The organism is Arthrobacter sp. NPDC097144 (assembly GCF_044762205.1).
Lineage (GTDB): Bacteria > Actinomycetota > Actinomycetes > Actinomycetales > Micrococcaceae > Arthrobacter_B.
On sequence record NZ_JBIWDW010000005.1, the window covers coordinates 83207 to 193772 of the forward strand.

The window sequence follows — 110566 nt, forward strand, 5'->3', positions numbered from 1 at the left end:
GCATGGAACCGAAGTAGGAGATGCCCACCATGCCCACGTTGCCGTCACACCAGGGCTGCTCGGCCACCCATTCGATGAAGTCGTAGGCATCCTGGCCCAGGGACACCCCGCCGGCGTTGTAGTTGCCAATGTGCTCCCCGCCGGAATCCCCGGACCCGCGCAGATCGCCGATGACGTGGACGTAGTCTTCCTTCACGATCCGTGCGATGTCCCCGGCCTCGATGCAACCGTCCCACATGGGGCTCGGGCGGCGCTGCGGGGGCATGGTCAGCGCCATCGCCTGCAGCTCCTTGCCGTAGGGGCTCAGTGCGACGAGTGCCGGGCGCGGTTTGTCGCCGGCACCCTGGTAGGCGTCGGCAGCTAGTTCGACGCCGTCGCGCATCGGGACGCGCAGGTCCTTTCGGACCGAGACGGGCATTCCGCCGGCCTGGATCGTCTGGAGAGTGGCCATGTATGGTGCGGCTCCTTCTAGGAAAGCTTGTGAATGGACTGTTTGCGGTAGCCATCGAGCGTCGTGAAGAACGGCGAGGGCTCAAGGGTGGGATCAGCGGTGTAGTCCAGATCCGCTGCCACCTTTTCGAAGGGAGAATAGACCGAGTCGGTTTCCGTCAGCCCGGAGTCGAGAACGCCGGCGACGCTGCCCCGGATTCGGGCTTCCAGCGCCAGGGACTCATCCAGGGCGAGGCGGGCCTGCCCGGTATCGAGTTCGACGCCGTAGGGCTCGCCGTCCGCTCCGCGGTACGGGTGGCCCAGGTACAAGCGTTCGGGCCGGACGGTATCGCGCAGATAATAGAGGCTTGCACGGTACGCGTCCGGGTCGGTGTACCCGGGGAACCGGTTGGCCGCCCCGTGAATTTGCACCGCGTCCCCCACGAACACGGAACTCCGGCCGTCCAGCACATAGGCCACCGAGCCGGGCGTGTGGCCGGGAACGCTGTGAACCGAGACCGTGACGCCGCCGCCCAGGCAGAGCGTTTCCCCGCCCCGCACCAGGACGGTCGGCTCCATTTCCCCGGAGATGACGGCTTTGGCGGACGCGGTCTGCCGGAGGACGCCGTCAGCATCGTTGAGATACCGGCTGCGGCCCTGAACATATTCGTCCACATGGGCCCGGCGGGACCGCAGCAGCGGAGCGTCAGCTTCGTGGATGACTACCTTGGCTTTTCCTCCGGTGAGCTCCCACAGGGCCTTTGCCCCGCCGAGGTGGTCAATGTGCCCATGCGTGAGGAGGATCCAGCGGATTTCCTCGATGCTCCGGCCGAGCTGTTCAAGGGCCGGGAGCAGGCCTTCTGCGGGGGAAGAAGCGATTCCCGTGTCCACGATGGCCGGCTCGGGTGCGTCGATGAAATAGCTGTAGAGGCCAAACCGGCCCCACGGCGACACCAGGGGATAGACCTCCGCTGCGGCACTCATCGGACGTCGTGCAGGAAATCGCGGGTCTGCTCGAAGGCCGAATAGAACTCCGGGATCCAGGAGAAATTGGCCACGAACCCGTGGTTGGCTCCTGCGTAGCGGGAAACTGTGGCCTTCACCCCGGCCTCCTGAAGACGTTGGCCGTACAGCTCACCCTCATCGCGCAGCGGATCGTGTTCCGCCGTGATGATGAGGGCCTGCGGAAGACCGGAAAGGTCGGCGCGCTTGATGGGAGAAACCAGTGGGTTGGAGGGATCGGCTCCGCTGTCCAGATAGAACGCGTTGAAGGGCTTAAGCCCGGCCGTTTCAAGGCCGTATCCCTCCGCGTTCTCCCGCATCGAAGGGTAACGGTCGACGTCGAAATCCAGATCCAGCGAGGGGTAGAACAGTATCTGGTGGGTGATGCCGGTGAAACCGTCGTCCGTGGCCATGGCGGCGGCGGCGGCAGCGTAGGTGCCGCCGGAACTGTCCCCGGCGAGGGCGAGCGTGCGGCCGTTCCAGCGGAGGTCCTCCCCGTGCTCGGCCGCCCAGCGGAGTACGCCGTAGCAGTCCTGAAGACCGGCAGGGAAGGATGCCTCCGGTGCCAGCCGGTAATCCACCGAAATGACCTTGCAGCCGGTTTCCCTGGCGAGGGAACGTGCCACGTGGTCATGGGTTTCCAGGCTGCCCAGGAAGAAGGCGCCGCCGTGGATGTACACCAGCAGGCCGTAGGCGTCGGCGTCGGCCGGGGTGTAAATTCGAACCGGAACGTTTCCCGCAGCCGTGGCTGCGGTGACGTCTTCGACGCGGTGAAGCGGCGTCCGTTCCTCGAGCGGCGGCACCTGGGCGGCTTCTCCGGCCCGCATGGCGTCCGGGTTCAGCGGACCTTCCGGCGGGGCCGGCAGTGTTGCGAGGATCTTGGCAATTTCGGGATGAATGGTCATGGTTCGGGTCCTTTACTTGGCCGGAGCCTGCTCGGGGAACGCAACTTCTGCGGACTCCTGGGTCCAGCCCAGGCGGGAGAGGCGCTGCAGTTCGTCGGTGACCGGCTTGCGGTTGGCCTGGAAGAGGGCGAGGGCCGCCGGAATGGAATCGGCTTCCAGCAGGGCGTCGGCCAGTGCGCCGGCGTCCTGGATAGCGGAGTTGGCGCCCTGTCCCTGGTGGTGGAGCATGGCATGGGCCGAGTCGCCCAGAAGGGTGACGGAATCCGTGTGCCAGGCATCCACGGGATCAATGTCGTAGACGGACCGGCTGGTGACCCGGCTGATGTCCAGGTGGCGGGCAATGTCCACAATCCGCTCGTCGAAGCCCTCCAGGAGGGACACGAGGTAGTCGTTGGTGATCACCGGCGCCCAGGTGTCGTCGTCGGACCGGGCAGTGACGTCGTAGGAGACCTCGTTGCGGTGGCGCAGCGGCAGGTTGTAGGCCACAGTGCCGTTTTGTGCGATGTAGAAACGGGGGTTGTCATCGGTGACCAGACCAAAGGCGTCGTCCAGTGAGATGACGGTGCGGTAGGCGTGCTCGCCGGCGAAGACCGGAGCCCTGTCCGTGAACAGCTGTTGGCGGACCAGCGAACGGATGCCGTCGGCCCCAATAACCAGGTCGGCGGTCACGGAGTCGCCGTTTTCGAACGTCAGAGTGGAGCGGTCGCCGTGATCGGTAATGCCGCTGAGCTGGTAGCCCAGGTGCACCATTTCCGGGGGAAGCACGCCAAACAGGGCTTCAATGAAGTCGCCGCGGTGAATGATGCGGGTGTGGTTGGTCTGTGCAAAACCGTGCAGCTCCGGCCATTCCTCCTGGGCCAGGACCATGCCGCCGTCCGCGGTCACAATCTCCAGATGGTCGCTGGGTGCGCTCACTGCGGCAACGGCGTCGAAGATGCCCCACTGGCGGAAGAGTTCCACGGTGGCCGGACGCAGGCCAATGCCGGCACCCACCTGGCCAAACGCGGGAGCCTGCTCATAGACGTGGACGTTTTCCGCCCCGATGCTCTGCAGTGCAATAGCTGCGGCCGCGCCGCCGTAGCCCCCGCCCACAATGGCAATGTGCAGGTCTTTGAACTCTGAAATCTTCATGGTTGTTCGCTTTCATTTCTGCGGCGCCGGGCGCCGGCAAGTTTGGAAGGGGGCGTGCTAGGCGTGCAGGGACAGGAAGGTTGCGGGGTTTTCGACGAAGATGCGGTTGATCTGCGCCTCATCAAGGCCGTTGCTGCGCAGGTCCGGGATCAGGGTGTCGAAAATGTAGTTCACGGTGTGGCCCTTCACCCCGGGCCAGCCCAGCGGGCTGCAGTTGGCATCCGCGGAGACCAGGAGCTGATCCAGGTGGCCCTTTTCCACCAGGTTCAAAAAGTGGTCCAGGCGTTCCTTGCGGGGCCGGGCCCAGAAGGGCGGATCCTCCAGCTCGGTTTCATAGCCGAAGGTGTCGAAGCCGATCCGTCCGCCCTGGCCCATGATCCATTCGCTGGGCGTGTCCGCGGCGTTCAGGCCGTCGTCGGCATGCCCGAAGAGCACACGATTCAGCTGGAGGCCTTCCTCCGCGAAGATGTCGATGGCCGGCTGTGGATCGATGGCCAGATGCGTGAGGATCGGCACGCCGGTGGCGACGGCGGCGCGTGCCGCTGCACGGTAGATCCGCTTGTCCAGGTCGGTCATTCGGCCGCCGCGGCTCACGCCTACCTTGATAACCCCGGCCTTGCTGCCGGTGTTGCCTATTCCGACGGTGATTTCGGAGATGAAGACGCGGGCCAGGTATTCCACGGAAGCCCGGGCGAAGTGCGGCAGTGCCGTGTCCCCGCCAACAAATCCGGTGCACGCGATGATATTCACGCCGGTCTTGGCTGACAGGGATTTGTAGTAGTCAATGTCGCGGCCGTTGCAGATGCCCGTGGCGTCCACAAAGGTTCCGCCGCCGTTTTCATGGAAGCGGCGCAGCTTCGGCACCGTTTCCTGGTACCGCTGCTCCGGCGTTTTCCACCACTGCGAATCGAGCTCGGATCCGGGCATTCCGTAGCCAATATGTTCGTGGATGGCTACCAGGCCCAGCTCTTCAGCGGAAATGGCTCCCAATACAGTGTTTACTCTCGACAACGTCTTCACCTTCAAATAGAAAAATCCAGGGGCGTGCGCGGCGGAGGCCTAGCGCACCGACAGCAGGGCGCGGGGATTGTCCACCAAGATCTGCTGCGCATCTTCTGCACTCAGGCCCTGCGCCCTGAGGAAGGGCATGAACGTGGACAGGACGTAGCTAAACGGCAGGTCGTAGTCGGGCTGGCCCTTCGCGACGCCGATGGCGTTGCTGGCGAGCAGGATCCGGTCTCCGTGGCCGGCTCCGATTAGTTCCAGCACCAGGGCGGCGCGGGCGCGGTCATCCAGGTACCCGTCGTCGTCGTTGAGCCCCACGTGGTCCAGGCAGACGTAGGCTCCGCGGCGGGCCACTTTCAGTGCAGCACCGACGTCCGCAGCGTCCCGGCGGTCCAGGCCACCGACGAGTACACGCTCGGCCGGCAGCGATTCATCCAGGACAACATCAAGGTCATGGAGCGCGTCGGCTCCGTAGCGCAGCGATACCGGGACGCCCGTGGCCAGCGCCGTGCGTGCGGCGCCGCGGAACAGGCTTTCCTCGGTTGCCGTCATGCCGGCGCGGCCGGCAGCGGTGGCAACCAGCCCGGCCGGTGCACGCCGTTCGACCCGCGGCACCACCATGCCTTCCATGACCTCCTTCGAGAAAAGCCCGGCAAACTTCTCTGCCGGCCACGGGGTGGGCGGGTTGGTCTGCGGGGTGAGGAAGTAGCCGCCGAGCATTTCCTCGGGTCCCATGCCTGTGGACGCAATGATGGAAACGCCCGTGGCCCTGGACAGCGCCTCGTAGAGCTTGAGGTCGCGGCCGTGGAACATGCCGGTGCTGTCCACAATGGTGCCGCCGCCGGCATCCCGGAAGGTGCGCAGTTTTGCTGCAAGGACCTCGAAGATTTCAGCACGGTCCATGTTGATATCAAAGGCGTGCTCGGCGCCGGGAACCACGGAGAGCAGCGCTTCGTGGATTGCCACCGCTCCCAGTGCATCGACGGGAACAGGCCCCAGGACGGTATTTACGACGGCGGGTGTGGGGGCGGCGTGCCGGGACGTGCCGGCGACGTCGATGCCTGCGAGGTGGCTCACTGGCCTCTCCTTTGAAGCTGGGAATTGCGGACGAATGAGCCGGTGTGACCGGACCCACGCTGTCCGCTTGGTGTGCCCAGCATCACAGATATCTTTACATGATGTCAAACAAACATTCAGGGCGTAGGGCTACGGTCGATCAGTTGGGATTCTTGACACACTGTAAACATTCCGGCAGGGTGGAGCACCAACCTCCTCGATGCGGCAGGGGCCATGCGTGGCTTCCGCACCGAGGGCCACCAATTGCTAGGAGAGCTGCCGTGGCTGTACCTGCCTCATCAGACATCGATATCTGGGCGGATGACGTCCTTCTCGACCCCTATCCCACCTATGAGGCGCTGCGGGAGCAGGGCGCTGTGGTGTACCTGCCGAAGAACGACCTCTACGTCCTGACGCGGTATGACACCATCCGGGAAACCCTCGGGGACCCGTCGTCGTTCTCCTCGGCTTCCCTGGGGTTCAACCCAATGGTGAATGAGGCGCTGCAAGGCACCTCCCTGGCGTCGGATCCGCCGGTCCACACCCAGCTGCGCGCCACGCTGTCGGCGAACCTCACGCCGCGGGCCCTGCGCGGTCTCAGGGCCACCATCAATGAGAAGGCCGACCACCTGGTGGCAGAGCTGGTAAGGGGCGGGAACTTTGAAGCAATTGATGCCCTGGCCCGCGCATTCCCACTGGAGATTGTGGCTGACCTGATTGGCTTCACGGGTCACGTCAAGGAGAACATGCTGCGCTGGGGCCAGGCAGCCATGCAGGTCCTTGGCCCGCTGAATCAACGTACCCAGGAGAGCTTTCCCGTCGCGGGTGAACTGTATGAGTGGTGCTCCTCAGTCACTGCCGAAGATCTGGCGCCCGGCTCCGTGGGCCGCGGAATCTTTGATGCCGAAGTCCGCGGCGACATTCCTGCGGGTACGGCCGGCCACATCATCCATCAGTATCTGGGTGCCGGCGTGGACACCACGATTGCGTCCATCGGCAACATCGTCGCACTGCTCGGCCGTCATCCGGATCAGTTGGAATTGGTCCGGAACAACCCCGAACTGGTCCCGGCAGCCTTTGCAGAGGTCCTGCGGTATTGGGCTCCCATTCATATCTGGGGCCGGACGGCGACCCGCGACGTCGAGGTGGAGTCCGTGACGGTGCCCGCCGGAGCGCAGCTTGGCATCCTCTTTGGCGCCGGCAACCGCGACCCGCGCCATTACGTTGACCCGGATGTCTTTGACGTGACCCGCAACCCGGTGGACCATCTTTCATTCGGGTACGGTCCGCACGGGTGCGCCGGGCAGGGGCTTGCCAAACTCGAAGGGCATGCGGTCCTGGAGGCTCTGGCGCGGCGGGTTAAGGTCATGACGATTGCCGGGGAAAGCAGGCTGCCGAGCAATATCACCCGGAGCCATGAAGGTCTTCGTGTTGTGGATGTGGTGGCGGCATGAGGATCGAACTGGACCGGCCCCGCTGCGAGGGGCACGGACTCTGTGAGGAAGCGGCACCGAATCTGATGCACCTGGACGACGACGGCGAGCTGGTCATCAATGCCGCCGACGTAGAGGGGGCAGACCTGGAGGCAGCGAAGGCTGCGGCGCGGGTCTGCCCCGTCGCAGCCCTGCGTCTGTCCGCGCCGTGATAATGCGCCGCATAGTCGTAGTGGGCAACGGCATCGCCGGACTCACGGCCTGCGACTCGCTGCGCGCGGAAGGATTCGACGGGGAGCTGACCGTAATTGGTGCTGAAACCCACCAGCCCTACAGCCGCCCCGCCCTGTCCAAAGCGCTGCTGCAGGTGAATGCTGACCTTACCGCCCATGAGCTGCCGGCACCAACACACGGTGCCGCGGAGCTGCTCGGACACAGTGCTGCAGGCCTCGACGTCGAACGGCGAATTCTCCGCCTGGACGGCGGAGCGGAGCTGCCCTGGGACGGTTTGGTCATCGCCTCCGGTTCCCGGGCCCGCCGCCTGGCTCAGGATCAGCCGGGTCGGCGGAACGAGCCTGATCCGCAGGGACGGGACAGCCGGGAAGGCCCCTGCAGCGAGCTCACCCTGAGAACCATTGAGGATGCGGTAGAGCTGAGGCAACGGGTTGCCGGACGCCCTTCGGTCATCGTGATCGGCGGCGGCCCGCTGGGAATGGAAGTGGCCTCGGGCTGCCTGCAGGCCGGCTGTGAGGTGACGCTGGTGGCCGATGCGCCGCCGCTGTCCCGCCAGCTGGGGGAGCACCTCTCCGGTATTTTCACAGCCGCCGCAGCCGCCAAGGGGCTTCGGATTGTTTTGGGCGGCCGGGTCCGAATCGCCCGGTCTGCATCCTGCACCCGGGTCCTGCTTGCGGACGGCTCTGCGCTCGAGGCCGAACTGGTGATCAGTGCTGTCGGAGATGCTCCCAACGTGGACTGGCTCACCGGCTCCGGCCTGTTGGCGGACGGGCAACTGCGCACCGATTCCCGGACGCGCCTGCGGCCGAACATTGTTGCCGCCGGGGATGTGGCCTCATTTCCCACCCGCCGCGGTCCGTTGCGGGTGCCGCTGTGGACCAGCGCCATCGACTCGGCCAAGGCAGCCGCCGCAGGCCTGCTGAAAGGGGATGAGGCGCCGGAGCTGGACCTCTCTCCGTACTTTTGGACCGAAGGCTTCGGCCTGTCACTGAAAGCGGCCGGCTTCACCCCGGTGTCCGGCGCACCGGATTACACCGAGCCGGGCAAGGCGGACGGCTCCATGCTGCTGCGGTGGAACAGCGGCTCCGGAGGCGGCACCGCCGTCGCACTCAACTACCGCATCCCCGTTCCCAAGCTCCGCCGGCTTGCGGCCGGAACCGAAGTGCAGCGGCCGGTTGTTTTGAGCGGCAGCTAGTGGGGAAGCGGTGCCGGTTGGCAGGGACGGAAGGCAATCCCCGTGACTGCTAGGGTTATTTGCATGCCGTCACTGCGAGAAGCCCAGAAGCAGCTGACACGCGACACCATTGTTGAACGCGCCCTGGAGCTGTTCACCGAAAAGGGCTACGCCGCCACCACCATCGATGAGATCGCTGCGGCTGCAGGCACCACCCGCGTGACGTTCTATGCCTACTACCCTTCGCGCACCGACCTCATGAAGGATTTCATGGCGCGCGTGAACGCCGTGCTGGACCGCAGCGACGGCCCGGGGCCTTCGACCGCACCGGATCTGGTTGACGTCGTCCGTGTGGGCGAGCTGCCCGGCATCCTTGGCTGGCTTGAATCGCGGGCTGCGCTGTGGCCTGTCTTCCGTCCGTATCTGGACGTACTGAGCGACGCGGCAGCCGTCGATCCAGATGTGCGGTCCATGCTTGAGTCCTGGCACGAAGAGGTTATCTCCGACATGGTCAGAGGGATGGAGGCAGCCGGGCGCTTTCCGCCCGAGACACGGCACATCCGTGGAACCCTCGCGTATACGCAGCTCGATTACGTGGCCACGCTGTGGACCCGCCGCAGGCTGGAACCGAACCGGGATCACGCCCTCGACGTGCTGGCCGACAGCTGGCATCACCTGCTGTGCAAAGCTGGTCCCGCCTAAGTTCCGTACCTGCGGCCCGCCGGGCCACCAGCATGCCGAACCGGAATTCTCAGGATGCTTCCGGTTCAGAGACGGCGTTCCACACGGAGTCGATCATGCCGGACGCCTCGAGCTCTGAAATGCCCAGCGCCAGCGAGACTTCGGTTAGCAGCGGCCGGCGGGCATGCCGGAGCATTTCCCTTTCGGCCTGCGAGAGTCCGTGCGAGTTGCTGCGCAGCATCAGATTACGGACGACGGCGGCCAGAACCATGGGATCTCCGGTACCAAGCCGTTCGGTATTGTCCTTGAACCGCCGCGACCACTGCGCGTCCTCTTCGTCCGCCGGCGCCCGGAGGACGGCGAACAGGGCATCGAGCCCGGCCTGGTCCAGAACCGGCCGGAGGCCAACATGCTGTACTTGGTCCAGAGGAACCCAGACGAGCAGATGAGAGGACTGCACCTCAAGGACAATGCAGTCCTTGTGCAGGCGGGGGTGGGTTTGGAAGGAACTCACCACGGCCGGGCCGTGATGGGGATGGACGAGGATCTGACCCTTGGAAAATGGCAATTGAAACCTCCGGCAGACGCAGAAGGCCGGCTCAACGCCCCGGACGTTCAATGCTTTCCGGGACGGTTGTTTCATCGGTTCACCGGTAGCGGCGGTGAATGGTCCTGAAAGCACGGGCACCGACAGAACCGAGGGGGGAACCGCCTGCATCCGCGAGCCTGGCACGGTTTTTATTTTACCGTCAGCAGCCGCTTGTGCCGAGCCCTCGGGCGCTGCCGGAACCGGGGATCAGTGGATTCCGCCAACTGCGGCCGCGTCGGCAATCGTCCGTGCCTTAACCGCACGGATATGTTCCGCCATTGCCTCTGCGGCCGCATCCGGATTGCCGGCGCGCAGCGCGTCAAGGATCGCCTGGTGTTCGGCAATGGCGAAGTCAGCGTCAGTGATCCCAACGCCGGAGAAAAGCTGAAACCGCTGCAGCTGCCCGCCCAATGCGTTGTAGGCGGCCAGCAGGAACTGGTTGCCGGCCTGGCCGGCAATGAGTTGATGTAACCGCTGATCCGCATCCAGATAGTCCCGGAATTCAGTAAACGACGGCCCGCGGGGGGCGCTCTTCAGATCTTCAATGGACCGTTCGATCTCGGCGAGGGTCTCCGGCGTCAGGCGGTCACATGCGAGGCGTGCATTGGCCGGCTCAATCACCAGGCGGGCCTCCATGAGCTGTGCAAAGTCGTCCTGTGTGAATGCAGGAGCCACCCGGTAGCCCTTCAGCGCGACCCGGCGGACCATGCCGGTGTGTTCCAGGCGGGCGAGGGCTTCACGCACCGGAGTCGGCGAAACGTCCATATCCCGCGCAGTTTTGTCAATGCTCACAGCTGCACCGGGCTGGAGCCTGCCGTCCATAAGGCGTTCCACGAGGGCTTCGTAGACGTGGTCGGCCAGGACCTGGCGGCTGACGGGTCGCTCAGCCGATGCTTCAGGAACGCTGGAGGTGAGGCGTGTCATGGAAAAATCCTATAGGACCCGGCCGGCTCAGGATTACCCGCCGCAAAACCCCGCAGGGCCTTCAAAAAACACTTCAACTGTGACCTTGACAACATTCCCTCACCTACCAATCATATAGGAAACATGATTCCGTACAGGGGGACAGCGTGGTCTACACTGCCGAGAACTGGCCGATTACGGCAGCACTGCTCCAATTTCCGGGCATTGATGCTGAGGGAAGAGACATCAATGACGCCGACGCCGCCACGTGGGCGGACGTCTTGAGTGAGGTGAAAGAAGCCGGTTTCGCGAATGCGGACCTGACGGACAGCTGGGTCCGGCCGGGAGACCTCAGCTCAAGCCGGCTTGCTGAATTCAAACAGGCGGCCGACGACGTCGGGATAGGCATACCGGTCATTTCGGCTATCCGCCGCAGCGTGCTGGACGAGGCCAACTGGCAGTCCAACCTCAGTTACAGCCACCGGACCCTTGATGCCGCCGCGGAACTGGGGTGCGAGGTGGTTTCCTTTGGCCTCCACCAGGCCCTGACTCCCAAACAGCAAGAACAGCTGTGGTTCTGGACGGTGGAAGGCCATAAAGACCCTTCCAATGATCAGGACGCCTGGGACAGCGCCGTCTCGCGGCTCCGCGAGTTGGGCAGGCACGCTGCTGAGGCGGGCATCCTTATGTCACTTGAAATGTACGAGGACACCTATCTCGGAACGGCGGATTCCTCCGTCCGCCTGGTTGAGGAAATCGGCCTGGCCAATGTGGGGCTCAACCCGGACGTGGGTAACCTCATCCGCCTCCACCGGCCCATCGAGGACTGGAAGTACGTGCTGGCCCAAACGCTGCCGTACGCCAACTATTGGCACGTCAAGAACTACATCCGGGATGAGGATGTTGCCCGGAACAGCTTTGTTGCCATGCCCGCACCAATGGAAAGCGGACTCATCAACTACCGCGAGGCATTCAAGATGGCCCTCGCTGCGGGGTACCAGGGCATCATCTGCACCGAACACTACGGCGGAGACGGCCTGTCAGTGACAGCGTCCAACCAGGAGTACCTGAGGCGCCAGGTCCTGCCGAAGAAGGAGGGCTACGCCCTTGGCCGCAGCCGCGTTGCCCAGGGGCGGCAGCAGCCCGCCCTGCCCGCCTGACTCGCCCGTTCCTCCCCCTAATCCCGCTCAGACTCGATGAGGAGCCATGACCAGACTTTTTGACAATCCAGCGGACTTCGCTGAAGAAGCCCTGGACGGTTTTGTTGCCGCCCACCGGAACTACGTTGCCCGGGTGGACGGCGGTGTTGTCCGTGCCACCGAAGTGCCGGATGGGCAGGTTGCCGTGGTCATAGGCGGCGGCTCAGGCCATTACCCCGCCTTTGCGGGGCTGGTGGGCCCCGGGCTGGCCACCGGTTCGGCCTGCGGCAACATGTTTGCTTCCCCCTCTGCGGGGCAGGTATACCGCGTGGCCAAAGCTGCAAGTGCCGGCGGCGGGGTCCTGTTCAGCTACGGCAACTATGCCGGCGACGTGCTGCACTTTGACCAGGCTCAGCAGCGCCTGAATGCCGAAGGGATCGAAACACGGACCGTTACCGTGACGGATGACATCGCCAGCGCCTCGGAGGACCAGCTTGCCCAGCGCCGGGGCATCGCCGGAGATCTGGCGGTGTTCAAGATTGCCGGAGCCGCGGCCGAAGCAGGCATGAGCCTGGCCGAGGTGGAACGCCTGGCCATCAAGGCCAACCACCGGACCCGGTCCCTGGGCGTGGCCTTTGACGGCTGCACCCTGCCCGGCTCCGCTGACCCGCTGTTCCACGTTCCCGCCGGGCAGATGTCGCTGGGCCTGGGCATTCACGGGGAGCCCGGGATTTCCGAGCACGCCATGCCCACGGCGTCGGAACTGGCAGAGCTTTTGGTCAGCCGCCTTCTGGCGGACCGGCCCGCCGAGGGCGCCGGCCGGGTGGTGGCCATCCTCAATGGGCTGGGCACAATCAAGTACGAGGAGCTCTTCCTTCTGTTCGGAAAGGTGGAACGCCTGCTGACCGCTGCCGGGCTCACCGTGGTGGAGCCTGAATGCGGAGAGCTCGTTACCAGCCTGGACATGTCCGGGCTGTCCCTGACCCTGCTGTGGCTTGACGATGAACTGGAACAGCTCTGGGCGTCCCCCGCGAACACTCCTGCATTCCGAAAAGGAAACATCGACGCCCACGCGCGGCGCACCGACGTCGCCGGGGATACGGTGCAGGCGGAGGAGATACATGAGGCGGGAACCCCCGCGGCCGCGGAACTTAGCCGTGCTGCCGCCGCGGTGCTGGCGCAGATCCGGGACACCGTAGCGGCACATGAGGAGGAACTGGGCAGCCTCGACGCGGTGGCGGGCGACGGCGACCACGGCATCGGCATGCGGCGCGGCATCGAGGCTGCTGTTGCCGCCGCCGAACAGAAGGCCGCCGAAGGCAGCTCGGTGGAGCAAGCCCTCCTGGCTGCGGGCGAGGCGTGGAGCGAACGCGGCGGAGGAACCTCAGGGGCACTGTGGGGTGCCGGCCTGAACGCCGCGGGCATGGCCCTGGGCAACCGGAAGTCCTACGGCAGTGAGGATGCGGTTGCAGCCGCGGATGCCTTCGCCGACGCCGTCACTGCCCTGGGGAAGGCTGATCCCGGTGACAAGACAATGGTGGACGCCATGCTGCCGTTTCGGGATGCCCTGCGGAGCGGGCTCGCGGACGGAAACACCCTTGAGACTGCCCTGGTCTCAGCCGCAGCCGCCGCTTCCCGGGCTGCAGCGAAGACAGCGGAGCTCCGCCCCCTGAAAGGACGGGCCCGCCCGCTGGCCGAAAAAAGCATCGGCCATCCGGATCCCGGCGCTGTGTCCTTCGCCCTCATTGGCGAGGCGCTCGCCAACTGTATTGCGTCGATCCGGGATTCCGGAACGGCTGACCGCGAACCGGCTGCAACAGCCGGAAAAGGAGCTGACTCATGAGCGACACGGCCAAGTGGCGCATCGTCATCGGCAACGACTCTGCCGGCTTTGAGTACAAGGAAGCCCTGAAGACGCTGCTCGAAGCAAACGCCAATGTGGCGTCGGTACTGGATATCGGAGTGGCGGACAGCGGGTCCACCGCCTATCCGCATGTGGCTGTGGAAGCTGCACGCATGGTTGCCGCCGGAGACGCGGACCGGGCGCTGCTGATCTGCGGCACGGGTCTGGGGATGGCCATATCGGCCAACAAGGTCCCCGGCATCCGGGCCGTCACCGCCCACGACAGCTACTCCGTGGAGCGTTCCGTGCTGAGCAACAATGCCCAGGTGCTGACCCTGGGGCAGCGGGTGATTGGCCAGGAACTGGCCAAAAAGCTCGTGGGGGAGTGGCTGCAGTACCGCTTTGACGAAAGTTCCGCCTCGGCCGCCAAGGTCGAGGCGATCACCTCTTACGAATCCGATCAAACGAAAGCAGCGCAGCCGTGAGCACCTTCGAAAACAGTGACGCCGAAGCGTCGGCAACCCGTCCGCCGTCGGCCGCCCTGGAAATCGCAGTGGTCGGCTCCGGCTACATGGGAGGCGGCATTGCCCAGGTCCTGGCCCTTGGCGGAGCCCGGGTGGCCCTCGCTGACGTCTCCGCCGCGGTGGCGCAGGCCAGCTACGAGCGGCTGCTGGCGGAATCGGACCAGTTCGTGGCGGACGGCCTATTTCCGGACGGTGCCACGGAAATCCTGAAACAGAATCTCTGGGCGGCCGGCACCATCGAGGACGCCGTGGCAGCGGCCGACTTCATCGAGGAGGCCGTGCCCGAAGTTGTCTCGATAAAGCATGAGACCCTTGCCCGCATCAGTGCAGCTGCACGCCCGGACGCCATCATCGGCTCGAACACTTCAACCATTTCCATTGCCGAGCTCTCTGAGCCGGTGATCAACCCCGAACGCTTCCTCGGAGTGCACTTCTCCAACCCGTCACCGTTCATTCCCGGCGTCGAGATCATTCCGCACGCCGGCACCTCCGCCGCCACGGTGGCAACGGTGCGGAACCTGGTCCACTCCGCCAACAAGCAGACGGCCGTGGTCAAGGATGTCACCGGTTTTGTGCTGAACAGGCTCCAGTACGCATTGTTCCATGAAGCCGCGCAGCTGGTGGAACAGGGCATTGCCTCACCCGACGACGTGGACACCCTGGTGCGCACCACGTTCGGGTTCCGCCTGCCCTTCTTTGGACCCTTTGCCATAGCTGACATGGCCGGGCTGGACGTGTACAACTTCTGTTACAAATCGCTCCAAAAGGAATTCCCCGAGCGCTTTGCCACCCCCAAAATCCTCAGCGATCTTGTGGAGGCGGGAAAGCTGGGAACAAAGACCGGTGCAGGGTTCCTGAACGTGCCGGCGGAACGGACACCCGAGCTGATTGCCTACCGCAATAAGGCGTACGTGGCCATGCAGAAACTGCTCGACGACCTGGGTCCCGCACCCATCAGCTAGAGGAGGATCCCGTGACCGCGTTTCCCCTGGAACGAACTGCCATTGTTACCGGTGCCGTCTCGGAGCGGGGCATCGGACGCGCAACCATCAACTATCTGGCCGCGCAGGGCTGGAATATCGGCGTCATTGACCTGGATGATGCACGGTGCCGGGCGACGGCAAAGGACATTGCGGCCTCCTACGGGGTCCAGGCCGCGGGAGCGGGTGCGGATGTTTCTGACGAAGCCTCCGTCCGCGCCGCCATTGATGAGCTGGAAGCTGCCCTTCCGCAGATTGTGGCGCTGGCCAATGTGGCCGGTGTCAGCTCACCCGTTCCCTACCTTGAGGTGGACGCAGCTGAATGGGACCGCGTGCTGGGGATCAACCTGAACGGAGTCCATTACGCCACCCGGCGCGCAGCCGAGTCCATGGCCCGGGACGGTGTGGGCCGGATCGTGAACATTTCCTCGGTCTCCGCCCAGCGCGGGGGAGGAACCTTCTCCAAAACGCCCTACTCGGCGGCGAAGGCCGGAGTGATCGGCCTGACCCGCGCCACCGCCCGTGAGCTGGGCGAATTCAACATCACCGTCAACGCCATCTCCCCGGGACCCATCGATACGGACATCATGGGCGGAACGCTCAGTGAGGAACGCAAGGAGGAACTCACCCGGGACCTCGTGGTCAACCGCATCGGTTCGCCCCGGGACATCGCCGCAGCCATCGCCTTCCTCATCAGCGAGGATGCCGGTTACATTTCCGGCCAAACGCTGAATGTGGACGGCGGTCTCTACATGCACTAGGAAGGACACCCATGCCCCAGCGTCCGATACCCGGCGGTACCGGGATCCGCGCGTGGACCCGGTCCCGGAAGATCTACCTGGCTGCTGGTGTGGCCGCCTGCCTGCTGGGGATCCTCCTCATGGCCTACCCGCGCTAAGAAGCCTGCACTTCGCACCACGCACCCGCTCGTCACTTACTCGCTCACTCACACATCGCGTCACCCGCATGCAGCAGTTTGCCCGGCTGTCCTACTCAATGAGGAGTTCACTTGTCTGCCGCCAGCACCTCAACCCAAAAGCTCCTGGACTCTCCCGTCCTCAAATCCGCGATCCGGAAGTCATCCTTCCGGCTCATGCCGATGCTCGTCATCCTGTACGTAGTGGCTTTCCTGGACCGGACCAACGTGGGCTTCGCCGAGGCGGCCCTTGAAGTGGACCGCGGCATCACGGCCGGCGCCTACGCCCTGGGAGCGGGGATCTTCTTCATCGGGTACGCCCTGTTCGAGATTCCCAGCAACCTGCTGCTGACCAAGTTCGGCGCCAAGGTATGGCTGGCACGCATAGCCATCACCTGGGGGATCGTCTCGGCGTCCTTTGCCTTTGTGCAGGGGGAAACCTCGTTCATTATTCTGCGGTTCCTGCTCGGTGTGACGGAGGCCGGACTGTTCCCCGGCGTCATCATGTTCCTGGCGGCGTGGTTCCCGAATAAGGTCCGCGTCAAGATGTTCGCCATCTTCTACCTCGCCCAGCCCTTCTCGCAGATGCTGGGTGCACCGCTCTCCGGGTGGCTGCTCAACATCGGCGAAGGGATGCCCGGTGTCGAAGGCTGGCAGGTCATGTTCTTCGTGGAAGGCTCCCTCGCCGTCCTGGCCGGCATTGCCGCGTTTGTCTTCCTGATTAACAGCCCGCAGGATGCCAAGTTCCTTGAGAGCGACGAAAAGAAGGCTCTCCTGGACGTCATGGCACTGGAGGACACCGTCAAAGAAGAAGCCGGACCCCGCGGCGTCTTCGCTGCCATGAAGAACGGCCGTGTCTGGTACTTCACGATCATTTATTTCTGCCTGCAGATCGCCGTCTACGGCGTCACTTTCTATCTCCCCCAACAGGTGGCGCAGCTGACGGGACAAAAGGTGGGCCTTGCCGTGGGTCTGCTGACCGCTATTCCGTGGTTCTTCGGCATCTTCGCGTGTTTCCTCATCGGCCGCGCGGCCAACACGATAGTCCGCCGCCGTGTCTGGGGTACCGGGTTGTTCCTCTCCACCGGGCTGTGCATCTTCGGCTCGGCCTGGGCAGGTGCAAACCAGCAGCCGGTGCTGGGCATCCTGTTCATTACGCTTGCGGTCTGCAGCTTCCTGGCCATCGGCCCCATCGCCTGGTCCTACCCCACGGCCTTCCTGACGGGGACCGCCGCAGCTGCCGGAATCGGCCTCATCAACTCGCTGGGAAACCTCGGCGGCTTCGTGGCTCCGATCCTGCGCACCTCGGTCAACGAATGGGCGGCCTCGGACACGGGCACCATGGGTGTCTACGCGCTGGGCGTCCTGCCGTTCCTTGGCGCCGTCATGATGTTTGCCACCAAGAAATTCCATACCAAGGCCGATGACCTGCTGCCCCGGAAGTAAGGCCATGCCTTCCGCTCCAGGTCCGGATGCCACTCGTGCCGCGGGCAGCGTCCAATATGTCGGCGTCAGCACCAAGATGTACCTGGGCTACAGGGAGAGCCTGCGGTGGCTGAAGGAACTGCGCGAAGAAATAGACGCCCGCCCGGCCCTGCACGCCGGGCGGGTGGTCCCGTTTGTCATTCCTTCCTTCCCCGTGCTCCCCGCTGCCGCCGAGATCCTGGCCGGTTCGCCGGCAGTGCTCGGCGCGCAGAACTGCGGCTGGTCGGACGGAGCCTGGACCGGGGAAGTCTCACCGGGAATGCTGGCGGAGCTGAACGTCCGTTTTGTGGAGATCGGACATGCTGAACGGCGGAAGCACTTCGGTGAAGACGCCGCCATGATTGCCCGCAAGGTTCGGGCGGCCGACGGCGAAGGCGTCGTTCCGCTGTTGTGCGTGGGGGAGGAGCGCCACAGTGATGCAGACGAAGCAGCACAGGATCTCTTCGGACAGATTTCTTCCGCCGTGGAGAACAACTGGGCCCTGGCCGCCAGGATCGTCATTGCCTACGAACCGGCGTGGGCCATAGGTGCAGCTGAACCCGCGGCGGCGCAGTATGTTTGCGCTGTCGAGGCGCTGCTGCGGCAGCATTTGGCCGGAGCCGGCCTTAAACACGCGTCAATCATCTACGGCGGGTCGGCGAAGCCCGGACTGCTGCCGCAGCTGGTGGGCGTGGACGGCTTGTTCCTGGGCCGCTTTGCCCACCGCGCGGCGAACTTTGGAACAGTACTGGATGAAGCGCTGGGCAGGGCAGATTCCATGGTGCCAAGTGTCCCGCACCACAAAATTAGTTGACTAAGGGCAATTACTTATATAGTTGATCTAAATCAACTACTAGCAGGAGCCCGATGTCCCCCGAAGAACGTCCCCCCATCGCAACGTCCGAAAAGGATTCCAAAGCCAAGGCGCCCAAGCGGACCGCCTCGCCGGACGGCAGCATGACGCATAAGCAGGTGCTGGAATCCCTGTCCGGCCTGCTGCTTGGCATGTTCGTCTCGATCCTCGCCGGTACGGTGGTTTCCACCTCGCTGCCGCTGATCATCTCCGACTTGGACGGCAACCAGTCCGCCTACACCTGGGTGGTTACGGGAACGCTTCTGGCAACCACCGTTTCCACTCCGCTGTGGGGCAAGTTTGCAGACCTCTTCAACCGCAAGCTGCTGATCCAGCTCGCGCTCGGGGTCTTTGTGCTGGGTTCGGCACTGGCCGGTTTCTCACAGGACACCAACACGTTGATCGTCTTCCGCGTGCTCCAGGGCCTGGGCGCCGGCGGTCTTGCCGCCCTGAGCCAGATCATCATGGCGGACATCATCAGTCCGCGTGACCGCGGAAAGTACGCCGGTCTCTTCGGTGCCGTCATGGCTGTGGGAACCGTCGGCGGACCGCTGCTGGGCGGCGTCGTCACCGATGCCTTCGGCTGGCGTTGGAACTTCTTCATCGCCCTGCCCGTGGCTGTTGCCGCGATTATCCTGCTCCAGCTCACCCTGCACCTGCCCAAGCACGCCAAGCGCAAGGTCCACATCGACTACTTGGGTGCTGTCCTGATCGCCGGCGGCGTTTCGCTGCTGATGATCTGGGTAACGCTGGCAGGCAACCAGTTCGGCTGGGCTTCCCTGGCTTCCTTCCTGATGGTCGCCGGCTCGGCCGTACTCCTGGCCGCCGCTGTCCTGGTGGAGTTCAAGTCCCCGGAGCCGATCATTCCGCTCTCCATGTTCAAGAACCGCACCTTCACGCTCGCCGTAGTAGCCAGCATCTCCGTGGGTGTGTCCATGTTCGGAACCTCCGTGTTCCTGGCCCAGTACATGCAGCTGGCCCGCGGTGCAACGCCCACCCAGTCCGGTCTGCTGACCATCCCCATGATGGCCGGCCTGCTGATTGCTTCCACTCTCTTCGGTACGATCATCAGCCGCACCGGCAAGTGGAAGGCCATCATGATTTCCGGCGGCGTCCTGACCGTTGCGGGAACCCTGCTGCTGAGCACCCTGGCGTACGACACCAACCTGGTCCTGGTGGGCATCTACATGGCCGTCCTTGGCGCCGGCCTCGGTATGCTCATGCAGAACCTGGTCCTCGTGGTCCAGAACTCGATTGAAGTCAAGAACCTTGGCGTTGCCACCAGCGCCGTCACCTTCTTCCGCAGCCTCGGCGGTACCGTCGGCGTCTCCGTGCTCGGCTCCGTGCTGGGTACGATCGTTTCCTCGCACATCAAGGACGGCATCACCGCGCTGGCTCCGGCCGATCAGGCTGCAGCTGCCGCCGCCCTGGGCAGCGGGACCATCCCCAAGGTCTCGCAGCTGCCGGACGCCATCGCCGTTCTGGTGGAGAGCGCCTACGGCGTGGGCGTTGGATCGGTCTTCCTCTATAGCGTGCCGCTGGCCGTCATCACGCTCATTGCCGTGATCTTCCTTCCCAACGCCAAGCTTGGGCAGCAGAACGCCGTGCAGCTGAAGAACGCTGCGTCAACACAGGCCTCTGCCGCGGAAACACCCGCTGCAGTGCAGGTCCCCGCCGCTGCCGCTGCGCCTGAGGCAGACGCTGCACCCCGCAAGGGGCCCCGGCACCGTGCCGATGTTTCCCCCGCTGAGCTTGCCCTGGCCGAGGCAGCCACCGGGGCTGTTGCCCTGGTGGATCCGATCTCTCCGGTCGGGATGGCACAAGAGGAAACCAGTTCCAAGTGACATTGCAGGATACGAGCCGTGCCGAAGCCCTGCGGGAGGTGGAGGAAAACATTCGACTGCTGGCTGACAGCGTCCGCGCCAGCATGCGCGACGCCGCCAAGGGCATTGATCCGGCTCTGTCCCTGTTCGGGCTCAAGGTGCTGCAGCTGCTCAAGCGGATGGGTTCGCTGCACTCCGGAGCTGTGGCGGAACACCTGATGGTGGACAAGAGCGTCATCAGCCGGCAATCGCGCCAGCTGGAAGAACTCGGCCTCATTGAGGTGCTGCCCGATCCCCGGGACGGGCGTGCGCGACTGCTGGTTCTGACAGCTGCCGCTGAAGAACGTGTGGCGGCAGTGCAAACCGGAGTCATGCTGGACCGTGACGTGCTGGAGACCTGGTCGGCGGAAGAACTCCGCGACTTTGCGGGGTATCTGGCCCGTCTGGGTCCGCGACGCAAGCTGGCGGACGCGGTCTGACCGCACTTCGCACAAAAGAAGCCGGACCCCTCGGGGTCCGGCTTCTTTTTAATCTGCGCTTGTCTTCTACGGCCTGTTCTAGGCGGCGCCTGCCGGGCCGCTGTCCGCCGTGCCGGAGGCCTTCTGCGTCCTCTTCCGGCTCCGGGCCGAGAGCATCGAAAACGCGGTGCTCAGCACAAAGAACTCGCTGACGAACCCCAGGGGCCCGGCAGGCAGGGGAGCGAACTGGTGGTAGAGCACCAGTGCGGACACCATCAGGATCAATGGATGCAGGCGGAGGATCCACTCAGCCGGTATCTCACGGGGCCAGGGAAAAAACCCTTCTTCGGCAGCGGTATCGGCGCGGGAATTCTTCATGGCACCATCTTGCCAGACTTCACCCGTAGCCCTATGGTTCCTGCCATGGCTATCGCCCGCTACCCCAACACCGTCATCGACTGCCCCGACGCCGTCGCCCTTGCCACCTTCTACGGTGCCCTCCTTGACTGGAAGGTGAGCCTGCATCAGGACGACGCCAACTGGGCCGAGATTGCCGACGTCACCGGCCAGCGCTTCAGCTTTCAGCAGGTGGAAAACTACTCGCCTCCGGTCTGGCCGGACCAGGAAATTCCGCAGCAAATGCACATCGACGTGGATGTTGATGACCTTGATGCGGCCGAGTCAGCAGTGCTGCAGCTCGGTGCCACCAAGCATCCGCACCAGCCCGGCACAAGTTTCCGGGTCTTCCTGGATCCGGCCGGACACCCGTTCTGCCTGTGCCAGGGCTGACGCGGAGCCAACCGGAAGCCCGCGACCCAGATCCCGCGGCCCAGGGACCAGGGGCCACACACCCCGTCCTTGAGGTAACGGGCGGGAACTCCGCGGGCAATGAGTGAGCGGGGCCGGACTGCAGGAAAAGCAGCGGCCCGCACAGGTGATGCCGGCTGGGTTCACCCGGTAGCGTCCTCCGCCTGAGAGGGAAACAGTGGGCAGGACCTCTTGACGCGCGCCAAATATGAACATAGTCTCAATCGAAATGAACACAGATTCATTTTTGACGAACATCTGTTCATTCTCTTCCGTGCAGCTTGTCCACAGGGCTCCTTCATACCGAGCCTGTTCAGGCCGGGCTGGGCGGCTCACTTAGTTTCGAAGGACTGATTCATGGCTCCCCAGCTTTCCGTGACACCCGGAGATCCCGGCGCAGCAGCCCGTGCCGCGCGCACCAATGTGCGTGAGCAGCAGCTGCTGGCGGCCGCCGCCCGGCTCATGGAACGCGACGGCTCGCACGCGGTCTCCATGCAGGCGCTGGCAGAGGAAGCGTCTGTCAGTGTGGGGCTCATCTACCGGTACTTCAGCAACAAGCAGGACCTGCTCCTGGCCGTCATCGTGCAGGTCCTGGACGCCTTCGCCACGGAAGTCCCGCAGGCATTGCAGGCTTCCGGCGATGACCCGGTTGAACGTGTTGCGGCGGCCTTTGCCGCCTATTGCACGGTGATTGACGAGCACCGGCATGCTGCCGTGCTGTCCTACCGGGAGTCTAAAACCTTGGGCGAGGAAGGCCGGCGCCGGATCAAGGACCTGGAAATTGAAACCTCCGGACCGCTTCGCCGGGCCGTGCAGGATGCCGTGGATGCGGGCCGGTTCGTCCCCACCGACGTCGATCTCTTTGCCTACAACCTGCTGCTGCTGGCCCACTCCTGGGCCCTGAAGCACTGGTACTTCGAACGCTCCCTCACCTTCCCCGCCTATGTCCGCAAGCAGACCGCGCTGGCGCTCAGCGCCGTCGTCGCCCCGGATTACCGGAGCGAGTACTCCCACCTGCTTGACCCCTCCTAACGCCAACACCCGTCAGCACCGCCGAAAGGTTCCAACATGCAGCACTTTGAAGACATCACCTACGAAGTGGACGCCGCCACCGCCGTCATCACGATCAACCGCCCGCACCGCTACAACGCCTTCCGCGGCCAGACCGTCGAGGAACTGATCAAGGCCTTCAAGACCGCCTGGGCGGACCGCGAGGTGCAGGCCGTCATCCTCACCGGCGCCGGCCAGAAGGCCTTCTGCACCGGCGGCGACGTCAAGCAGCGGGCCGAAACCGGGGACTACGGTCCCACCGAATCCGGCATGTTTGAGATCGGCTACCTCCACAAGGTCATCCGTGACATCCCCAAGCCCGTCATCGCAGCCGTCAACGGCGTCGCCATCGGCGGCGGGCACGTCCTCCACGTGCTCTGCGACCTGTCGATCGCTGCCGACAACGCCACCTTCGGCCAGGCCGGACCCCGCGTCGGCTCGTTCGACGCCGGCTTCGGCTCCGCCTACCTGGCCCGCGTGGTCGGCGAGAAGCGGGCCCGCGAAATGTGGTTCCTCTGCAAGCAGTACGACGCCGCCACCGCCGAACGCTGGGGCCTGGTCAACGCCGTCGTTCCGGCCGACCGGCTCCTGGAGGAGGCCAAGACCTGGGCTGCCGACATTGCCGAGAAGAGCCCGACGGCGCTGCGCTTCCTCAAGCAGTCCTTCAACGCGGATACCGACCACCAGGCCGGGCTGAGCAACATGGCCATGACCGCACTGGACCTGTTCACCGCCTCTCCGGAGGGCCAGGAGGGCGCCGCCGCGTTCGCCGAGAAGCGCAAGCCCGACTTCAACAGGCACGTCCTCTCGCACTAAGGCCGCCTGCCGCCGTGCCTCCCGCGGCACTATCCGGCCCCGCAGAGCAACTGGGCCGGACCCCACAGACACCACCGGATCGACAAGGACGTCACCATGGATTTTTCACTGACCGACCAGCAGCTGGAGTACCAGGCTGCCGCCGCCAACTACGCGGAGAAGATCGCGCCTGACTACAAGCAGCGTGAAAAGGACGGCTTCGTCTCCGCTGAGCTGCGGCGCGAAATGGGTTCGCTGGGCCTGATCGCCCCGGAGCTTCCCGTGGAGCTGGGCGGCCGCGGACTGGACCGGCTGACCTCCGGGCTGATCGTGGAACAGATCGCCCGCGGAGACTTTAACGTCTCCTACGTCCAGGTGGTGGGGTCCTTGGTGGGCCAGATCCTGGCCCAAAATGCCCGGCCCGAAATCGCCGCCGAGTGGGTGCCGCGCATCTGCAGCGGCGAGTCGATCGTGGCAATCGGACTTTCCGAGCCGGAAGCGGGTTCCGACGCCGGCATGCCGCGGCTGACCGCGCAGCGCCGGGACGGCGGCTGGGTGCTCAACGGCACCAAGTCCATGTCCTTCAACCAGTCCGCCGACGCCGTGGTGGTCTTCGCCAAGACCGACCCGGAGAGCGGCCGCGGCCGCGGGATCAGCGCCTTCATTGTTCCGCTCGACGCGGACGGTGTCACTCGCGAGCGCTTCGAGGACATGGGGACCACCGCCGTCGGCCGCGGTGCCGGACACTTCAAGGACACCTGGATTCCGGAAAACCACCTGCTCGGCGAAGAAGGGCAGGGCTTTACCCAGGTTATGAAGGGATTCGACTTCAGCCGCGCCCTGATCGGCCTGCAGTGCCTGGCCGTCGCCAAGGTGACGGTGGATGAAACCTGGGAGTACGTCTCCCGCCGCCGGGCTTTCGACCAGCCGCTGAGCAAGTTCCAGGGTGTGTCCTTCCCGCTGGCCGAGTCCGAGACCTTGATTGCTGCGGCCCAGTTGCTCTGTTATCAGACGCTGTGGCTCAAGGACCAGGGCCTGCCGCACACCTCGCAGGCGGCCATGTGCAAGTGGTGGGCACCCAAGGTGGCGTTCGACGTCGTCAAGGACTGCCTGCTGCTGCACGGCCAGTTCGGCTACAAAACCGACCGTCCGATCGAACAGCGGCTGCGCGATGTCCTGGGCCTGCAGATCGGCGACGGAACCGCCCAAATCATGAAGATGATCATTGCCCGCCAGGCCGTCGGCCGGGAGTTCGCACCGTGAACCGTGCCGGCGCATCAGCCGGACCGACGGACCATTCCACCATTGCAAGGGAGCACACCATGGGAAAACTGAACTCGAAGATTGCCGTTGTCACCGGAGCCGGAAGCGGAATCGGCCGGGCCATCGCGGAACAGCTGGCGGCCGAGGGCGCCACCGTAGTCGTCAGCGACATTAACGCCGAAAGTGCCAAGGAGACGGCCGCGGCTCTGGGCAACAATTCCGTGGGCCTGCGGGTGGACGTCACGTCCCGCGAATCGGTCGATGAAATGGTCGAAGCCGTCACCGGGGAGTTCGGGCGGATCGACATCCTGGTCAACAACGCCGGCTGGGACAAGGTGGAGCCGTTCCTGGGCAGCAAAATCAGCGACTGGGACCGCGTCATCGCGATCAACCTCTACGGCACACTGCACTGCAGCCAGGCCGTTTTGAAAGTCATGGCCGATCAGGGCTCGGGATCGGTCATCAACATCGGCTCCGATGCCGGCCGCGTGGGCTCCTCCGGCGAAGCGGTGTACTCCGCGGCCAAGGGCGGCGTCGTCGCACTCTCCAAGACTCTGGCCCGCGAAATGGCCCGCAGCAATGTCAACGTCAACTGCGTCTGCCCCGGTCCGGCAGACACCCCGCTGTTCGCCGGCATCAGCGATGAAAACCCCAAACTGCGCCAGGCACTGGAACGGGCCATCCCCATGCGCCGGCTGGCGCAGCCCTCCGACCTGGCCGCCGCCGTCGTCTTCTTCGCCTCCGATGAGGCCTCCTACATCACCGGCCAGACGCTGTCAGTCAGCGGCGGCCTCACCATGAGCTAAAGCGCACCACCCTGCCCCAACCCGAGCTCCACCCCCGCTAACCCAGGCTCCACCTCCCTCAACGATGAGCTAAGGAACCACCCAGATGACCTTCGACATGCTCCTGACCCAGGACACTATCGATGCCTACACCGCCCAGGGCCTGTGGCGGAACAAAACCCTCACCGACTATTTGGACGATGCAGTCGCCGCGACCCCTGCCAAGGTCTCCACCGTGGACCCCCGGGGAAGCATCACCTACGCCGAGCTCGGGCAGAAGGTCCAGCGCTGTGCGCTGGGACTGCTGGAACTGGGTATCGCCCCCGGCGACGTGATCTCCATTCAGCTGCCCAACTGGCACGAATGGCTGGTCATCCACTTGGCGGCGGTGCGCATCGGTGCCCTCACCAATCCCCTGATCGCCATTTACCGCGACCGGGAGGTCGGGTACATGATGAAGCGGGCCGGCTCCAAGCTGCTCGTGGTGCCGCAGCAGTTCCGCAAATTCGACTACCCCGCGATGGTGCGGCGGCTGGCGCCGGAACTGCCCGCCCTGGAGCGGGTGCTGGTGGTCGGTGCGGATTCCGACGGCGCGGATCCCGCCTCCGGCGGCGACGACGGATTCCTCTCCTGGGAGACGTTCATGGCCACCCCGTGGGAGGAGCGGCGCGACCCTGCCGAGCTGGACGCACTGCGCCCGGATCCCAACGCCCTGGCCGTCATGATCTTCACCTCGGGCACCACCGGCGAGCCCAAGGGTGTCATGCATACCCACAACACCCTGGTGGCGGGCAGCCTGCCCTGGCCGGACAAGCTGGGGATGGACCGCGACGCCGTCATCCACATGGCGTCCACCTTTGCCCACCTCACCGGTTACCTCTACGGGGTGTCCCTGCCGCTGCAGCTGGGAGCCACGGTGATCCTCCAAGACGTCTGGAACGCCGCGGAGTTCGTGGAGCTGGTGGAACAACACGGCATCCAGCACACCTCAGGCGCCACACCGTTCCTTCACGACCTGCTGGAGGCGAAGAACCTCGCCGACCACGACACCTCCTCCTTGGCACGGTTCTGCTGCATGGGTGCGCCGATTCCGCGGTCCATGATTGCCGGGGCAAAGCAGCGGCTGCCGCAGCTGAGCGTGTTCGGCGGCTGGGGGCAGACCGAATGCTGCTTGGTGACCATGGGTCATCCCTCCGACCCGCAGGACAAGATTATTAACAGTGATGGACGTGCGCTGGCCGGAATGCAGGTCCGGGTCCTGGACCTCGACGGCTCCGACGCCGCCCCCGGCGTTGAGGGGCGCCTGCAGGTCAAGGGGCCGTTCCTGTTCCAGGGCTACGCGGGGAAGCTCGAGCAAACCCGCTCGGAGTTCGACGGCGACTGGTTCGACACCGGCGACCTGGCCACCCTCGACGAAGAGGGGTACCTGCGCATTGCCGGCCGCACCAAGGACGTCATCATCCGCGGCGGCGAGAACATTCCGGTGGCCTACGTGGAAAACGCCCTCTACGAACACCCCAAGGTCGACGCCGTCGCTCTGGTCTCTATTCCCCATGCCAGGCTGCAGGAAACCGCCTGCGCCGCATTTGTGCTGAAGGAGGGGGAAACAACGCTGACGCTGGCCGAAATCCAGGCGTTCCTCGCGGCCAAGGGCGTGGCCAAGCCCTACTGGCCCGAGCGGGTGGAAGTGGTGCCGGACTTCCCCCGGACCCCCAGCGGCAAGATTCAAAAGTTCCAGCTGCGGGAGCGCTTTGCTGCTGCGGTTGCCGAAGCAGCTGCAGCTGCCGTCCAGCCAAACCCCGCCCCTGTAGGAGAAGCCCTGTGAGCGCCGTAAATTCCGCACCCGCCGCAACCGAAACCCCCGATCCGCTGGCCGCTTCCGATGTGCTCAACCTGGACGGACTGCTGACCGAGCAGGAACTCCAGCTGCGCGACGTGGTCCGCGGTTTCGTCCGCGACCGGATCAAGCCCAACATCAAGGCCTGGTACGAGGACGCGCACTTCCCGGTGGAGATTGCCCGCGAAATGGGGGAGCTGGGCCTGCTGGGCATGCACCTGCAGGGCTACGGCTGTCCCGGCCGCAGTGCAGTGGAATACGGCATTGCCGCGATGGAACTGGAAGCCGGCGATTCCGGGCTGCGCACGTTCGTCTCCGTCCAGGGATCACTGGCAATGAGTGCCATCCACAAGTGGGGGTCCGAGGAGCAGAAAAACACATACCTGCCGGGGATGGCGAAGGGCGAAATCATCGGCTGTTTCGGACTGACCGAGCCCACCGCCGGCTCGGATCCGTCCAGCATGCAGACCACGGCAGTGCGCGACGGCGACGGCTGGGTCCTGAACGGTGCCAAACGCTGGATCGGGCTGGCCTCCATCGCCCGGATCGCCGTGATCTGGGCCGCCACCGACGAGGGTGTCCGCGGCTTCCTGGTTCCCACCGACACTCCGGGTTTCAGTGCGGTGCCGATCGAACCGAAGCTGTCCATGCGTGCCTCCATCCAGTGCGACCTCACCTTCGAGGATGTCCGGCTGCCGGACAATGCCCGGCTCCCGGGCGCCAAGGGCCTGCGCGGGCCGTTCTCCTGCCTGAACGAGGCCCGCTACGGGATCATCTGGGGGTCGATGGGCGCGGCCCGCGACAGCTATGAGGAAGCGCTGAAGTATTCCCTGCAGCGGATGCAGTTCGACAAGCCCCTGGCGGCGTATCAGCTGACCCAGGAAAAACTGGTCAACATGCTCCTGGAAATCCAGAAGGGCACCCTGCTGGCCATCCACACCGGACGTATGAAGGACGCAGGGACCCTGCAGCCGGTGCAGATCTCCGTGGGCAAGCTGAACAACTGCCGCGAAGCGATCGCCGTCTGCCGGGAGGCCCGCACCATCCTGGGCGGCAATGGCATCACGCTGGACTACTCGCCGCTGCGGCACGCGAACAACCTGGAATCTGTACGCACCTACGAAGGCACGGATGAGGTGCACACCCTGATCCTGGGCCAGCACATCACCGGCTCGCCGGCGTTCCGGTAGGGGGCGGCATGGAATTCACCACCATCCTCGCCGAGGTGGACAACCGGCTCGGCACTATCACCGTCAACCGTCCCGAGGCCCGAAACGCGCTGAGCAAGACGGTGCTGCGGGAAATCCGGGCCGCGCTGGAAGACTTCGCGGCCCGGGATGACGTGGGCGCGGTGGTCTTCACCGGTGCGGGGGAGAAGGCTTTCATCGCCGGCGCCGACATCACTCAGCTGGTCAACTACACCCTCACCGACGGTCTGGCCTCCGAAATGGCCCGGCTCTACGACTACATCGAGGACTACGACAAGCCCACCATCGCGGCGGTTAACGGGTTTGCGCTGGGCGGCGGCAATGAACTGGCGATGTCCTGCGACATCCGCATCGCCGCCGAAAGCGCCCGCTTCGGCCTGCCCGAAACGAACCTCGGGGTACTGCCAGGCGCCGGGGGAACCCAGCGCCTGACCCGCCTGGTGGGCAAGGGCCGCGCAGTGGAGCTGATCCTCACCGGCCGGATCTTCGGCGCCGGGGAAGCGAAGGACATGGGCCTGGTAACCGACGTCGTCCCCGACGCCGGACTGCTGGACGCCGCCCGCGCGCTCGCCGAGCAGATCATGGGCAAGGGCCCGCTGGCTGTCCGGCTGGCCAAACTGGTCATCAAGACCGGCGCCGAAACGGACCAGCGCACCGGACTGGTCATTGAACGCCTGGCGCAGTCGCTGCTCTACACCACCGCTGACAAGCGCGAAGGTGCCCGGGCATTCATCGAAAAGCGTCCGGCCGAATTCCAGGGACAGTGACCCCGGTGCACGCCGGATCCGCGCCCACCCCGATAGGAGAACAGATGGGCACCATCCACAAGATCCTGGTCATCGGCGCCGGAGCCATGGGATCCCAGATCGCCATGGTTGCCGCAGCCGCCGGCTACCGGACCGCCGTCCAGGATGTCAGTACGGACATGCTGGTCCAGGCACAAGGCCAGCTCACCGCACGGATGCAGGCCAAGGTGGCCAAGGGATCCCTTTCCCGGGCAGAAGCCGATACCGCACTGGGCCGCCTGGAGTTTACTTCCTCGCTGCCCGACGCCGCGGCCGACGCTGACTTCGTCATTGAAGCTGCCACTGAGAGGCTGGACATTAAACGCAGCATCTTCGCAGCCCTGGACGCGGCCGCTCCGGCGCACGCCATTCTGGCCACCAACTCCTCCACGCTCGGATCCTCCGCCGTCGCTTCCTCCACCGGCCGTCCGGAGAAGGTCTGCAACATGCACTTCTTCAATCCGGCGCTGGTCATGAAGTGCGTGGAAGTGGTGCGCCATCCCCAAACGTCCCAGGAAACCGTGGACACCGCCCTGGAACTGGCCCGGTCGCTGGGGAAGTCACCGGTGCTGATCAACCGCGAGATCCCCGGCTTTGTTGCCAACCGGCTCATGGGGGCCCTGCGCGACGAAGCCCTGCGCCTGTACGCGGACGGCGTTGCCGATTTCCGCGACATCGACACCGCGGCGAAAACCGCCCTGAACCACCCCATGGGACCGTTCGAACTGATGGACCTGGTGGGCCTCGATGTCAGCTATCTGATCCGCCAGGCCACGTATGACCAGACGGGCGACCCGGCGGACCTGCCTCACCCGCTCCTCAAAGACCTCTACGACCAGGGCAGCTTCGGCCGCAAAACCGGACAGGGATGGTATTCCTATGATGCCCGCTGAGAACACGGACACCAGCACTGACGGCTGGACCGATGACTACACCGCAGCCCTCGCCGCGGGCCTGACCCAGGCGCGGGACACGGATCCCTTCCTGCTGCTGGAAGGCCTTGATGATCAGGACCGTGCCGTCCAGGCCAAGGTGCGCGGCTTCGTCAACGACAAGGTCTTGCCGGTGATCAACGGCTACTGGGAGCGGGCCGAATTCCCGCACGCCCTGCTGCCGGATCTCGCGGCCCTGGGCATCATCGGTTCCACGATCGAAGGCTACGGCTGCCCGGGCATGAGCCGGCTGGCCGCCGGCCTGGCCACCATGGAAATGTCCCGCGGGGACGGTTCCATGAACACCTTCATCGGCGTGCAGTCCAACCTGTCCATGGGCACCGTGAACATGCTCGGCAGCGAGGAGCAGAAGCAGCGCTGGCTACCCCGGATGGCCGCCCTGGAGCTGATCGGCGCCTTCGCCCTAACCGAACCGGAACATGGTTCCGATTCCGCGCAGCTGGAAACCACCGCGCGGCGCGAGGGCGGGCACTGGGTCCTGAACGGCCGCAAACGCTGGATCGGCAACGCCAGCTTCGCCGACGTCGTTATCATCTGGGCGCGCGATGAAGCCGACGCCAAGGTCAAGGCCTTCGTGATGGAGAAGAACGACGACGGCTCCTACCCGGCCGGCTACCGCGCCGAGGTGATCACCGGCAAGATCGGCAAGCGGGCCATCCTGCAGCCGGACATCGAACTGGCCAACCTGCGGATCCCCGAGGAGAACCGGCTGCCCGGCGCCGAATCCTTCCGCGACGCCTCCCGCGTGCTGGCCTCCACCCGCGGCGGCGCCTCGTGGGAGAGCCTGGGACACGCCATCGCCGGCTATGAAGCGGCGCTGACCTACGCGGGCGTCCGCACCCAGTTCGGCCGGCCGATCGCCGGTTTCCAGCTGGTGCAGAACAAACTGGCAAATATGCTCGCCGAGCTCACCGCCATCCAGCTCATGTGCGTGCGCATGGCGCAGTTGCAGGAGACCGGACGGTGGACCGGAACGCAGGCATCGATCGCCAAAATGCACAGCGCCCAAAAGGCCCGGTGGATCTGCTCAGAGGCGAGGGAAATCCTGGGCGGCAACGGATTGCTGCTGGATTTCCACGTGGCTCGGCACCTGACGGACATGGAGGTGGTTCACACCTATGAGGGCACTGACTCGGTGCAGTCGCTGCTGATTGGGCGTGCCGTTACCGGCATTTCCGCGTTCAGCTAGGTGCCGCGCGCAACCGCCGGGGCCGCGGTGCTGCGGAACCGGTGGGGCGGCGGGGCTGCGGAACCGGCAGCTACTGCCCGGTGCCGACGCGGATCTCTTGCCGGGCGGCGGCCAGCCGGGCAAACGCACCGTCCGCTGCCCGCAGTTGATCCGGCGTGCCGCGCTCGACGATCCGGCCGGCGTCGAGCACCACCACCTGATCCGCGTTCTCCACCGTGGAGAGCCGGTGGGCGATGGTGAGCGTGGTCCGTCCCGCGGAGAGTTTTTCCAGGGCCAGCTGCACCTGCGCCTCGGTGCTGTTGTCCAGGGCCGATGTGGCCTCGTCCAGCACCAGTACCGGCGGGTTGCGCAGGATGGTGCGGGCAATGGCCAGCCGCTGCTGCTCGCCGCCGGAAAAGCGGTGGCCGCGGGCACCCACCAAGGTGTCCAGCCCGTCCGGCAGGGCGCCGATCGAGTCGGCAATCTGGGCTGCGGCCAGCGCCTGCCAGAGCTGCTCATCCGTGGCGCCAGGGGCTGCCAGCAGCAAGTTTTCCCGTACCGATGCGTGGATCAGATAAGTTTCCTGGGAGACCACGCCGACAATCCGGGCCAGGTCCCCGGACGCAATCTCGCGCACGTCCACGCCGTCAATGGTGACCCGGCCGGCGCTGACCTCGTTGAGCCGGGGCAACAGTGAAGCCAGGGTGCTTTTGCCGGAGCCGGTGGGGCCGACGACGGCGGTGCTGGTGCCGGCTGGCAGCGTGAGATCAATGCCGTGCAGGATGTCAGTGTTTTCACTGGCGCCGGCACCCGTGTCGTCTCCCGTGCCGCCGTCGTACGCAAACCGCACACCTTCGAACCGCACCTCGCCGCGCACTGCGGCCGGGTCCAGCCGCACCGGGTGATCGGGAGCCTGAATGTCCGGCACCAGGTCCAGGTATTCGAAGATCCGGCTGAAGAACGCCAGCGCGGTCACCCACTGGACGCCGATGTTCAGCAGGCCCATGACGGGCCGGAAGATGGTGCCCTGTAGTGCGGTAAACGCCACGAGGGTGCCGATGGTCATGCCGCCGCTGGTGGCGGGGAATCCGGCAGCGAGGTAAATGACCGCGGGAATGGCCGCGAAGACAATCTGCATGGTCGCCATCCGCCAGCGGCCGGCAAGCTGGCTGCGCAGTTCCAGCCCCACCAGCTTGTTCGAGCGTGCCGCGAAGCGTTCGGCATCGCGGGGGATGGTGCCCAGGGTTTTGGCCAGTCGAACCCCGGAGACGGAGAGGCCTTCCTCCACCTGGGTGTGCAGGGCCGCGAGTTCGCGCTGGCGTTCATCCGTGACGTTGCGTCGGATTTTCGCCACTCTGCGGGAAAGCCAGATGGCCGGCGGCAGCACGATCAGGGAAATCAGGCTGAGTCCGGGGGAGAGGGCCACCATGGCCACGGCGGTGGCCACCGCCGTGGTCAGGTTCGAGGCGACTCCGGTGGCGGTGGTGGTCACTACCGACTGCATGCCCGAGATGTCATGCGTGAGGCGGGACTGGACCTCGCCGCCGCGGGTGCGGGTGAAGAAACCCAGCGACTGCGCCTGCAGGTGGGTGAAGAGGTTCACGCGCAGAGTATGCATGACGCGCTGGCCCATGGAGGTGGCCATCCAGGTCTGCACGACGCCGATCACGGCTGTCACCGCTGCCACGGCCACCATGGCGGCGGTCAGCAGGGCCAGCAGGCGGGTGTTGCCGTGGGGCAGCGCATCATCGATCACGGCGCGCACCAGGAACGGCTGGGCCAGGCCCACCACCGAGGCGGCGGAAATCAGCAGGACGACGACGGCGATGGTCACCTTGTGTGGTGCGAAGAGCGCCGCGATGCGGCTAAGGGAGACGGGGTGCTGCTTGAGCTGCTTCTTATCCGCCGGGTTGAGTTTTGCGGGGCCGCGGCCGCCCCGGCCGCCTGCGGCGTCGTTAGTTCTGGGGCCGCCGCCTTGCGGGGCACTTCCGGCAGTGGTGGAACGGGTGTTGATTCCGGGGTTAGCCAAAGGTCCTCCTCACGCTGCCGGCGTTGTACACGGCAACTGATACAGAGGTTACCTCACTATGTGACTGCAGCGAAATGGATAGACTGGCGGTATGACGAATACTTCAGCTGATCCGGCTGCCCTGGGCGATCTGATGCACGCGGCATTCCGGGGACTGCGGAAGCGCTGGATGTATCAGCTTGCTCCCTTCGGCCTGACGCCGCACCAGTTCCGTGCGCTGAATGCCGTGGGCAGGGCAGCTGCGGCTGGCGAAGACACCGGCGGCGAGCCGGGACTGCGGCTGAAGGAACTCGCTGAGCGGCTGCGGATTGCGCCGCGTTCGGCCACCGAGGTGGTTGATCAGCTCGCGGACAAGGGGTTGGTGGAGCGCCGCGCGCATCCTTCGGACCGGCGGGCAACGCTGCTGTCGCTGACTGAGGAGGGGGAACACCTGCGGGCCAGGGTCAATGCGGACCGCAAACGTGAGGCCGATGAGTTCTTTTCCGTGCTGGATCCGCAGGACCGCACCGAGCTGGCGCGGATCCTGGGGGAACTGCTTCCGGGGTAGGGAGGTTTACGCCTCCGCCGCTCCCGCCTTGGCAACCCGGGCGAGCAGCTCATCCAGAAGGAGGCTTTCCCCGGGGGTGAGTCCGGACGAAGCTGCGGGCACGAGGGAACGGAGCGCAATCGCGTGCCGGGCGGCGTCGTCGTCCGGGCGCTGAGCGCCGGAGGACTCACGGGCATCCTCGGTGGTGATGGCCTCAATGGCCAGTTCCCGCACCCGCTCCGAGAGCCCGGTATCAGCCTCGGCTTTGTTGCCGATCGCGGAGATGACCACGCCGATGCCGAGGGCATGGATCAGGGACGCCGCGGCATCGACATCCATTCGGAGCCGGCCGGCCCGGGCAGCCGCGTCCAGAAGGTTCCGCAGGATGTCCTGGGTTTGTCTGGCGGCCTCGGGCTGCCGCCGGGAATCGGGCTCGCCGTACATCAGCAGGTACAGTGCCGGGTTGTTTACCCCGAAGTCGATGTGCAGATCCCATCCGGCGCGCAGATCCGCGACCGGATCCGCTCCGAAAGCCGCGGAGGATTTTGACCCCAGATACCGGCGGAACCCCTCCTGGGCTGCCGCGTCGAGCAGGCCTGCCATGTCACCGAACTGCCGGTAGATGGTTTGCGGCTGCACGCCCGCTGCGGCGCTGACGGCGCGGGTGGAAACGGCGCTCCGGCCACCCTGTTCCAGCAGGTCGCATGTCGCTTTCAGGATACGTTCCTGGGCGGAATCAACGGGGGTGGAGGTCATGGAACGATGGTACCCAATTGCTCTCCGCCTATTGTTCGGAACACTGATGTTATGTTTTAGTTAGCACTGTTCCGTTCGGAGGGTCCGAGGGGAGTGAGGAGCAGGCTCTGATGAAGATTCTTGTGACAGGTGCCACCGGAACCGTGGGCGGCGCCATCGTCCGGGGCCTTGCCGGCACTGAGCATGACGTGGTGGCTTTGGTCCGTAATCCGGGCGCCTACGATCCTCCCGAGGGCGTCACCGTCGTGCAGGGGGACCTGACCGACGCAGCTGACGTGCGCCGCGCCCTTGCCGGCATTGACCGTGCCTTTTTGAACATGGCCGACGACGACGGTGCGGTCTTTGCCGCGGCTGCCGGTGAGCTGGGGCTGGACCATGTGGTGCTGCTGTCCTCCTTCACCGTGGATACGGTACTGCCGTACGGGGAAGACAATCTGATTACGGTCCACCACCGCAACGGGGAGCAGGCTCTTGACGCTGCCGGCGTTCCCGCGACGTTCCTGCGGGCCGCCGGCTTTGACTACAACTTCCTAATGTGGGCGTCAGGCGCAGCCGCAGAGGGCGTGGTCCGTGCGCCCTGGCTGGATGTGAAGCTGCCGGTTGTCGATCCGGACGACATAGCGGCGGCAGCTGTCGCCGTGCTGTCAGAGGCTGAGCCTGCAGGCGGCGCGTACTCGATCACCGGACCGGCTGCTTTGTCCGTCGCGGACCAGACCCACGTTGCTTCCGGGGTCCTTGGCCGGGAGCTGCGGGCGGAAAGGCTGGATCTGGAAACGGCAAAGGCGACGGCGTTCCAAGGAGCTCCTCCGGTGTTCATTGAATCCGTGTTCCGCACGTTCGGTCCGGAGGCAGCCGTCCTCCCGGTGTCCGGTGATGTCGAAGCTCTGACGGGCACTCCGGCGCGCACGTTTGCGCAGTGGGTGGACCGCAACCGGGCTGCGTTTGGCTGAACGAGCCGTTGGGGCACCTGCTGGGGGACGTGCGGGGAGGGCGTGGGGTCGGATGTCGGGGCTTACCCGGACCAGGGCATACGGGAGCCCTTCCGGATCTTGAGCCGATCTTGAGCTGATCTTGGGCGGATGGTGAGGCTGCCATGGGACGATCGGGAGCCTGTAGGAAGTAGAGACCCCTGCAGATTGTGGTGCCGTTAATCACATGCGGCATCCGCGCGGGGAGGCTCCGTTTGAGACCCGGAATCCCTCCCCGCGGAACCGCGAGGTGAAAAAGCCCTAGTCAGTCACTAATTTCCGGTGCGGCGTCTGTTAATTCAATCTGGCAACCGCAATCCGCATGTATTTATATGCTTGTGCATGAATTTCGGCATAGAGGAACGTTCTGTTAGATTGCGATCGGGGAATCAAAAACGCTTTCTCTGGCGTTCCTCCACCACCGGAAATCTCACCGGTGATTGGTTTTGTCTCAAACAAAAAGGTCTCTACTTCCATGCGTAAAGCGACCCGTATTTCTCTTGCCCTGGGCACTTCTGCCGCTCTTCTGAGTCTGTCCGCCCTTCCCGCGTCTGCGGCTGACGCGGGACTCATTGCCGCGAACGATTCTCATGCGACCATCGAGGTTTCCGCGACGGGATCGCTGACGATGGACGTTGCGACAACGCCGATAGACGATATCGCTTTGAAACCCGGGGCTCAGAGTGGCTTCACGGCTCCCATCGTTACGGTTACAGACAATCGTTCTTGGATCACCGGATGGAACACGACAGTTAAAATGACGAAATTCGTCATTTTCGATGATCTTGGTGCTCCGGCAGAGGAAGAGGACCCACGAGAATCGATTATCCCGACTGATCTCGCATACCACGTGGAGGATTTCATCCCAACAGGCGACGTCCGTGGTGAGATTAAATCCGATGGTGCCAAAATTGCAGAGCTCAACCAGGAGCAAGATGTCGTCAAAGTCGAGAGTCCTTATGGCGACAACGCGGCAAAATGGACGCCCAGCGTATCGTTTAAAGTTCCGACTAATGCCCTTGTTGGTAAATACACTGCAACCCTGACCCACTCGCTCTACTAAGGCCAGCCGCCGTCCTGAGAGCATTCTCAGGACGGCACCTGCCGCCTATCAAGCAGTGTCGGATCGCGAGTCCGGCATGTATATCGCTATCTTTTCCTTCCGCCTGCCAGGGGTCTCTTGCGTTCCTTATATGTCGGTCTCATGACTGCACTTTTTCTATTTGTTCCCGTCGCAGCCTCGCACGCTGATGATTCCGATTCCGGGGGTGGAATCGGCATCCGCCTCATGGACATTCCCGAAGCCACGCAAGATGATCCGCGGGCACGGTCCTACATTGTCGACAACCTTCCGCCGGGAACCACCATCGAACGCCGCGTGGAGGTGCAGAACAGCACCCCGGAACCGCAGTCTGTTGCCGTTTACGCCTCTGCAGCCGAGGTGAAGGACGGTTCCTTCGTGGGGCTTGCACGGGAAGCCCAGAATGAGCTCACCGGGTGGATCTCCATGGATACCCCCACAGTGGAGCTGGCCGCGGGTGAAAGTGCCGAGGTAACCGTCCGGATCGCTGTTCCGAAGGACGCCGCAGAAGCCGAGCAGTATGCGGTCCTCTGGGCGGAAGTACGGTCAGCTCCTTCGCCCGACACCCAGATTATCAACGCCAGCCGCGTCGGAATCCGCGTCTACCTTTCGGTGGGCCCCGGCAATGGTCCGCCCGCAGCCTTCAACATCGGTGACCTGGCTGCCGGCCGAAGCGCTGACGGTGCCCCGCAGGTCACCGCCGACGTCACCAATACCGGCGGCCGGGCCCTGGATGTGCAGGGCGAGCTCGCCCTGATTGACGGTCCGGGTGGCTTGTCCGCCGGACCCGCCTCCCTGGACGGAACCGTCACCATCGCCCCCGGGGAAACCACCCCGGTTTCGGTCACTCTGGCGCCTGAACTGCCCGCCGGTCCCTGGCATGCCCAGCTGGACCTGAAAAGCGGACTGGTGACGGCCCAGGCCGAGGCGGATCTGACCTTCAGTGATGCAGCTGCGGTACCGGCAGATGAACCGGATCACCGCATCATCATCTCTGCCCTCGCCGCGGTCATCCTTCTGGGCGCTGCAGCCTTCTGGCTGCTTCGCCGCAGGCGCGCTGCAGCCTAGGCCTGCGTGCTTCAGCTGCAGCAGCAGCCGCGATAATGGATAACTGAAACTAACGCGGAAGCAGGTAGAGGATGAATGCGGACGAAGTGAGGCACCGCAACAACGTCCGGGTGCTGGGGCGTATGGATGGACCGGTGCTGCTGCTGGTGCAGGGATTTGGCTGCGATCAGGTGATCTGGAACCGCCTCCTGCCCTTCTTCACAGATACCTACAAAGTGGTGCTGTTTGATCATGTGGGCACCGGGGGTGCCGATCCGGACGCTTACAGTGCCGCAAAATACGCTTCGCTTGAGGGTCATCTGGGGGATTTTATCGAGATTCTTGACGTCCTTGAGGTCCAGGATGCCACTGTCGTGGGGCACAGCATCGCCGGCACCATGGCCCTGGCTGCCTCGACACGGAGCCCGCGGATTGCGCGTCTCGTCCTGCTCTGCACCTCACCCCGCTACATCAATGACGAAGGGTATCTCGGCGGATTTCGTCCGGAGGATATCGAGGACATCCTGGACGCTGTGGAGGCCAATTATCCCCTGTGGGCCAAGATGATGGCTCCTGCGGTAGCGGGCGCGGACCCTGGTTCAGAGGTCAGTACTGAATTGGCCGAGAACATGTGCCGGCTGCACCCGGAGTATGTCCGGGACTTCCTGCAGATGTCATTTGCCGCCGACGTCCGGCACCTGCTGGCCCAGGTCCCTGTTCCCGCACTAATCCTCAAAACACGCGCTGATCCATTGACACCTGTAGCCGCGTCCCAATACCTCCACGAGCATCTGCCCGGCAGTACGCTGATGCCCCTGGATACCAATGGAAACATGCCGCATCTCAGCGCCCCCGAATCACGGCGGCCGCCATCCTGAACTACCTGGAAAGCGTCCCCGGTGAATAGCACATATGAGGAACATTTCCACGCGTCGGCCTCCGGATATCTCGTCCTCAAAACGGACGGCACGATCCTGGATGTAAACCGGACACTGGTTTCCTGGACCGGTCATTCCCGCGAAGAACTGTTCGGCAAGAACATTGCTGACCTGCTGCCGGTGGGGGACCGGATCCTGTTCGCGTCCCACGCTGTGCCCCAGTTGGCGGTATCCGGGTGTTTCAACGAGATGGCAGTGGAGCTGCTCTCGGCAGACGGGAAAAGGATTCCGGCCCTCCTGTCCGGGGTCCGCTCCGAAGGCGCCGACGACGGCGGCGGACTTGACCGCATTTCCGTCCTTAATGCCTCTGCACGCCGACGCTATGAGCGGGAACTGATGGCAGCCCTTCGCAAGGCGGAGGCGTCGGAAGAGTTACGCGCCGCGGCCGTGGCAGAGCTGCGGGCCAATCAGGAGGCACTTGAGGAGAAGGACCGCATTCTGCAGGACGGTCTGGCGGAAAGCAGGAAACGCGAGGCCCTGCTGGCCACTGTCCTGGACACAGCCGACGTCGGCCTGCTTGTTTTGGATGAACACGGGGAAGTGCTGCTGACCAACGCCCACATGGCATCCACCTGGCGCACGATGATGGGTGATGCCTCCATCGCGGAGATGGAGCAACTGATGTACGGGCCGGACCGGGTGACGCCGATCCCCGCCGTGGACCAGCCATTCCGCCGGGCCGGCACAGGGGAGTCCTTCTCCAACGAACTGGTGTGGTTCGCGCCGGGCAGCGACAGGCAAATGGCCGTCACGGTCTCTTCCCGGCCGATCAGAACCGACGGAGTCTTTTCCGGATCGGTGCTCGCTTTCAACGACGTCACCCGGCTGGTCCAGGCAGTGGCGGCGCAGGAGGAGTTTGTGGCGAGCGTGTCCCATGAACTGCGGACTCCGCTGACCTCGATCCTGGGCTACCTGGACCTTGCCCTGGAGGATGAAAGCCTGTCCCCGCACGTCAGCAATGCTTTGGAGGTGGCACTGCGCAACTCGGAACGGCTGCTTAGCTTGGTCTCGGATCTGCTGTCCGTGGCCTCCGGGAGCAAGAAGCTGGAACGGCGGCCGGTGAACCTGGCCGACATTGTGCGCTCAGGCCTGGAATCCGCAGCACCCAAGGCCCGCGCCAATTCGGTGGTTCTGGTGGAGGATCTTCCCGGGTCCCTGATGGCGGAGGTGGACCCTCAGCGGCTGGCGCAGGTAGTGGACAACCTGCTTTCCAATGCGGTGAAGTACTCGCCCGACGGCGGTACGGTCAGCGTTCGGCTCTGGCAGGAGGGCAGCTCGGTTCGCTTGTGCGTGGCCGATACCGGCATGGGAATGAGTGCCGCTGAGCAGGCGAGCGTCTTCACCAAGTTCTTCCGCAGCCGCAAGGCAGTGGCCTCGGCGGTTCCCGGCGTGGGCCTGGGTTTGGTGATCACCCGGAACATCGTCGAAAACCATGGCGGTGAGCTGACCTTTATCAGTGAACAGGGGCAGGGATCTGCTTTCACGGTGACACTGCCCCAACGGTAAGCAGAGAGGTCACTGGGGATTCCGGCGCCGCGTAGCCCTGATGGTGTTCAGCCCTGCTTTTGCATACCCTAGGGGGTATCTGCCATGCTGGGTGGGGCGATCGCCCCACCTCACCTGGATGGAGTTCTTAGAAATGTGCAGAGCAGTCACCTGCCGGAAGTGCGGCAAAACCACTTGGGCCGGATGTGGAAATCACGTGGACCAGGTTCTGCGGGGAGTGCCGAAAACCGACCGTTGCACCTGCGATGCAGGCAAGTCCGGGGGAGCGGCTAAATCGGCGGGAGCAGCCAATCCGGCCGGGGCAGCTCAGTCACACGGCGGTTCGGGCGCCGGATGGTTTGGGAAGTTATTCGGACGCAAGTAGCCCGCGCCGTGTTGCGGCCGCCGGTTGAGGGCTGATGGAGCAGACTGTCCGCATGGAGACGCGTTCCGATATTCCGCCGTGGCTCTCGTCCGACCCGCGCCACGGAGCTGTGCGCCTTCGGAAATTCCGTGACGAGGACGCTGCCATGGCCATGGAACTCGCCAAAGACCCGTATGTTCCCACCATCGGCACTCTTCCCGCCGGGGCAACCCGGGAGGGCGACGGCAGGCTATGCGGTGCGTCCGGATGCGCGCGGCCGCGGTGTTGCCGCCGATGCCTTGCTGGCACTGATGGACTTCGCCTGGACTCTTCCTGCCCTGTACCGGGTGGAGCTTTATATCGAGCCGTGGAATACCGCGTCAGTGCGCACCGCGGAGAAGGCAGGATTTGTTCGCGAAGGAATCCTTCGCAGCCATCAGGAGATCGACGGCGTGCGGAGGGACATGCTGCTCTGCTCCGCTGTCCGGCAAGCAGCGCAGTAGAGCAGCAGCTCCCTCACCAGGGGGCCAGCTTGGTCTCCGGGTCCAAGGGCCCCCGGCCGGACAGCCAGGCCATGAACGTTCGCCGGTCATCGGAGGAAGCGAGCCGTTCGGGAACGCCGGCCAGCAAGGTCGGCAGGTCCCAGGCCACGTATTCCTCCGGCCAGTCGGAGGAAGTGTAGCCAAGGCCCAGATCTACATGGTGCATCTCGATCTCGCGCAGCCGGTGAGCCGGGCACGCCCACACTCCGTAGTCTGATCCGCCGAGGAAGTGGCCGTTGGGCGCCCCCGCCGTGATGTACCGCTCGAAGACCTGCTCGAGTCGTAATTCGCTGGCTTCCAGGTCGGCGACGAGCTCCTGCGCCGACCGCCCGGCACCGGACTTTATCTCGGCCTCCCGCTGTTTGCTGCCGCCCACATACTTGGGAAGATCCAGGCCGTCCAGTGCACCCGACATTCGCCGCGCATGGGAATCCGCATTGCGCGCCAGATGCGTGAGGACGTGACCCACGGTCCATCCGGGCAAGAGGCTGGCGGCCCGGGCATCCGCATCTGTCAGCTGCGCCACGCGGGCAACGACGCGCACGTGAGCTTCCCGGCACAGCTCCGACGCGCGCTGCGGGTCGCCGTCAAGGTTCACGGGGACCAACCTTTTCAGTTGCGGGTTCACCTGCCGAGCCGGCTGCCGGCTCGTATCCGATCAGCCAGTGCAGCCCGTACCGGTCGACCACCTGACCGTCCGAAGCGCCCCACGGCTTGGGCATCAGCGGGTCGACAATCCGGCCGCCGTCGGCCAGCTGGTCAAACCAGTTGTGCAGGACGTCAGGTTCAGCGGTTCCCAGCAGTGAAAGCATCAAACCCTCAAGCTGAACACTGTTGTCCTGCCCGCCGGCGTCCGCCGCGGCCAGCGTGACAACGCCGTCGAGCACCCCGTGGGCAATGGCGTCAGGCGGGCCGCCGCTGCCGAAGTCCCCCTTGGTGTGCAACGACAGCTCGCCGCCGAACACTCCGGCATAAAAGGTCAGGGCCTCGCGGGCAGTCCCCGGGAAAAGGACATAAACCATGGGTGCAGTCATGCCGCTCAGGGTACATGGCCAACACCGGGTTGGGAGCGGTAAAACTGGTGCCACCGTTCCCAACCCGGCCGGGGTTTACCAGCCCCGCTGATCGAAGCGGTGCATGAAAGCGGCCATGGCATCACGGGCCACAGCCTGGCCCGGAGCAAAGGTCCTGGTGCCGTTGGGCTGGGACCAGCCGGTGGAGATGCCCTGGTCTGCAAGCCACGAGATCTCCTTGTAAAACTGGTTTCCCGTGCTGACATCGGTGAAGACGGACGTCTTCGGCGGGGTGTAGGCCGGTGAACCGGCGCTGCGGTACAGGAAGGCGGCCATGGCGTCACGGCGGACGGTGTCCAGCGGGCGGAAGGTTCCGTCCGGCCAGCCGGTGGTGATCTTGGTTCCGGCAAGCCAGGTCATTTCCTTGTAGAACTGCTGGCTGGGAGACACATCATTGAAGGGGGAGATGTTCTGCGGCTTGTGCTGGGGGGAATCCGCCAGCCGGTACAGGAAGGCCGCCATGGCGTCGCGGCGCACAGTGTCCAGCGGACGGAAGGTTCCGTCGGGCCACCCGGTGGTGATGCCCTTCTCGGTCATCCAGCGGATATCCTCGGCGAAGGCTGAACCGTTCGGGACATCCTTGAAAACAGCCGGCGGCACGGCGGCAAGGCTGGCGAGATACTCTTCCGCCGTCGCAAACGTCTTTTGCGGCACCTGCCCGTACTGGTAGTACGTGGTGGTTCCCCACATGAAAACGCCCTGCCTGTCGAACGCGATTCCCACGCCCATGACGTTGTCCGCGGGCCGGCTCATGTTGGCGTTGTGCCCGGGGGAATTAATCCACTGATCCACCATGGACTGGCCCGTGCCGTAGCTGTTGTAGGCGACGTTCTCGGCAGCGGATACAAATCCGGGCTCAATCCGCTTGTCCTTGGCGTACCCCGAGGAGTGCTCCAATTTTGCTGTGTCCGCCATGCGGGTGGACCATTCCTGGGCCACGAGTGAAGCATTCGCACCGATCCGCAGCGGCTTGAGGCCTTTGCCCTTACGGAAGGCATTGATTCCGTTGAACACGTCGATGATTTGCTGCTTGCTTTGAGCCGGAGTGCCCTGGGGTGCGGCAAGCTCTGCCGGCGCAGGAGCCGGCACCGGTTCAACGGCTGACGCCGGAGCTGCCGTCAGCAGTCCTGCCAGGATCAGGGAGACCGAGACGGCCATGGGTTTGGATAAGCGGCGGGAGCCGGGGGTCATAAGGAAGTGCCTCTCACTAGGGGTGCGGGTGGGCTTCAGCCTAGCGGGTGCCCGGAAGCATGGTGGTGAGGTGCAGCGCGGGGCGGAACCTGATTGGAACCGCAACGTCTTCCGGGCAGACTGGGTGCACGCTCACTTTCCTTGATTAATAGTCCTTGTTCAGAGGGGTTCCGATGGCTCATGGTTCAACCACTGTCGCCTATGATCCGCACGGACCGCAGCCGAGGTTCCGCATCACGCGGGAGCGCCTGCGTGCATCCCTGTGGTTCTGGCCCAGCTCTGCTTCCCTGGCGGCAGTGGTCCTGACCCTGCTGCTGATGCCGGTGCGCCCGGGAGATGAGGTGGCCTGGGCACAGTGGATCTGGCCCACCGGCGTCGACGCCGCGTCCAGTCTGCTGCAGACCGTCGCCACCAGCGTGATGACCGCTGCGACCGTCACGTTTTCCCTGACCGTGGTGGCGCTGCAGCTGGCCTCGCAGCAGTTCTCGCCCCGGCTGCTGCGAGAATTTGCCCGCGACTCACGGACCCAGGCTGTGCTGGGTGTGCTGCTGGGGACCTTCCTGGTCAGCATCACCGGGCTGCACGGAATGGATGCAAACCGGCCGGTTCCGGTGCTGGTGGTCGGGCTGGTGTATGTGCTGGGGATTGCCTCCGGCATTGTGCTGCTGCTGTTCATCGGTCACATTGCCCGTTCCCTGCGGGTGGACACCATGATGCTCAACGCACATCAGGACTGCTTGGCGGTCCTGCGGGACACCTATCTGGTGTCCGAGACAGGGGAAGTGCAGGAGTTTGACCAGCCCGCGGGAGGCACGCTTGTTGCCGGCGGGCGCAGCGGAATCATCCAGACGATCGACTGGAAGCCGCTGATGGCTATGCTCCAGAAGCGGCGGCTGGCCATGCGGGTCCTGGTGCAGCCCGGAGACCACATCACGGTCGGGTCGCCGGTGGCCCGGGTCTGGGCCGACGACGGCGGGCAGGTGCCGCTGGGGGCGGTGCAAAAGTCCCTGGCCGAGGCCCTGGACATCGGCTACGAGCGCACCCCGGAACAGGACGCCGCCCTGGGGCTGCGGCAGCTGACCGACATCGCGGTGAAGGCCATTTCCCCCAGCATCAATGACCCCATCACCGCTGCCCACGCCACCGGATACTGCGCGGATCTGCTGGTGGACCTGCAGCGCCGCCGGCTGGGTCCGGAGGCACATCGGGATAACGACGGCGTGCTCCGGCTGGTCACCATGGGCCGGGACTACCGCTACTTCCTGGATATGGTCTGCGGGCCGGTTCGCCGGTTTGCCGATTCGGAGCCCATTGTCCTGACCGCGGTGCTGCGGCTCCTGCGGGACTGCGCGGCCACCGCCGTCAACGATACGCAGCGCGAAGAGATCCGCCGGCAGAGCGCCCTGGTGCTTGAAACCGCTGGACACGAGATGGTTCCGGCCGACGACGAGGAAATCCGGGACATGGGACGCCGGGTGGAAGAAGCGCTGGTGGGGAATCTGGAGGCGGCCTTTGCCGACCGGGCGGGCGAGACCCGCTCGGTGTAGCCGGCGGGGCCGGGCTGGAAGAAACCCGGCGAAATCTTCTAGTCCCGGCGTGCGTTCACCGGCACCAGGCCGACGTCGGCGCATCCCCGTGCCAGCCCCTCAAGACCGAAGGCACTGAGGGGACTGGCCACTCCGGGGTCCAGATCCTGCCGGTCGCGCAGCTGCTCGGCTCCCCACGCGATCAGCTCACCGGTCAGGGTGTACACGTTGGGGCCGGTGAGCTGCACGGAAGACAGCAGTTCCCCGTTGGGTCCCGTCACGGTGGCAACCGCCCGGGTGCGGGTTTTAGCCCGCCGGGCACTGTCCGGTCCACCCGGTTTCCCGATGATCGGCGCCGTCAGTTTTTCCATGATCCGGCGGCCCCGGGCGGACCGCCCCGCCGCGGAGGGCACCGCGGACATCACGCTTATTGCCCGGCTGAACGGGGAAAACCAGCCGTTATACACCGATACGCTGTCCAGCTGGGGAAATGCGCCGGGCAGGAAGAGCACCTCAGTGCCCGGAACCAGTATTCCTGTTTTGCGTCCCCGGCGCGTTCCACTCACCGGAAAAACATGAACGTCTGCCGCCGTCCGTTCTTCCACCAGGCGTCCGTTGGCGAAGCGCACGGCCGGCAGGAACAGCCCGTCGCGCAGTGTGCTTCGGGTGCCGTGGCTCAGTCCGGGAAGCAGCGAGCCGGAGGTGAAATAGCCGACGTCGAGCGCCCGTCCGGCATCTCCGGCCTGCTCGGCTGCCATGGCGCCGGCAAGAATTCCCGGGACGTAGTCATATCCGAAGGCGGGCAGCAGCACGGTGCCGGTTTCCTTCGCGCGGGTCCCGAACTTCTCCTGCAGAGTGCGCACAAACCCCACCTCCCCGGTGGTGTCGATGTAGCGGGCTCCGGCCTGCACCGCCGCCTCGGCCACCCCAAGCCCGAACCGCTCGAAGGGACCCACGGTACTGATCAGCACGTCACCGGGGTCCAGCAGCCGGCGGATGCTGTCCGGATCGCCTGCGTCTGCGGGGGCATAGTCCAATCCGGAGTGTTGCCGAGCCAGCCCGGCCAACGCATCGGTATTGCGTCCGGCCAGAACCGGCCGCAGACCCCGTCGCAGCAGTGAGTCCAGCACCAGGGCGCCGGTATATCCGGTGGCGCCGAACAGGACGATGCGGCCGCTCATGGTGCGTCCAGCGGAATAAGAAGGGCGGAGAGCACGCGTGTCATCATGTCGGACAGCATACGCAGTAGAAGCTTCAGCGGGACCGGTACCCGCCCATGTGGAAAATATCAGCGGTACCATGCGAACAACGGACGGCTTCTGCCGGGCTCATCTATGGTGAGCGCAGGCTCCACCTCATGGAAAAGGAATATGCCATGTCAGAGATCGAGATCGTCACCAAGTCCCTGCCCGCCGTCCGGCTGGCCGCCCGCGCCGCCGTGGTTGCCGGGCAGCCGGAGGTGGCCGGCGTCGTCGGGCCGCTGTTCGACGCCGTGGGGGACATCCTGGCCTTCGCGGATGTTCCGCTGGACCGGCCAATCGCCCGGTATGAAAGGGCCGAGGACGGTCTGCACATTCTCGCCGGCTATGCCGTCACCTCGGGCGCGCCCGACGGCGTGGAAGTGGTGGACCTGCCCTCGGTGCCAATCGCCATCTGCGGCGTTCATTTGGGGTCCATGGACGGAATCAGAGACAGCTGGCAGGCCGTCCACACCGAAATGACCGCCCGCGGATTCGCTCCCTCCGGGCCGTGCCGGGAGGTGTACGTCCGTGCGGTGTCCGAGGACCAGTCGGACTGGGTGACTGAACTTCAGCAGCCGGTGAAACAGGCTTGAAAACCGGCAGGGCGGGCAGCGCCGGCAACCCGCCCGAGCCGGGACCCTGGTGAGTGCTTAGTCCGGCCGTACAGCGGTGAGGCAGAACGGGTGGCCTGCGGGGTCAAGCAGTACCCGCCACTGATCGGGTGCCGGCTGGTGTTCAGCGGCCTGCGCGCCCAACCGTACTGCTGCGTCTGCGGCTGAGTCCACGTTGTCCACGGCTATATCCAGATGCATCTGCTGGTGCTGGGGGCCATCCGGCCAGGAGGGGGCAGCATAGTCATCGGCACGCATCAGCGTGAGCATGGGTCCGGCTCCGGACAGTGCCACCACGCCGCGGTCGGGCGTGGCAAACGCTTCCTCCAGACCCAAGAGAGCGCAATAGAACGCCGCCAACGCATCTGTATCAGGGCAATCAAGGGAAATGGACGCAAGCTGTCCCACACGTTCAGTCATGGTTCTTAATTTACAGGTTTCCCAAAACCTCATGGTCAACCCGGATTTGAGCAGCGCTTTTAAATATTCAGGGTGCTTTCTGCGAAGCTCGACCCATGCAAAGCAGAAAATTCGATTGGAAGCGTTTCACCGTCGTCACAGCGCTCGTCCTTATTGTGCTGCTGGGCGTGGCGGTTGGCGTACTCCAGGCGAACGGCAAAATGGAGAACGTTGAAATATTCATCTGTGATATGGCGACGCGCCGCAGTTGCAGCTGATAATTCCGGCACTCCGGTGTGGGAAATGCCGCCAACGGCGGGGGCGGAAATCAGCTGGCGTTTGCGCGTTCCTCGTGTTTGCGTCCGGCCCGGGCTGCGAGGAACAGCAGGGATCCCACGACTATATAAGCGCCGGCGCCGAGCCAGATGGTCGCGGACTGTTGGGTGAGAAGTGCGACGCTCGCAATGATCGCGAGGATCGGCATGAATCGGGGGGCGCTGAAGTGGTCGTGGTCAACTTTGTCCTTTTTAAGGACGAGGACGCTGACATTGGCAGAAAGGAACACCAGGAGCAGAAGCAGCACGGTGGTTTCGGCCAAGGTGGCGAGGTTTCCGGTAAGGGTGAGGACGATCGTCAGTGCGGCCACGACAATGATGGAGACCCAGGGGGTGCCGCGGCCCGGCAGCACACGGCTGAAAGCACGGGGGAGCAGTTCTGCTTCTGATAATCCGTAGCCCACACGGCTGGCCATCACCATGAACAGCAGCGCTCCATTGGCAATGGCTATCAGGGCGATGATGCTGAATACTCCGGGCGGGATTCCCACCCCGCTGGCGGCGACGACGTCGAGGAGAGGTCCGGTGGATTCGGCCAGCTCGGCCGGGGGCAGGACAATGACAGCGCCGATGGCGATGAGGAGATAGACGAACCCGGCGGTGCCGATGGCGCCGAACAGTGCGCGGGGGTAGGCCTTGGACGGGTTGCGTACTTCTTCGGCCATGTTTGCTGCCGATTCAAAACCGAGGAACGAGAAAAAGGCAACGATCGATGCGGCGAAGGCGCCTTGGAGGGGTGGCACATCCGGTGCGAACTCAAGGAGCCGGGACGGTTCTCCGTTGCCGGAGGTGAAGACGATGCCGGCGACGACGATCACGATGACGAGGCCGGTTACCTCGATGATGGAGGCGACGAGGTTCGCGCCGAGGGACTCCCGTACGCCGCGAAGGTTGATCAGGGTCAGCAGGATGATGAACACGACCGCTGCGGGGGCTGCCGGAACGTCGATGAGCGCAGTGAGATAGTCACCGGCAAAGGCGTTCGCAAGCGCAGCGGCTGTGGTGATTCCTGAGGCCATCATGAGGAAGCCGACGAGGAAGGACACGTAGGGGATGCCAAAGGCCCGGTCGGCGTAGCGGGCGGCTCCTCCGGCGTGCGGGTACTTGGTGATCAGTTCCGCGTACGTCGTGGCAGTGAGCATCGCGACGACCAGCGCGATCAGCAGCGGTATCCAGAGTGCACCACCAACATCGGCGGCCATGGTGCCCACAAGGGTGTAGATGCCGGCTCCGAGGGTGTCACCCACAATGAACGCGAACAGCAGCGGCACGCCGATTGCCCGCTTCAGGCCGGGCTGTGTTTTCGATGTGGCTGTGCCGGGATCGTTGGTCATTGGACTATTGGATTCGGTTTGCTGTCCCGGCGCAACCATTTGCACGAAATCCAGGAGATATTATTTACCGCTCGTTCGGGCCATTAGTCTGCAGACCTACTCCCGTGTTTTCGGCGTCAACACCTATGACGGTGCAACAGGCTCGGATGGCGGCGCTGTACGTTAGGCCCATGATTGAATTGCGGCCGCTCACGGATGAGGACGTTGAAGCACATGTCGCGGGTGAGGACTTTGAGGTGATTCGATGGCTCTCCGAGGTGCCAAGCACGGACGAATCAACGCGCCGGCATTTCGCGGTATTGGCTGCGAATGCGAGGGCAGGGGAAGGCAAACGGGGCTTCGGGATCTGGGCGGATGGCCGGCTCGCCGGCTATATCGATTTCGACCCGGACGCGAAGGACATGCCCGCCGCCGGCGACGTTAATCTCGCCTATGCCGTTCATCCCTGGGCTCGGCGTCAGGGCGTTGCGACAGCCGCCGTTCTCCTGATGTGCAGTCAGCTTGCCGATCAGGTTGCTTGCAAGCGCGCGATCATTCGCGTCGATGCCCGCAACACCGCATCACGGGCAGTGGCCGTACGCAGCGGGTTCCGCTGTATTGCCGACGACGCCCCGGCTCCCGGATACGTTATGTAGGCCCTCAATCTTCCTGCCCGTCCTCAATCCTCCAGTGCTTAGGGCAGTTCGGCAGCGCTGAGAAGCGCCCGAACAGGTGGAAGCCTGAGCCGGGCTTCCCGGCTTGCTTCATCCACAATGACAATGACGCCGACAACCTCGGCGCCGCAGCTGCTGATCAGTTTGGCTGCGGCGCCGGCCTGGCTGCCGGTTTGAATCCAGTCATCAACCAGGACCACGCGCTGGCCGCGTGTGAACTGATCTTTACGGGCGAGGAGCATTGTCCGGTTGCCCCGGTAATCCGGTTCGGTCAGCTGTCCCGCAACGTCCCCCGGGAACAAACTGCCGCTCTTGCGGATAGGACAAAAGCCCACCCCGAGAGCAAGAGCGACCGCGGGAGCCAGGGCAAACCCCCGGGACTCTATGCCGACGACGAGGTTCGGTTGCTGTTGAGCGGCCAAGTGCGCCAGCCCCCTGACAACGGCCCTCAATGATTCGGGCTCGCCGAGCATGGACCATGTATCCGCCTGCCCGTCTATCCATTGGAAGTGCTTCAGTGCGCTCTGCCGTGCGGTTTCTACCTCTGCGGGGCTGCTCATGGCCCCAGTGTATTGACCTGTCCCTGCCACATCATTTGCGAGTCTCATGGCCCGGGTCCGCGGCAACGATTGTGGCGGGAAAGTTCCGGGTCCGGAGCCGGGATTGGCAGCTCCGCCCCTCCCGCGGGACAGCTTCCGCTTGTACTGTCGAAGGGTCGTAAACGCTCGACGACGGCGTACTCGCCTCCTCCGGTCAGATCCCCCGTCCGAGCCCGCTGCCTCCGACGGCCAAGGGGCTACGGAGAGGCTGGAACCCCGAACGTAACCGGCAGGAACGCTGCCACTGAAAGGAAACCCGATGGAGTACGTCACCCTCAATAACGACGTGGTCATGCCGATTCTCGGTTTCGGCGTGTATCAAATACCGCCCGAGAAAACCGAAGAAGCGGTCACGAACGCCCTGAACGCCGGTTACCGGTCATTGGACACGGCTGCCGCGTATCAAAACGAAGACGCTGTGGGCCGCGCGGTGCAGAAGAGCGGCATCCCGCGCGATGAACTGTTCATCACCACCAAACTCTGGATCCAGGACAACGGCGAAGCAACCACGCTCTCCGCTTTTCAAACCTCGCTCCGGAACCTGGGCATGGACTACGTGGATCTGTATCTGATCCACCAGCCCTTCGGTGACGTCTACGGAGAATGGCGCACGATGGAACAGATCTTCAACGACGGCGGTGCCCGGGCGATCGGGGTTTCCAACTTCGGATCCGACCGGCTGCTGGACTTGATCCTCCACAACAACGTCACCCCGGCGGTGAACCAGATCGAAACGAATCCGTTCTACCAGCGGGCGGTCGAGAATGAGCTGATGCATACCCACGGCGTCCGGCATGAGTCCTGGGCACCCTTCGCGGAAGGGAAGAACAACCTCTTCGGAAACCCCACGCTCAGCACCATCAGCTCCGAGCACGGGAAGTCTGTTGCCCAGGTGGTGCTGCGCTGGCTGATCCAGCGTGAAATTGTGGTGATCCCCAAAACGGTGCAGCCGGACCGGATGGCGGCCAACATGGACGTGTTCGACTTTGAGCTGAGCCCGCAGGAAATGGCAGCCATCGCAGATCTGGACACGGGCAAAACCCAGTTCTTTGACCACAGCGATCCGGAAGCTGTCAGCCAGCTCAGCGGCGTGAAGATGGAGTAAAAGGGAACTGTCCCTTGTCCTGCTTAGCCCCCGGATGCGTCCTGTTCGGGGGCTTTGTGCAGGTCGCGAACGAGGTACAGCCACGGAAAGGCACGGCAGCCGACTTCCCAGCCGTCCGTCTCATAGAAGTGTGAAGGTTTGGTCCACAGCACCCGGCGGTGCTCCCACTGCGTGTCAGTGCGCAGCATCCGGTGCCGCAGGACGTCGGCTCCAACCGTTCGCCAACCCAGCCGGCCCGCCAGCTCCAGTTCCGCCATTTCATTGAAGGCGGTGACCGGCCCAAGCCAGCGCTCCCGGGCGCCGGTCTGCACGGCACTGGTCTCCATGGCGCCGGACTTCGCGGGATCGGTCCTGCCTCCAAAACGCTGCTGCACCGCCTGCCGCGTCATGCCAAGTTCCCGGCCCAGGGCAGCCCAGCTGATCCCGGCACTGCGGGCTGCCGTGACAGCCCGCCGCTGCAGCTCCTGGCTGGCCTGTTCTGCCGCGGCGGCCCGGCTGACAAGAGCGAGGTGGTCCGCCTCGGTGAGTTTGCCGGCGTCGTCATACGTTCCGAGAATCAGGGTGCCGATCTGCTCCTGCAGGTCCTCGGGTGCGGTGCGCGTCATCGGCGCTCGCCGTTGCGGCCCGGCAGCCAGCCGCTGGTACCGTTGCCGTCCCTGCTGGGCAGCCAGTCGGCGGTCTCGCCACCTTTGCTCCCCTTGCGGGCGTACCGGACAGCGATGAAGACACTTCCGGCCAGGAGCATGAATCCGGCCCCCTGACACATTCCCTTGAAGAATCCGTGCAGGTCCAGCACAAGCCAGAGGGCCAGCACGGCAGCGCCGATTACGAACATCAGGACCGCGAGGACGGCGAAGGCGGCGCGTTGAGTTTTCATGTGTCAATTAGAGCTTGACACCACATTCTTGTCAACGGCTTCTTGACAACTTCCCTGACGGGCCGGGAAAGGTGCCGCTACAAGGCGAGCTGCGGAGCCAGCTGGCCCCGCAGCTCCGTGCACAGTTCCGCCAGTGCCTGCGGAGCGCTGCGGCACAGCTTCGGAAAGGCCAGGTAGCCGTGCGGCATTCCCACATAGGTGGTGACACGGACCGGGACGCCGGCTGCGCGCAGGGCTTCCGCGTAGCGCAGGCCGTCATCACGGATGGGGTCATGTTCAGCCACCTGGATGAGGGCCGGAGGCAGTCCGCTGTGGTCCGGGGCCAGAAGCGGCGAGGCGTAAGGATTGCTGCGGTCGCCGTCGTCGGGCACGTAATGGCTGCGGAAGGCGAGGACATCACTCTTGGTGAGCACCGGTGCATCCGCGTTCTCCTCCAGAGAGGCACTGCCCAGGGTGAGATCGGTGGCGGGATAGATCAGGCCCTGCCAGGTGATGGCAGGGCCGGACCGGTCGCGCGCCATGAGCGTCAGGACGGCGGCAAGGTTGCCTCCCGCGCTGTCTCCGACGACGGCGAGCCTGCCGCTGTCCGCCCGCCACTGCGGTGCGCGGGCCGTGACATCCACCAGAGCCGCATAGCAGTCTTCTGCTGCAGCCGGCCACCGGTGCGCAGGGGCCAGCCGGTAGTCCAGGGAGACGACGACGGCGCCTGCCCCCTTGGCAATGCTGCTGCCCAGCCAGTCATAAGTGTCCAGGTTTCCGCTGGTCCAGCCGCCGCCGTGAATCAGGATCACGAGCGGCAGCGTGCCGGCGGCCCCGTGCGGGCGGTAGATGCGCACGGGAATTCTGCCCTCAGCGCCGGCCGCAGTGTCATCGCTGACGTCCACGCCGGGGGCGAGTCCGCCCAGCAGCCAGTCCAGGACCGGGTTGTGCCCGATTGAACGCTGTTGATCGGCGAGGATCTGCTCCTCGCTCTTTCCTGTGACCGATACCCTGCGCAGCGCTTGTCCGATTAACCGCACCCGTAAATCCAGCTTCGCCATGCCCGCGCCTTTCCTGGAGTCGGCAACCGATCGGGTTGCTCCGGGGCTGAATATACCGATCAGGCCCGGGTTTCGGGTACCCCCGGATTACCGGTCCGATCCAGGCTGCCCCGGGCTCCGGCCGTGACAATCCGGTCCAGGGCTGCGTAGAGCCGTCCCGTCAGCCCGCCGGCGCGGTGGGTGTGATGGTGCTTTCCGAGAAAGTGCTCAGCCCCAGCCATCCGATAATGAACGGTGCAATCACGATCAGGGTCGCCATTGCCGCAACAACCCAGAGGACGCTCAGCCGCCACTTCGAGAAACGGAGCAGCGTTTTCAGGGAAGCCAGAGCCACGACAAGGGGCAGGCCAGGGAACAGCGCCCACGCTGCGAACTCCAGAATAAGAAACAGCAGAAAGAGCCGGTCGATTCGACCGTACAAGCGGTCCGATGTATTCGCAGCGGCTGGTACCCCGGGTCCATTCATAGCTTCACTATGACACTTTCTGCCGAGAATCCCCGGCAATGTGAAATGCAATCCGAGAGGGGTTAGTCCGTCAGCGCTGCCCTGCTGCAGAGCCCGTCCCAGGCGAAGCTGGCCAGCCAGTGCGAGGACATGAATTCCGCGGTGACCACGGCGTCCAAACCGGCGTCGAGCAGTGAATCGAGCCCGGCCCGCAGTACTGCTGCATCTGCCGCTCCTGCCTCTCCGGCTCTCTCCAGCACCGGCAGGATCCGGGCGGCCTGGCCGGCGCGCGAAAGATTCAAGCCGTGCAGATGGACCATGTAACCGTCGGTTTCATCGGTCACGGAGACCGGCTGCAGAATACGGGACGACGCCGACAAGCCCGGCAGAAAGGCGGCGAACCATTCGGCGAAGGCGGCCGGATCCATAATCCGTGCCATGAGATCAGCCTCGCTGAGACCGGCTGAGAGGAAGTCCTGGCCGCTGAGCTCCCACTCTGCGGCCCAGCCGGTGTCACCGGCGAACCACTTGAGCGCGGCGCCGGCGCAGGTCTTGGCTGCTTCTGCTCGTCCCAGTGCACGAAAGGAGCTGTACAGCATTCCCAGGCCGAAAGCCGTGTTGGTGTGGATGCCGTGCCGGACGGGGTGCTCCACTTTCGCGGCCCAGCGTTCCACCAGGTGAGCCACATCATCCGCCAGCGGATCCAGTGCTTTTCCCCATCCGGAAATCTGCGGGTCTGCCGACGCGGCCGCAGCGCCGGCGAGGCGCATCAGCCAAGCCCAGCCATAGGGACGTTCCCATCCCGGGTTGGCGCGCAGATAGGAGCCTTCAGCGGACAGGTTTTCAGGGGTCAGAGTGGCGTCCAGCTCCGCTCGCAGGGCGGCTTCCCGCCCGTCGTCGAGCCCGTATTCCAGCAGGCTCACACCCAACCAGTGCATGTGCACGCATGAGTGCCAGTCAAAAGAGGTGTGGAAGCTGGGGTGCACCTCGCGCGGGCTCGGCCGGTCCTCAGGAGAGGCCTGAACATGGTGCGAGGCGAACGGGTAGGGCCGGCGCAGGTTGTCCAGCACGACGTCGGCGTACAGGGCAGCGAGAACGTCGCGGCGCGAGTCCGTCATCAGGCGGCCGCCGTCCGCGGTGCAAACATGATGACGGCGACACCCACCAGGCAGATGATCGAACCGGCGATGTCCCAGCGGTCCGGGCGGAAGCCGTCGAAGACCATTCCCCAGGCGAGTGATCCCGCCACAAACACACCGCCGTATGCGGCCAGGATCCGGCCGAAGTGTGCGTCCGGCTGCAGCGTTGCCACAAAACCGTACAGCCCCAGCGCAATCACTCCGAGCCCGGCCCACCACCAGGCCCGGTCCTCCCGGACGGCCTGCCACACCATCCAGGCGCCGCCAATTTCGGCGGCGGCAGCCAGGAGGAACAGCAGCACGGTTTTTGCAGTGGTCATTGGTCCATCCTGCCGCACTCACCCGCGAACCGGGGAGCTCGCTGCCGCTGGCGGGATTCTCCTCCGGTTTGGGAAATCCCTGCCTCTGCGTACCGGTCGCTTCTTCCCAAAGCGGAGGGACCTCGCCCGGACGACACCCGGCGTTCCGGACTTCGGGCGGCTCACCACCGATCCTGTGTGTTGCGTTGTTTGTCACCTTTACGCCGTGCGTCAGCGACATTCAGGAATTTGTTCAGCTTGACCCTATAGTCTGGTCTGTTGTCCCCGCCGCTCACTGCGGTTGCCGGGGCCGGGGGTTCCTGGGCCTGGATGGCGGAACGCCCACCTCGAACAGAACAGAAGGATGAAGATGGATCAAGAGCGCATGAATGTGGAATCGTTCAACCTCGACCACCGTCTTGTTGCGGCACCCTACATCCGGGTTGCCGACACAAAGCAGCTTCCGGGCGGTGACGTGATTACCAAGTTTGACGTGCGGTTCACTCAGCCCAACGCGGCCCACCTCGAAATGGATGCCGTGCACTCCCTGGAGCACCTTTTTGCCGAGCATTCGCGCAATCACTCAGACAAGGTGATTGATTTCTCTCCGATGGGCTGCCAGACGGGTTTCTATTTGATGATGCAGGGCGCTCCGGCCTTTGATGAGGTGGCTGCTCTGGTCGAGGTGACCTTGAATGACGTTCTGCGCGCAGAGTCAGTTCCTGCTGCCAATGAGGTTCAGTGCGGCTGGGGTGCCAACCACTCCCTTGAAGCAGCACAGGCAGCGGCCACCCGCTTCCTTGCGGACCGTGCCGGCTGGGATGTGGTGTACGCGTGAGTTCAGCTGCATTTGTCATCCTCGTCGCCATGGATGACGAGCTTGCCCCCTTTGTCGAACGCGCAGAGGAGGTAGGCGAGGGCCGGCAGATCGGGAACGCAATTCACCGCGACGCCGTTCTGGGCGGCCACCCCGTTGTACTTGTCAGAACCGGCATTGGCCTCGTGAACGCCGCCGGAGCCGCAACCACCGCCATCCTCGAAGCGCAGCGCGCCGATGGCAGCAATGAGCAGCCGGTAGTGATCAGTGCCGGCAGCGCGGGCGGACTGGGAGCCGATGTCCGGGTGGGCGACGTCGTGGTGGGATCCGAATACATCAATGTGGACGCCGACGCCCGTGCCTTCGGCTACAAGCTCGGCCAGGTACCGGGGATGCCCGAAAACTATCCGGTCCCGGAGCACCTGACCGAATCCATTCGTTTGGCCCAGTCCGAGGGAACCATTCCCCTGCACCACGGCCTGATGGTCTCCAGCTACAACTTTGTCACTCCCGCCAGAGCTGAACTGATTACCGGCAGTTTCCCCGGTGCGCTGGCAACGGATATGGAGTCCTCCGCGATTGCTCAGACCTGCTTCGTTTTTGGGGTTCCGTTCATTTCCGTCCGCGGCATCTCCGACCTGTGCGGCCCGGCAGCCGAAGATGATTTCCGTGACCAGGTGGATGACGCAGCAACGCAGTCGGCGAACGTGGTGATCTCCTCGCTGGATGCCCTGGCAGGGGTGGCCGGCGCCTACCAGCCGGCCTAACCCGGAGGCGCTGCGGATCGGGTGACCGGAACGCGGCGCCTTTCCGACGGCGGCTCCGGGCGGAAGCGTCCACCACCGGATGCCCAGTTCCGCGGCCGCTTTGGGTATTTCCCTGCGTTTTGGGAAATTCCGGACGCTGCGGACCGGGCGGATTTTCCCAAACTGGGCGGGTTTTCCCAAACCGGGTGGAATTCGCCCGCCACCGCCTGCCACCCGCCGCCGCAGACTCCAGGCCAGCTACACCATCCGCACGGGACTGCTGGCCAGGAATGCCGAAATGTCCTCCACAACCTGCGGAAAGAACGTGCCGTAGTTCCGTTCGGTCACGTAGCCAAGGTGGGGCGTTGCCAGGACGTTGGGCAGCTTCCGGAACGGGGACGACGCCGGCAGCGGCTCTTCCTCGAAGACGTCCAGCCCGGCCCCGGCAATGCTTTCCTGCTCCAACGCATCGAGCAGTGCGGCCTGATCCACAATGGCAGCCCGCGACGTGTTCACCAGGTACGCAGTGGGCTTCATCAGGGCGAGTTCCCCGGCTCCAAGCAGCCCCCGCGTGCGCTCACTGAGCACCAGGTGGATGGAAACGACGTCGGAAGCGGCCAGCAGCTCTTCCTTGGAGGCTGCAAGCCGGGCACCCGCCGCCTCCGCGCGATCCGCCGTGAGGTTTGAGCTCCATGCGGTGACCTCCATGCCGAATGCGTTTCCAACCCGGGCAACTTGCGATCCGATCTTGCCCAGCCCCAGCAGCCCAAGGGTGGCGCCCTGCAGATCGGTGCCCACGGTGTGCTGCCAGGGTCCGCTGTTCCGCAGTGCGGCTGTCTCCGGAACCAGATGCCGGGCAAGACCCAGGATCAGAGCCCAGGTCAGCTCCGCCGGCGGCGCGGAGTTGCTCTCCGTTCCACAGACTGTCACGCCCTGCGCCCGGGCCGCCTCCAGGTCGACCGCGGCATTGCGCATACCGGTGGTCACCAGCAGCTTCAGCCGGGGAAGCCTCGCAAGGAGACCGGCCGGAAACGGCGTGCGTTCGCGCATGAGGACAACGACGTCGAACGCGGCCAGCCGCTGTGCCAGTCCGTCCTCCCCGGTGAGGTGATCCGGAAACACCGTCAGTTCAACCTGGTCGCCGAGCTCGGTCCAGTTGGCGAACCGGGTGGCGACGTGCTGGTAATCGTCGAGCACTGCGCATTTCAGGGCCATGTGTTTTTCCTCTGCCGGCAACTTTGGGAACGCACCGACACTAACTCACAGCTAAACCCTGAACCGGGAGAACACGGAGTACATGTAGTCCGTGCCCTGCTGGAGCGCGGCGGTGAAAATGCGTTCGTCATTGCCGTGCATCCCGATCAGCTGGGCGTTGCTGAGGACATAGGGGTACACGCCGTACCCCGGTATTCCGCGGTCGCGCCACGGTGCCAGGCTGGTCCCCGCCTCGAACAGGGCTGGGGTGAAGCGGGCCCCCGGATAGGTGTCCCGCGCCGCCGATTTCAATGCCCGGAACAGATCGGTGCCGGTATCCGCCGGAGGGGTGGCCCACGTCTGGTCAAGCGTATTCAGATAATCCTCTTCCGAGATACCGTCCGGTGCCGCTATCCGAACTTCCACGTCTTTCCGGGACAGCTGGTCGCGCACCTGGGCCAGGAATTCCCGCGGCTTCTGGCCGCCGGGAATGGCACGGCAGTTGATCCGTGCTTCTGCGCTGGAGGGAATGACATTCTCCTTGTAGCCGGCGTTTTCGATGACGAATGCGTGGGTGGTGCGCAGCAGTGCGCCGTGCAGTGCGGGGTAGGGCGACTTGGCGATGACCATGCGCGCCCAGCGTTCCAGGGTCTGTGGATTCCGTGCTTCCAGCATCCTCCGCAGGGCCTGGGCGAACCTCCGGTTGGTGGTGGCATCGGCCAGGGCGCGGAAGTACTCGCGGGTCACATCCGTGAGATAGACCGGCGCCTGCCAGTCACCCAGTTTCGCGACGGCGCGGGCCAGGGTGACGATGGCGGCATCGCCGAGCGGTTTGGACGAGTGGGTCGCGGTGCCCCGTGCGATGAGGTCGATGTTGAAGTAGACCTTGTCCTGCCTCGTGGCGCTGATGAGCATGGGGGTGGTTCCATCGTCCTGGGCCAGGAACCAGCCGCCCTCGGTGAGCACGGAACCGGCGTCGAGCTTCTCCCAGTAATTGGCCGCGAGCCAGCGGGAACCAAAGGACCCCGCCTCCTCGTCGCAGTCCGTGAGGACGATGATGTCCCGGTCGAAGCGGGCGCCTTCGCTGAGGTGCCGCAGGAGGGCCGTGATGGAAGCGGCGTTGGCTCCCTTCATGTCCAGGGCACCGCGTCCGTAGATTTCGCCGTTGCGGATCTCGCCGCTGAAGGGGTCCGCCGTCCAGTTCTCCCGTTCAACGGGCACTACGTCGGAGTGGCCCAACAGCAGCAGCGGCTCTGCCCGCCCGGTGCCCGGAATCCGGGCGATCAGGTGCACGTTGTTGGGCTGCGGGGTGTCCACGATCTCCACGGGAACTCCGGCGCGGGACCAGACCTCCTGCAGCATCTCTGCATGGGGCCGGGTATTGCCGCCGGTTCCAAAGTTCTGGGTATCGAAGGAGAGCATCCGTTTGAGCAGGTCCAGCGGATCCAGATCCGTGCCGGGGATGGCAGGGGCGGACGGCGCCGGAACGGCCGAGGGCGCAGTGAGCAGGCTCAGGCCGGCGAGTCCGGCGGCGGTGGTGCCGGCCACGCCTCCCAGGAAGGTCCTGCGGCGAAGGGCCGGTGCCGGTTGGTTATTGGAATCGGGATTTTGGGTGCGCATGGTGGTTCCCTCTCGGTGCGGCGGCTTGTCCCAGTGAAGGACGCCGGGGGCCGCCACGCTGGCAGGGGATCCCCTTAACGGCAATAGCCAGGGGCAGGAACGGGATTAATGAGCAGGGCAGGCGGCCCTTTGCATGGACGGCTGCTGCCTCTAAGCGGCAGACTCTCAAGGTTGCGCAGCTTGTGACCTGCGTCATGCCTGCCGTATAGTGATCGCACCGACTGTTTCGACTATAGAACGTTGTGTTCAAATATCGAACAGCGCCGCATCTCGCCGCAGGCCGGCAACCGCAGACACAAAGAAGTGAGGACACCCGTGCAGTTCCACCATCACGGCTACGTATCCGGAGACCCGCGCATCCAGCCGGCCGCCGGCGTCGGCATTGACCGCCCCGAGGGCCTTCCCGATCAGATGGACGTGCTGATTGTGGGATCAGGGCCGGCGGGGATGCTGACTGCCGCGCAGCTGGCCCAGTTCCCGAACATCACCACCCGGATTGTGGAACGCCGTGACGGCCGGCTGGCCATTGGCCAGGCGGACGGCATCCAGGCCCGCAGCGTGGAAACGTTCCAGGCTTTTGGATTTGCAGAGGAGGTCACTGCCGAGGCGTACTGGATTACGGAAATGTGCTTCTGGCGCCCGGACCCCGAGGACCCCTCGCGCATCGTCCGCTCCGGTCGTGCGCTCGACGACGAAGCCGGGATCAGCGAGTTCCCGCACCTGATCGTCAATCAGGCCCGCGTGCTGGATTATTTTGCCCGCGCGATGGCCTTCGCCCCCACCCGCATGACCCCTGACTACGGTTTCGAGTTCGTTGGCCTGGAGGTCGACGACGACGCCGAGTACCCGGTGACCGTCACCCTGATGCACACCGCCGGTCCCCATGAAGGCACCGAACGAACGGTGAAGGCCAAATATGTGGTGGGCTCCGACGGCGCCCGCAGCAAGGTCCGCGCCTCCATCGGCTGCAGCCTGGAAGGTGACCAGGCCAACCATGCGTGGGGCGTCATGGATGTGCTCGCCAAGACAGACTTCCCGGATATCCGCACCAAGTGCGCCATCCAGTCCTCCAACGGCGGGTCCATCCTGCTCATTCCGCGCGAAGGCGGGCACCTGTTCCGGATGTACGTGGACCTCGGCGTGGTTGCCGAGGATGACAACGGTGCCGTCCGCAAAACCACCATTGACCAGATCATCGCGAAGGCCAACGGCATCCTCGCCCCCTACACGCTGGACGTCCGCAACGTCGCGTGGCACAGCGTCTACGAGGTGGGCCACCGGCTGACCGACCGGTTTGATGACGTGCTGCCCGAAGACCTGGGCACCCGCTCGCCGCGCGTCTTCATCACCGGCGATGCCTGCCACACGCACAGCGCCAAGGCCGGGCAGGGCATGAACGTGTCCATGCAGGACGGCTTCAACATTGGCTGGAAGCTTGGCCACGTCCTGGACGGCCGCAGCCCGGAGACGCTGCTGTCCACGTATTCGGCCGAACGACAGGTGGTGGCTCAGAACCTCATCAACTTCGACAAGGAGTGGTCCACTCTGATGGCGAAGCGGCCCGAGGAGTTCGAGAATCCCTCCGAGCTCGAGGACTTCTACGTGCGCACCGCGGAGTTCCCCGCCGGTTTCATGACCGAATACACGCCGTCCATGCTGATTGCCGAAGCGAAGCATCAGGAGCTGGCCGCCGGGTTCCCGATTGGCAAGCGCTTCAAGTCCGCAACCGTGCGGCGTGTGTCGGACACCAACCCGGTGCACCTGGGACATCAGGCCAAGGCCGACGGCCGCTGGCGCATCTACGTGTTCGCTGATTCCGCCCCGGCCGGAGCTCCGTCTCCGGTCACCGATCTGGCTGCCTGGCTGGAGAGCGCTCCGGAGTCTCCGCTGGCAGCCACGCCGGCGGATCTTGACCGCGATGCCTGGTTCGATGTCAAGGTCATCTACCAGCAGGACCACAACGGGATCGACATCAACGCGGTGCCGGCAGTCTTCAAGCCCGAGGTGGGTCCGTTCCGGCTCACCGACCTGGCCAAGGTCTACGGCGCTGATCCCCAGGCGGACATTTTCGAAGAGCGCGGCCTGGACCGCGGGGGAGTTGTGGTGGTGGTCCGCCCCGACCAGTACGTGGCGAACGTACTGCCGCTGACGGCCACTGCGGAGCTGGGGGAGTTCTTCGCTCCGCTGCTGCCGGCTCGCCAGCCGCAGCCCTAATCCCGTTCCGAGGAGGACGACGGCGGCACCCGGGTGCCGCCGTCGTCCTGCGTTAATATGGGCGGCGACGGGGGTGCGGCATGGCTCGCGGCAATGACAGACTGGGCAGTATGGACACCCCTTCCGACCCAATAACGCCAGACTTTGACGCCGCCGCGCTCCTCTGGGATGCCTACGCCGCCGCCTACCCCGAGCAGGCTGCTGCCGACAGCCAGTACAACGTGGAAACCTTCGGCGATTCCCCCCAACTCGCCGACGAGCTGCTGGCGCTGGTGCTGGACGGGCGGAAGACCGCCACCTCCTCACTCGTTGCGGAGTATGTCGACGGCGGAGATCAGCTGCCGCGGATAGGCATCCACTGGATTGTCTGTGACAGTGCCGGTGTGCCGCGGGCGGTTCTGCGGACCACCGAACTGAGGCTGGGCACGTTTCGCGACGCCGACGAGGCCTTTGCACGGGACGAAGGGGAGGATGATCTCAGCCTCGAGTCCTGGCGGCGCGAGCACCGGAAGTACTGGGAACGCACGTCGGCCGTGCGCGGAGGGTCCTGGTCTGAATCCGACGAGCTGGTGTTCGAGCGCTTTAAGGTGGTCTGGCCGCTTCATCAATAGCCCTACCAGGGCAGGGGTCCGTCTTCGTCGCTGAAGGTACCGGTGGGCCCGCCGGCAGGAATGGTGGCCATCCGGACTGCGGCCCGGGCACCCTGTTCGGGGGTGCGGGTGCCGCGGAAGCCGTTCAGGTCCGTGGCCACAAAACCGGGGCAAACCGCGTTGACCAAGATGCCTTCCGGGGCCAGGCCGCGCGCATACTGCAGGGTCAGGGACGTCAGCGCCGTCTTGGAGGGCGCGTAACCGGCGGCAATCGGATCATTGTTTGCCGGGTCCGAGACTGCGGTCAGCGATCCGGCCACACTGGACACGTTGACAATCCGGGGAGCTGCGGAGAGGCGCAGCAGCGGCAGGAAAGCCGCGGTCACGGTGATGACGCCGAAGAAGTTGGTCTCGAAAACGGCGCGGATCTCCTCCACATCGGCAGAACCGGGCTGCTGCGCGGCGAAGCTGACCCCCGGCGTGGCGACGATGCCGGCGTTATTGACCAGGGCATCGAGCCGGCCAAAGCGGCGCTTGACCTCGTCCGCTGCGGCCGCCGCCGAAGCGGGGTCCGTCACGTCCAGGACGACGGCGACAGCCTCGCCGCCGGCGGCGCGCAGTTCCGCTGCAGCCGCCTCGCCGGCGTCGGCGCTGCGGGCGGCGACCACCACGGTGTGGCCCAGTGCCGCGAGCTTGCCGGCGATCTGGCGGCCGATGCCCTTGTTGGCACCGGTGACGAGGGCAATCATGTTGTTTTCCATGGGGACTCCTAGAGAAATAGCGCCGTCCCGGCCGGGACGACACTTTGAGTCTGCCGGAGAGAATCCGTACGCGGAATAAGCAAAAGTCCGGCTTTATTGCTCTACTGTACAAACATGACAACGAGCGACCGGTTATCCGAAGTGCTGGACTTTATCGAGCTCCGCGGCGTAATTTCGGGCAGCACCGCGGTGCACGGACGCTGGGAGTCAGAAAGCCAGCTGGACGAGGACCTGAAGTTTTTCGCCATGGTGCAGGGCCGGATGCGGGTCTCAACCGATGGGATGGAGGCCCCGCTGATCCTGGAGGCAGGCGACGTGGCAGTACTCAACGGCCGTACCTGGCTCCGGCTTGAGGGCGACACAGGCGGCCCGGAGGAAGGCGGCGGCGTCAGGCTGCGTCTGGATCCGCCCGCCAGCGGCACCTTCGTCCGGGTGGGGGACGGGCCGGCCGGCGGGGAGGACATCATCATCGGCGGCCGGGTTGCCGTGAATGCAACCGGACGGGAACTGCTGCTGCACGCGCTGCCGCCGGTGGCGCACATCCGTTCCGGAACTCCGGCCGCACCCCATATGCATGTGCTCATGGAACGGCTGTTCGAGGAAGTGTCCCGGGAACGGATGGGCTCTGCGTTTGCTGTCCGGCAATACGGGCAGCTCCTGCTGGTGGAGGTGCTCCGCGCCTTCATGGAAGATGCAGAGCTGCCTACCGGCTGGCTGAAGCTTCTTGCTGATGAACGGCTTCGGCCTGCGGTAGCGCTGATTCACGCCCAGCCGTCCCGGCCCTGGAGCCTGCAGGACCTCGCCAAAGCCGCCGCGATGTCCCGCACCGCATTTGCTGAACGCTTCCGCGAAGTGGCGGGAATGCCGCCTCGGGCGTACCTGAATAATTGGCGGATGCTTACCGCCCAGCGGGAGCTGCGCTCCGGCGACACCCGTATCCGGGCGCTGGCGCTGGATTTGGGCTTTTCGTCCGAGAGCGCGTTCAGCACCGCCTTTAAACGGAGCATCGGTGTTTCCCCGCTGCAATACCGGACCCGGATACGCGAAGATGGCCTCCGACTTGGGGGTGCGGCTGGCTAGCTACAGCGCCGTTCCCGTCTCCTTCGCCAGGGTGCGCAGCAGCGCATCCTGGAAATCGCCGTCGTTCACCGCCTCATGGGGCCGCCGCCGTCGTCCGTGGTACCAGTAGCCTCCGCTGGTGAGCGCGTCGGGATCGTCGCTGACAGCGAGCCACACCTGGGTCTGATGGCCCAGCTCCAGATCATCGGGCGCACCGCGGCCGCCCATTTTTGTGGGCACCCAGCCGGGGTCCACCGAATTGCTGAGTACATCCGGGCGCAGCTTGGCCAGCGCGGCAGCCAGTGTGGTGACAAACAGCTTGCTGTCCGCGTAGGAACCCGGCGTGTTGCCCTGCCAATCGACGCCGTCCAGGGAGGGGCGGCCGGCGTAGTGGTCATTACTGCTCAGGTAGATATGCCGCTGCGGTCCGTTGAGCAGCGCGGTGAGCAGGTAGGGTGCGATGACGTTGACGGGCATGACGTGCCGGCCGCCCGCAACCCCGGCGTTGTGGATCACGGAGTCCGGCGGCGTTCCGGCATTGAGTTCGGCGGCCACCTGCCGTACCGCTTCGGGGTCCCCAAAGTCGCCGACCACGAGTTCCGCCCCGCGCTCAAGCAGCGGGGCCAGAGCATCTGCACGGTCCCGGTTGCGCGCGTGAACGACGACGTCGTGCCCTGCAGCGAGCAGCGAATCCGCTGCTGCCCTGCCGAGTCCGTCAGCTGATCCGGTCACGAGGATTCTCATGGTGTGGGTTCCCTTCCGGGGGATCGGGGATCTTCAACGAGACAGCATCTGACCATACCCCTCACCCCGGCGGGCAGGTCCAGCTTCAAAGCGTTAAAAGACGACAGCAGCCTGTGGGTCAAGCGTTACTCATCTGCTGATGGCTGCGGAGGCGCAGGCGCCTGCGCCTGCTGCGGCTGCGGGCGTAGACGCGCGCTCGGCTGCTGGAAAGGGCCAGGATGAGCAGGATGTCGAAGGAATAGCCAAAAAAGTTGCTGCCAAGGGTGGTCACCGTGCCTGCAAAGACGGCACTTATCTGCAGGATAATAGCGGCGGCGCTGAGGGACATGGCCGTGATGCGGGCAATGTTGCTGCCCCTCAGGATCAATACCGCCAGCAGCACCTCGGCGCAGGCGAAGAGGGCCATGATGACGCTCACCGGAGCGTAGGCACCGCCCAAGTCTGCGAGGCCGCGGTTTTCTTCGCCCAGCAGTTGCGTCACCCACGCCGCATGGGCAAACCGAGCCAGAAACGGAGCAGCGACCGTCAGTGCGGCGATGCCTCGCAGGAGCACAAGAATTGCGCCGACGACGGTGGGAGGCGGCCGCGGGACCCCGTACGGGTTCCGCCCTTCTGCTGCCGTCCGTCCGGATCCGGTAAGCGCCGTCTGCGGCACTTGGGTTTGCGACACTTGGGTTTGCGGCACTGCGGTTTCCTGCACCAGGGACAGGTCGGTCACCGGCAGATCACCGTCCGTGACAATCGAATCGCCCCCGCCGTTGCGCGAGTGGTATCCGGTGGAAAAGTTCTTGATGACCTGCACCGTCACCTCGGGGGAGGAATCTTGGATGGTGGACAGCAGGTAGTCCCGTTCGGCGTCGATGTTCTCACCGACCCTGTGGGTGACCTGCAACGTGAAGAGGGAAAGTCCGACAGCGCGGTCGAAGGAAGCGGCACCCAGCCAGTCCGCGGCGATCCCGCCGGGCAGCATCCACCCTTCCGGGCACCGCCAAAACCGCACATGGTGGCGCTGGCGGGGGTTGCCGTGCATTTCCTGCTCATAGGCAAAATCCTGCTCCCGGTCAAAAAGCAGCAGCGGACTTACCGGCGCGTGCGGATAGCTGCGGTGCAGCAGAGTGGAGGAAACAATCCGCCAGCTGCTGGCGAGCGTGACCGGATCTGCGAGCTTCCAGCCGGCCCGTTCCAGGGCCCCGCGCAGCTGTGCCTCCGTCCCCAGGAAGGCGAGGTTTACGGCGTCGCCGAATAATCCGGCGTTGGTCCGGGTGCGTCCCATGAAGTAGTTGGGAATCAGGATTTGCGACATGATCCTGTACATACGCGGCAGCACCAAATAGGCCAGAGCCACCCAGAAGAGGATTAAAAATGCGATGTGCCCGCGCAGCTCCAGGCCTTCCACGAGCAGCAGCACCACAAACCAAAGGACTGCGAGGCCGCTGAAGGCGAAGAAGATCCGATCAACGGCGGTTGCTGCCGTACTGGGAGGCAGCTCCGTGGCGGCGTCACTCGTTGATGCGGTCGCGCAGGCTGGTTTGGTCATTCCGGACGTATCTGTTGTCTCGGTGTCTCCTGCTCCGGTGCCCGGGGGGCGTCCGGCGCCCTTGTCGCCCGGCTTTGTCATAGAACCACGCTGGCTTGCGCGCCTTCCGGCCGTCAATGCCCTGCCGTTCCTTCCGGGAGATGGCACCACAACTGCCTCATTGTGGCCGCCCCGGCCCGTGATTTTGGGACCCCGACCGGTGCGCTGGTGACGGTGCATCGTTCTGGTGCGGATATCGATGGTTAGAAGTTGCATAAAAGCGTGCTCGAAAAAAGACGGGTATTCGGCCCGTATGAAAAGGGTCGATTTTAGGTCTTTCGGAGCTGTTTTCGGGTCGGGAATGTCGGTGGCGGGTGAAAGCCTGTTGGCATGGATCAGCACGGATCTTCTTCAGGGAACGCTTCTGCCGGTAAGGGCGGAAGCAGCGGTGGTGCTTACGCGGGTGACATTGGCTCGGGTGATGTTGGCGCGGATGATGTTTGCGCCAGTGAAGCTTGCGCCGGGGGCCGGACGGCACCGGGGCCGAGCCTGTCCGTCTACTCTGCGGAGCCCGGCACTGTCGAGACTGTTTCTTCCGGTTCGTCCTGGCGTGACGGATTCACCGGTGGTCTGGCTCTGCAGGGTGTTGAGGTTTTTGACCAGGATCAAGCCGGTGCTGTTCTGGCCCGGTTGGATCACCTTGTCCGGTGGGCTCAGGCCCAGCAGGCCAGAGTCCTGAACCGGCTGGAAGACATTTTCCGGAACGGTTTCCTGCCGGGAACAGGATCAGTGGAAGGCCGTCAGGTGGATCCGGGGCTGGCTTTCAGTCTTGCCGCGGAGGAAGCAGCAGCGATCCTGCACCTGCCCACCGGCACCGCGAAGATGCTCATGATCGACGCCGGCACCCTCTGCCACACCCACACAGCCACCCTTCAGCATCTGGAAGCGGGATCCCTCGGGTACGGGCAGGTGCAAACCGTGTTGGAGCAGTCCCAGAACATTCCTGCCGCTGACCTGCCCGGGTTCGAGCAGGACCTGCTGGTCGCGGCCGGGCAGCAGGGTGGTGGGGGTCTGACCCTGGCGCAGTTCCGGGTCAAAGCCCGCCGGCTGCGTGAAACCCGGTACCCGGAGACCATTCCCGTCCGGCACATGAGTGCGTTTGAAACCCGCCGCGTGTGTTTACAGCCGGACACGGACGGGATGTCGTGGTTGTCAGCGTTCCTTCCCGCGCAGCGGGCGCAGGCGATTTATACGCAGCTCAGTGTTGCGGCCCGGGGCGAGCAGGCGGTCGGGGATCCCCGTCCGGTGGATCAGCTGCGGGCCGATATCCTCGCGGACCTGCTGACCAGCGGCGCCAAGGCGGGAGGCCCGGGCAGCAACACTGACGGTGACGGCGTGTGGGTCCGGGGCGAGAAGGACGGCGCTGACCGTCCTGACACGTCCGACAGTGCTGTCAGCGGTGACAGTGGTGTTGGCGGCGGGATCGGCCGGGGCCCCAACCGCTCTGATAGTGAAGACGGAGGTGGAAGTCGTGGTGGTGAAAGGGAGAGTGCAGGTGCCTGCGCAGGAGACCGTCCCATTAGACACGGTTCCGGTCCCCGCACCGAGATTCTGGTCCTGATCACCGCCGAAACCCTGCTCGGAGCCGATGAAGATCCTGCCGAGCTGCACGGGTACGGGCCGATCAGCGCCGAAACAGCCCGCAGACTCGCACGCCAGGCCGCCCGGTGGACTCCGGTGGAACGCGACCCGGACACCGAAGAGATCCTGCGGGTCGGCCGCCGCCGCAAAGTCCCGCCCGGACTCCAGCGCTGGCTGCGCGCCCGGGACGGTACCTGCCGGTTCCCGGGCTGCCGCACCAACGCCCTGATCTCCGAGATCGACCACACCACCCCCTGGTCCCGCGGCGGGACAACGGATCATGACAACCTCGAACACCTGTGCCGGAGGCATCACATGTTCAAGACCCGGGGGTTCTGGAAAGCAAGACAGCACTCGCCCGGGATTATTGAATGGGTTTCACCGGGAGGCCGGGTCTACCGCACCGAACCCCATCTTCATCTTGCCTCGGGTGCCGGCACGGATTCCGCTTCTCCATTCACGGGAACGCCGGGTGCTGGCATGGGCGTGCCAGACGCTGCCTCAAGTGCCGCCACGGGTGCGCCGCCGGCATCGTCGCTATGGGGATCACCCGACGACCCCGATCCCTACGACTACGGTGAGAATCCGCCACCCTTCTAGACGGCCCCTTTCTAGGCAGCCGCGCTTCCATGCATCCGCTCCATTTAGTGGCCTAATTCGCCGCACCTCTAAGTCGACAGGCGGTTACGCTGCAGGATGTTCGCCACTATCTGTTCGGCTGTTCCTTGAGGCGTATTCCCAGCCGTAAAGACGACATCGGTGGCCAGGGAACGCGTCCCGACGTCGTCGTGCCATTCAGCGAGAAAATCATGTCCGGCAGAAATCCACGTGGTTTCCTTGGATCTGAGTGACCGGCGCCGCAACTCGGCCAGAGCTGCCGAACGGTCCGGAGAGGGCAGGATCAGCACCACATTGGGCACAGGGGCAAGCGAGCTGGTTACAGACGCGACGCAATCCGGATCATAGAAAGAGGTGTGGCCGGCACCCAACGCCATAACGCTCTCCGGATGATCTTCCACCGCACGACGGACCGCATGCGCTCGGGCAGGCTCCCATTCTCTTTCCGCAGCAACCCGGCCGAACTGCTCGGTGCAGTCCACAAGCCGCTGGATACTCCAGCCAATCTCGGCGTAATAGCGCTCACCGATTTCATCGAGGTCCACAAACGGCAGCCCGAGCTGCGCAGCAACCAGTTCGCCAACGGTGGTCTTGCCGACAGCCGCCGGGCCGATCAGGACGAGGGCTGGAGAGCGGACCATGGGTTCGATCCTGCCACAGACGACACTCGAAAATGGAGCAATCCGGCCTGCTAGGGTGTGCCCATGGATGGGGTAGCTGAGATCTATCAACGGTTCGCAACGCTCGAAGCTGCGGGGGTATCGCCCATCTTTGAAGCATGGGCCAGGGGAGTCTCCGAAGACCCGGAGATCTGCGCACTGATCACCTCGCTTGCCCGGAGCAAGCGTCAACCCAACCTGGTGTTCGCTGTCGCTCGTCTGCTGGGAGCGCCTGAACAGAAGTACGCGCCGTTCAGGAACTGGTTAATGACGCACTGGAGCGAGGTGGTTCCCGTGGCGATGGCTCGTTCAACCCAAACCAATGAAGCGGCCAGATGTGCCGTGCTGCTGCCGCTGCTCAGTCGCCTGGATGGTCCGATCAGCCTCATTGAGGCGGGCGCTTCGGCAGGGCTGTGCCTGTATCCGGATCGGTACAGTTACCGTTACGACGTCGGAGACAGTGTGGTCGCTCTGGACCCTTCGCCAGGACCGAGTGACGTGGCGATCCCGTGCCTGATCGACGAGACTGCGCTGCCCGCGCAGCTTCCCGACGTCGTCTGGCGGGCCGGAGTGGATCTGAATCCACTGAATGTCCACGATCCGGAGCAGATGGCCTGGCTTGAGGCACTCGTGTGGCCGGAGCATGAGGAACGGCGCAACCGCCTACGCGGAGCCTCACGCATCGCAGCCGCAGAACCGGCGCAGCTCGTCCGGGGAGACCTTCTCGAAACGGTTCCGGCACTCATCGCTCAGGCACCCGAAGGCTCCACTGTGGTGGTGTTCCACAGTGCGGTGCTGGTCTATCTGCAGGCTGAGGACCGACGGCGTTTTGTTGAGTTGATGGAGGCGTACCCGGACGTCGTCTGGATCAGCAATGAGGGTGCTGGGGTGCTGCCGTCCGTCGCCGAACAGGTGCGGAAGCCCGTCAATGGGCGCACGATTGTGGCAGTCAACGGTAAGGCCTGTGGCCTGGCAGGCCCGCACGGGCAATCGTACGAGAGTCTCTAGGAATCGGCCCGCGCTGTGCGGCCGGAGCACGATGACAAAGCCACATCAACCAGCGAAAACAGTCAGCCACCCTAAGGAGGCGACGCAATGACGAAGTATCTGATCTCATTCCCCAGCAGCGCCATGGTGCTCCCGGCAGGGGATCTGCCGGCGGTTGCGGAAGCAGCGCATACAGTGATGCAGGAGGCGAAGGACGCGGGCGTGTGGGTGTTCGGCGGAGGCATTGATGAGAACATTCGGCCGGTGATGGTCGACGGCGCCGGAACGGTTATCGAGGGCACATACCCGCAGACGAGGCAGATTGAAGGCGGATACGCCGTGCTGGAACTGCCATCGCGAGAGGCAGCTCTGGAATGGGCTGCAAAAATGGCGGCGGCCTGCCGGTGTGCCCAGGAAGTGCGCGCCTTCATGGACGATCCCGCCAGCTAAACCGGGGGAGCTGTACCCACCCGCTGCAGGAGACCAGTCGGAGCGGGTTCCAAGTACAGTAGATTCTCTTGGAGCCCGGTGCCTACTTAGGGTTTCCGGGCCGGGTTTGGCAGTTATGAGAGGCAGATCGACGTGGCAGAACAACTCTTCCTGAAGCTCGTCCTCATTAGCTGCATCATGCTGGGAGTCACGGGCATCGGCTGGTGGGCGCGGACCCATCCGAACCGGTCCAAGGAGAACCCTCATCAGGTCCGGCTGCCGAAGGCAGTGCCGGTGGTCGGCTGGTTGTTCATATGCGTGGGACTTCTGATGGGGCTGGTGGCCTTTGCCTCACCCGGCATGCCTCCCGGAGCCCGGATTGCCGCGGCGGCCATTTTTGCTGGCGGGCTCGCTTTCGTGGCGATGTACCGGAATTTCTACGTCGATCCGCGGGCAGACGAAGTGGTGTTTCGCACCGCCTTCGGAACGGAACACCTTGTTCCCTACAGCGACATTGCGCGCTACAGCCTGTTCAGATCCAGAGGTCAGCAGATCCTGACGATCACGTCCATTCACGGCGCGAAGCTCAGCATCAACATCGGGGCTTTCGATGTGGGCCCTCTGCTGCAGGCCATTGAATATCACCAGATGACCGGCCGCTGGCCCGCCCGTGTTGGAGTTGCTGACCCGGGCGCATCCGGAAGCTAAGCCGGGATACATCCGGAAGCTAAGCCGGGTAGCGCGGGGTGGGCGGCACCCGGGGCACCGCCCTTGTGCCGGACAGGCCTGAGCGGTTAGCGGGGACGAATGGGACCCCTGATGCAGTCGATCAACTGCTCGTTGACAGTGGGGTGACTGTCCCAGCTTGGATTAGCAGGCCCGGGGGGAGTGGGGACTCTTCAACTCCCGGCACAACCGGTGTTAGCTGGGAGGCACGGTTCCAACCGATATGCGGCCGCCCCTGCGCGGGAAGGAGATCGACATGACGGAGCATCTCAGCAGATTTGCTGATCTATATCGAAAGCAAGGTCCATGGTGCCTCGCGTACGTGGACGCCAGTGCCGGAGGCGCGGAAGGTGCGGAAGCTGCCGAAGTCCGTCCCGGTGATGTTCGCGCATCCCTGGCTCAGCAGGGGGCTCCACCAGAGGACCAGGAAGCCATGGAAACTGCCGTGGATCCTGCGCGCGGACTGCCCGCCCCGATCTCCCGCTTTGTCCTCGTCCGGCAGGGAACGGTGGAGTTGAACGAGTTGCTGCCCGGCCCGCTGGTGACCCCAAAACAGGTTGCCGTGAGCCCTGTTCCGAACCTGCTGCCGCTCATCAAACACCGACCCGAAGAGTTCCCGTATGTCGTTGCGGAAGCAACACGGGAGGACGCCGAGATCCGGCTGGAGTACGTAGGCCGCCCCGGACCCGCTGCAGTGGAAGGTGTCAGGGGGTCCACCGAGGACATCAGCAAACTTTCCGCCGGTGTGGACTGGGCACAGAGCAAACAACAGCGCCGGACCGAAGAGATCTGGCGCCGGAACGCAGAGGAAGTTGCGGGACAGATCGACCGGATCGTCGACAGCAGCGGTGCCCGGCTGATTGTGCTCGCGGGAGACATCCGTGCCCGGGGGCTGGTGCAGAACCAGCTGGCTGAGGCGCACAAGCCGCTGGTCACCATGATTGATTCCGAACCTCGGCCGGAAGACTCCCACCAGCAGCTTTTCCAGGACAAGGTCCAGGAACGCATCGCTTTGCAGTGGGCAGCCGAGCAGGAACAAATTATGGACCGTCTTGCCTTGCAGGAGGGGCAGGCTAACCCCGAATCCGCCGTCGGCGTGGGTGCTGTGGTCCATGCGCTTCAGCAGGCCCAGGTTGATGTGCTGATCCTCAACGACAAAGCGCTCAGCGACCGTCAGCTGCTGGTTCTGGCCAGCGAGCCGTGGGTTGCCACCGCGGAGGAACAAGCCCTCGGAGCGGAGTCGCTGGGCCGGGTCCCTGCCCCGACAGCACTGCTGCGCGCGGCGGCTTTGACGGACGCCAGCCTGCTTTTGGTGCCCGACGGCGTCCTGCCAGGAGGGGTGGAAATTGCCGCCCTGCTGCGCTGGCCCACCGGACCCGCTGCCCCCGGAGGCGACGCTACGTAAGAGCCCTGTGGTTGGCCTGTCCGCGGCAGGACGGGAACACCGAGAAACAGTTCAGCCCCACATGGCACAAGAAGAAGCAGGAACCGGCTCATCCGGTTCCTGCTTCTTCTGTTCCCCGGGCGCCTGCCCGGGATCGCGCCGTGAATCCGGTTAGGAAACGGGAGCCAGCACCGGGTAGTCCGTGTAGCCGGCGGCACCGTCGGTGTAGACGGTGGCCTGGTCGATCTCGTTCAGCGGCAGGTCTTCCTGCCAGCGGCGGGCCAGGTCGGGGTTGGCGATGACGGGACGGCCGACGACGACGGCGTCGGCCAGGTCCTCTTCGAGGAGCATGATGGCGTCCTCGCGGCTGGTGACCGTGCCGAAGCCGGTGTTCAGTAGTACGGGACCGTTGAAGCGGCGGCGCAGTCCCTGGACCAGCTCATCGGCCGGGTCCTTGTGCAGGATGGACAGGTAGGCCGGCTTGAGGTCGGCGATGCCGTCCACCAGGGCGGTGTAGGTGGCGGTCACGTCGGCGCGGTCGGTTTCCAGGACGTCCTGGATGTTGTGCTCCGGGGAGATGCGGATGCCGGTGTACTCGGCGCCGATGGCTTCGGCCACGGCACGGAAGGTCTCAATGACCATCCGGGCGCGGTTTTCCGGGGAGCCGCCGTAGTTGTCGGTGCGGGTGTTGGAGACGGGGGAGAGGAATTCCTGCAGCAGGTAGCCGTTGGCACCGTGCAGCTCGACGCCGTCGAACCCTGCCTTCATCGCGTTCTGCGCGGCGGAAACGAAGTCGGAGACGACGCCGGGGAGTTCGGCTTCGGTGAGGGCGTGCGGCACAGGGAAGGCCTGCTTGCCGTCGTAGGTGTGGGCCATGCCGGAGAGGGCGATGGCGCTGGGGGCCTGCGGCTGGCGTCCGCCGTTGATGTTTTCGTGGGCGACGCGTCCGGAGTGCATGAGCTGGGCGACGATCCGGCCGCCGGCTTCGTGGACGGCGTCGGTGACGCGCTTCCAGCCGGTGACGTGTTCCTCGGTGACCAGGCCGGGCATCAGGGCATTGCCCTGGCCGGTGAAGGAGGGATAGATGCCGTCCGTGACGATCAGGCCCAGGGAGGCGCGCTGGCGGTAGTGCTCGACCATGATGTCGGTGGGGACGCCGCTGCGGTCGGCGCGCACGCGGGACATGGGTGCCATGACGAGGCGGTTGGGCAGTTCCATGGTGCCGACGGTGAGCGGGGTAAAGAGTTTCACGGGTGGAGGCTTCCTTCTGTTGTTGGCATCAGGACTGAAAGTGCCCCGGGCCGTAGTTCGTATATCCAGCGACAACAGGGGGCAAAGCACCGGTTATTCCGAAAGCATCCCAAATCACACTGCCTAGAGCGCTGAAACGCCCAAGAGGACAAGCGGAATCCCCACAAAGACCGCCAGGAAAATGACGACGGCGGCGCGCCCCTTGGAGTTTCCGACGTTCACTGTGACGCCGGTGCCGAAACCTGCTCGCTTGGGAACGATGACGCGGGGATCCTTCGCATTGTTGTAGATGCCTCCGGCTATCCACAGCTTGTCCTCTTCCTGCTCCGGGACCGTGGGCGTGATCCCGTTCCTCAGTGCTGTCCGGCGAGCCCAGCGGGAGGACAGGGCAGAGGCGGCAATGACACCAACCAGGATCAGGACAATCAAGATGAGCACGGATGCGGAAGGAAAGCCGTCCGGATTTCTCCACGCTGACACCGACATCACACCCATAAGGGCTGCCAGCAGGACGGACATTCCTCCCATTCCCGCAACAAGGCCCCGAATTGTTCCTTCCCTGCGCCAGAGTTCCCACGGTGTGGCATTTTGGTTTGGAGGAATCATGAAGGGAGCTGCAGCAGCAATCAGGGCCAGGAAGACGCTTATACCGGCGCCGACCAGCAGCGGGGCGAAAACGGAACCGAAGGACTTGTCAGCCCATTCATCGGGCGTGCTGCTTGCTCCCCAGTGGGTGGGAATCGTTTCGGGGAGGGAATCATAGATGGTGGATCCGTACGCGAAGCAGGCCGCCAGAATGAGTATGCCCCCGAGATGGATCAGCCAAAGGAGATTCCGTCCGCGGGTGATTTTGACGTCGATGTCCGTTTCCATGAATTCACCCTAGCCCGAATTCCGGCCGAATCCGCAGGGACGCTTCACAGGTACTTGAATACATTGTTCAGCCCACCTCCGTCACCGTGAATTAGATTCACTTTTCGCCGAATAGGACTGCAGAAAAGGAACTGTGCCTGCCGGCCGCTGGACGTGGGAGGCAGACACCGAACCCCTGGGAGGTCCCGGTGCTGCGGTACCTGTCAGGCAGGCGGATGCGTACTGCCGATGAGCCGGCTAAGTGCTTGTGCCGGAGCCTCGAGCTCAGGTCCGTGCGAAAAAAGCACGCGTGCCGGGCCAAGCTCGGCGATTCGTGCCAGGGATTCTTCGGCGCGTAGGGCGTCCGCTGTGAACAGTTCGGGAGGCCGGATTGCGTCACCGCGTTCAGAGGCGGCGGCGTCGGCAATAAACAGGGTCCCGGTTGGTGAGTGGAAAAGGCACACATGGCCGGCGGTGTGCCCGGGAGTGGCAAGAACCTCGAAGCCCTGAATCACTGTCCCTTCCCCGATGGGTGTAACCCCGTGGGGTGCCCGGATATTCGGCGCATCGGAGCCGCCCGCATAGATCGCCGCCAGGGGAGCCTTCTCGGCAAGAGCAAAAAGGGAGCCGGTATGGTCGGCGTGCGAATGCGTGACGACGATGTCACGCACGTCATCGAAACTTCCCCCGAGGGCCTGGACCGCTGCGGCAATACCTGCCTCGGCGTCGGGCATCCCGGTATCAATGATGACGATGCCCGCCGGCTGGGCCACGGCGTAACAGCGCACATCGATCATCAGCGGCTCCGGACCTGCGACCCCGGCCGGAATAACCATGTCACGAACCACTGCTTGGACCTGCAGCTGCTCACTTCCAGCACTGGGATGTTCGCTCATGCAATGCTCCTTGGGCGAGGATACGGCCCATTCAGCGTATTCCGGCACAAGGGATTTTGACCCGGCAAATCAAAAACTCCTCACACTCGTTCCTGCTGCAGCATCCGTTCGGCGGTGCAGCTCCGGCGGGTCTGCCGGGGCGGCAACTATGGCGGTACCTCCCGCATCATGCTTGCATGGGTAGTCCCAGCCCAAGTTCCCCGCCCCAGCCCCGGCGCCGGACCAAGGAGCACACTGTGAATGCATCGAACTCAACCCCTGACTCTGGGCAGGGCACCCCCTCCCGAAGAGAGCAGGCCGAAGCGACGTATGAGAGGCTGTTCGGTCCGCGGGACCGGGACGGCAGCGAGGACGACCCCGAGCTCATGGAGATCCTGCGCGGTTTCATCTTTGCCGATATTTTTGGCACAGGCGTGCTGGATGACCGGACCCGGGAACTGATTACAGTCACTGTGCTGGCCTGCCTGCAGACACTTCCCCAGCTGGGTGCCCATACGTCGGCCGCCCTTCGTGTCGGTGTGCCGGCGTCGCAGATCCGTGAAGCGGTGTATCAGTTGGCTCCCATCATCGGCTTTCCCCGCACCCTCAACGCTGTCCGTACGATCAACGAGGTTTTCGGGGATCACGGAATTGAGCTGCCGCTGCCAAATGAAGGCAAGGGCGACGACGCCGGCCGCTACCAGCGCGGACTCGCCGAACAGATGCCGCTGTACGGCACTGAAATCAGGGACAATCTCGCAGATCTGCCGGAGCCGTTCAATGAGGCATTGCCCCGGTTTCTCACCGAGTTCTATTTTGGGGATTTTTACACGCGCGGCGGGCTTTCCGTTCCCCAGCGGGAATTGCTGGCGCTCTGCGCGTTTACGGCAATAGGAGATACATCAGCCCAGCTCGGTCCGCACGGCCGTGCCTGCCTGCAGGTCGGCCATTCCCCAACAGTGATTGTTGCGGCCCTGGTTCACTGCTTCCCGTATGTGGGTTTCCCACGGGCCGTCGCAGCTATCCGGGCTGTGAAGGACCTTTAAGGCCATTTACGATCTGCGGAAATGCGGCTGCGGCCCGTGTGCGGTTTCTTGACGTCTGGCCTGACTCTGGAAAACCGGCCAGCCTCTAGAAGAGCGGCCAGGGCACGGGCGGCATTTGCCCGTGCGGGGCGGGAAAGAGCCCCTCCGCCTGTAGCCGGACGCAGCGTGCGGCGAACGACTCAAGTTCCTCGGCAGTGAGCAGTTCGGCCAGCTTCGCGCCAAGCTCGCCCTGCAGTCCTTCGAGGACCCGCCCCACGCCGTCGAGCTCCTCCGCGTTCAGCTCCTCGCCCATCCAGCCCCACAGGACGGTGCGCAGCTTGTGCTCACTGTGGAAGGTGAGGCCGTGGTCCACTCCGTACCGGTGCCCGCCGCTCATGGTGAGCACGTGGTCGCCCTTGCGGTCGGCATTGTTGACAATGACATCGAATACCGCCATCCGGCGCAGCGCCTGCGTGTCTTCGTGGATGAGGGCGACAATGCGGCCGCTGTCGTCCTGACCCTCGAGGACCTGCTTCCACCCGGCAGCGGGCACGTCATCTTCTGCCACCAGGTCCACAGCGCTTTGCCCGGGGTCGGTGTCCTGCCAGAGCTGGACCATGCCCTCGCCAAGCGGACCGTCGCGCAGCCAGGTGCGCGGCACAATATTCCAGCCTAAAAACTCGGACACCAGATAGGCGGCGACCTCGCGGTGCGCCAGAAAACCGTCGGGAAAATCCCAGAGCGGCTTCTCACCCGCCATGGGTTTGTAGACAACGGCGGCGTCACCGATGTGCCCCAGGAAGGTGGCGTTGGACGCCGTCGTAATGCGGCCGGTGAGCGTGAGCTCTGCGGTCACCAGGTCGGGTGCGGGCATCAGGCCTCGGGGAAGGTGCAGGTGTGTCCGTCGGCGTCGATCGGCTGTCCGCAGATCACGCAGATGGGACGTCCGGCGCCCACGACTTCCCGGGTGCGCTTGGCAAAGGCCCGCGCGGTGCCCACCGGCATGCTGACCCGCAGTACCTCGGCGGGGTCGGCGTCGTCGTCCTCCTCGAGGAATCCGTCATCGTCCGGATCAACTTCCTCGAGCGGGTAAGCCTCAATGACGAGCTGTGCCGTTGTTGGATCCCAGCCCAGGCTCATCACTCCTGCGCGGAACTGTTCCGAGACGGTCGCGAGATCATCGTTGTCGACAAGCTCGATTGGTGTGCTCGCGGGAACGTGGAAGGGATTGCCCTCAACGGTCATCAGCTGGTCAAGGATCTCGTCGATCTTCTCGGCGAGCTGAGCTGACTGCTGCTTCTCCAGGGCAATGCTGACGATCTGCTTCCCTGCTTGCACCTGAAGGTAGAAGGTGCGCTGGCCCGGTACGCCGACAGTGCCGACGACGACGCGGTCAGGCCAGACGAACTCGTGAACGGTTGTAGGCATGGGACTATCTTAGGCTCATCCCGCCGGTGGTGCCGTGTGCCCTGCGCCACCGCCCACCGGAGCATCCTCCGCTGTGGGACTCGCTGCCAGCCAGGACAGATCTCCGGCGTCGGTGTTGGTTGCCAAGACGGTGGGGCGTCCCTTGCCGTAGTGCACGATGGAAACGGAGGCCGGGCCCACAGTGATCCGCTGGAACAGGTCAAGGTGCATGCCCAGCGCATCGGCGAGGACCGACTTGATGATGTCGCCGTGGCTCACCGCTGCCCACACGGCTCCCGGGCCGTGCTCGGCTTCGAAGGAGGCGTCGTGGCGCCGGATTGCCGCTACGGACCTGGCCTGCATGCCGGCCATGGATTCGCCGCCGGGAAAAGTGACGGCGGACGGTTGCGTCTGTACGGCCGACCAGAGGTTTTCCTTGGCCAGGTCGCTGAGGGTGCGGCCCTGCCACTGGCCGTAATCGCACTCGGTCAGATCGGACTCTATTGGGGTATGCGGGATTCCCTGCTGGTGGTCCAGGATGAATTGCGCCGTCTGCCGGCAGCGTTCCAGCGGGCTGGACACCACTCCCGCGAGGGGAACCGCTGCGATCCGGTTTCCGGTGGCCGCCGCCTGCCCGCGGCCAACTTCATCGAGTTCGACGCCGGGGGTGCGGCCGGCCAGCAGTCCGGACGCATTCGCTGTGGTGCGGCCGTGCCGCACGAGGATTACTGTTGCCATCCGCCCAGCCTAGCTGGCCGGCTTGTCCAGCCGGTCTCCGGCTCTAACCGGCTGCTTCCTTCAGGTGGGCCTGGAGAAAACATCCGGTCTTGCTGGCAGGATTCGCGGCGACCTCTCCGGGGGTTCCGCTGGCAACAATGCGGCCGCCGTCGACACCGCCGCCCGGGCCCAGATCGATCACGCAGTCCGCGTTGGCGATCAGGTCCAGGTCGTGTTCGATCACCACGATCGTGGCGCCTTTCGCCAGTAGACGGTCCAGCACCTTGATCAGGGTCCGGGTGTCCAGGGGGTGCAGGCCCACGGAGGGCTCATCCAGGACAAACAGGGTGCCGGACTGGTCCCGCCCCAGCTCGCCGGCGAGTTTGAGCCGCTGTGCTTCTCCGCCGGACAGGGCAGGGGTGTCCTCGCCCAGGGTCAGATAACCCAGCCCCAAGTCGATGAGGGTCTGCAGCTTCCGCCGGATCTTCGGCCGCTTCTCCAGTGCCGTCCGTGCCTCCCGGACCGTGAGGGCGAGCAGGGCCGGCAGCGGGAATTCTCCGCATCCGATCTCCAGCAGGATTGCATCAGCGGCGGGGGCGTAGCGCGAACCGCTGCAGTCGGGGCAGGGGATGTCGACGTCGGGCAGGAACTGGACGTCCAGGACCACCTGGCCGGTGCCCTCGCAGCGCGGACAGCGCAGCGACCCGGTGTTGTAGGAGAAGTCCCCGGCTTTCAGCCCGCGTTCCCGGGCGGCATCAGTGGCGGCATAGGCGCGGCGCAGTTCGTCGAGGATCCCCGAATAGGTGGCCACGGTGGAGCGGATGTTCACTCCGATGGGCGTCGCATCCACCACATCCGCCCGGACAATTCCTGCCGGATCCATGGAACGGACATGGTCCGGGAGGGCTGAGGGGTTCGCGGAAGCGGTGACGGCCGGGACGAGGCTGTCCAGGACCAGAGTCGTTTTACCGGAACCCGAGACGCCGGTAACGGCGGTGAGCCGGCCCTTCGGGATGGCGACGTCGAGGGCGTGGACCGTATGCAGCGGGGACGTGGCCAGCCGCAGAGTTCCCTGCTCATACAGTGCCGCGGCGGCGGTGCGCTTCCGTACCACTGTGCCTGTTCCGCCGCGGAGGAAGGGCGCGATCAGTGACGCCGGGTCCGCTTCAATGGTTTGAAGGGTTCCCTGTGCAATGACCTTCCCGCCCTCGGCCCCTGAGCCGGGCCCGAGTTCGATCATCCAGTCCGCCTCACGCAGCACCTGCACGTCGTGGTCCACCAGCACCACGGAGTTCCCGCCGTCAAGCAGGTCACGCATCACACCTATGAGTCCTTCCACGTTGACGGGATGCAAACCAATGGACGGCTCGTCCAGGACGTAGAGCACCCCGGTGGTTTCATTCCGTACGGCGCGGGCCAGCTGGACCCGCTGGCGCTCGCCGGTGGACAGGGTTGCACCGGCGCGGTCCAGGCCCAGATAACCCAGGCCGAGCTGGACCAGACGGCGTGCCATGTCCTGGAACTGGGCAACGATCATCCGTGCCATCGGATGCATTTCCGTTGGCAGCGGCGCGACGACGCCGGAAACCCAGGCGAGTGCCTCGTCCAGTGTCTGGGCGGTGGCTTCCGCCAGGTTCAGGCCCGCTACCTGGGCGCCGAGGGCTGCCGGGGAAAGACGGGTGCCGCGGCAGGCGGGGCAGATGCCTGACCTGATGAAGCGGTTGACGCGGGCCAGGCCCTTTTCGCTGGTGGCGTTGTTCAATGCCTCCCGGACGGCACGACGGGCGTTGCGGTAGGTGAAGTTGAGCTCGAACAGTTTGCCGCTTTTGGAGGGGACGCTGATGTGCTTTTTCTCCTCCGGCCCGGCCAGCACAATCTGCTGCTCCTGTTCGGTTAAGTCTGCGTAGGGCACGTCGGTGCGCACACCCATCTCGGCCACGACCTGCGGCATCACGGTCAGGCCGAACATTCTCCACGGCGCCACCGCGCCCTCGTCGATGGACTTGGACGGATCCGGGACCAGTGCGGCGTCGTTGATCTCGCGGACCGTGCCGGTGCCCTCGCAGACCGGGCACGCGCCGTCGGAGTTGAAGGCCAGCGACTCCGCCCCGGGTGGACGGAAAACCGCCCCGCACTCGGGGCACACCAGTTCCTTGTCCGCCGCGACATCAATGGTGGGCGGCAGCCGGTGCCCGTTGGGACACAGATGCGAACCGAGCCGCGAGAACATCACACGCAGCACGTTCAGCAGCTCCGTGGATGTGCCGAACGTGGAACGCACCCCCGGCACGCCTGGGCGCTGGTGCAGGGCAAGGGCGGCGGGAACGTGGCGGACGGAGTCGACGGCGGCGCGCGAGGCGTGAGACATCCGGCGGCGGGTGTAGGTGGACAGTGCTTCGATGTACCTCCGCGACCCCTCGGCGTACAGCACACCCATGGCCAGCGACGACTTTCCCGACCCGGAGACGCCGGCCACGGCGACCAGCCGGTCCAGGGGAACGTCTACGTCCACGTCCCGAAGGTTGTGGACGCGTGCGCCGCGGATCCGGACCGCGGGCGCGCGTGAGCCCGCCGGACGCGGGGGAGCTGTCTCGGACATGGGTCCTCCGTGGGGAGTCAATCGAAGATGATCATGCCGGGGTGCCTCCGGCCGGGGGATCCTCCGGGCCGTCGTCGCCGGTTATCCACTGGGCGAAGCGCGCACCGGGATCTCCGCCGATGATCAGGAAGCGGGCGAAGAGGGTAAGCGGCACAGCCAGGAGCGAGCCGACCGCTCCCAGCAGGGTTGTCCAGACAACCACCGAGACGAAGGTCAGCGTGACGCTCAGCCGCACTGTTTCCCCCACGAACCGGGGCTGGATCAGGACTTGGAGCGTGACGTTGACGAGGCAGTAAATGGCCAGCACCAGCAGCCCCAGACCCCAGCCGCCAACCGCGACAGCGAGCACGACGGGAGGCACCACGCCGAGGACGAAACCAATATTGGGGATGTAGTTGGTAACGAACGCGAGCACTGCCCAGACGAACGGGCCGGGTACCCCAAGGGCCCACAGGGCGAGTCCGTCAATCACCGCGACGATCAGCCCGAAAATCGAGTTCACGAGGAAGTATCGGTTGGTTCCGGCGGTGAAGTGCTGGAAAGCCTGCAGTCGCCTGCTGCTCGCTTCCGCGAGATCCGCCGGGGGATTCTGCCACCGGACAGCATCCATTCCGAGGAACATCGCGTAGGCGAAGACAAAGAAGACGGCCGTGCCCAGGCCCAACAGCTGCGTGCCGGCGTTGAAGGCAGTTGTCAGGAGTGCAGATGGCTGGATTGCCCCGGCAACCGCGTCCATCGACAGGGAGTTGAATCCGAGGCTTTGGAAAAACGACTCAAAAGACTCGGCGCTCTTTTCCAGCTGGCCCGCGTAGTCGGAGAGGATGAGCCCGAATTGGCCCAGAGCCAGCAGGACCAAGGCGGCCAGAACCACCAGGATTCCCCACGCAATTGCCACGACGGCGAGTGTCCCAACCCAGCTTGGCGCCCCGCGCCGGTCCAACGGCCTTCGTGCAGGCAGAGCGATAATGATGAGCGCCGCGGCCAACACCAGCGGTCCCAGGATCGACCGGCCTGCCCATACCGTCCAGCAGGCCCCGCCCGCAGCTGCCAGGGTCAGCAGAATCCGGGTTGGCCTGGCAAGTCCGGGTGCCCCGGGTAGCTCACGATCGCTCATGCGGCCTCACAGTTGTCAGGGAACGACGACGCTAAAGTCCGGGCTTCGCTGCTTCTTTCCGGAGGCCCCTACCACCACAGATTGCCGCACCGGGCCATCTCCGTCTAGGGGCAGCCCTGTATGCCGGCGTCCATTTGTCCCTGCCGGGCGCTGATTTCGGCCGGCTAAATTGACACATACCCCCTAGGGGTATAACTTCGGAACACCGGAAGTCCGCGTCCGATCAACGAATCGCTACGCCTTGAAGGTCCCACACTGTGCACTCCGGAACGCTCCGAAGGCCGCCTGCGCCGCCGTCGTCCCGTCCGTGAGAGACCACTGACCACCGGTACGGAGGATGACAATGCGGTGCGGACGCAACCCGGCGCTCCTCCTGCCGTTCCCTGCGGCCGCAGCACTGTTCCTGGGTGTGGCGGCCGTCATTGCCGGGATCCTGGGGATGCACATGTTCAGTGCCTCCCATCATGAGCCGGCCGCGGCGGTGGCTGCTGTCGCCGCGCATCCTGAAGAGGTGCCTGCTCAGCACGGGCCCGACGCTGCCCCGGGGGCCGGCGGACATGGCTGCTCCGCGCCGTGCAGCCAGGACCATGGCTCAGCGGGCAGCGTGTGCACGCTGATGATTTTTGTGCTCATCCTGCTTCTCAGGCCCAAGGTGCTGTCCGTGCGAAGGCAGCATTCCTTTGCGCGTGGGGTCGGAGGGCCTGACCCGAGGGCTGTCCCGCAGACGCCGTCCCTCATTGAGCTCTGTATCAGTCGAACGTAAAAACCATCGAAGCCCGTCGCACCCAGCGGCGACGGCCTCCGGTGTGCCCGCAGGGCGGCCGGCACCGGAGTGACAGCGATGCCACACAAGACTGCAGAGACTTTCAAAGGAAAAACCACAGTGAAGCGTTCACCAGCAATTTCAGCAACCGCCCTCGCCGCCGTCGTCTTCCTGGCCGGCTGCGGCACGGACAATGCCTCCGGGCAGAGTGGGAACATGTCCGGGATGGACCACGGAAGCACCTCGCACGCGCCGGAATCCGGTCCTGACGCCGGACACAACAGTGCCGACACAATGTTTGCGCAGATGATGATGGTCCACCATCGGCAGGCGGTGGAGATGAGTGAGATGGTCCTGGCCAAGGACAGCCTGGATCCGAAGATCCGTGAGCGGGCCGAAGACATCAAGGCAGCGCAGGGCCCGGAAATTGAGGCCATGAGCAGCTGGCTTGAGAAGTGGGGAGAACCGGCGGCCATGTCCGGAAATATGGACATGGAAGGCATGGTCAGCCCTGAGGACCTGGACCGGCTCGAAGCAGCCCGGGGAACCGAGGCCAGCCGTTTGTTCCTCACACAGATGATTGCCCACCATGAGGGAGCTGTCTCCATGGCCGAAGACGAAGCGGCAAACGGATCCAGCCCTGACGCCGTCGAACTGGCGCGGTCGGTGATCTCCGACCAGGAAGCGGAGATCCAGGAGATGAACGCGCTCCTCGCCGATCTTTAGCCCGGGGCTGAGCCTGCCGGCTTTGGGTGATGCCTTTGCCCCGGAGGGTGCGGCGCAGTGCCGCTCCTCCGGGGTGCAGCGATAATGGGCCAATGGAACTTGATGACCTGATCACAGCGTTGAACGCCGGCCAAACAATCACCGCAGGCTCACCCCTGCATGAGGCCATGCACCATGCCAGCCAGGCCGCCCTGCGGATCACCGGCGAGCTCAACTCCGGCTACCACGAACCGGCCGAAGTGAGGGAACTCCTGGCCCGGCTGACCGGTAAGCCCGTGGATGAGTCCGTGGCCCTGTTTCCACCGTTTTCCGCCGATTTCGGCAGGAACATCACGTTGGGAAAACGGGTTTTCATCAACTCCGGCTGCCGGTTCCAGGATCAGGGCGGCATCAGCATTGGAGACGGCTGCCTCATCGGCCACAATGCCGTCCTGGCAACGCTGAACCATGATTTGTCACCGAGCCGGCGGGCGGACATGCATCCGGCGCCCGTCACGCTGGGCCGGAATGTCTGGCTCGGTTCCAACGTCACCGTGCTGCCGGGGGTGACCATCGGCGACGACGCCGTGGTGGCCGCCGGCGCCGTCGTCACCAAGGACGTTCCGGCCCGTTCCGTGGTGGTCGGATCGCCGGCCCGGGTGATCCGCACCCTTGAGGACTGATCAGCCTCCTGTCCGGTACCTGCGCTACCCGCCGGGGCGCAGCGCTCGCCGCTCTAGAACCGGCGCTCCGCCACGTTGACCCGGGCAGCGGCGTCGAGCGCGGACCGAACCTGCTCCGCCGGCGTCGGCCCGGGAGGCGTGTCCATCAGCTGCTCATCGGAGGCATTCGGGTCCGCGAAGTAGACCCGCCCGTAGGCCGGGGTGTCGGGCTCAAACCGCCAGCTTTCGGCCAGCGAGCCGGCGTCCACGGTGTCGAAGCCGAGCTGCCCAATGACGGCTGACGCCTCGGTCTTGGCAGCGGCGTCGTCCCCTGCGATCGGCAGCGCGGTGCGGTCGCCAGCACCGGCAGGCCGGGCGAGGGCCGGGATGTGCGCTGCGGTGATGTTGTTGAAGACCTTCACGTACTGCGCAGCGCCCAGCTGGTCCCGGACCATTTCGCTGCTCGTCACGGTGCTCTCATCAAGGTCCTTGATGCGCCCGTCGCGGGACGGGTAGTAGTTGCTCGTGTCCAGCACCAGCTTGTCGGCCAGCAGCCCCTCCGGGAGGTCCTTCACCGCCTTGAGCGGGATGGAAAGCACGACGGCGTCGCCCAGGCGGGCTGCCTCGTCCACTGTTCCGGCCTTGGCCAGCGGGCCCAGCTCGCCCACCAGGTCCTGGAGTGTTTCCGGTCCCCGCGAGTTTGCGATGACCACGTTCATCCCCGCTGCAACTGCAAGCCGGGCAACGGCCGATCCGATGTTTCCGCTTCCGATGATTCCCAGTGTTGCCATGTCTGCATCCCTTCGCTGATGGTTGTGGTGTGTGTAAGCAACGGCCGGCTCGGGGAAATTCCCGCCCGCAGGCCGGCTCGGCCGAACGTGAGCAACGCCTGAGCTAGATTGAACCCATGACGTCAGTGGGGGCTGTGCTGGAGATTGCAGATTTGTCCGTGGGCTACGGCGGTACTCCGGTGTGCGGCCGGATCACGGCGCGTGCGGAGCCCGGCGAAGTCCTCGGGGTGGTCGGGTTCAACGGCGCCGGCAAGTCCACTGCCGCCCGCACCATCGCCGGAAAACAGCCGATGCTCGACGGCGACGTGCGGGTCCTCGGGCTCCCGGTCAATGAAGACGCGCTTCCGTTCCGGCGGCAGGTCGCCGCCCTGTTCGATGAGGACGCGTTCTTCCCCTCCCTGTCCCTGCGCGAGCACCTCCAGCTGGTGGCCCGCGGGCACTCGGTTTCGGACCCCAACGCCGCCGTCGACGCTGAGCTGGATTTTTTTGCCCTGCAGGAACGGGCCAACGCCGTTCCGGCCTCCGTCTCCTCCGGTCAGCGGCGCAGGTTGCTGCTGGCTTCAGCCCTGATCCGGCCCTCCTCGCTGCTGATCCTGGATGAACCGGAACAGCGCCTGGACCCGGTCATGCGGGAACGGCTGGGGGATCGGATCAACGCCTATGCCGACGGCGGCGGCACGGTTTTGCTGGTCACCCACGACCCGGCGCTGCTGCTGTCCACCGCGGACCGGTGTCTGCTGATCGACGACGACGTCCGCGAGATTGCGCCCGGCCGCGCCGCCGCCGAAATCGCCGGACGCTAGCCGTGGCGCCCGACGCCGCCGTGGAGGCGGCACCTGCGGCCTTCAACCCGGTGCAGTTCACCCGGCAGGCCTCACGGACCTTCGTCCGAACCCGGACGCGCTTCCGGGATGTCTTCATTGACGTCTACACCGCAGTGCTGGCCGTGGGAACCATCGGTGCCCTGGCTACTGGTCTGGTCCTGGCGCTGCGCGGGCAGGTGGCCCAGGCCTGGAGCGCGGGCCCGGCGGGACGCACCCTGGTGGTGCCGCCGTCGTTCTCCCTGCCCGACGGCACAGCAGCGGCCGTGCTGGTGTTCGCCGCCCTGATGTCGGTGACGGTCATGGCCCGGAAGCTTGGTCCGGTGTCGGTCAGCGCAGCTGAAGGGTACTGGTGGCTGGGCCTGCCGCTGGACCGGCGGCCGATGGTGACCGGACGGCTGGTCCGGCGCCTGGTGCTGGTGTGCGCGGGGGCCGCCGTACTGTACCTGCCGTTCGGGCTCGTCACGGATCTGGAGACCGGTGTTCAGGGGCAGCTGCCGGCTGCAGGGGTGTTTGGCCTGGCTGCGGTCTGCGCGGTGCTGCTCGCCGCCGTGCGCCAGGCCCGGCCGGTTGCGCGTGCTTCGACTGACCGGAGGGGCGGACTCCCCGGCGTGCTGCTGATAGCGCTCCTGAGCGTGATTCCTGCGGGGGTGGCCGACGGGTCGTGGGCTTTGGGGCTGGGTGCCCTGAGTGTCACCGGCGCACTGTGGCTGGTGGTGTCTGCCCGGCTGGAACGGATCCCAGCCCGCGAACTGATCCGCGGCGGCGCTGTCTCCGGACACGCCGACGCCGCGGTGTATTTGCTGGATCCGAATGAGGTGGGCCGGGCACTGTCCGCCGATCCCGGGGGAGCCGTGTCCTCCCGGGCCGGGCGCTGGTATGCGAGGGGCGCACGGACGCCGTTTGGAGCGTTGCTGCGTGCCGACACAGCTGCATTCCTGCGGACCCGGGGACTGTGGACCCGTCCGATGGCCCTGCTTCTGTTGTGCGTAGCCCTGCTGCTGACGGGCGGGGCCCAGCCGCCGCTGGTGCAGTTGGCCCTGATTGCGGGAACGGTTTGTGCCGCAGTTCCGGCGCTGGGAACACTGGCGCGGCGGACGGCGATAACGCCGGGCCTGGATATGCTGCTGCCGCTGTCGCCGGGCATCGTGCGGCTCAGCCGGATGGCTTTGCCGGCGGCGGCACTGGCTCTGTGGTCTGCTGTGTTTTGCGCTGTACTGGTGCTGCTGGGTGCCGGCAGCCCTGTGCTGATCGCTCTTGGTGCACTCGCCGGCGCGGGGTTTGGTGCGTCCGCAGTGCGGGGAGCCTACCGGGTCCAGCCGGACTGGACCGTGCCGCCCGCAGACACCGTCTTCGGTCCGGTGCCGACGGCGCAGACCGGGGCCATGATCCGCGGCCTGGACACCACGCTGCTGACACTGGTTCCGCTGCTGCTGGGCCTGTTCCTGGGCTACGTTCCGGGGGTGCTGCTTGTGGTACAGGCGGGATTTTCTGCGGTCTGCGTGCTTGTGGTGATGTACTCACATCCGAAGTAGACCGTTCAACCGGGACGGACCAAAACCATGGGCTAGGCTCTGTCCCAATGACTGTGCTCGGTTCAAGCCGGGCTTTTGGGGGATAACCGTGGCGAAAATCAACAGCGTTTCCAAGCCGGGCCGCGTTTCCAAGCCGGGCCGATACTGGGCGGGCCGATCCGCGGCCGTCTGCGCAGTTCTGCTGTCTGTTGGTCTGGCTGGATGTACCGCCTCCGAACCCGCTCCTGTTGAGACGGCAGCTGCCACGGCAACCCCCAATCCCGCCGCAGCTGCGACGCCGGAACCCTCCGCCATCCCGACTCCGGCAGCCCCGAATCCGGTCGCAGCCGCCGAGGCGTCCCTGGGCGGGGAGACCATCACGGATTCGTTCGGCAATCCCGACTTCTACCTCACCGTTGCCGGCGACACCCTGGCCACAGTCGCTGAGGTTTACGGGTTCTCCGAAACAAAGGTCGCCGGATTCAACGGACTTCAGTCCGGGACGCCTCTGGCACCGGGCACCCGGCTCCGGCTGCTGCCGGCCGGCCCGGATATCGGCGCCATGGGGACCGCTGCGGAGGATGCAAACGGAATCCCCACCAGCTACACCGTCGTGCCCGGGGACACCCTGTCCGGAATCACCTACCGGTTCAACCTGACCAATGACCAGCTCGCGGAAGCTAACAAAGTGCCGTACGTGCACGAGGTGGGCAACGTCTACTTCGTGGAACCCGGGCGCACCATCGCGCTGCAGAAGACTCCGGTGGACGGCCGGTCCGGCAGTTGACGGTGCCCGGGGAATACACACCGCGGGTCCCGACGGGGTTCCGCTGACCTATATACCTTGAGCTTCTGGATAATCCCTGCGGTGCAGAAGCCTGAAGTGTCTTTTTCGGCTGCTGCCCGATTCAGGGCTGGACCTGCAGCATGCGCTCGACGGCCGTCACCACGGCTCGCCTCCGGGCAGCAGCAACTTCCTCACCTCTGACCGAAATTTCCGCGAGACTGGTAAGCCCCTCAGGGGAGAGCTGCCAAGCCTGCGCGATGGCGTAGATGAAGACCAAAACGTCGACGGCGGACAGCGGGCGTGCGGCAGCCGTGGCGACGGCGAGGGTCTTCTTCCGGTAGATATCGCTCGGCTCGGCGGTGGCCTCCGGCCGCTCCAGCTGAGCCCACATGCTCAGGCGGAGTACCTCAGGGAAGCGCTGATGATGGTCGAACACGTCCCCGGCCCAGCCTGCGAGGTCCTCGGGACGGGGAGGGACGTTCTCGGCCATCCGGCGCAGCGCGTCCGAAACGGTCGCATCGAACAGGCCGCTCTTGCCCCCGTAGTACGCGTAGATCATCCGGACGTTGCTCTGCGCCTGGGAAGCGATCCGCTCCACGCGCCCGCCGGCGAAACCGTGGGCCGCAAACTCTATGGTCGCCGCGGCGAGTATCCGCTCGGTCAACGTCATTGCCGCCTCGCGGGGCGGCGCCGGGGACGTCGTTGACGAGATTGTCGAATTGGGCGGCGAAGCCGTCGCGGTCCGGTTGGATGTCGCAAACCTTCCCTCCATTGAGGCGGCCCGCGTCGCGGCTCTTACCGGCATCAGGGAGAAGTGGAACGCCACCACCATCGATGTGCTGGTGAACAACGCCGGGGTGGGACTGTTCGCGCCCCTTGGCGCCATGACGGCGGAAGACTTCGACACCACCTTCGCCGTCAACGTCCGCGGTCCACTTTTCCTCACGCAGGCCTTCCTGCCCCACTTGGCCAAAGGGGCAGCCATCGTGAACGTGTCCAGTTCGCTCAGCCGGCACGTCAGCCCGGCGACCTCCGTCTATGCGGCCTCGAAGAAGGCGCTCGAAGCACTGACCCGGAGTCTCGCCGCCGAACTGGGCCCGCGGGGCATCCGGGTCAATTCGATTGCACCGGGGCCCACCGCCACCGACTTCAACGGCGGAGCCATGCGGGACAGCGACGCCACGCGGGAGACGTTGTCCGCGCAGACCGCACTGGGACGGGTGGGCGAGCCGGATGACATCGCCGACGCGATCGCTGCGCTGGTGTCCGGGGACTTCCGCTGGGCAACCGGTGAGCGCATCGAGGTGTCCGGTGGCGTGCTGCTGTAAAGCCGTACATTTCAGCCAGCCGGCAGCTTGGTGCCGCAGCCGGCTTAAAAGATTCGTTCGGCCACGTTCACCCGGGTGGCTGATGCCAGCGTGGACTCGACCTTCTCCTTGGGCGTTATCCCGGGCATCGAGTTCAAAAGCTGGTCATCGGGGGTACTCTCATCCGCGAGGTAGAGGCGGGTGTAGCCCGCGGCGTCCGGTTCAAACCGCCAGCTCTCGGCGACGGTGCCGGCGTCCACGACGTCGTACCCCAGCGCGTCGATGAGTGCCGCAGCCTCTGCCTTGGCCTCCGTATTGTCGGACGCGATGGGCAGCGCGGAGCGATCCGGGGACCCGGCGGGCCGGGCCAGAAGCGGAATGTGGTGCGCCAGGATGTTGTTGAATGCCTTGACGTAGTACGCTCCGGGAAGCCAGCTCTGCACCAGCTCGCTTGTGGTGACGGTGCTGTCATCCAGGGTGGTGATGCGCCCGTCCCGCGACGGATAGTAATTGCTGGTGTCCAGAACGGTTTTGCCGGCCAGAAGCCCGTCCGGAAGATCCGTAACCGCCTTGAGCGGAATGGAAAGCACGATGGCGTCGCCGAGCTTCGCGGCGTCTTCCACCGTTCCGGCGGCGGCCAGCGGCCCGAGCTCGGAGATCAGGTCCGAGAGCGTTTCCGGCCCCCGCGAGTTGGCTATGACGACGTTCATGCCCGCGGCAACTGCAAGCCGCGCAACTGCCGTGCCGATGTTTCCGCTTCCGATGATTCCCAATATTGGCATTGCATATTCCTTCGATAGTGTCAGCGGGACCGGCCGCAGTGTCCTGCAGCGGTCTCTCTCTGGGAAGGAACCCCTCCTGCTGCACAGGAATTCCCCAGCCGGCGGCGCCGGCCGGAAATCATGTTTGATGGTTCTTCCCCCGGCACGGTTTCCTGAGTACCCTTTCAGGACCGGCAGCAAGAAGCGCCGCCGAATCGTGCTTTGAGGCCTGCAAGGACCTGCCTTGACCACACTGATAAACAGTCCGGATCCCCGCCCGGACACCAACCCTGCACGGACCTTCGGCATCGAGGAGGAATTCCTTCTCGTGGACCCGGCAACAGGGCATCCCATACCCGTCGCCGAGCTGGCGCTTAGCCGGGCGGCAAAGCGCAGCATCTCGGACATGGGTCCCGTCCTGACCCGGGAAGTGCAGCAGGAGCAGATAGAAGCCGTGGGCCCTGTCTGCACCACGCTGCAGGAGTTGGAGGCCGCCGTCCGGGACGGCCGCGCCATGGCTGATGAGGCCGCCCGGTCGGTAGGCGCCAGGGCAGCGGCGCTGGCAACCAGTCCCTTCTTGACCAGCCCGTCCATGGTGCCCCTGCCGCGTTTCCAGCTGATGGCGGACCGGTTCGGCCTGACCTTCAGGGAACAGCTCACCTGTGGCTTCCATGTCCATGTGGGGGTGGTCTCGGGAGAGGAAGCTGTGGCCGTGTTGGACCGGATCCGGGTGTGGTTGCCGGTTCTGCTGGCATTGAGCGCCAACTCGCCGTTCTGGCAGGGACGCGACAGCGGATATGCCAGCTTCCGCTACCAGGCATGGAACCGGTGGCCGACGGCGGGGCCCTGTGAGCTGTTCGGCTCTGAAAGGGGTTACCGCCGCCACGTCCGGTCGTTGCTGACTACGGGGGTACTTGTGGATGAGGGCATGGTGTATTTCGACGCGCGTCTGTCCAGTACCCACCCAACAGTCGAAGTGCGCATCGCGGACGTGTGTCTGGATCCGTCCCATGCCGCAGCCATAGCCGCAATGGTGCGCGCCCTTGTGGAACAGGCTGCCCGGGACTGGGAAGCCGGCATCCGGGCTCCGCGGGTGTCTGCCGCGCAGCTGCGCCTGGCGGGATGGCAGGCCAGTGTGGCCGGGACGGAAGGGCAGCTGCTGCACCCGGTCCTGCACACACCATGCCCCGCGGCGGACGCCGTCGAAGCCCTCCTGTCGCACATTCGCCCCGTCCTCGCGGCCGTCGGCGATGAGGGCCCGGTGTCCCGGGAACTGACCCGCATCCTCTCCTCCGGCACAGGTTCACGGAGGCAGCGCGACACCATGGCCGGCAGCCGCAACCTTGCCGCGGTGGTGGCGGACGCCGTCGAGGTCACGCACGGCATGCAGGCTGCCGAACCATTGAAAGGACAACCATGACGGTTGACGAAGACGTTCGAGGCTATCTCGAGGCCAATGCGGCGGACCTTCTCGTGGACCGGCTCGCTGAGTGGGTGCGCATTCCGTCAGTGGCCGGTGTGCCGGAACGCAAACACCATCTGATGCGGTCCGCAAACTGGCTCGCCGGAGAGCTGCGCAGCATCGGATTCCCGGTGACCGAGATCTGGGAAGGTCCGGACAGCCCGGCGGTCTTCGCCGAATGGTCCGGCGCCGCGGATGCCCCCACCATCCTCATCTACAGCCACCACGACGTGCGGGCCGTGAAGGAAGAGAACTGGAAGCAAACCTCGGCCTTCGAACCTGTGTTCCGCGACGGCCGGCTCTACGGACGCGGAAGCTCGGACGCCAAGGGACAGGTAATGGCGCATCTGCTGGCCTTGCGCGCTCATTTGGCTGCGGCGGGGCGGACCGAACCGGCGGTGAATCTCAAATTCATCGTCGAGGGGGAGGAAGAGGCCGGCTCACCGGGCCTGAAAGAGCTCATCGAGGCCAACCGGCAACGGCTTCAGGCGGACGCAGTGATTTTCTCCGACACTCTGCTGTGGCAGGCCGGGCATCCGGCCCTCTGCACCAGCGTCCGCGGCATGACCGGGGTGCACCTTGAGATATACGGCCCGCTGACGGACATTCACAGCGGAGCAGTGTCCGGGACGGCGCCCAACCCCGCCCTCGAGCTGGGCAGGCTCCTTGGCCAGCTGCACGATGAGAAGGGCAGGATTACGTTTCCCGGTTTCTATGACGACGTCGAAGAAATGTCCCAGCGCCGCCGCGAGGAACTCGCCGCACTGCCTTTTGATGCGCAGGACTGGCTGGAACGTTCGCACACCCGGAGCATCCTGGGGGAGGAGGGTTACACTCCGCTGGAGCGGCTGTGGGAACGGCCGGCACTGGAAGTTGTCGCCATGGCTGCCGGGGACCCCGTTGGAGCGAAACGTGCTGCTGTTCCGTCCATGGCGGCGGCGGACCTGAGCATCCGCACCGTTGCCGGCCAGAAGGCTGAGGCCGTGGCGGACCAGGTGCGCCGTTGGGTCCGGGACACCGTCAGTGACGGCTACGCGTATGAGTTGTCCATCGACACTGAAACGGCGCAGGAGCCTTACCGCACTCCGGACGGGCGGGTGCTGGACGCCCTGGCCGCCGCGATGGCGAAGGGTTTTCAAACCCGGGACGTGGGACGGATGGGCAATGCCGGCGGCGGGCCGGCCGAATTACTGTCATCCGTCTTGAATATTCCCGTTATCTTTTTCGGCACGGGCCTGGTGGAGGACAACTGGCATGACAGTGACGAAAGCGCCCGGGTCGATATCCTCAAAGCCGGCGCAGCAACGCTGGCTTTCCTGTGGGATGAGCTTGGCCGCCAGTCAGCAGCAACGCCGTAAGGCTGACGTTGGCGCGTAGTGTCATGACACGGCATGACATCGCGTGATGCCGCAGTCCCCATCGGAGGATGCAATGACCACTAACGCTGCTGCAGTCATGGCCGCCCGGACCGCAGATCTGGAGGTACGGGAGGTGCCGTGTCCGTCTCCGGGGCCCAACCAGATCCTGATCCGCAACCACTTCATCGCCGTGAATCCGCTCGATGTCGTCAAGCAGGCAACCGGCAACCTCATGTACGGCTGGCTGCCCTACCCAGCGGTCCTCGGCGAAGATGTTGCCGGCGAGGTGATGGAGATCGGGTCCGGCGTTACCCGGTTTGGTCCGGGCGACCGCGTCATTGCGTATGCCCTGGGAATGGAAAAGGGCCGGGACCATTCCGCCGAGGGTGGCTTCCAGCTCTACACCGTTGTTGATGCCGTCCTGGCCGCGCCGATCCCCGACACCATGTCTTTGGCGGACGCCGTCGTCCTCCCCCTGGCGATGTCAACGGCGGCCTGCGGTCTCTTCCAGGATGATCAATTGGCGCTGCGCTACCCAACGGTCCCGGCGCCGTCGACCTTGGGGGAGTCGTCCTCAACGGAGTGGGTAGTGGTGTGGGGAGGATCGACCAGTGTGGGCAGCAACGCCATCCAACTGGCCGTCGCGGCGGGCTACCGGGTCCTGACCACGTCCTCTCCCCAAAATCACGACCGGATGCGCGCCCTCGGTGCGGACCTCGCCGTTGACTACGCAAACCCCCATGCCGTCGCAGACATCGTCGCCGCCCTCAAGGGTGGAGCCGTTGCCGGTATCCTCGCCATTGGCACGGGGTCGGCTGAACCCTGCATCACGATCGCCAGGCGGACCGGCGCGAAGCGGGTGGCCCTGGCCAGTCCGTCCGTGTCGCTCCAGGGGATGCGGAGGACGGCAGGGCGCAGTCCCCGGCAGGCCTTGGCCGTCCTCGAGCTTGTCCTGCGCACCGCCAAGATGATGACACGCGCAAGACTCCTGGGAATCCGGGCGAAGTTCATCTGGGGAGCGTCACTGCGGGACAACGCCGTTGGACCGATGCTGTGGACGGATTTCCTTCCCGCAGCCCTCAGGGACGGTACCTACCTGCCGGCACCCCTTCGCAGATTGTGGGCGACGGCCTGGACCAGGTGCAAAACGCCCTGAACATCCTTGGCAAAGGAGTATCAGCACGCAAGTTGGTCATACGCCTTCCCTCCTGAGAAGGAGCGGCACCATCCACGCCGGTGCGCCTCGGCGCAGCAGTACCTCAGCCCGCGAGGATCATCCGGGCGGCGCGCTCGGCGATCATGATGGTGGGCGCGTTGGTGTTGCCCGTGGGCACCAGCGGCATGACCGACGCATCAGCAATGCGCAGACCGGGCATCCCCAGCACCTGCATGCTCCGCGGATCCACCACAGCCAGCGCGTCCAGGCCCATTTTGCAGGTGCCGACCTGGTGGTGGTAAGTGACGGCGGTGTCCCGCACATACTGTTCCAGATCTTCCGCGCTGTCCGAGACCTCCGGACCGGGGTAGACCTCCTCGGCGCCCCATTCCCCGGAGAGGGCCGACGTACGGCCCAGCTCACGGCATTGCCGCACCGAAGCGGCCAGGGAATCGACGTCGGCCTGCTCGGTGAGCGCACCGAGGTCGATGCGGATCGGATCTTCCGGAGCCGGTCCGGACAGGGTGATTTCGCCGCGGCTGAGCGGACGGACAATGCCTGCCACCAGGGAGAACCCGTTCTCCGGACCGCTCATGGAATCCAGGAAGTACATCGGCAGCGAGAAATGGATCGGCTGGGTGTCCGGCACGGCCAGATCCGGGCGTGATTTCCAGAACAGATGGGTTTCCGCAGCTCCCACCTCGCAGTCCGGTACGGGCTTGGCGGTGGTGGTGAAAATGACGGGGGACAGCAAGTGGTCCTGCAGGTTCTTGCCGACGCCGGGCAGGTCCAGCACCGGTTCGATGCCGGCCGCGCGCAGTTCCTCGGCCGGGCCGATGCCGGAACGCAGCAGGATCTCCGGGGATCCGATCGCTCCGCCGGCCAGCAGCGTCTCATCCGCATGCAGGGTCTTCACCTCGCCGCCCTGCTCAAACTCGATGCCGGCCACGGCCCCGTCCTCGATCAGCAGCCGGCGGACCGTGGCGCCGGTGAGCAGGGTCAGGTTGGGGTTGTCCGCCACCGGCCGCAGGTAGGCGTGCCAGGTATTGAAGCGTTTGCCGTCCCGGATGTTCAGCTGCATCTTGGAGGCGCCCTCAACGTCGCCGGAGTTGTAGTCCTCGTTGATCTTGATGCCCATTTCCGAGGCCCCGGCGAGGATGGACTCCTGTACAGGGTTCATCGGAAAGTCCCCCACGACGTCCAGGGGGCCCTCGCCGCCGCGGGTGTCGGAAGCTCCGCCGTCGTAATTTTCGATGGCCCGGAACACTGGCAGTACGTCCTCCCAGCCCCAGCCCGGGCAGCCCAGGTAGTTCCAGGTGTCATAGTCGGCCTTGGCGCCGCGTACCCAGATGGTTGCGTTCAGCGCGTGCGACCCGCCGAGCACCTTGCCGCGCGGCAGGTGGATGCGCCGGTTCGACGCGCCGGACTGCTCCACCGTGTAATAGTCCCAGTCCTCCGGACCGTGCCAGAGCCCGCCGGCCTCGTGCACGTTGGCGATGATCGGGTTGGTGTCCTCGCCCCCGGCTTCCAGGACGGTGACGGTGTGTCCGGCATCCAGCAGCCGGCGGGCAAGGACGCAGCCGGCCGAACCGGCGCCAATGACGATGTAGCTGGAGGAATCCACGGGGAAGGGCCTTTCAGGCGAAGCGGCGGGGAAAAAGGCGCGGTGCCGGGCCGGAGGGGGGAAACGTCCCGGCACCGCAGTATGGGGGGGCTAGTAGCTGATGACCTGCGGGGCGCCGAGGTGCTTGAGGCCCTCCACGCCGAATTCCAGGCCGTAACCGGACTGCTTGGCACCGCCGAACGGAATCCGCGGATCAACGGTGCCGTGCTTGTTGATCCACACGGTGCCGGCAGTAATGCGGGCAGCGACCTCGCGGGCGGCGTCCTTGTCCGAGGACCAGACGGAGGCGCCCAGGCCCACATCCAGGCCGTTGGCCATCGCCACGGCCTGGTCCACCGTGGAGTAGCGGATGATGGGCAGGGCCGGGCCGAACTGTTCCTGGGCAACGAGCGGGTTGTCATTGTCGATGTCCGCCACCAGAGTGGCCGGGTAGAAGTATCCGGGCTGGTCCGCCTCCGGGTTGCCGCCGAGCACAATCCGGGCACCGGCGTCCCGGGCAGCCTCCACCAGCCCGGCAACAATGTCGAACTGCGCCTTGTTCTGCAGCGGCCCGAGCACGTTGTTCTCATCCAGGCCCACGCCCATCGGCATGGCGGCGGCGACGTTCGCCAGCGCGGTGACGACGTCGTCGTAAATGTCCTCGTGGACGTAGAGGCGCTTCATGGCGGCGCAGGTCTGGCCGGTGTTGATGAACGCACCCCAGAACAGGTCTTCGGCGATGGCCTCCGGATCTGCGTCAGGCAGCACAATCCCGGCGTCGTTGCCGCCCAGTTCCAGGGTCAGGCGCTTCACGGTGTCCGCGGAGGACCGGATGATTGCCTTGCCGGTGGCGGTGGAGCCGGTGAACATGATTTTGTCCACGTCCGGGTGGCCGGAGAGGGCTTCGCCGACGTCGCGGCCGCCGGACACCACGTGCAGCACGTCCGCCGGCAGGGCCTGGTTGATCACGGCGGCCAGGGCCAGCACGGACAACGGGGTGTATTCGGAAGGCTTCATCACCACGGTGTTGCCCATCCGCAGGGCCGGGGCGAGCTGCCAGACGCTGATCATCATCGGCCAGTTCCACGGGCCGATGGCGCCCACGACCCCGAGGGGGCGGTAGTAGAGTTCGGCGCGGCCGCCGTCGTCGTCCACCAGTACCTCGGGCTCCAAATCGAACGACGCCGCGGCGCGCAGCCAGGCGGCGGCGCCGCCCACCTCGAAGCGGGCGTTGGGGCCGTTGAGCGGTTTGCCCTGTTCCCGCGAGAGGAGTTCCGCGAGCCCTTCAGCGGCGGCATCGATGGCATCGGCGGCGAGATTCAGTGCCTCGCGCCGCCCGGCATGGCCCAGCGCTGCCCAGGACGGTTGTGCGGCACGGGCGGCGGCGACGGCCTTTTCCAGGTCCTCGACAGTATGAAGGGGAGCCTTGCTCACCAGTTCACCGGTGGCCGGGTCCAGGATGTCCCGGCCCTCGCCGGGAGCGGCAACCGTGTCCAGGATGTCCTGATATGAGGAAAGTTTCGAGTCGGCGAGAGGCATGTCCTGCTCCTTTGCTGGATGGCGGCCGGGTCCACAGTCAACTGTGTCCTACGACATAGCATCACCGATTGGCTTTGCGTGAGCAGTGCTTGACTAAACGTGCACGCCCTGCGGCCCCTGCCCCTGTGCAGGGGCGGCTTCCGGTGCGTCGCCGCCGTAGCCGATTCCGGCGTAGACCTCCGGACTGCGGCCCCGCAGCCCCACTGCCCACAGCATCCCGAGGACCCCCGGGACCAGGACGATAACCGGCAGCAGCCAGCCCAGGATACTGGCCTCCTGCAGACCGATCAGCACATCGAAGTTGGCCACAACCATCGCGAACACGGCAGCGAGGGCGATGCCCGCCGCCGTCGGCGCCACCAGCCGGGTCCAGATGCCGTGCCCGGCCGCATGCCGGTTCAGGTAGCCAACCACCGCGAAGGATGTCAGGGCCATCAGCAGCACCAGTCCGAAGGCGCCCATGTTCGTGAGCCAGGTGAAGAGCGTCAGCACGGGGAACATCGGCCCGGTCTCATGCCCGTTTCCGGAGACAGCGAAGACGGCCAACACCACGGCGGCGATTGCCGACTGGGCCAGGGAACCGGCCACGGGAGCCTGGGTGCGGGAGCTGGTGCGGGCAAGGCCGCCGGGCAGCACGCCCTCCCGGCCGAGCGCGAAGAAGTAGCGCGCCACCACGTTGTGGAAGGCGACCAGGGCTGCCAGCAGGCTGGTGACGAAGAGCAGGGAGGACAGGTCCACGGCCCAGGCCGGGACGCGTTCGGCCAGGAACGCGAAGACCAGGTCGGGGCCGAGTTCGGTGGTGCGGGCAATCACCTGGCTGTCGCCCTCGCCCACCGCCATCGCCCACGCGGAGAAGGCATAGAAGCAGCCGATGACCACGATCGCAATGAAGGTGGCCCGGCGTGCGGTGGTGCGCGGGTCCTTCACTTCCTCGTTGTAGATGGCTCCGGATTCAAAACCCATGAACGCGGCGATGGAAAAGGCCAGGGCCGCGCCTACGCCGGCGGTGAACAGGCCCGACGGCGCCAGGGACGCGGCGCTGACCCCTTCCGGTGCCGCAGCGACCGAGATCAGGTCGTAGACAATGACCACCAGGAATTCCAGGGCGACCAGGGCACCCAGCACCTTCGCGGAAAGGTCCACCTTGTTCACGCCCAGCACGCCCACCACGAGCCATGCGCCCAGAGCGCAGATCCACCAGGCCGGTTCGGCGCCGGTCAGGCCGGTGATGAAGGAGGAGGAGGCAAAGCCGAACATCCCGTAAATGCCGATCTGCATGGCGTTATATGCCAGCAGGGCCACCCAGGCGGCGCCCACCCCGGCCGGCTTGCCCAATCCGCGGGCAATATAGGCGTAAAACGCGCCGGCCTTGGGCACGTGCTGGCTCATGGCCGAGTAGCCCACGGAGAAGACCAGCAGCACCGAGCCGAGCACAATGAAGGAGAGCGGAATGCCGGTCAGGCCGGTGACCGCATAGTTGCTGGTCACGCCGCCGGCCACCACAGTCAGCGGAGCCGAGGCGGCAATGATCATAAACACGAGCGCCGGCACTCCGAGGCGCCGCCGCCCCAGGGCGGTGCCCGTGCCGGGCTGCTGGGGGGATGTGGACACGGTGATCTCCTGCGGGACGGATTGGAGTTGATGCGCCCGGGGGGCGGGCCTACTCCACTGTGGTCCACGTCATAGTCTGGCGGCTTGGCTTTCAGTGAGCACTGGTTGGCGAACTGTGCATTGGCGTCGGAGTCCTCAGGTGCCGGCGTCCTTAGGTGCCGCGGTCCTTAGGTGCCGGAGCCCTCAGGTGCGCTGCCGGTAGGCGGAGGGGGAGCAGCCGTGTGCGGTACGGAAAATCCGGCTGAAGTGTGCCGGGTCGGGCAGGCCCCAGCGGGCGCCGATGGCCGAGATGGGGACATCCGCCAGCAGCGGATCGGCCAGGTCGTGCCGTGCACCGGCCAGCCGGCGCTCGCGGATCCAGGCGGCCGCGGTGGTGCCGCTGTCTTCGAAGAGTTTGTGCAGGCTGCGGGTGGAAATGTAGTGCGCCGCGGCCACATAGCCGGGGGAGAGGTCGGGGTTGGACAGCTGCCCGTCGATGAACAGCTGAATCCGGCGCAGCATCGGAGCCTGGCCCCCGCCCTCTGCCGCGGGGCTGGAATAGGCCTCATCAGCCAGGAGGGTGGCCAGCAGGTCCACCGTATTCATGGCCAGCCGGTGCGCAATCGGCCCGTCCAGTTCGGGCAGCATTCGTGCGGTTTGGGTCAGGAACGGCACGACGGCGCGGCCCAGCCGGTGCTCCCGCCCCAGCGGCAGGGCGGTCAGTCCGCTCATCTGCTCCGCGGACAGTCCCACCAGATGCTTGGGGAACATCAGCACCAGGGTGGAGAAGCTCTCGTCAAAGCGCAGGGTGTACGGCTGGCCGGTGTCATAAATGGTCAGCTCGCCCGTGGTCAGCACCGTTTCCCGGCCGCTCTGGCGCAGCACTCCGCTGCCGGACAGCTGCAGGTTCAGCTTGTAGAACCCGGATCCGCCGGCGGCAATCAAATCCGGTGTGCGTTCCACGGCGTGGGCCATGGCATCCACCTGCACAATAGCCAGTTCACGCAGCTGGTGGCTGGTGAGCTGCCCGGTGAAGGAGGCCGCGGGGCGGGTTCCGGCCGGGGAAGTTTCAAGCGGGACGAAGGACTGTGAGATCAGGCGTTTCCATTCCGGAAAGGACTGGGCACGGACCACGGGGCCGGCCGGTGCCGTCTCGGGTCCAGGGGCCGATGCGACGGTGGGGCGGGAGGGGGCGGCAGGAAGCAGGGTGGTCATGGCCGTCCTTTCGCTGCCGCAGCTCTTCCGTGAAGCAGATCACGCTAGAGGCAACTTACGCTTTTTCTGTTGAGTTGTCGATAATTTTCTCCGTGTGTCGAACTTCCCGGCGGGGGCGTGAGCGAGCCGGGCTCACAAACCAGCTGATGGAGCCGCATTACCGGCGCAGTAAGTCCAACTGCCCGTCCAGCTGGGCGACGAGCTGGTCGGGGGAGTTGAAGTCCGGATCAAACACCGCAGCCACCTGTGCGCCCAGCAGAAAGGTGAGCAGGGTTTCGGCGAGGGTCTGCACCGGGGCCCGCCCGCCGTCGCCGTCGTCGTCCGCGCCGCGCGCTGCGTCCAGCCATCCGCGGATGCTGCTGCGCCACTGAAGCATCGCCGAATCATTGACCTCAGCCTGCGCCGGATCGTGCAGCGCCAGCTGCCAGAAGGCAATCACCACCCGTGCTTCATCAAGCCGGTCCGCATCCAGGGGAAGGACCTCAAGGCAGAACGCCCGCAGCGCGTCGAAACCGTCCAGCCCCTGAGTGGCAGCAGCGCCGCGGTCATTGGTGCGGGAGAAAACGTGGCGGAAGGTGGCTTCCAGCAGATCCGATTTGGCGGGGAAGTACGGCTTGATCGCCCCGTTGGCATAGCCGGCCTCGGCGGCCACCTCGCGCAGGGTGGCTCTGTCCAGGCCGTGCCGGGCGATCATCCGCCAGGTGGTCTGCACAATCTCCGCCCGCCGCCGTTCATGGTCCACGATCTTTGGCATGCTTCCCTTCCGGCGCCGGCCCCCACGGCCGCCTTTCCACCGCTTATCCTACGGCCGGCAAACTCATCTGCTCCGCTGCCTCGTGCACCAGCCTGCCTTCGAACCAGGTCTGCTGCACCTGCACCGCATGGATCTGTCCGGGGTCAATGCCGAAGATGTTCCGGTCCAGCACAATGAAATCGGCGGACATTCCCTGCCGGAGCATCCCGACCTTCTCTGCCAGCCCCATGGCGGCGGCCGGGTTGCGGGTGAAGGCTGCCACTGCCTGCCGGACGTCCAGCGCCTGCCCGCCGTTGAGTTCGCCGACGACGGCGGGGTCCGGGTTGCGGCGCGTGACCATGGTTTCCAGGCCGGTCCAGGGATCCGGGGTGGGTGCCGAGCAGGGCCAGTCCGACCCGCCGCTGACCAGCGCTCCGTCCAGCAGCAGGTCCTTCAGCGGCCAGGACTTGTTGAAGGTCTCGGCCGGAATCTGCTTGGCGATGCTCTCCTGGATCACCGAGGGGAACCAGATGTAGGGCGAAGCGTCGGGCACCACGCCCAGCGCTGCGAACCGGCGCAGATCCGCGTCGCTGATGTACTCGACGTGTGCGATCTGGAACAGCGGCCCGTCGCCCCGGGTGGCCCGCACCCGTTCCACGGCATCGAGGATCAGCCGCACGGCGGCGTCGCCGGTAGCGTGCAGCTTGGCATGCAGGCCGCGGTCCGCCAGCTCCTCCAGCGATGCCACCAGCTCTTCCAGCCGCCACAGCGGTTCCCCGGTGTGCTGCTGGTCGTGGCCGGCGTGGCTGCACAGATAGGGGTTGAGCATGGCACTGGTACGTGTCATCGGCACGCCGTCCAGGACGTATTTGGAAAAGTCGGGATGCAGGTGGGCGGTGCGGTGGCGGGCGCCGACGTCGTACAGCGCCGCTCCCGTGGTACCGGGTTCAATGAAGGGCCGGGACGGCATGGAGGCCACCACGTGGGCGGTGAGCTCCCCGCGGCCGTCCATGGCGGCGAGGGTTTCCAGGGCGTAGTCCATCGTGGCGGCCTCCTGCACAGCGGTCACGCCGTAGCCGTTGAGGATCTGCACCGCGGTGCGAAAAGCGGTGGCATGGCGCTCGGGGGTGTCATCGATGGAGGCCGCCGCGGCCGCTTCCGCCACCGGGCTGGCCAGCTCCTGCAGAACGCCGGTGAGCTGCCCGGCGTCGTCGCGCACGAAAGTTCCGCCCTCCGGGTCCGGGGTGTCCGCGTCCACGCCCATGAGCTCCAGCGCCCGGGAATTCACCCAGCGGTTGTGCATGGAATCATCGCGCAGCAGCACCGGACGCCCACCGGCGGCCTCGTCCAGGGCCCGCAGGTCCCGGACGGTGAGGTCATCCATGACGGTGGAGCCGACGATGCCGCCGATAACCCACTCGTCCGGGGCCAGCCGCCCGGCCCAGGCCCGCACCTTGGCGAAGATCTCCGCCGGAGAATCGGTGGGCAGCAGCGGCAACTCGAACGCCGCCTGCCTGCCGCCCAGGCCAAGATGGGCGTGCACATCCACGAGGCCGGGCATGGCCAGCCTGCCGTGCAGGTCGACGACGGCGGTTGTCTCGCCGGCCAGCTCCCGGATAGCTGCCTCGTCTCCCACAGCCACAATTTCCCCGGCCCGGACGGCGAAGGCCTCGGCCCACTCGTTCGCGGGATCGCTTGTGTAGACGGGCCCGTTGGTGACGATGAAATCGACAGGTGTTTCCTGGGTCATGGGATTTCCTTACGCGGCTGGAGGGGCGGGCGGCGGTCAACGGCACACATGCTGCTCCACCCAGCTTCGGCGGCGGGCCGCTGCGGGGTCTTGGCAGCGGGCGACAGACTCTTGCCGATGCGCGCAACGCTTTGATGCACGGCTCCGGTTCACCCTTGTAACCTGCGTCACTCACGGTTATTGTCTACAACCATAGAAAAACCGCCTCGCAGAACCGGAGACTCCATGAGCTCGTGCCATTCCGCCGCCAAGCCAGCGCCCGCCGACACCGTTCCCGAACGTGTGCCGGAGCCGGTGAGCGCCTATGCGCTGGCCACCCCGGAGGAAATCACTGCCGTCCGCGAAACCCTCGAGGCGGCCGGCCTGTTCCCGGACACCGCCCGGATTGCCTACCTCGGCCTGGTGGATCCGCCCCGGGGCAGCAACAAAACGGACCCCGAGGCCCGCACGGACCGGCGGTTCCGCGTCTTCCTGCTGGACACCGCGGGCGGCAAGCCGCACGACGTCGTCGTCTCCGCCACCGCCCGCGCAGTAGTGAGCGACACCGTGCTGGACACCGAGGTCACCGGCGAACTGCCCGTGCTGGAGGAGGAATTCGAGGTGGTGGAGCAGATCCTGTCCACTGACCCGGACTGGCTGGCCGCGCTGGAGAAGCGCGGACTCGACGTCGCGCAGGTCCGCGTGGCTCCGCTCTCGGCCGGCGTCTTCGAATACCCCGAGGAAAAGGGCCGGCGCATCCTGCGCGGACTGGCCTTCCTGCAGACGCATGCTGAGGATTCCGCGTGGGCGCATCCCATTGACGGGCTGGTGGCCTATGTGGACGTCACCGCCCGCACCGTGGACTCCGTGCTGGATTTCGGCGCCGTGCCGGTTCCTGAGGAACACGGCAACTACACGGACCCGTCCCTGACCGGTCCGCTGCGCACCACGCAGAAACCCATCAGCATCACCCAGCCGGAGGGGCCCAGCTTCACTGTCACCGGCATTAACCATGTGGAGTGGGAGAAGTGGCACCTGGACGTGGGCTTTGATGTCCGCGAGGGCCTGGTGCTCCACAACATCGGCTTCGAGGACGGGGGAACGGTGCGCCGGATCCTGAACCGCGCCTCGATTGCCGAGATGGTGGTTCCATACGGGGATCCCGCGCCCACCCGCTCCTGGCAGAACTACTTCGACACCGGAGAGTACCTGGTGGGCCAGTTCGCCAACTCGCTGGAACTGGGCTGCGACTGCCTGGGCGAAATCCACTACATTTCACCCACCGTCTCCGATGCGCGCGGCAATCCGCGCACCATCCGCAACGGCATCTGCATGCACGAAGAAGACGCCTCCATCCTCTCCAAGCACTCCGACCTGTGGTCCGGGGTCAATTACACCCGCCGCAACCGCCGCCTGGTGATCAGCTTCTTCACCACGGTGGGCAACTACGACTACGGCTTCTACTGGTACCTGTACCTGGACGGCACCATCGAGTTCGAGGCCAAGGCCACCGGCGTCGTCTTCACCAGCGCCTACCCGGGCAAGGACTACCCCTACGCCTCCGAACTGGCACCCGGGCTGGGCGCTCCGTTCCACCAGCACCTGTTTGGTGCCCGGCTGGATTTCGCGCTGGACGGCGGCCCCGGCCGGGTCGAGGAGGAGGACGCCGTGCGCGTGCCGGTGGGACCGGAGAACCCGCGCGGCAACGCCTTCACCCGCAAGCGGACCGTGCTGGCCCGCGAGTCGGAGGCCGCCCGCGACGCCGCTTCCGCCGTCGGGCGCACCTGGGTGGTTTCCAACCCGGAAAAGACCAACCGCCTGGGCGAGCCGGTGGCCTACAAGCTGCACCCCGAGGGCCAGCCCACCCTGCTGGCGGATGAGGATTCCTCCATCTACCGGCGGGCGACGTTCGCTTCCAAGGCGCTGTGGGTGACACGGCGGGATGAGTCCCAGCGCTACCCGACCGGTGACTTCGTCAACCAGCACTCCGGCGGCGGCGGCGTCCCGGAATGGGTGCAGGCGGACCGCGATATTGACGGACAGGACATCGTCCTCTGGCACACCTTCGGCCTGACGCATTTCCCGCGCGTGGAGGACTGGCCGATCATGCCGGTGGACACCACGGGCTTCAAGCTGCGGCCCGAGGGTTTCTTCGACCGTTCGCCCGTGCTGGACGTGCCCGCGCCGGAATCCGGCGGGCATTGCCACCGGTAGCGGACTCGGCGGTGGCTGGCCCGGGCTTCCATGCCCGGGCCTGCGCCGGGGCGGCCCTGCTCTCCGCCGGACTGCACCTGCAGATGGCCGGACAGCATGCCGGACTGACGGCGGCCGGGATGCTGCTGATGGCGCTGATGTGCCTGCCCTGCGTGCTGCCGTTGTGGCGGTTCGGGTCAGTCGGCGCCGCGCGGATGATGATGGGCGGCGCGCTGGCTATGGTCGCCGTCCATGCGGTGCTGCTGCTGGCAGCGGGCGGGGAAGAAAGCGGGCATCAGCACGGCGGTCTGCCTGCGGTTGCGGGTGCTGCGGACGGCGCCGGCGCCCAATCGACCTTCACGATGCTCGCGCTCGTTGGCTGGGAGCTGACGGCAGCGATGCTCGCCGCCACCTGGCTGCGGCGCATGGACGCTTCCGGCCGACGCCTGGGCTGCAGTTCCCCGCCGATTGCCAGCCGTCAGCGCGGGTGAAACGGCAGGAGGTACCGAGCTCTTAGGCCACGGACGCGGGTGCGTCCGACATTGCCGCCAGCTGCGCTGCGGTGAGCCGGGCTCCGAACGCAGGTCCGCCGGGCTGCAGGAACGCGGTCGCGCTCAGGGAAGCGACCGCGACCGGGTCATAGCCGATCTGATCCACCACAGCTGAAACCAGTGCGACTGCATCCGGCTGGTCACCGGCCACTGCCAGGCCGAGCCGGTCCGGATGGCCGGCCGGACGGCGGTCCGGTTCCAGGCTGGAGTACCCGGTGTGGTTGAAGCTCTTGACCACCGTGGCGCCCGGGAACATCTCCTGCACCACCACGGAGGAGCCGCGTGTCCCCGCAGCGAACGCCGGAATTTCGCCGTCCACGGGCGGCCAATAGTTCATCGCATCCACCACGACGCGGCCCTCCAGCAGGGCCGGGTCAACATTCTGCAGCCGGTGCAGCGGCACCGCGAGGACCACCAGATCCGCGTCTGCCACAGCATCCCGGGTCCATTTCGGCTCGGCACCCGGGGTCACGATTTCAGCCATCAGTGCCAGCTGAGCGGGGTTTCCGGAGGCGGAGAGTGAAACCCGGTGGCCGGCGTCGAGCAGTGAGCGGGCGACGGCGGTGCCCACCCGTCCCGCGCCCACCACGGCGACGTGCAGGTTCTCAGATGGGGAGGGGAAGCCCTGGCTGGCGGCGCCAGGTGCGGTACTGGGGAAATGCGTGGTCATGCTCTCTGCAACCCGGCCGCCGTCGTCGGCATTCCCGGGACCGCTTCACCGCACCGGCTCCAGGACACCGCCGAAATAGCAGAAAGTGCGCTTCCCAGCCCTGGGAAGCGCACTTTCTGCCATCTCGCGTGGCCGTCCCGCCAGTTGTCGCCCAGCAGGACGGGGCGCCGCCGGGACGGTGACTGGGTCAGGAAGCCACAGCCTCCACGATCTTTTCGTCGCCTTCGTTGATGGCCTTCACCACCGCGTCGTAGTCACCTTTGTCGATGGCCTTGTTGATTTTCTTGGTCGCCTTGCTGACGGCCTTGTCCACCCGGTCCAGGTAGTGGTCGTCGACAACCGCAACGAGCGCCGAGGATCCCGGTGCCAGCCATTCGTCCGCCTCCACGCCAATTTTCTTCTCCTCGTGGCGCTTCGCAACGGCACCTGCACCGGCGCCAATCGCGGCACCAATCACACCTGAGAGCAGCAGCGGCGGAGCAAAGAGTCCCACCACCAGTCCGGCAACGGCGCCGGCAGTGGTGCCGCCGCCAACCAGCCTGCCTCCATGCTCTTTCACCTCAACCCGGCCCGAGGCGTCACGGGAGAGGATAACCGCGGCCACCACTCCTTCGTCCATGCTCTTGATGGTCTTGAAATCCTCTGCCGCTGATCCTGCGTCGCCGTATGACGATACAAACAAGGTGTAGTTGCGATCTGACATTTTGAGCCCTTCAGCTGGTGGAGTTGATCACCGAACACCAACGACTGTATGGGGGGCAGGGGAGCAGAATCCGGTCCTTTGGGGTATCCAGCATCGGGATTCGTCAATTAGCGGACGAGCGGCGAAACGTTCGGTATTCTTCCTCAGGACAAGGGCGCGGGGGGCAAAGTGCAGCTGCTCCGAAGCGGAGGGGGCCCTCTGGTCGGCGGAGGACTCGCCCCGGATGTTACTTGCCGCTGAAGACTGGGAACTTGCCGGACTTGCCGTAGTCATTGATGCGCAGGCGCCACAGAGCACTGATGTCCTCGTCGGAGATGGTGAAGTCGACCTGCGCGTTTTCGCGCATGTGCTCCGGGTTGGCGGTCTTGGGCAGCGGAACCGTGCCCATTTGCAGGGCGTAGCGGATGCACAGCTGAGGGACGGTCACGGAGTAGCGTTGTGCCATTTCAATGACGTCCGCGTTCGCGAGGATCTCCCCGTGCGCAATGGGGGAGTAGGCCTCTATGAGGATGCCTTCCCCGGTGCAGTAGGAGAGGAGGTCGTCCGGGGTGTTGCCGATATGGAAGAGCACCTGGTTCACCTGTGGGGAAACCGTGGAGACCGAGACGATATTCTCCAGGTCGGACTGTTGGAAGTTGGAGACGCCGATGGACCGGAGCTTGCCCGCCTGCTGGGCTTCCTCCAGTGCCCGCCATGCCTGCCGGTTGCCCTCGGCGTAGGTGCCGCCGCGCCAGTCATTCCATGGCTGCGGACTGTGGATGAGCATCAGGTCCAGGTAATCCAGGCCCATTGTCGTCAGTGACCCGTCGATCGCGGCCACGGCGCCGTCGTAATCCTTGATCTCGGCAGCCAGCTTGCTGGAGACAAACAGCTCATCGCGCGGGACGCCGCTGCTGCGCACTCCTTCTCCCACACCGTGCTCATTGCCGTAGGCCTGCGCGGTGTCGATGTTGCGGTAGCCGATGCCGACGGCGTCGCGGACGGCCTGTGCAGCGCGGTCGTCCTCAATGAACCAGGTGCCCAGGCCCAGCTTTGGGATGGGAAGTCCGTTGACCAGCATGTAGGTCTCGTTCAGGATCATGGGTCCTGCTCCTTGGAATCGGCGAAACGGTGAGCCCCCACCCCATGCTCCCGCAGCGCGTGCGCCAGCGGAATGCCCGGCCGGCGTCCGCCGCTGCCGGCCGGGACTTCCCGAGCGCGGAGGGCAATGGTCTGCTGGAGAAGGAACTGCACAGGATTCTTGAAGGGAGCAACCCCATGCGAGGAGTAGTTATTCATGCCCCCGGTGACATCCGGGTGGAGGACCGCGCGGACCCGCGGATCATTGAACCAACCGACGCTGTCATCCGGCTCGCCGCAACCTGCATCTGCGGCTCCGACCTCTGGCCATACCGCGGCATCGAAGACGTTCCGGCTGTGGCACCGATGGGTCATGAATACGTGGGTACCGTGACAGAGGTCGGCAGCGAGGTCCGCACGGTAAAACTCGGAGACTTCGTCGTCGGATCCTTCTGGGCCTCCGACAACACCTGTGAGATCTGCCGGGCCGGTTTCCAAAGCCGCTGCGTCCAGGCGCATCCGATGGGCGCGATCGGCACCCAGGCACAGTTCGCCCGGATTCCGCTTGCCGACGGCACTCTGGTGGCTACGCCCGGCCAGCCCGACGCCGACCTGCTGCCGTCGCTGATGGCCGCCTCCGATGTGCTCGGCACCGGCTGGTTCGGTGCCGTGGCCGCCTCCGCCGGTCCCGGCAAGACGGTGGCGGTGGTGGGCGACGGCGCCGTCGGGCTCCTTGCCGTCCTGGCCGCCCGCCAGCTCGGCGCCGAGCGGGTCATAGCCATGAGCCGGAATCCCGAGCGGCAGGAACTGGCGCTCCGCTTCGGCGCCACGGACATCGTTGCCGAACGCGGCGACGACGGCGCGGCCGTCATCAAGGACATGACACACGGGCTCGGGGCACACTCGGTGGTGGAGGCCGTGGGGACACAGGAATCGATGATGCAGGCGGTCCGCTCCACGCGGCCCGGCGGGCACATGGGCTTTGTGGGCGTATCCCATGACGTGGCGCTGCCCGGACTGGAACTGTTCTTCGCCGAGATCAACATGCTCGGCGGGCCGGCACCGGTCCGCCGGTTCCTGCCCGAACTGATTGACCTGATCTGGAACCGGTCCATAGATCCCGGCCAGGTCTTCGACCTCACACTTCCCCTCGAGGACGCGGCGGAAGGTTACCGGGCCATGGATGAACGCCGCGCGGTGAAAGTACTGCTGACTCCATGAATCCTCCTCAGTGCCGTCCCTCCGGGGCCGTCACCCCTATTGCGCGGCGGACATCTGCTGGACACTGAACACATTGGCCCCCGGGACCCGGCGCGCCGGACACGCATGGCAGTCCAGCCGCGGGATGCCGCTGCACCAGCCCTCTGACGAGGACGAACCGGCGAACACAGCACTCCGGAAAGGCATTCCGATGAGACTTTTTTCTCCTGCCCGGCGGGTATTCTCCGCACTTCTCGCCGTCTGCATTCTGATTTTGGCAACCGGGTCAGGTGCGTTCGCTTCGTCCCCGGTTTCCAGCCCACAGTCCGCGCCCTTGGCCGTGGTGAACGACGGCACCGGTCCGCAGTTCTACAGCGGACTGAACATTGACGTCCAGGATGACGTTTCGGGTGACGTCTACGCCTCCGGGCAGAGCGTCACCATCAGCGGAAATGTCACGGGGGATGTGATCGCAGCAGCCCAAACGATCACCGTCACCGGCAACGTCGACGGAAATGTGCGGCTGGCAGGGCAGGACGTGACCATCAGCGGCGACGTTGCGCGCAGTGGAACGATCTTCGCGGCAACCGTCACCGTCACCGGGTCGTTTGGGGAGGATTTGGTGGGGGCCGCAGGTGATATCGCCATCAACGGCGCGATCGGCCGTGATGTCGAGGTTGGCGTTGGAAACCTCTCCATCAGCGGGACGGTCGGGGGCAACCTCACCTACAACTCCGACGAGGAGGCAAACATCTCCCCGGATGCGGTCAGCGGCACCGTGGAACGCATTGCCCCGGAGCCCGAGCAGGAGCCCTCGGCGGGGGAGAAATTCGTGGGATGGCTGCTCGGGCTGCTGTATTCATTGGTTGCGCTGAGCCTTGTCGCGGTGCTCGCAGGCTGGCTCTTCCCCCGTTTGCTGCACCGGGTGACCGACCGGCTCCTGCCTCGGCCATGGAAGGCGCTGCTGGTCGGTTTCGTGGCATCAATCGCCGTACCGCTGGTGGTGCTGCTCCTTCTGGCTACGGTCATCGGAGCGCCCCTGGCGCTGGCAGTCCTTTTGGTTTGGATACTGTTGACGCTCGCAACCTTTGTCTTCGGCGCCTATTTCATTGGCAGGCTCATTTTCCGCGGCAACCAGCATCCGGTGATCAAGGCACTCGTCGGGGGTTTGATCCTCGTTGTCGCCCTGCATATTCCGTGGCTGAACATCGTCGTCTGGCTGGCCATGGTGTTCCTTGGGCTTGGTGCGCAGCTGCTGGCAATCTATGACCGTCGTCCCTGGCGCCGCGTACCGCCGGCTCCCGGCGTCTCCGGCGGTGACCCGCAATGGGGCGACGGCGGGGTGCAGCGAAG

At 65.3% G+C, this 110566-nt stretch carries 110 protein-coding genes (2 of these 110 cut by a window edge); 60 read left to right on the top strand and 50 right to left on the bottom strand.

The genetic code is table 11. The annotated features are described in order from the left end of the window. The 6 genes in view from ACIQXM_RS12875 to ACIQXM_RS12900 are tightly spaced (at most 57 nt apart) and all read right to left on the bottom strand, a layout consistent with a single transcriptional unit that may run on beyond the window. A protein-coding gene (locus ACIQXM_RS12875) for a CocE/NonD family hydrolase (RefSeq protein WP_400932068.1) crosses the window boundary here: on the bottom strand, positions 1 to 451 show its 5' end (the start). The gene continues 1280 nt to the left of window position 1, outside the view; 451 of the gene's 1731 nt are visible here — the first part of the coding sequence; its start codon is at positions 449 to 451; its stop codon lies beyond the left edge, outside the window. 17 nt (positions 452 to 468) lie between these two features. Then, entirely contained in the window at positions 469 to 1413 is a 945-nt protein-coding gene (locus ACIQXM_RS12880) for an MBL fold metallo-hydrolase (RefSeq protein ID WP_400932070.1), read from the bottom strand. Beyond that, a complete protein-coding gene (locus tag ACIQXM_RS12885; RefSeq protein WP_400932072.1) occupies positions 1410 to 2336 on the bottom strand; it encodes an alpha/beta hydrolase in 927 nt (308 codons plus the stop codon). The genes ACIQXM_RS12880 and ACIQXM_RS12885 overlap by 4 nt, the downstream gene beginning before the upstream one ends. Positions 2337 to 2348: 12 nt before the next feature. Further along, positions 2349 to 3467, bottom strand: coding sequence for an FAD-dependent oxidoreductase (locus ACIQXM_RS12890; protein ID WP_400932074.1), 1119 nt, complete (start codon positions 3465 to 3467; stop codon positions 2349 to 2351). A gap of 57 nt (positions 3468 to 3524) precedes the next feature. Next, positions 3525 to 4487, bottom strand: coding sequence for a phosphotriesterase (locus tag ACIQXM_RS12895; protein ID WP_400932075.1), 963 nt, complete (start codon positions 4485 to 4487; stop codon positions 3525 to 3527). A gap of 39 nt (positions 4488 to 4526) precedes the next feature. After that, complete coding sequence (locus ACIQXM_RS12900; protein WP_400932077.1) at positions 4527 to 5549, bottom strand: phosphotriesterase; 1023 nt, start codon at positions 5547 to 5549, stop codon at positions 4527 to 4529. A 260-nt stretch (positions 5550 to 5809) separates the two neighbouring features. Here ACIQXM_RS12900 and ACIQXM_RS12905 point away from each other — a divergent pair, with 260 nt between their 5' ends. From ACIQXM_RS12905 to ACIQXM_RS12920, 4 genes are all read left to right on the top strand, one after another. Next, the gene (locus tag ACIQXM_RS12905; protein ID WP_400932079.1) at positions 5810 to 6982 is read left to right on the top strand and encodes a cytochrome P450; all 1173 of its coding nucleotides are present in this window, start codon (positions 5810 to 5812) and stop codon (positions 6980 to 6982) included. Next, the gene (locus ACIQXM_RS12910) at positions 6979 to 7173 is read left to right on the top strand and encodes a ferredoxin (protein WP_400932081.1); all 195 of its coding nucleotides are present in this window, start codon (positions 6979 to 6981) and stop codon (positions 7171 to 7173) included. The genes ACIQXM_RS12905 and ACIQXM_RS12910 overlap by 4 nt, the downstream gene beginning before the upstream one ends. A 20-nt stretch (positions 7174 to 7193) precedes the next feature. Beyond that, entirely contained in the window at positions 7194 to 8390 is a 1197-nt protein-coding gene (locus tag ACIQXM_RS12915; protein ID WP_400932083.1) for an NAD(P)/FAD-dependent oxidoreductase, read from the top strand. A gap of 63 nt (positions 8391 to 8453) precedes the next feature. Then, a complete protein-coding gene (locus ACIQXM_RS12920; protein WP_400932085.1) occupies positions 8454 to 9071 on the top strand; it encodes a TetR/AcrR family transcriptional regulator in 618 nt (205 codons plus the stop codon). Between the two features lie 49 nt (positions 9072 to 9120). Here ACIQXM_RS12920 and ACIQXM_RS12925 read toward each other — a convergent pair whose 3' ends face one another. Continuing rightward, on the bottom strand, positions 9121 to 9618 hold the full coding sequence (locus ACIQXM_RS12925; RefSeq protein WP_400932087.1) for a CarD family transcriptional regulator: 498 nt from the start codon (positions 9616 to 9618) through the stop codon (positions 9121 to 9123). A gap of 228 nt (positions 9619 to 9846) precedes the next feature. Further along, on the bottom strand, positions 9847 to 10563 hold the full coding sequence (locus ACIQXM_RS12930; RefSeq protein ID WP_400932089.1) for a GntR family transcriptional regulator: 717 nt from the start codon (positions 10561 to 10563) through the stop codon (positions 9847 to 9849). 146 nt (positions 10564 to 10709) lie between these two features. On the opposite strand from ACIQXM_RS12930, the gene ACIQXM_RS12935 reads away from it, so the two are divergent. From ACIQXM_RS12935 to ACIQXM_RS12980, 10 genes are all read left to right on the top strand, one after another. Continuing rightward, the gene (locus tag ACIQXM_RS12935) at positions 10710 to 11702 is read left to right on the top strand and encodes a sugar phosphate isomerase/epimerase family protein (RefSeq protein WP_400932091.1); all 993 of its coding nucleotides are present in this window, start codon (positions 10710 to 10712) and stop codon (positions 11700 to 11702) included. A gap of 46 nt (positions 11703 to 11748) precedes the next feature. Next, entirely contained in the window at positions 11749 to 13524 is a 1776-nt protein-coding gene (locus ACIQXM_RS12940; protein WP_400932093.1) for a dihydroxyacetone kinase family protein, read from the top strand. Further along, positions 13521 to 14009, top strand: a complete 489-nt coding sequence (locus tag ACIQXM_RS12945; protein WP_400932095.1) for a ribose-5-phosphate isomerase — start codon at positions 13521 to 13523, stop codon at positions 14007 to 14009. The genes ACIQXM_RS12940 and ACIQXM_RS12945 overlap by 4 nt, the downstream gene beginning before the upstream one ends. A 56-nt stretch (positions 14010 to 14065) precedes the next feature. Continuing rightward, positions 14066 to 15010, top strand: coding sequence for a 3-hydroxyacyl-CoA dehydrogenase family protein (locus ACIQXM_RS12950; protein WP_400932505.1), 945 nt, complete (start codon positions 14066 to 14068; stop codon positions 15008 to 15010). Positions 15011 to 15021: 11 nt separating this feature from the next. Then, a complete protein-coding gene (locus ACIQXM_RS12955; RefSeq protein WP_400932097.1) occupies positions 15022 to 15789 on the top strand; it encodes an SDR family NAD(P)-dependent oxidoreductase in 768 nt (255 codons plus the stop codon). An 11-nt stretch (positions 15790 to 15800) separates the two neighbouring features. Beyond that, positions 15801 to 15926, top strand: coding sequence for a hypothetical protein (locus ACIQXM_RS12960; protein ID WP_400932099.1), 126 nt, complete (start codon positions 15801 to 15803; stop codon positions 15924 to 15926). Between the two features lie 111 nt (positions 15927 to 16037). Next, positions 16038 to 17390, top strand: coding sequence for an MFS transporter (locus ACIQXM_RS12965; RefSeq protein WP_400932100.1), 1353 nt, complete (start codon positions 16038 to 16040; stop codon positions 17388 to 17390). Between the two features lie 4 nt (positions 17391 to 17394). After that, positions 17395 to 18222, top strand: coding sequence for a triose-phosphate isomerase family protein (locus ACIQXM_RS12970; RefSeq protein ID WP_400932101.1), 828 nt, complete (start codon positions 17395 to 17397; stop codon positions 18220 to 18222). Between the two features lie 143 nt (positions 18223 to 18365). Beyond that, positions 18366 to 20105, top strand: a complete 1740-nt coding sequence (locus ACIQXM_RS12975) for an MDR family MFS transporter (protein WP_400932507.1) — start codon at positions 18366 to 18368, stop codon at positions 20103 to 20105. After that, on the top strand, positions 20102 to 20563 hold the full coding sequence (locus tag ACIQXM_RS12980; protein ID WP_400932103.1) for a MarR family winged helix-turn-helix transcriptional regulator: 462 nt from the start codon (positions 20102 to 20104) through the stop codon (positions 20561 to 20563). Before ACIQXM_RS12975 ends, ACIQXM_RS12980 begins: the two co-directional genes overlap by 4 nt. A 78-nt stretch (positions 20564 to 20641) precedes the next feature. On the opposite strand, the gene ACIQXM_RS12985 is transcribed toward ACIQXM_RS12980, so the two are convergent. Continuing rightward, a complete protein-coding gene (locus ACIQXM_RS12985; protein ID WP_400932105.1) occupies positions 20642 to 20920 on the bottom strand; it encodes a hypothetical protein in 279 nt (92 codons plus the stop codon). A 45-nt stretch (positions 20921 to 20965) separates the two neighbouring features. Between ACIQXM_RS12985 and ACIQXM_RS12990 the strand changes: the two genes are divergently transcribed. From ACIQXM_RS12990 to ACIQXM_RS13035, 10 genes are all read left to right on the top strand, one after another. Then, on the top strand, positions 20966 to 21331 hold the full coding sequence (locus ACIQXM_RS12990; protein ID WP_400932106.1) for a VOC family protein: 366 nt from the start codon (positions 20966 to 20968) through the stop codon (positions 21329 to 21331). Positions 21332 to 21706: 375 nt separating this feature from the next. Then, complete coding sequence (locus ACIQXM_RS12995) at positions 21707 to 22381, top strand: TetR/AcrR family transcriptional regulator (RefSeq protein WP_400932108.1); 675 nt, start codon at positions 21707 to 21709, stop codon at positions 22379 to 22381. Between the two features lie 36 nt (positions 22382 to 22417). Next, complete coding sequence (locus ACIQXM_RS13000) at positions 22418 to 23215, top strand: enoyl-CoA hydratase-related protein (RefSeq protein WP_400932110.1); 798 nt, start codon at positions 22418 to 22420, stop codon at positions 23213 to 23215. Positions 23216 to 23311: 96 nt separating this feature from the next. Beyond that, positions 23312 to 24457 (top strand): acyl-CoA dehydrogenase family protein, encoded by a 1146-nt coding sequence (locus tag ACIQXM_RS13005; protein ID WP_400932112.1) that lies wholly within the window; start codon positions 23312 to 23314, stop codon positions 24455 to 24457. Between the two features lie 59 nt (positions 24458 to 24516). Continuing rightward, positions 24517 to 25263, top strand: a complete 747-nt coding sequence (locus tag ACIQXM_RS13010; RefSeq protein WP_400932114.1) for an SDR family NAD(P)-dependent oxidoreductase — start codon at positions 24517 to 24519, stop codon at positions 25261 to 25263. An 85-nt stretch (positions 25264 to 25348) separates the two neighbouring features. Beyond that, positions 25349 to 27067, top strand: a complete 1719-nt coding sequence (locus tag ACIQXM_RS13015; RefSeq protein WP_400932116.1) for an AMP-binding protein — start codon at positions 25349 to 25351, stop codon at positions 27065 to 27067. Positions 27068 to 27111: 44 nt separating this feature from the next. Continuing rightward, the gene (locus ACIQXM_RS13020; protein WP_400932509.1) at positions 27112 to 28269 is read left to right on the top strand and encodes an acyl-CoA dehydrogenase family protein; all 1158 of its coding nucleotides are present in this window, start codon (positions 27112 to 27114) and stop codon (positions 28267 to 28269) included. An 8-nt stretch (positions 28270 to 28277) separates the two neighbouring features. Beyond that, entirely contained in the window at positions 28278 to 29054 is a 777-nt protein-coding gene (locus ACIQXM_RS13025) for an enoyl-CoA hydratase/isomerase family protein (RefSeq protein WP_400932118.1), read from the top strand. A gap of 44 nt (positions 29055 to 29098) precedes the next feature. After that, positions 29099 to 29965, top strand: a complete 867-nt coding sequence (locus ACIQXM_RS13030) for a 3-hydroxyacyl-CoA dehydrogenase family protein (RefSeq protein WP_400932120.1) — start codon at positions 29099 to 29101, stop codon at positions 29963 to 29965. Beyond that, positions 29952 to 31214, top strand: a complete 1263-nt coding sequence (locus tag ACIQXM_RS13035; protein WP_400932122.1) for an acyl-CoA dehydrogenase family protein — start codon at positions 29952 to 29954, stop codon at positions 31212 to 31214. Before ACIQXM_RS13030 ends, ACIQXM_RS13035 begins: the two co-directional genes overlap by 14 nt. 70 nt (positions 31215 to 31284) lie before the next feature. Here ACIQXM_RS13035 and ACIQXM_RS13040 read toward each other — a convergent pair whose 3' ends face one another. Beyond that, complete coding sequence (locus tag ACIQXM_RS13040) at positions 31285 to 33222, bottom strand: ABC transporter ATP-binding protein (protein ID WP_400932124.1); 1938 nt, start codon at positions 33220 to 33222, stop codon at positions 31285 to 31287. Positions 33223 to 33313: 91 nt separating this feature from the next. Between ACIQXM_RS13040 and ACIQXM_RS13045 the strand changes: the two genes are divergently transcribed. Next, entirely contained in the window at positions 33314 to 33769 is a 456-nt protein-coding gene (locus ACIQXM_RS13045) for a MarR family winged helix-turn-helix transcriptional regulator (RefSeq protein ID WP_400932126.1), read from the top strand. A gap of 6 nt (positions 33770 to 33775) precedes the next feature. Here ACIQXM_RS13045 and ACIQXM_RS13050 read toward each other — a convergent pair whose 3' ends face one another. Continuing rightward, positions 33776 to 34504 (bottom strand): TetR/AcrR family transcriptional regulator, encoded by a 729-nt coding sequence (locus ACIQXM_RS13050; RefSeq protein ID WP_400932128.1) that lies wholly within the window; start codon positions 34502 to 34504, stop codon positions 33776 to 33778. Positions 34505 to 34614: 110 nt separating this feature from the next. Between ACIQXM_RS13050 and ACIQXM_RS13055 the strand changes: the two genes are divergently transcribed. From ACIQXM_RS13055 to ACIQXM_RS13080, 6 genes are all read left to right on the top strand, one after another. Then, entirely contained in the window at positions 34615 to 35454 is an 840-nt protein-coding gene (locus tag ACIQXM_RS13055; RefSeq protein ID WP_400932130.1) for an SDR family oxidoreductase, read from the top strand. A gap of 493 nt (positions 35455 to 35947) precedes the next feature. Beyond that, on the top strand, positions 35948 to 36535 hold the full coding sequence (locus tag ACIQXM_RS13060; RefSeq protein WP_400932132.1) for a hypothetical protein: 588 nt from the start codon (positions 35948 to 35950) through the stop codon (positions 36533 to 36535). Between the two features lie 141 nt (positions 36536 to 36676). Continuing rightward, positions 36677 to 37621, top strand: coding sequence for a hypothetical protein (locus tag ACIQXM_RS13065; protein WP_400932134.1), 945 nt, complete (start codon positions 36677 to 36679; stop codon positions 37619 to 37621). Positions 37622 to 37692: 71 nt separating this feature from the next. Next, positions 37693 to 38478 (top strand): alpha/beta fold hydrolase, encoded by a 786-nt coding sequence (locus ACIQXM_RS13070; protein WP_400932136.1) that lies wholly within the window; start codon positions 37693 to 37695, stop codon positions 38476 to 38478. A gap of 21 nt (positions 38479 to 38499) precedes the next feature. Beyond that, positions 38500 to 40044, top strand: coding sequence for an ATP-binding protein (locus ACIQXM_RS13075; RefSeq protein WP_400932138.1), 1545 nt, complete (start codon positions 38500 to 38502; stop codon positions 40042 to 40044). A 600-nt stretch (positions 40045 to 40644) separates the two neighbouring features. Continuing rightward, positions 40645 to 40890 carry a GNAT family N-acetyltransferase gene (locus ACIQXM_RS13080; RefSeq protein WP_400932140.1) on the top strand — a complete coding sequence of 82 codons (246 nt, stop codon included), beginning with the start codon at positions 40645 to 40647 and terminating at the stop codon, positions 40888 to 40890. 13 nt (positions 40891 to 40903) lie between these two features. Here ACIQXM_RS13080 and ACIQXM_RS13085 read toward each other — a convergent pair whose 3' ends face one another. From ACIQXM_RS13085 to ACIQXM_RS13095, 3 genes are all read right to left on the bottom strand, one after another. Further along, positions 40904 to 41527 (bottom strand): maleylpyruvate isomerase N-terminal domain-containing protein, encoded by a 624-nt coding sequence (locus ACIQXM_RS13085; RefSeq protein WP_400932142.1) that lies wholly within the window; start codon positions 41525 to 41527, stop codon positions 40904 to 40906. Beyond that, entirely contained in the window at positions 41517 to 41963 is a 447-nt protein-coding gene (locus ACIQXM_RS13090; RefSeq protein WP_400932144.1) for a VOC family protein, read from the bottom strand. Before ACIQXM_RS13090 ends, ACIQXM_RS13085 begins: the two co-directional genes overlap by 11 nt. 75 nt (positions 41964 to 42038) lie before the next feature. After that, a complete protein-coding gene (locus ACIQXM_RS13095) occupies positions 42039 to 43193 on the bottom strand; it encodes an S-layer homology domain-containing protein (RefSeq protein WP_400932146.1) in 1155 nt (384 codons plus the stop codon). Between the two features lie 173 nt (positions 43194 to 43366). Here ACIQXM_RS13095 and ACIQXM_RS13100 point away from each other — a divergent pair, with 173 nt between their 5' ends. Further along, a complete protein-coding gene (locus ACIQXM_RS13100) occupies positions 43367 to 44740 on the top strand; it encodes a DUF2254 domain-containing protein (RefSeq protein ID WP_400932148.1) in 1374 nt (457 codons plus the stop codon). Positions 44741 to 44778: 38 nt separating this feature from the next. On the opposite strand, the gene ACIQXM_RS13105 is transcribed toward ACIQXM_RS13100, so the two are convergent. Beyond that, complete coding sequence (locus ACIQXM_RS13105; RefSeq protein WP_400932150.1) at positions 44779 to 45900, bottom strand: saccharopine dehydrogenase family protein; 1122 nt, start codon at positions 45898 to 45900, stop codon at positions 44779 to 44781. Between the two features lie 194 nt (positions 45901 to 46094). Here ACIQXM_RS13105 and ACIQXM_RS13110 point away from each other — a divergent pair, with 194 nt between their 5' ends. Beyond that, entirely contained in the window at positions 46095 to 46553 is a 459-nt protein-coding gene (locus ACIQXM_RS13110) for a hypothetical protein (RefSeq protein ID WP_400932152.1), read from the top strand. Positions 46554 to 46610: 57 nt separating this feature from the next. Here ACIQXM_RS13110 and ACIQXM_RS13115 read toward each other — a convergent pair whose 3' ends face one another. Together ACIQXM_RS13115 and ACIQXM_RS13120 are read right to left on the bottom strand one after the other, a co-directional pair. Then, the gene (locus ACIQXM_RS13115) at positions 46611 to 46991 is read right to left on the bottom strand and encodes a VOC family protein (protein ID WP_400932154.1); all 381 of its coding nucleotides are present in this window, start codon (positions 46989 to 46991) and stop codon (positions 46611 to 46613) included. Positions 46992 to 47298: 307 nt separating this feature from the next. Then, complete coding sequence (locus tag ACIQXM_RS13120; RefSeq protein WP_400932156.1) at positions 47299 to 48639, bottom strand: APC family permease; 1341 nt, start codon at positions 48637 to 48639, stop codon at positions 47299 to 47301. A gap of 170 nt (positions 48640 to 48809) precedes the next feature. Between ACIQXM_RS13120 and ACIQXM_RS13125 the strand changes: the two genes are divergently transcribed. Next, on the top strand, positions 48810 to 49274 hold the full coding sequence (locus ACIQXM_RS13125; RefSeq protein WP_400932158.1) for a GNAT family N-acetyltransferase: 465 nt from the start codon (positions 48810 to 48812) through the stop codon (positions 49272 to 49274). A gap of 38 nt (positions 49275 to 49312) precedes the next feature. Here ACIQXM_RS13125 and ACIQXM_RS13130 read toward each other — a convergent pair whose 3' ends face one another. Further along, positions 49313 to 49852 (bottom strand): phosphoribosyltransferase family protein, encoded by a 540-nt coding sequence (locus ACIQXM_RS13130; RefSeq protein WP_400932160.1) that lies wholly within the window; start codon positions 49850 to 49852, stop codon positions 49313 to 49315. Positions 49853 to 50150: 298 nt separating this feature from the next. Here ACIQXM_RS13130 and ACIQXM_RS13135 point away from each other — a divergent pair, with 298 nt between their 5' ends. After that, positions 50151 to 50996: an aldo/keto reductase gene (locus tag ACIQXM_RS13135; protein WP_400932162.1), complete on the top strand. Its 846-nt coding sequence runs from the start codon at positions 50151 to 50153 to the stop codon at positions 50994 to 50996. Positions 50997 to 51019: 23 nt separating this feature from the next. Here ACIQXM_RS13135 and ACIQXM_RS13140 read toward each other — a convergent pair whose 3' ends face one another. The 6 genes from ACIQXM_RS13140 to ACIQXM_RS13165 all read right to left on the bottom strand — a co-directional run bounded on the left by ACIQXM_RS13140 (position 51020) and on the right by ACIQXM_RS13165 (position 54817). Continuing rightward, positions 51020 to 51601, bottom strand: coding sequence for a hypothetical protein (locus ACIQXM_RS13140; protein ID WP_400932164.1), 582 nt, complete (start codon positions 51599 to 51601; stop codon positions 51020 to 51022). Further along, positions 51598 to 51873 carry a hypothetical protein gene (locus ACIQXM_RS13145; protein ID WP_400932166.1) on the bottom strand — a complete coding sequence of 92 codons (276 nt, stop codon included), beginning with the start codon at positions 51871 to 51873 and terminating at the stop codon, positions 51598 to 51600. The genes ACIQXM_RS13140 and ACIQXM_RS13145 overlap by 4 nt, the downstream gene beginning before the upstream one ends. Before the next feature lie 77 nt (positions 51874 to 51950). Continuing rightward, entirely contained in the window at positions 51951 to 52913 is a 963-nt protein-coding gene (locus ACIQXM_RS13150; protein WP_400932168.1) for an alpha/beta hydrolase, read from the bottom strand. Positions 52914 to 53073: 160 nt separating this feature from the next. Next, entirely contained in the window at positions 53074 to 53334 is a 261-nt protein-coding gene (locus ACIQXM_RS13155; protein WP_400932170.1) for a hypothetical protein, read from the bottom strand. Between the two features lie 107 nt (positions 53335 to 53441). Continuing rightward, complete coding sequence (locus ACIQXM_RS13160) at positions 53442 to 54476, bottom strand: DUF2891 family protein (RefSeq protein ID WP_400932172.1); 1035 nt, start codon at positions 54474 to 54476, stop codon at positions 53442 to 53444. Next, positions 54476 to 54817 carry a YnfA family protein gene (locus ACIQXM_RS13165; protein ID WP_400932174.1) on the bottom strand — a complete coding sequence of 114 codons (342 nt, stop codon included), beginning with the start codon at positions 54815 to 54817 and terminating at the stop codon, positions 54476 to 54478. The genes ACIQXM_RS13160 and ACIQXM_RS13165 overlap by 1 nt, the downstream gene beginning before the upstream one ends. A 349-nt stretch (positions 54818 to 55166) precedes the next feature. On the opposite strand from ACIQXM_RS13165, the gene ACIQXM_RS13170 reads away from it, so the two are divergent. Then, positions 55167 to 55634: an S-ribosylhomocysteine lyase gene (locus ACIQXM_RS13170; RefSeq protein ID WP_400932176.1), complete on the top strand. Its 468-nt coding sequence runs from the start codon at positions 55167 to 55169 to the stop codon at positions 55632 to 55634. Then, positions 55631 to 56380, top strand: a complete 750-nt coding sequence (mtnN, locus tag ACIQXM_RS13175) for a 5'-methylthioadenosine/S-adenosylhomocysteine nucleosidase (RefSeq protein WP_400932178.1) — start codon at positions 55631 to 55633, stop codon at positions 56378 to 56380. The genes ACIQXM_RS13170 and mtnN overlap by 4 nt, the downstream gene beginning before the upstream one ends. A gap of 237 nt (positions 56381 to 56617) precedes the next feature. Here the strand turns inward: mtnN and ACIQXM_RS13180 are convergent, their stop codons facing one another. Both ACIQXM_RS13180 and ACIQXM_RS13185 read right to left on the bottom strand, forming a co-directional pair. Then, positions 56618 to 57574 (bottom strand): D-2-hydroxyacid dehydrogenase family protein, encoded by a 957-nt coding sequence (locus ACIQXM_RS13180; protein ID WP_400932180.1) that lies wholly within the window; start codon positions 57572 to 57574, stop codon positions 56618 to 56620. 51 nt (positions 57575 to 57625) lie between these two features. Beyond that, a complete protein-coding gene (locus ACIQXM_RS13185) occupies positions 57626 to 59173 on the bottom strand; it encodes a M20/M25/M40 family metallo-hydrolase (RefSeq protein ID WP_400932182.1) in 1548 nt (515 codons plus the stop codon). 315 nt (positions 59174 to 59488) lie between these two features. Between ACIQXM_RS13185 and ACIQXM_RS13190 the strand changes: the two genes are divergently transcribed. Then, complete coding sequence (locus tag ACIQXM_RS13190; protein ID WP_400932184.1) at positions 59489 to 61387, top strand: FAD-binding monooxygenase; 1899 nt, start codon at positions 59489 to 59491, stop codon at positions 61385 to 61387. 110 nt (positions 61388 to 61497) lie between these two features. Next, on the top strand, positions 61498 to 61998 hold the full coding sequence (locus ACIQXM_RS13195) for an ASCH domain-containing protein (protein WP_400932186.1): 501 nt from the start codon (positions 61498 to 61500) through the stop codon (positions 61996 to 61998). A 2-nt stretch (positions 61999 to 62000) separates the two neighbouring features. On the opposite strand, the gene ACIQXM_RS13200 is transcribed toward ACIQXM_RS13195, so the two are convergent. Beyond that, the gene (locus ACIQXM_RS13200) at positions 62001 to 62738 is read right to left on the bottom strand and encodes an SDR family NAD(P)-dependent oxidoreductase (protein WP_400932188.1); all 738 of its coding nucleotides are present in this window, start codon (positions 62736 to 62738) and stop codon (positions 62001 to 62003) included. A 114-nt stretch (positions 62739 to 62852) separates the two neighbouring features. Here ACIQXM_RS13200 and ACIQXM_RS13205 point away from each other — a divergent pair, with 114 nt between their 5' ends. Then, positions 62853 to 63818, top strand: coding sequence for an AraC family transcriptional regulator (locus ACIQXM_RS13205; protein ID WP_400932190.1), 966 nt, complete (start codon positions 62853 to 62855; stop codon positions 63816 to 63818). Here the strand turns inward: ACIQXM_RS13205 and ACIQXM_RS13210 are convergent, their stop codons facing one another. Further along, positions 63819 to 64541, bottom strand: a complete 723-nt coding sequence (locus tag ACIQXM_RS13210) for an SDR family NAD(P)-dependent oxidoreductase (protein ID WP_400932192.1) — start codon at positions 64539 to 64541, stop codon at positions 63819 to 63821. Between the two features lie 118 nt (positions 64542 to 64659). After that, complete coding sequence (locus ACIQXM_RS13215) at positions 64660 to 66078, bottom strand: LssY C-terminal domain-containing protein (RefSeq protein WP_400932194.1); 1419 nt, start codon at positions 66076 to 66078, stop codon at positions 64660 to 64662. A gap of 369 nt (positions 66079 to 66447) precedes the next feature. On the opposite strand from ACIQXM_RS13215, the gene ACIQXM_RS13220 reads away from it, so the two are divergent. Next, on the top strand, positions 66448 to 68298 hold the full coding sequence (locus tag ACIQXM_RS13220) for a DUF222 domain-containing protein (RefSeq protein ID WP_400932196.1): 1851 nt from the start codon (positions 66448 to 66450) through the stop codon (positions 68296 to 68298). Between the two features lie 68 nt (positions 68299 to 68366). Here the strand turns inward: ACIQXM_RS13220 and ACIQXM_RS13225 are convergent, their stop codons facing one another. Beyond that, on the bottom strand, positions 68367 to 68957 hold the full coding sequence (locus tag ACIQXM_RS13225; protein ID WP_400932198.1) for a shikimate kinase: 591 nt from the start codon (positions 68955 to 68957) through the stop codon (positions 68367 to 68369). Positions 68958 to 69020: 63 nt separating this feature from the next. Between ACIQXM_RS13225 and ACIQXM_RS13230 the strand changes: the two genes are divergently transcribed. The 4 genes from ACIQXM_RS13230 (at position 69021) to ACIQXM_RS13245 (ending at position 72522) form a co-directional block, all read left to right on the top strand. Further along, positions 69021 to 69983, top strand: a complete 963-nt coding sequence (locus ACIQXM_RS13230; protein WP_400932200.1) for a DUF2332 domain-containing protein — start codon at positions 69021 to 69023, stop codon at positions 69981 to 69983. An 87-nt stretch (positions 69984 to 70070) separates the two neighbouring features. Continuing rightward, entirely contained in the window at positions 70071 to 70412 is a 342-nt protein-coding gene (locus tag ACIQXM_RS13235) for a YciI family protein (protein ID WP_400932202.1), read from the top strand. 132 nt (positions 70413 to 70544) lie between these two features. Next, positions 70545 to 71099 (top strand): hypothetical protein, encoded by a 555-nt coding sequence (locus ACIQXM_RS13240; RefSeq protein WP_400932204.1) that lies wholly within the window; start codon positions 70545 to 70547, stop codon positions 71097 to 71099. Positions 71100 to 71550: 451 nt separating this feature from the next. Next, positions 71551 to 72522, top strand: coding sequence for a Vms1/Ankzf1 family peptidyl-tRNA hydrolase (locus ACIQXM_RS13245; protein ID WP_400932206.1), 972 nt, complete (start codon positions 71551 to 71553; stop codon positions 72520 to 72522). 150 nt (positions 72523 to 72672) lie between these two features. Here the strand turns inward: ACIQXM_RS13245 and ACIQXM_RS13250 are convergent, their stop codons facing one another. The 3 genes from ACIQXM_RS13250 to ACIQXM_RS13260 form a co-directional block, all read right to left on the bottom strand. After that, the gene (locus tag ACIQXM_RS13250; RefSeq protein WP_400932208.1) at positions 72673 to 73752 is read right to left on the bottom strand and encodes an alkene reductase; all 1080 of its coding nucleotides are present in this window, start codon (positions 73750 to 73752) and stop codon (positions 72673 to 72675) included. Between the two features lie 123 nt (positions 73753 to 73875). Continuing rightward, a complete protein-coding gene (locus ACIQXM_RS13255; protein ID WP_400932210.1) occupies positions 73876 to 74625 on the bottom strand; it encodes a DUF1648 domain-containing protein in 750 nt (249 codons plus the stop codon). Between the two features lie 203 nt (positions 74626 to 74828). Continuing rightward, a complete protein-coding gene (locus tag ACIQXM_RS13260) occupies positions 74829 to 75500 on the bottom strand; it encodes an MBL fold metallo-hydrolase (RefSeq protein ID WP_400932212.1) in 672 nt (223 codons plus the stop codon). A 236-nt stretch (positions 75501 to 75736) separates the two neighbouring features. Here ACIQXM_RS13260 and ACIQXM_RS13265 point away from each other — a divergent pair, with 236 nt between their 5' ends. Beyond that, a complete protein-coding gene (locus ACIQXM_RS13265; RefSeq protein ID WP_400932214.1) occupies positions 75737 to 76525 on the top strand; it encodes a carboxymuconolactone decarboxylase family protein in 789 nt (262 codons plus the stop codon). A gap of 85 nt (positions 76526 to 76610) precedes the next feature. On the opposite strand, the gene ACIQXM_RS13270 is transcribed toward ACIQXM_RS13265, so the two are convergent. The 5 genes from ACIQXM_RS13270 to ACIQXM_RS13290 are packed head-to-tail and all read right to left on the bottom strand — an operon-like array spanning position 76611 to position 82341. Beyond that, complete coding sequence (locus ACIQXM_RS13270; protein ID WP_400932216.1) at positions 76611 to 77378, bottom strand: SCO1664 family protein; 768 nt, start codon at positions 77376 to 77378, stop codon at positions 76611 to 76613. After that, entirely contained in the window at positions 77378 to 77932 is a 555-nt protein-coding gene (locus ACIQXM_RS13275) for a DUF3090 family protein (RefSeq protein WP_400932218.1), read from the bottom strand. Before ACIQXM_RS13275 ends, ACIQXM_RS13270 begins: the two co-directional genes overlap by 1 nt. 15 nt (positions 77933 to 77947) lie before the next feature. Next, the gene (locus tag ACIQXM_RS13280; RefSeq protein ID WP_400932220.1) at positions 77948 to 78649 is read right to left on the bottom strand and encodes a histidine phosphatase family protein; all 702 of its coding nucleotides are present in this window, start codon (positions 78647 to 78649) and stop codon (positions 77948 to 77950) included. A 43-nt stretch (positions 78650 to 78692) separates the two neighbouring features. Continuing rightward, the gene (locus tag ACIQXM_RS13285; RefSeq protein WP_400932222.1) at positions 78693 to 81227 is read right to left on the bottom strand and encodes an excinuclease ABC subunit UvrA; all 2535 of its coding nucleotides are present in this window, start codon (positions 81225 to 81227) and stop codon (positions 78693 to 78695) included. Between the two features lie 31 nt (positions 81228 to 81258). Next, a complete protein-coding gene (locus tag ACIQXM_RS13290; protein ID WP_400932224.1) occupies positions 81259 to 82341 on the bottom strand; it encodes an AI-2E family transporter in 1083 nt (360 codons plus the stop codon). A gap of 343 nt (positions 82342 to 82684) precedes the next feature. On the opposite strand from ACIQXM_RS13290, the gene ACIQXM_RS13295 reads away from it, so the two are divergent. From ACIQXM_RS13295 to ACIQXM_RS13305, 3 genes are all read left to right on the top strand, one after another. After that, a complete protein-coding gene (locus ACIQXM_RS13295) occupies positions 82685 to 83104 on the top strand; it encodes a DUF6153 family protein (protein WP_400932511.1) in 420 nt (139 codons plus the stop codon). Positions 83105 to 83224: 120 nt separating this feature from the next. Next, positions 83225 to 83830, top strand: coding sequence for a DUF305 domain-containing protein (locus tag ACIQXM_RS13300; RefSeq protein ID WP_400932226.1), 606 nt, complete (start codon positions 83225 to 83227; stop codon positions 83828 to 83830). A gap of 92 nt (positions 83831 to 83922) precedes the next feature. Continuing rightward, positions 83923 to 84492 carry a DapH/DapD/GlmU-related protein gene (locus tag ACIQXM_RS13305; protein ID WP_400932228.1) on the top strand — a complete coding sequence of 190 codons (570 nt, stop codon included), beginning with the start codon at positions 83923 to 83925 and terminating at the stop codon, positions 84490 to 84492. A gap of 53 nt (positions 84493 to 84545) precedes the next feature. On the opposite strand, the gene ACIQXM_RS13310 is transcribed toward ACIQXM_RS13305, so the two are convergent. Next, positions 84546 to 85412: an NADPH-dependent F420 reductase gene (locus ACIQXM_RS13310; RefSeq protein ID WP_400932513.1), complete on the bottom strand. Its 867-nt coding sequence runs from the start codon at positions 85410 to 85412 to the stop codon at positions 84546 to 84548. On the opposite strand from ACIQXM_RS13310, the gene ACIQXM_RS13315 reads away from it, so the two are divergent. From ACIQXM_RS13315 to ACIQXM_RS13325, 3 genes are all read left to right on the top strand, one after another. Further along, complete coding sequence (locus ACIQXM_RS13315; protein WP_400932230.1) at positions 85379 to 86065, top strand: ATP-binding cassette domain-containing protein; 687 nt, start codon at positions 85379 to 85381, stop codon at positions 86063 to 86065. The genes ACIQXM_RS13310 and ACIQXM_RS13315 overlap by 34 nt on opposite strands. Positions 86066 to 86067: 2 nt before the next feature. After that, positions 86068 to 87618: a DUF6297 family protein gene (locus ACIQXM_RS13320; protein ID WP_400932232.1), complete on the top strand. Its 1551-nt coding sequence runs from the start codon at positions 86068 to 86070 to the stop codon at positions 87616 to 87618. A gap of 88 nt (positions 87619 to 87706) precedes the next feature. After that, positions 87707 to 88384, top strand: a complete 678-nt coding sequence (locus ACIQXM_RS13325) for a LysM peptidoglycan-binding domain-containing protein (protein ID WP_400932234.1) — start codon at positions 87707 to 87709, stop codon at positions 88382 to 88384. Between the two features lie 121 nt (positions 88385 to 88505). Here the strand turns inward: ACIQXM_RS13325 and ACIQXM_RS13330 are convergent, their stop codons facing one another. Then, positions 88506 to 89054 (bottom strand): TetR family transcriptional regulator, encoded by a 549-nt coding sequence (locus ACIQXM_RS13330; protein ID WP_400932236.1) that lies wholly within the window; start codon positions 89052 to 89054, stop codon positions 88506 to 88508. Here ACIQXM_RS13330 and ACIQXM_RS13335 point away from each other — a divergent pair. After that, positions 89017 to 89712: an SDR family NAD(P)-dependent oxidoreductase gene (locus ACIQXM_RS13335; protein WP_400932239.1), complete on the top strand. Its 696-nt coding sequence runs from the start codon at positions 89017 to 89019 to the stop codon at positions 89710 to 89712. The two genes, ACIQXM_RS13330 and ACIQXM_RS13335, sit on opposite strands and share 38 nt — an antisense overlap. A 44-nt stretch (positions 89713 to 89756) precedes the next feature. Here ACIQXM_RS13335 and ACIQXM_RS13340 read toward each other — a convergent pair whose 3' ends face one another. Next, positions 89757 to 90473: an NADPH-dependent F420 reductase gene (locus tag ACIQXM_RS13340; RefSeq protein ID WP_400932242.1), complete on the bottom strand. Its 717-nt coding sequence runs from the start codon at positions 90471 to 90473 to the stop codon at positions 89757 to 89759. 223 nt (positions 90474 to 90696) lie between these two features. On the opposite strand from ACIQXM_RS13340, the gene ACIQXM_RS13345 reads away from it, so the two are divergent. From ACIQXM_RS13345 to ACIQXM_RS13355, 3 genes are all read left to right on the top strand, one after another. After that, positions 90697 to 91872 carry a glutamate--cysteine ligase gene (locus ACIQXM_RS13345; protein ID WP_400932245.1) on the top strand — a complete coding sequence of 392 codons (1176 nt, stop codon included), beginning with the start codon at positions 90697 to 90699 and terminating at the stop codon, positions 91870 to 91872. After that, the gene (locus tag ACIQXM_RS13350; protein WP_400932248.1) at positions 91869 to 93272 is read left to right on the top strand and encodes a M20/M25/M40 family metallo-hydrolase; all 1404 of its coding nucleotides are present in this window, start codon (positions 91869 to 91871) and stop codon (positions 93270 to 93272) included. Before ACIQXM_RS13345 ends, ACIQXM_RS13350 begins: the two co-directional genes overlap by 4 nt. Before the next feature lie 73 nt (positions 93273 to 93345). Next, positions 93346 to 94428, top strand: coding sequence for a zinc-binding alcohol dehydrogenase family protein (locus tag ACIQXM_RS13355; protein ID WP_400932251.1), 1083 nt, complete (start codon positions 93346 to 93348; stop codon positions 94426 to 94428). Between the two features lie 103 nt (positions 94429 to 94531). Here ACIQXM_RS13355 and ACIQXM_RS13360 read toward each other — a convergent pair whose 3' ends face one another. The 6 genes from ACIQXM_RS13360 to ACIQXM_RS13385 all read right to left on the bottom strand — a co-directional run bounded on the left by ACIQXM_RS13360 (position 94532) and on the right by ACIQXM_RS13385 (position 102858). Next, positions 94532 to 96052, bottom strand: coding sequence for a GMC family oxidoreductase (locus tag ACIQXM_RS13360; protein WP_400932254.1), 1521 nt, complete (start codon positions 96050 to 96052; stop codon positions 94532 to 94534). Positions 96053 to 96142: 90 nt separating this feature from the next. Next, positions 96143 to 97570 (bottom strand): aldehyde dehydrogenase family protein, encoded by a 1428-nt coding sequence (locus ACIQXM_RS13365; protein WP_400932256.1) that lies wholly within the window; start codon positions 97568 to 97570, stop codon positions 96143 to 96145. Between the two features lie 93 nt (positions 97571 to 97663). Further along, positions 97664 to 99181, bottom strand: a complete 1518-nt coding sequence (locus ACIQXM_RS13370; RefSeq protein ID WP_400932259.1) for an APC family permease — start codon at positions 99179 to 99181, stop codon at positions 97664 to 97666. A gap of 183 nt (positions 99182 to 99364) precedes the next feature. After that, positions 99365 to 100375, bottom strand: a complete 1011-nt coding sequence (locus tag ACIQXM_RS13375; protein WP_400932262.1) for a helix-turn-helix domain-containing protein — start codon at positions 100373 to 100375, stop codon at positions 99365 to 99367. Between the two features lie 157 nt (positions 100376 to 100532). Then, a complete protein-coding gene (locus ACIQXM_RS13380) occupies positions 100533 to 101129 on the bottom strand; it encodes a TetR/AcrR family transcriptional regulator (protein ID WP_400932264.1) in 597 nt (198 codons plus the stop codon). Positions 101130 to 101172: 43 nt separating this feature from the next. Next, the gene (locus ACIQXM_RS13385) at positions 101173 to 102858 is read right to left on the bottom strand and encodes an amidohydrolase (protein WP_400932267.1); all 1686 of its coding nucleotides are present in this window, start codon (positions 102856 to 102858) and stop codon (positions 101173 to 101175) included. A 225-nt stretch (positions 102859 to 103083) separates the two neighbouring features. On the opposite strand from ACIQXM_RS13385, the gene ACIQXM_RS13390 reads away from it, so the two are divergent. Together ACIQXM_RS13390 and ACIQXM_RS13395 are read left to right on the top strand one after the other, a co-directional pair. Next, positions 103084 to 105051, top strand: a complete 1968-nt coding sequence (locus ACIQXM_RS13390) for a primary-amine oxidase (RefSeq protein WP_400932270.1) — start codon at positions 103084 to 103086, stop codon at positions 105049 to 105051. Positions 105052 to 105062: 11 nt separating this feature from the next. Continuing rightward, the gene (locus ACIQXM_RS13395) at positions 105063 to 105521 is read left to right on the top strand and encodes a hypothetical protein (RefSeq protein WP_400932272.1); all 459 of its coding nucleotides are present in this window, start codon (positions 105063 to 105065) and stop codon (positions 105519 to 105521) included. 22 nt (positions 105522 to 105543) lie between these two features. On the opposite strand, the gene ACIQXM_RS13400 is transcribed toward ACIQXM_RS13395, so the two are convergent. The 3 genes from ACIQXM_RS13400 to ACIQXM_RS13410 form a co-directional block, all read right to left on the bottom strand. Further along, positions 105544 to 106251, bottom strand: a complete 708-nt coding sequence (locus ACIQXM_RS13400; protein ID WP_400932275.1) for an NADPH-dependent F420 reductase — start codon at positions 106249 to 106251, stop codon at positions 105544 to 105546. 187 nt (positions 106252 to 106438) lie between these two features. Next, on the bottom strand, positions 106439 to 106954 hold the full coding sequence (locus ACIQXM_RS13405; protein WP_400932278.1) for a DUF1269 domain-containing protein: 516 nt from the start codon (positions 106952 to 106954) through the stop codon (positions 106439 to 106441). Positions 106955 to 107180: 226 nt separating this feature from the next. After that, entirely contained in the window at positions 107181 to 108035 is an 855-nt protein-coding gene (locus ACIQXM_RS13410) for an aldo/keto reductase (RefSeq protein ID WP_400932281.1), read from the bottom strand. A gap of 176 nt (positions 108036 to 108211) precedes the next feature. Between ACIQXM_RS13410 and ACIQXM_RS13415 the strand changes: the two genes are divergently transcribed. Next, positions 108212 to 109234: a zinc-dependent alcohol dehydrogenase family protein gene (locus ACIQXM_RS13415; protein ID WP_400932515.1), complete on the top strand. Its 1023-nt coding sequence runs from the start codon at positions 108212 to 108214 to the stop codon at positions 109232 to 109234. Positions 109235 to 109424: 190 nt separating this feature from the next. Further along, positions 109425 to 110566 carry the 5' portion of a hypothetical protein gene (locus ACIQXM_RS13420; protein WP_400932283.1) on the top strand. 46 nt of this gene lie beyond the right edge of the window, so only the first 1142 of its 1188 coding nucleotides appear in the window; it begins with the start codon at positions 109425 to 109427; the stop codon falls past the right edge of the window.

Bases quoted from the DNA above. Each gene is read 5' to 3' on its own strand.
- ACIQXM_RS12880 (WP_400932070.1), bottom strand. From the start codon at position 1,413: ATGAGTGCCGCAGCGGAGGTCTATCCCCTGGTGTCGCCGTGGGGCCGG.
- ACIQXM_RS12885 (WP_400932072.1), bottom strand. From the start codon at position 2,336: ATGACCATTCATCCCGAAATTGCCAAGATCCTCGCAACACTGCCGGCC.
- ACIQXM_RS12890 (WP_400932074.1), bottom strand. From the start codon at position 3,467: ATGAAGATTTCAGAGTTCAAAGACCTGCACATTGCCATTGTGGGCGGG.
- ACIQXM_RS12910 (WP_400932081.1), top strand. From the start codon at position 6,979: ATGAGGATCGAACTGGACCGGCCCCGCTGCGAGGGGCACGGACTCTGT.
- ACIQXM_RS12920 (WP_400932085.1), top strand. From the start codon at position 8,454: ATGCCGTCACTGCGAGAAGCCCAGAAGCAGCTGACACGCGACACCATT.
- ACIQXM_RS12930 (WP_400932089.1), bottom strand. From the start codon at position 10,563: ATGACACGCCTCACCTCCAGCGTTCCTGAAGCATCGGCTGAGCGACCC.
- ACIQXM_RS12940 (WP_400932093.1), top strand. From the start codon at position 11,749: ATGACCAGACTTTTTGACAATCCAGCGGACTTCGCTGAAGAAGCCCTG.
- ACIQXM_RS12945 (WP_400932095.1), top strand. From the start codon at position 13,521: ATGAGCGACACGGCCAAGTGGCGCATCGTCATCGGCAACGACTCTGCC.
- ACIQXM_RS12960 (WP_400932099.1), top strand. From the start codon at position 15,801: ATGCCCCAGCGTCCGATACCCGGCGGTACCGGGATCCGCGCGTGGACC.
- ACIQXM_RS12970 (WP_400932101.1), top strand. From the start codon at position 17,395: ATGCCTTCCGCTCCAGGTCCGGATGCCACTCGTGCCGCGGGCAGCGTC.
- ACIQXM_RS12975 (WP_400932507.1), top strand. From the start codon at position 18,366: ATGACGCATAAGCAGGTGCTGGAATCCCTGTCCGGCCTGCTGCTTGGC.
- ACIQXM_RS12985 (WP_400932105.1), bottom strand. From the start codon at position 20,920: ATGAAGAATTCCCGCGCCGATACCGCTGCCGAAGAAGGGTTTTTTCCC.
- ACIQXM_RS12990 (WP_400932106.1), top strand. From the start codon at position 20,966: ATGGCTATCGCCCGCTACCCCAACACCGTCATCGACTGCCCCGACGCC.
- ACIQXM_RS12995 (WP_400932108.1), top strand. From the start codon at position 21,707: ATGGCTCCCCAGCTTTCCGTGACACCCGGAGATCCCGGCGCAGCAGCC.
- ACIQXM_RS13000 (WP_400932110.1), top strand. From the start codon at position 22,418: ATGCAGCACTTTGAAGACATCACCTACGAAGTGGACGCCGCCACCGCC.
- ACIQXM_RS13005 (WP_400932112.1), top strand. From the start codon at position 23,312: ATGGATTTTTCACTGACCGACCAGCAGCTGGAGTACCAGGCTGCCGCC.
- ACIQXM_RS13010 (WP_400932114.1), top strand. From the start codon at position 24,517: ATGGGAAAACTGAACTCGAAGATTGCCGTTGTCACCGGAGCCGGAAGC.
- ACIQXM_RS13015 (WP_400932116.1), top strand. From the start codon at position 25,349: ATGACCTTCGACATGCTCCTGACCCAGGACACTATCGATGCCTACACC.
- ACIQXM_RS13025 (WP_400932118.1), top strand. From the start codon at position 28,278: ATGGAATTCACCACCATCCTCGCCGAGGTGGACAACCGGCTCGGCACT.
- ACIQXM_RS13030 (WP_400932120.1), top strand. From the start codon at position 29,099: ATGGGCACCATCCACAAGATCCTGGTCATCGGCGCCGGAGCCATGGGA.
- ACIQXM_RS13035 (WP_400932122.1), top strand. From the start codon at position 29,952: ATGATGCCCGCTGAGAACACGGACACCAGCACTGACGGCTGGACCGAT.
- ACIQXM_RS13045 (WP_400932126.1), top strand. From the start codon at position 33,314: ATGACGAATACTTCAGCTGATCCGGCTGCCCTGGGCGATCTGATGCAC.
- ACIQXM_RS13050 (WP_400932128.1), bottom strand. From the start codon at position 34,504: ATGACCTCCACCCCCGTTGATTCCGCCCAGGAACGTATCCTGAAAGCG.
- ACIQXM_RS13055 (WP_400932130.1), top strand. From the start codon at position 34,615: ATGAAGATTCTTGTGACAGGTGCCACCGGAACCGTGGGCGGCGCCATC.
- ACIQXM_RS13060 (WP_400932132.1), top strand. From the start codon at position 35,948: ATGCGTAAAGCGACCCGTATTTCTCTTGCCCTGGGCACTTCTGCCGCT.
- ACIQXM_RS13065 (WP_400932134.1), top strand. From the start codon at position 36,677: ATGACTGCACTTTTTCTATTTGTTCCCGTCGCAGCCTCGCACGCTGAT.
- ACIQXM_RS13070 (WP_400932136.1), top strand. From the start codon at position 37,693: ATGAATGCGGACGAAGTGAGGCACCGCAACAACGTCCGGGTGCTGGGG.
- ACIQXM_RS13090 (WP_400932144.1), bottom strand. From the start codon at position 41,963: ATGACTGCACCCATGGTTTATGTCCTTTTCCCGGGGACTGCCCGCGAG.
- ACIQXM_RS13095 (WP_400932146.1), bottom strand. From the start codon at position 43,193: ATGACCCCCGGCTCCCGCCGCTTATCCAAACCCATGGCCGTCTCGGTC.
- ACIQXM_RS13100 (WP_400932148.1), top strand. From the start codon at position 43,367: ATGGCTCATGGTTCAACCACTGTCGCCTATGATCCGCACGGACCGCAG.
- ACIQXM_RS13105 (WP_400932150.1), bottom strand. From the start codon at position 45,900: ATGAGCGGCCGCATCGTCCTGTTCGGCGCCACCGGATATACCGGCGCC.
- ACIQXM_RS13110 (WP_400932152.1), top strand. From the start codon at position 46,095: ATGTCAGAGATCGAGATCGTCACCAAGTCCCTGCCCGCCGTCCGGCTG.
- ACIQXM_RS13115 (WP_400932154.1), bottom strand. From the start codon at position 46,991: ATGACTGAACGTGTGGGACAGCTTGCGTCCATTTCCCTTGATTGCCCT.
- ACIQXM_RS13120 (WP_400932156.1), bottom strand. From the start codon at position 48,639: ATGACCAACGATCCCGGCACAGCCACATCGAAAACACAGCCCGGCCTG.
- ACIQXM_RS13125 (WP_400932158.1), top strand. From the start codon at position 48,810: ATGATTGAATTGCGGCCGCTCACGGATGAGGACGTTGAAGCACATGTC.
- ACIQXM_RS13130 (WP_400932160.1), bottom strand. From the start codon at position 49,852: ATGAGCAGCCCCGCAGAGGTAGAAACCGCACGGCAGAGCGCACTGAAG.
- ACIQXM_RS13135 (WP_400932162.1), top strand. From the start codon at position 50,151: ATGGAGTACGTCACCCTCAATAACGACGTGGTCATGCCGATTCTCGGT.
- ACIQXM_RS13140 (WP_400932164.1), bottom strand. From the start codon at position 51,601: ATGACGCGCACCGCACCCGAGGACCTGCAGGAGCAGATCGGCACCCTG.
- ACIQXM_RS13145 (WP_400932166.1), bottom strand. From the start codon at position 51,873: ATGAAAACTCAACGCGCCGCCTTCGCCGTCCTCGCGGTCCTGATGTTC.
- ACIQXM_RS13150 (WP_400932168.1), bottom strand. From the start codon at position 52,913: ATGGCGAAGCTGGATTTACGGGTGCGGTTAATCGGACAAGCGCTGCGC.
- ACIQXM_RS13160 (WP_400932172.1), bottom strand. From the start codon at position 54,476: ATGACGGACTCGCGCCGCGACGTTCTCGCTGCCCTGTACGCCGACGTC.
- ACIQXM_RS13165 (WP_400932174.1), bottom strand. From the start codon at position 54,817: ATGACCACTGCAAAAACCGTGCTGCTGTTCCTCCTGGCTGCCGCCGCC.
- ACIQXM_RS13170 (WP_400932176.1), top strand. From the start codon at position 55,167: ATGGATCAAGAGCGCATGAATGTGGAATCGTTCAACCTCGACCACCGT.
- ACIQXM_RS13180 (WP_400932180.1), bottom strand. From the start codon at position 57,574: ATGGCCCTGAAATGCGCAGTGCTCGACGATTACCAGCACGTCGCCACC.
- ACIQXM_RS13185 (WP_400932182.1), bottom strand. From the start codon at position 59,173: ATGCGCACCCAAAATCCCGATTCCAATAACCAACCGGCACCGGCCCTT.
- ACIQXM_RS13195 (WP_400932186.1), top strand. From the start codon at position 61,498: ATGGACACCCCTTCCGACCCAATAACGCCAGACTTTGACGCCGCCGCG.
- ACIQXM_RS13200 (WP_400932188.1), bottom strand. From the start codon at position 62,738: ATGGAAAACAACATGATTGCCCTCGTCACCGGTGCCAACAAGGGCATC.
- ACIQXM_RS13205 (WP_400932190.1), top strand. From the start codon at position 62,853: ATGACAACGAGCGACCGGTTATCCGAAGTGCTGGACTTTATCGAGCTC.
- ACIQXM_RS13210 (WP_400932192.1), bottom strand. From the start codon at position 64,541: ATGAGAATCCTCGTGACCGGATCAGCTGACGGACTCGGCAGGGCAGCA.
- ACIQXM_RS13215 (WP_400932194.1), bottom strand. From the start codon at position 66,078: ATGACCAAACCAGCCTGCGCGACCGCATCAACGAGTGACGCCGCCACG.
- ACIQXM_RS13220 (WP_400932196.1), top strand. From the start codon at position 66,448: ATGGATCAGCACGGATCTTCTTCAGGGAACGCTTCTGCCGGTAAGGGC.
- ACIQXM_RS13225 (WP_400932198.1), bottom strand. From the start codon at position 68,957: ATGGTCCGCTCTCCAGCCCTCGTCCTGATCGGCCCGGCGGCTGTCGGC.
- ACIQXM_RS13230 (WP_400932200.1), top strand. From the start codon at position 69,021: ATGGATGGGGTAGCTGAGATCTATCAACGGTTCGCAACGCTCGAAGCT.
- ACIQXM_RS13235 (WP_400932202.1), top strand. From the start codon at position 70,071: ATGACGAAGTATCTGATCTCATTCCCCAGCAGCGCCATGGTGCTCCCG.
- ACIQXM_RS13245 (WP_400932206.1), top strand. From the start codon at position 71,551: ATGGAAACTGCCGTGGATCCTGCGCGCGGACTGCCCGCCCCGATCTCC.
- ACIQXM_RS13255 (WP_400932210.1), bottom strand. From the start codon at position 74,625: ATGGAAACGGACATCGACGTCAAAATCACCCGCGGACGGAATCTCCTT.
- ACIQXM_RS13260 (WP_400932212.1), bottom strand. From the start codon at position 75,500: ATGAGCGAACATCCCAGTGCTGGAAGTGAGCAGCTGCAGGTCCAAGCA.
- ACIQXM_RS13270 (WP_400932216.1), bottom strand. From the start codon at position 77,378: ATGCCCGCACCCGACCTGGTGACCGCAGAGCTCACGCTCACCGGCCGC.
- ACIQXM_RS13275 (WP_400932218.1), bottom strand. From the start codon at position 77,932: ATGCCTACAACCGTTCACGAGTTCGTCTGGCCTGACCGCGTCGTCGTC.
- ACIQXM_RS13280 (WP_400932220.1), bottom strand. From the start codon at position 78,649: ATGGCAACAGTAATCCTCGTGCGGCACGGCCGCACCACAGCGAATGCG.
- ACIQXM_RS13285 (WP_400932222.1), bottom strand. From the start codon at position 81,227: ATGTCCGAGACAGCTCCCCCGCGTCCGGCGGGCTCACGCGCGCCCGCG.
- ACIQXM_RS13290 (WP_400932224.1), bottom strand. From the start codon at position 82,341: ATGAGCGATCGTGAGCTACCCGGGGCACCCGGACTTGCCAGGCCAACC.
- ACIQXM_RS13295 (WP_400932511.1), top strand. From the start codon at position 82,685: ATGCGGTGCGGACGCAACCCGGCGCTCCTCCTGCCGTTCCCTGCGGCC.
- ACIQXM_RS13305 (WP_400932228.1), top strand. From the start codon at position 83,923: ATGGAACTTGATGACCTGATCACAGCGTTGAACGCCGGCCAAACAATC.
- ACIQXM_RS13315 (WP_400932230.1), top strand. From the start codon at position 85,379: ATGACGTCAGTGGGGGCTGTGCTGGAGATTGCAGATTTGTCCGTGGGC.
- ACIQXM_RS13335 (WP_400932239.1), top strand. From the start codon at position 89,017: ATGGTCGCCGCGGCGAGTATCCGCTCGGTCAACGTCATTGCCGCCTCG.
- ACIQXM_RS13330 (WP_400932236.1), bottom strand. From the start codon at position 89,054: ATGACGTTGACCGAGCGGATACTCGCCGCGGCGACCATAGAGTTTGCG.
- ACIQXM_RS13340 (WP_400932242.1), bottom strand. From the start codon at position 90,473: ATGCCAATATTGGGAATCATCGGAAGCGGAAACATCGGCACGGCAGTT.
- ACIQXM_RS13350 (WP_400932248.1), top strand. From the start codon at position 91,869: ATGACGGTTGACGAAGACGTTCGAGGCTATCTCGAGGCCAATGCGGCG.
- ACIQXM_RS13355 (WP_400932251.1), top strand. From the start codon at position 93,346: ATGACCACTAACGCTGCTGCAGTCATGGCCGCCCGGACCGCAGATCTG.
- ACIQXM_RS13365 (WP_400932256.1), bottom strand. From the start codon at position 97,570: ATGCCTCTCGCCGACTCGAAACTTTCCTCATATCAGGACATCCTGGAC.
- ACIQXM_RS13375 (WP_400932262.1), bottom strand. From the start codon at position 100,375: ATGACCACCCTGCTTCCTGCCGCCCCCTCCCGCCCCACCGTCGCATCG.
- ACIQXM_RS13380 (WP_400932264.1), bottom strand. From the start codon at position 101,129: ATGCCAAAGATCGTGGACCATGAACGGCGGCGGGCGGAGATTGTGCAG.
- ACIQXM_RS13385 (WP_400932267.1), bottom strand. From the start codon at position 102,858: ATGACCCAGGAAACACCTGTCGATTTCATCGTCACCAACGGGCCCGTC.
- ACIQXM_RS13390 (WP_400932270.1), top strand. From the start codon at position 103,084: ATGAGCTCGTGCCATTCCGCCGCCAAGCCAGCGCCCGCCGACACCGTT.
- ACIQXM_RS13400 (WP_400932275.1), bottom strand. From the start codon at position 106,251: ATGACCACGCATTTCCCCAGTACCGCACCTGGCGCCGCCAGCCAGGGC.
- ACIQXM_RS13405 (WP_400932278.1), bottom strand. From the start codon at position 106,954: ATGTCAGATCGCAACTACACCTTGTTTGTATCGTCATACGGCGACGCA.
- ACIQXM_RS13410 (WP_400932281.1), bottom strand. From the start codon at position 108,035: ATGATCCTGAACGAGACCTACATGCTGGTCAACGGACTTCCCATCCCA.
- ACIQXM_RS13415 (WP_400932515.1), top strand. From the start codon at position 108,212: ATGCGAGGAGTAGTTATTCATGCCCCCGGTGACATCCGGGTGGAGGAC.